Here is a 115,343-nt window from a genome sequence, read left to right as displayed (position 1 = left end):
GTCCCGTTGTGCGGGACCTGTTAGTGCTTCTTGAGGACCATGAATGAAAACATTGCGTACCGATTGAGAGACAAGTGATTCGAGTACTTGGAGGTCTAGTTTGCTCTCGGAGAGAATTTCTCCCGCTGCGTAGAGCATACGGTTGGTGAAATTGCTAGCGAATACTGCTGCCACGTGCAACAGCTGTCGTGTCTCACGGTCCGCTTGCTGGGCCTTGGAGCTGAGCTGCTGAGCGAGTTGGAGTAGGGTCTCTTCGGTAGCTGAGTCGCCTCCTTCAATAAGTAGCGGAGTTTGAGCCCAGTCTATCTTTGAGTCTTGGGCAAAGCTCTGCAAAGGATAAAAAACCCCGCCTCTAGGGCAAGAGTCAAGGGCGGCCAGGTCTGTGGTGCCTGAAGTATGTGCTACAATGGCTGCTTGAGGCCAATCAAACTGCTGTGCTACTATCTCGATTGCTCGGTCACTGACTGCCAGTAGATATACCGTTGAGGGGTTCTTCGCAAAATCAAGGTTGTCCAATGTCTTGGCACCTGGTAGATCTTGTAGGATTCGTTTGGTTTGGAGGATGTCTCTGCCGTGTACCCCATAGAGGAGTTGTTGACTGTGTAATGCATGTGCGAGACTCTGGGCGACTTTTCCTGTGCCGATTAGCGTGACCTTCATGGGATAAAAGTATAAAAAAAGCCTCTGATCATAGACCAGAGGCTCGAATGTTTGTCAGGGTATCCCCTTATTTCTTTTTCTTGCTATTGAAGTCAATCACTACCGGAGTAGCAATGAATATAGACGAATAAGTACCTATTAATATACCTATGATTAAAGCAAACGAGAAGCCTTTCAAGACTGCTCCGCCAAACAAGAACAGGATCACTACTACAATCAAAGTCGTCAGTGAGGTGATCATGGTACGGCTGATGGTGCTGTTCAAAGCCTCGTTGAATACCGGTTTCAAATCAGAACCCTGTTTCATATCGAGATTTTCTCTGACACGGTCAAATACGACTACTGTATCGTTGATTGAATACCCGATGATGGTCAGCATTGCTGCGATGAATACTTGATCTACTTCGAATGAGATGCCGATGACATTGGCAATAGCGAATGCTGAAAGCACGAACAGCGTATCGTGGAAGAGTGCGATGATCGCGCCGAGTCCAAATTGCCATTTTCTAAACCTTACCAAGATGTAGAGGAAGATCATGATCAAAGCAAACAGTACAGATTCGAAAGATGCATTTTTGATGTCGTCTGCTATGGTCGCTCCTACTTTGGATGAACTTGCGATTGTGAACTGACCTTCGCCAGCTTTCGTGTCATCTTGCACGTAGGTCAAACCTGTGAATTCACTAACGCCTGCCACCAAAGCATCTTTTACTTTGATATCTGCCGCATCTGACTCATCATTGATGAGGTAACTGGTTGTGATTTTCAGGATGTTATTTGCTCCAAAAGTCTTTACTTCTACACCTTGCTTGTCAAAACTATTCGATAGCGCTGTCTTCAATTGAGAAGGAACTACTGGTTGCTCAAAAGAAACCACATAGGATCTACCGCCCGTGAAGTCTACTCCGTAGGTCAGACCTTTGGTGACCATGGCGATCATACCGATAGCGATCACTGTGCCGGAGAAGATGTAGGCCATTTTTCTCTTCGAGATGAAATCTACATTCAAATTTGTCAAGAAATTTTTGGAGAATGGAGTCGCAAATGAGATTTTGCTTTGGTCTCCTTTTTTGGTCATCCACTCGGTGATCACTCTAGTGATGAATACCGCTGAGAAGAATGAACATACGATACCTATGATCAAGGTGATGGCAAATCCTTTGATAGGCCCTTGTCCCAATACATACAATATGATACCTACCAGCAAAGTAGTCACGTTGGCATCTACAATCGAAGAGTAGGCTTTCTTGTAACCAGAAGCTACCGCTTGCTTGATGCCGGATCCATTCTTGATTTCTTCTTTGATTCTTTCGAAAATCAGTACGTTGGCATCAATAGACATACCAATGGTCAAGACGATACCTGCGATACCTGGTAGAGTCAATGCCGCACTGAGTTGAGCTAAGATTCCTAGGATGAAAAAGACATTGAAGAACAAGGCGAGGTTGGCTACCAATCCTCCTTTGGAGTAGTAAGCGATCATAAAGATGATCACGATACCTAGACCTGCCAAAATAGAAATGACACCTTGTTGCTGCGCTACTTTACCCAAAGTCGGTCCGATCACTACATCTTCGACAATGGTCGTAGGAGCAGGTAGGCTACCAGCCTTGAGGATATTGGCAAGATCTTTTGCCTCTTCTAGTGTAAAGTTCCCTGTGATTTGCGAACTCCCGTTAGGGATTTCACCTTGTACGTTAGGTGCAGAGTAGACATAGCCATCGAGTACGATTGCGATTCTTCTGTTGATGTTAGCTGCAGTCAGTCGCTTCCATTCTTTGGCGCCTGTTGCGTTCATGTTCATACCGATAGATGGTGCAGATCTCTGATCGAGCTCTTGTCTCGCGTCGATGATTACTTCACCTGTCAATGGAGCCTTTCCTCCTTTGCTGGATTTGATGGCATAGAGCTCGATGAATTCGTCTTGGCTCAATGCGTCTTGAGATTTGACAGGCTTCACTGCCCACATGAACTTTGTCGTGTTTGGAATTCTTTTCATCACGTCTTCGTTTTGCAACACGCGATTGATTTTGGCAGTGTCTCTCAGGTTGTAGATCAACCCGTATTGTGCCTGTAAGAGGCTAAACAAAGGAGAAACTTGTGCATCCAAGGCTGCTGAGTCTAATGCAGTGCTGTCGCTTTCAAGCTGAGAGGCGAGATCATCACCACTGGCTGAGTCCAAAGCGTCTGCCGAATCATCGCCTAATAGGTCGTCGATGTTTTCTGTCTCGGCTTCTGCTTTATCACCTTCTTCTACTAGTTCAGAAAGTTGAGCTTGCTGATCTCTCACAGCTACGTCGTTCATTGCCTGAAGCGTAGGGATGATTTCATTGATTTCGTATACTTCCCAGAACTCGAGCTTCGCCACGCCTTGCAAGAGTTTTCTTACTCGGTTTGGGTTGTCTACACCAGGTAGTTCGATTTGGATTCTACCCGTACCTTGTAGTCTTTGGATATTGGGTTGTGACGTACCGAACCTGTCAATTCTCGTTCTCAAGATGTTGAAAGATCTTTCGATTGCTCCATCTACTTCTTCGTTGATCAAAGCTAGTACTTCTTCATCAGTCGTACTGAGGCTGATTCTGCCACGGTTTGCAGCGGTAGCAAACACACTTGCTAGGCTTTTGTCTGGAGCCAATTCTTTGAATGAAGAATAGAATTCTGTGACAAAGTCCAATTGTGTTCCTTTGATTTTCTCTTTGGCTGTAGCCAAAGCTTTCAAAAAGTCTGGATCTGGGCTGTTGCCACTGATTCCTTTGACGATTTCAATCGGTGAGACCTCTAGGGTTACGTGCATACCTCCTCTTAGGTCAAGCCCAAGGTTGAGTTCTGTTTCTTTGATTTCTTGATACGTGAAATCCACGCCAAACAAGTTGTAAACCGGCTCTTTCCAGATAGAGTCTAGGTATTGCTGCTTCTTGGCATAATCTGTCGTGTTGTCAACAGTGGCTGCTGCAGTTGCTTCCTCGTTGACACGCTGTGCGACAAACGTGAACGATAGATAATAGATGCAAAGCAAAGAGACCACTACTGTGAGTAATACTACTCCTCCTTTATTTTTCATTAGTATATGATGTTATATAAAATTATTGTTTGATAAAATCTTGCTGAGTGTGATTGCCTGTGTGAGGAGGCGGGAGTGCGTATAGGACGGAGGCCTTAAGGTGCGTTGGTGGCAATGATGAAATTGAAAAGCACTTTTTGCAATTTTTGCGGTAACTTTTCGATAAAATCTATGCTCGTATGTTTGATCTCACCTACGAATACTACGGGTGTATGGAGCAAGTGATAGTAGGTCGTGATGACCTGAAATTGCGCCGCAGGGGTCACTGCCTCTAGTATGGATAGCTTTTCTTGAGAACCCTCTTGATCCGTAGTTTCGTCTTCTGAATCTACCTGACAGTAGCTCAAATCGTCGACATAGTGCTTGGCGATAGGTTGGCCGATGAGGGCCATGCCTATGATCATTCCTAAGATCAGAATGAATGCGTTTCGCTTGGATATGTCTTTCCTAAGTTTCATTTGGGTCACGAAAGTAGGCAAAAGTCCAAAACATTGAAAGTATAAGGGGGAAAAACGTTGTGTAAACAAAATGTGTGAGGGAGGGTAGTGTTCTTGTCAATGCTTATTTTTGACGAATGCAGAAGCCTAAAGTGTCGGTGATTTGCCTGTGTTATAATCAGGCGCTTTTTGTCAGAGAATCGTTGGATTCGGTGATGGGGCAGGACTATTCGGATTTGGAAGTGATCGTAGTGGATGATGCCAGTACCGATGGTAGTGCTGAGGTAATTCAAACTTTCTTAAAAGATTATCCTGAAGTTCCTTTTTTGGCGTTGAAAGAGAACGTGGGCAATACGACGGCCTTTAATCGAGGGCTGGCACTGGCTAGTGGTCAATATGTGATTGATTTGGCATGTGACGATGTGATGCTGTCAAAGCGTGTGAGTGAGCAGGTCGCTTTTTGGGACCGTGTGTCGGACCGAGTGGGTGTGGTGTATTCGGAGGCAGAGTATATTGATGAGCGAGGGGAGCTTCTCTCTTATCATTTTGCGGATGGAAAACATGAACCCTACAATGGAGAGGTCTATGAGCGGCTAATTGACACGTATTTTATCCCACCTCCTACCATGATGATGCGCAAAGATGTGTTAGATGAACTGGGAGGATATGATGAATCCTTGGCTTATGAGGATTTCGATTTTTGGGTTCGTTCGGCTCGTCACTGGGAGTATGCCTACCAGCCAGATATGTTGACACGGATCAGAAGGTTGAAATATTCACATTCGTCGGGGCTCTATCAGCCAGGTGACCGACAGCTACAGTCGACAGTGCGTATTTGTTATAAAATTGCCGCGATGAATATCTCTCCTGAGGAGGATCAGGCCTTGGTGAGGAGGATACAATATGAGGTGAGGCATGCTTTTTTGATGGGGCATAGAGAAGAGGTAGCACAATTGATGGCTTTGATGAAAACCCTGAGAGGAAACACTTGGCTGTACCGAGTGATTAGTTATTTGAATTGGGGTTGGGATTTAAGCATTGTGAGGCGTTTGATTCATCGCTTCAAGTACTGAATTTACCTCCTGTTGTCATCTCCCATCAACATGCTAAGATAACTGTCGTAGCGAGACTGAGAGATGCGCCCGTCTTCGTATGCAGATTCGATGGCACAGCCGGGTTCGTGGGTGTGTGTGCAATTGCTGAATTTGCATTGTCCCATTAGTTCGCGCAATTCGGGAAAATAGTGACTGAGTTCTTCTTTTTCGATTTCGGCGAGACCGAGTTCTTTGATACCTGGGGTGTCTATGATATAAGTATCCGTATCGAGCTTGAATCGTTCGGCAAAGGTCGTGGTGTGTACGCCTTTATTGGCAAATTCAGAGATTTCAGAAGTTTTTTGATCTGCTTCGGGAGCGAGCGAGTTGACAATTGTTGATTTGCCTACTCCAGAGTGTCCTGTGAATAAGGATGTTTTTCCGCTGAGAAATTCTTTTAGTCCATCTATGTCTTTCTTGATTAAGGCAGAGGTATAGCGTACTTGGTAGCCCAGTGCTTCATACTCCGTCATTTTTTCACGGAGCTTAGCGAGCTCTTCCTTGTCGAGCAGATCGATCTTGTTCATGAGTATGGTGGCAGGGATGCGAAAAGCCTCTGCAGTGACTAGGAACCGATCGATGAAGCCAAGGGATGTTTTGGGAGTGCCTACAGTTGCCACGATGATGGCTTGGTCAAGATTGGAAGCGATGATGTGACTGTGCCCTTTCTTTTTGGGAGACACACGTATGATGTAGTTTTCGCGAGGGAGTATTTTGGAGATGATCATGGCGTTGGCGTCTCCTTGATCCTTGAGTAGTTCTACCTTGTCTCCGACAGCCACGGGGTTGGATATTTTTTTGTTTTCCAACTTAAATTTCCCCTTGAGGCGGCAATTATGCATTTGGCCATCGGTCGTTTCTACCTGATACCAAAGCCCCATTGATTTACTGACGATTCCTAGCACGGCCCAAAAATAAGAAAACCGCCCCAATAATATTGAGACGGTTAGGAATCTTGTCTTATTTCTTCTTTTTAGTGCTTAGACAAGTAGTCTGCTACACCGTCTTTGGTTGCTTGCATTGCGTCTTTTCCTTCTTCCCAGTTAGCAGGACATACTTCACCGTGTTTTTCTACGTGGTGTAGTGCATCTACCAATCTGATCATTTCGTCGATGTTTCTACCCAGTGGGAGATCGTTGATCGTTTCTTGTCTTACTGTCCCTTCTTTGTCGATCAAGAAAGTGCCTCTAAACGCTATTGGAAGTCCAGTGAATGACAAATTGCCTTCTTCGTCGTAATCCCAGTCACCTGCCAATACGCCGTAGTTGCTAGCGATTGTTTTGCTTGTGTCTGCTACGATTGGGTAAGTCACGCCTTCGATTCCGCCTTTGTCCTTTGGAGTAGACAACCATGCAAGATGAGACTCTTCTGTATCTGTTGATGCACCTACTACAGCTACACCTCTTTTTTCGAATTCAGCCAATTTCTCTTGGAAAGCCAAGATTTCAGTTGGACATACAAACGTGAAATCCTTTGGGTAGAAAAAGAATACGACGTCTTTTTTGCCGATATACTGATCCAATGAAAATGACTCAACTATTTCTTCTCCATCGATTACTGCTGGTGCGTTGAATAATGGGGCTTTTTTTCCTACTAATGACATAATTAATCTGTTAAAAGTGTTTTAATTTTTTGATACAGCAAATCTACCTCGTGGAGCCACCAATACTTTCCATTACAAATAAATTTTCTTTATGTCGACATAGATTTTTTATTGATCTAAAATAGGAGCTCATCGATCGAGTAAAATATGATTTGCTATGAGATTAGTCCAAATCGGTCTATTTTTATCCCGCAAAACCAAAATTTGAAATTATGAAATTGAATTTTACCAATAAAGTTTGTGCTGCACTCGCTGCATCTATGCTGAGTCTATCGACCACTCAAGCGCAGGATTTGGCAGATATGACGGCCTTTTTGAAGGCGGGATCAGAAGATGCCAGTGTGTTTATGGGAGATTATCTCAATCCTCTTTTTACAGGGGTAGGGTATGGGGTGGCCAATGGATGGTACAATACGGCCAAGGCACACAAACCTCTAGGCTTTGATTTGACGGTCACGATGAACGTTGCTTTTGCTCCAGATAACGATCTGTTTTTTGATATTGTAGAGACTGATTATCAAAATGTAACTTTGGTTGATCCTAATTTTCCTACAACCTCGACCCTTTTTGGAGACAAGACAACTACCAATATCAGAACAAGCTACACTCAAGATGGTGTAACAATCAATTCTGATTTTGAGACCCCAGAAGGGCTTGATCTTGATGATAAGTACAATGGCATGGTCCCAACCCCGATGGTTCAGTTAGGTGTAGGGTTGATCAAAAGCACGGATTTGAAGGTGCGATGGATGCCGACCATCAACGGTGAGGATGATTATGGCAACAAATCTAGTGTTGGAATGTTTGGTTTGGGATTGATGCACGATTTCAAACAATGGATTCCGGCCATCAAACATATCCCAGTAGACATGGCGGTGCTCGTAGGCTACAACAGAATCTACGGAAAGTCAGGGTTGTATAACAATGGAGATGTGATGGACGGAGTGGATCAAAGAGGTGAATTTGATATCAACTCGTGGACCTATCAGCTTTTGGTGTCTAAGAAGTTTTCTGTCATCACAGCGTATGGTGGGTTTGGGTACAACAATACCAACACCAACCTTAGAGTGTTAGGTGATTACTATTTGGAGGATGAAAATACTGGCGCAACAATCACATTGACGGACCCTATTGATGAGGAGTACTTGAGTAGTGGATGGAGAGGTACATTAGGTCTGAGATTGCAGTTGGCGGTCATTACGATCCATACGGATTATACATTCCAGAGATACAATACGTTGACAGCCGGTATAGGCTTCACAATAAGATAAACTATCCTAACAACGACAAATGAAAAAGCATCTCGAAAGAGATGCTTTTTTTGTATCGGAGAAATTGTGCGGAGCGGCTAGGGGCACGTCTCCACATACATGTTTAGGTCTTGTCAACGCAAAAGCCCCGAACTTCTTCGGGGCTTTTTCATTTTTGATAAAAATGTTAAACAGGTGTATGAATAAAATTTGTGTTATGTACTGTTATATACGACAACTAAATAAAAGGTAACCCGATAAATGAAAAAAAAGTAAAAAAGTTTTAGAGAGGGCGTGAATCACGTCCTGGGAGGGGGTAAGGCTGTTTTAGTGCCTGGGTTGGGTGATTAGAACTGAATCTTGGGGGTGTGCAGACGCTTGCTCGCCTGCAACGACTCTATCCGTTTTAGTTAATTTGCAGGCAAAAAGTATGATGAACAGGAGGGATATCTTAAGTATGAACGAAAGTTCTGATTTGGCTTTCCTCGACATTGATTTATTTAATGTTTTCGTTTCAAAACTATCGAATAATAAGACGAAGACGAATTGAATTCGATGAATTCTATGAAAATATAGATAAAGATGCTTTGTGACAAATTTGAAATGGATGAGGGCTGAGTCTAGGCCCTGTATAGAGATGGAATATTATGAAGAAAGTATTATTTGTATGCTTGGGAAATATTTGTCGGTCACCATTGGCTGAGGCAATTTTTAATCATCACACTCGGTCATTAGAGATACAAGCCGATTCGGCAGGGACAGCAGCGTATCATGTGGGAGAGCAGCCTGATCCTCGGTCAATACAGGTGGCACAGTCCAATGGGGTGCCGATACAGCATAAGGCTCGACAGTTTCGCGCGCAGGATTTTGAGACATTTGACTATGTCATAGCGATGGATCATAGCAATTACCAAAGCATGAAAGCAATTGCACCAGGAGAGGTAGAGAATCTGTATATGCTCCGGGAGTTTGATCCAGAGGGAAATGGAGAAATGGATGTGCCAGATCCTTATTATGGTGGGGACGATGGCTTTGTGCTGATCTACGAGATGATATCTAGGTCTATGGATCACCTTGTCGCGCACATCCAGTCGAGCCAAACGTAGTACACAATGGATCGAAAAAAAGCGGGTAGAAAGGAAATGTCTCCACCCGCTTTAATCATGTGGTTTTCTTGTTGCGCTTGTCAGAGATGCATCCTATGCAGAGGAATCTCTTTAGTTTTAGTTCTTTTTTTGCGCACTGAGTTCCTTGTGGATTTTTTCAGGCACATAAAGGAGGTGATAGACTTTTTTGGTTTTTTGTTCCAAAATCACATCGGATCTATGGTAGATCTGACTCAACGCTAGATCATCGTATCCAATCACAGTCAAGAGCTCAAGGTTTTCACGCATTTCTATTTCAAAATCACCTTTCAGTCGTTCGATGAGTTTTTCTACTTTGTCAAATTTCTTGTCGATGCATATCGCAAAACTAACTGCCGAGTTTTGCATCAAGTTGATTTTGATATTGAGTTGATCGAGAGCATTGAATAACAGACTGAGCTTCTTCTCGTTGATGAATGTGAAATCCGTGACGCCAAATTCAATAAATACTTGTTTGGTCTTTACGATGAAAGATGCGGGATGTTTTTCAGCGTGTCCCTTGCCGATTACCGTGCCGATGTTTTCGGGAGCGGTGAAAGGTCTCACATATAATTTGATTTTGTTTTGAGCCAGAGGTTTGATGGTACGAGGGTGAATAATGGATGCCCCGTAGTAGGTCATTTCTGCTGCGTCAGTGTACTTGAGCTCAGGGATGACCATCGCTTCGGGCATTTTGCGTGGGTCGGCAGTCATGACACCCGGGACGTCTTTCCATACGGTCACGGATTCTGCTTGTAAGCCCGTAGCGAAAATTGCCGCACTAAAATCCGACCCCTCACGGCCGAGCGTAGTGGTTTTTCCTTCACTGTTGGAACCGATGAATCCTTGTGAGATGACCAAGCCGTCTTTGGTGAAGCTCGGTATTTTGCTGCTGATGTTTCGTTTGGTGATTTCCCAATCCACACGAGAGTCGGTGAAGTTGAAATCAGTTTTGATGTATTCGCGTGCGTCCAACCAAGTGGTTTTCTTGACGTTTTCGTTGAGATAGTGTCGGATGATACGTGTAGAGAGGAGCTCTCCTTGGCTTACCATTTCACTGTATATTTCTGCATACCTTTTGCCCTCAGCACCCTCAAGGTATTCGGCGATTCCATCAAAGATCGATTCGATGCGTTCGTAGATCTCGTGTTTCTCATCAAATAGCCCATGAGAGATGTCTAAGTGGAAGTTTTTGATCCAGTCTAGTTTGATTTTCCAGTCTTGTTTGTCGACGTACAACTGTACCAACTCCTCCAAGTGGTTGGTCGTCTTGCCCATGGCAGATACGACGATTACCAATTCTTCGTCACAAAACATTTTGATCACCTCGGCAACATTTTTTACCGATTCTGCATCCTTGACGGACGCTCCTCCAAATTTGAATACTTTCATTCGTCTATTTTGATTTTAATGGAAACATGTCGAGCAGTAGTGCTTACTGCTGTCATATCATGTTTGTACGGTCACTCCCTTCATCTTACGATACAGAGATTATGCTGTTTATTCGTTTGGGCATCTATGACCATATAGAAAAAATGCACGATGGTTGACATACCAAACGGGTGCGCAAAGTTAGAGGGCAACTTTGAATATAGAAAACTTTTGTTCTTGAATTCATTGATTTTACCTGCTGAGGAGGATTTTTAAGGAGGTGAAAGCCATATATTTGCCCTACCCAAACAAACTATTTATGAATAAAGAAACGCTCATTGGATCGAGTATAGGGACTACCCTGGATCGATTCATCAACGCCAAGCAGTCCGAGTTTCCTTTTGCTACTGGGGAGCTCAGTCAGCTGCTGCGAGATATTGCACTCGCGGGCAAAATAATTAATCTCGAAATCAATAAATCTGGCCTGTTGGATATCACAGGAGCAATTGGTACTACCAATGTCCAAGGAGAGGCTCAACAGAAGTTGGACGTGATCGCAAACGTACGTTTTATCCGTGCCTTGCGCAACGGGGGACAGGTTTGTGCCATTGTGTCTGAAGAGGACGATGAAATCGTAGAGATCAACAAAAATAGCAACTATGTCGTGGCAATGGATCCTCTTGATGGGTCATCCAATATCGATGTGAATGTTTCCATTGGGACGATATTTTCAATATATCGCAGGATATCTCCCATAGGAGAGCACGTAACCAAAGAAGACGTGTTGCAAAACGGAGATAAGCAGGTGGCGGCTGGTTACATCCTCTATGGTTCGTCGACTATGATGGTCTATACTACAGGGCATGGTGTCAATGGTTTTACACATGAACCTTCGTTGGGGGAGTTCGTATTGTCGCACGACAACATCAAGTCTCCGGAGACAGGGACCATCTACTCTGTCAATGAAGGCTCCTATTACAGTTTTGAACCTGGCGTGAGGAACTATATCGAGTATTGCAAAGAGCAGCGCTACTCTGCGCGATACATCGGCTCATTGGTTTCCGACTTTCATAGAAATATGTTCAAAGGAGGGGTGTATATCTATCCGCGGACGGACAAGTCTCTCAATGGGAAGCTACGGTTGGTTTATGAGTGCAACGCTTTGGCCTTCATTGCGGAGCAGTCTGGTGGTATGGCCACCGATGGCGAACGTCGAATCATGGAATTGGATCCACTGGAGTTGCATCAGCGTTCTCAGTTGTTCATAGGGTCCAAGGAAATGGTCAAAAAAGTAATGAGCTTCCTATAGGAAATCCCGGTATTTTTCTCGTGTGACGAGTTTCTGCTGCTCTCTTTGAATGACTTCTTTGGCTAACAAACTATTGATTTCTTCGGGGGGAGCTTCACTGATTATTTTCTTAAATACCTGCTCGCTCAAATCGATTTTGTAAAAGGCACTCATGAGCCGATCTAGATCATGAGTGAGCAGGTATCCTATGATGGACGAAAGTTTCCTTTCGAGTTCGTCGAGGGTGTCCTCTTGGAGTACAAGCTCCTCATCCGGTAGTTGGAAGTGAGCGAGTAGCAGGGGGATACACTGTCGAACTTTCTTTTCCAATTATTCTTCTGTTTTAGAATCTTCTTTGGCCTCTTCAAAGAGTTGCGGTTGTGTCGCGCTCAAGAGGTTGTACCAAGTGACTACTTTTTTGATGTCAGATACATAGACTCTTTCTTCGTCGTACTCTGGGAGGACGTGTTTGAGGAATGCTTTGAGTTCTTCAGGGTCAGAATTGCTTGTGAGGCCAGTGTCTCCGTCAAATTCTGCATGAATTTTTTTCATGACATCTCCAAGAGGAGAGGACCCTTCAGCATCGGTCGTATAGATCGAAATCTCGCCGAGTATGGATACCTTGGAGTTCATGTTGACGATCATTTTTTTCTTTTGGTCATCCATTGTTTCGAGGATGACGCCTCCTCTAGTAGGAGCTACTACGGTGAATAGACCTCCCTTGCCTGATACTGTTGCTATTTCGTTAAAATCCATGTGCTAATTATTTATGGGGGGCAAAACTAATATAATGTTTTATAGGGTACTATTGATTTGATCGATGTATTCCAATATTTCCTGTTGCCCATGCTTTTGTGCAGATGAGGATACAAACATCGGAGGCAACTCATCCCAATTTTGTCTGAGTGTGTTTTTGAAGGTTTCTATGTTGGAAAGAATTTTTCGGTTGCCAGTTTTGTCTGCTTTGGTAAATATGATCGAGAACGGTAGCCCGTTCTCTCCTACCCATTGGATGAAGTCCAAGTCGATTTTTTGGGGAGGGATACGAGAATCTATCAGAATGAAAATATTGATTAGGTTGGTTCTTTCGCGGAGGTATTTGCGAATCATGATCTCCCACTCTTCTTTGAGTTTTTTGCTGACCTGTGCCCAGCCATAGCCTGGCAAATCAACCAAGTACCACTCTTTGTTGATGTGAAAATGGTTGATCAGCTGAGTCTTGCCCGGTTTTCCTGAGGTTTTTGCAAGTTTGGTGCGGTCTGTCAGCATATTGATGAGAGAGGACTTGCCGACATTGGATCGTCCGATAAATGCGTACTCTGGCTCTTTGGTGACTGGGCACTTGGTGATGTCGGTATTGCTGATGACGAACTCTGCTGATTTGATTTTCATAGCTGCAAAATTATGTGCTTAAATGGATAATTGTGGATATGCGCACCTTTATGTCATTATATTTCCATTTTTTTCGGAAAGATTCAAGGGCTAACTGCTTAATATTGCAGTCCATAAAACAGTAGGAAATTGACAGTATTACCTTATAAAGACAAAGAGGGCAGTAAAAAGGAGCAAGTCGCGGAGATGTTTAACAGTATCAGCAAGCGCTATGATTTTTTGAATCACTTCTTGAGTATGGGAATAGACATTCTTTGGAGAAAGAAGGCGATTCGCCAACTCAAAGCACATCAGCCCAAATTGATCTTGGATGTAGCAACAGGAACGGGCGATCTAGCGATCGAAGCATTGACATTGAACCCAGAGCGAATCACTGGCGTGGACATCTCTGAAGGTATGCTAGAGATGGGTAGAGAAAAGATGAAACGTCTTGGCTATGACGATCGCATCGAAATGTCTATGGGGGATTCTGAGCAGTTGTTGTTTGAGGACAATACCTTTGATGCAGTAGTCGTTGCTTTTGGTGTACGCAATTTTCAAGATTTGGAAAAAGGGCTTGCAGACATGCGTAGAGTGCTAAAGGATGGCGGTATGGTGGTGATTCTTGAATTCTCGAACCCTACAGCATTTCCTATGAAACAGCTCTACAGTTTCTACTCTAAGGCTGTTTTGCCCATGATTGGCAAATTGGTATCAAAAGATAATTCTGCGTATACTTACTTGCCAGAATCCGTTCAGGAGTTTCCTTTTGGGAAGGAGTTTACAGGGATTTTGGACAAATTAGGATTTAAACAAACTAAATGTATTCCACTTACTTTCGGCATCAGCTCTATTTACACAGCTATAAAGTAGTCTTCGCTTTGGTGGTATTTTGGGGGGTAATCCCCAATGTGTCGCAGGCTCAGATCAATTCCGTTAATTTGCCCAATTTTGATGAGCAACGTTGGCATTTTGGGTTTATGCTAGGCATGCATACTTCCGCTTATCAGTCCCAGTATGTCGATGCTTTCGTGACGCCTAGTTATGATACTTTGCATTCGGTCGTGCCACCGAGCAATCCAGGTTTCAAGATTGGATTTGTCGTTGACTATCATTTGATGGAGACATTGGATATTCGGTTTAGTCCTACGGTGGCATTCAACCAGCTGGAATTAGAATACAGGTATTCGGATGGGACGAGTGTCAGTGATATACAGGATCCGACTTATGTGGAGTTTCCTATTTTGCTCAAGTACAAGTCGGTCCGACGTAGAAATCGAAGGATGTATTTTTTGGGAGGGGTCAATCCGGCGATCAAAGCGACGAGCTCAAAGGATAAAGACAATTCGATAGAAAGACTGCAAACGAAGGGATATAACTTGTCTCTTGATATTGGCGTGGGGATGGATCTGTACCAGCCTTTGTTTAAGTTTTCACCAGAACTTAGGTATTCGTTTGGACTAGTCAATGTACTAGATGGAGATTCGGCAACCAACGACTTCAATGCGCCCATGAAGCGCCTGACTATCCATACTTTAGCGTTTTATATTACGTTTGAGGGAGGTCCTTCTACGTTTAGACGCAAAGGGGGTAAGCAAAAAAGGCACTAAGCCATTGAGGCTTACAACCCTAATTCTACCTCTGGGACCTCATCACTCATGTATTTGATTTTGTAGACGAAGTAAAACAAGTAGTTGAATTTGTTGACCGAGTAGTAACTTGAGTCCGGATCATTTTCTGATTGAGACTCGTTTTGGCTCGTTTTTGTTTCGCGCGCTGTTTCAGTTTTCTCGAGAGTAGTTTCGCCAGATTTGTGTGTGTCTGGGTCATACTTGTAGTTCTCTTTTTCTACTTTGTCTTTTTCGCTTTTGCCAGTAGTGTCTCCAGCAAAGACATAGCTCGTCGTAAGAACTAAGAATAAAATGGATATTATACTTTTCAAATTTGAGACTAATGGTTGTTAGTTGGCAAAATAACAAAAAAACGGGGTAACACCATGACTTCTAGTTCAATATGCGAAAAGACATAGCTACATATGTCTTGTGTAGGTGTTTCGGAAGCCTGGGATGCCTCCGATGCGTTCTTTGAACTTGGCAAGGTTGCTTTGCGGTTTGCCGTCCAAAGAGGAGATGCCAAGATCTAGTGTAGAAACATGGTTGTGTTGCAAATCGTGGATCAGTTGATGATGAAGGAGTGCCAATGGACTGAATGCACCATATGTCCTGTCAAAGGCAGGTAAGAAGTTGTAGACGACCTGGGGGCTGACTTGTACTGTGACTGTTGCAGCGAGTAAGGTGGCCTGTGAGTCACGAACGGTGTATAGATCAAAACAAGTAGGCAGTTGCTCAATCAAATGTAAGAATCGGGGAGCAGGGATGTTGATGTCGAGCTTTTGCTGCTGTCTGCACCTACAGATAAATGAGTGGATATGGGATGCCTGACTGATGTCTTCCTTGGCGAAAGCAAAGCCTGCTTTCAAGCATTTTTTGACTTTTCGCTGCTCCATTTTGTGAAATGAAGAAGGGGTAAATGCCATGAGATCGATGTGATGGTTGATGTCTGATCGATGAGAGAACCCATGAAGTGATAATGCCTCGTGCAATACCTTGCTGTGAGTGGGGTGGATGAAAGCAGGAGCTTGCTTGATTTCGAGATGCTGGATTTGGTGAGAGGTGAGGAAGTTGAGGAGTGCGTCGATCATCTCGTCTGCATCCGTAGGGGTCAACGAGCCTGTGGTCCGAAAACCGGCATACGGAGACCGGGGTAAGGAAGTCGCTTGGCCTGCGTGAGTGTGAAGTATGAGTCTGGATTGAGAAGTGCCACGTTTGCTTTGCCAATCAAAGAGAATACGCGGTGCTATTTCATTGGCAGTACAATATTTTTCTTCATTAAAAAGCATAAATTTGAAACGGTCCTTCTACAATTTTTTTTGAGAAATTGGAGTTGACCAAAGATATAGGTTGGTATGTTAATTGCACTGCTGCCCTCTGGATTAAATCACAATTACTTGAGAAGACGACTGATAGTATTGATATCGATTTGCTTGGTTGGCCATGGAGTGCTTCAAGCTCAGAAGCTGCCTGTTTTGCATGACCAAGAGATACTCTCACAGGTCAAGGAAGTAGCGAGCTATGTGTACAACGAGTCCCCTGACTCGGCGGAGCTTTTGATCAAGAAAATGGAACTGAGACTGCCCAAGCACCCTGTGATCCCGATGATGCGCGCGATGAATATAGCTTGGCAGGATCAACCGATCCGTACTACGAGTCCTACTTATCCTGCGCATCAAGCCCAACTCGAAAAGGTGATTGCATATTCTGAAAAGTTGATTGAACAGGATCCTGATGATCTCGACGGTTTGTTTTTCAAAATGTCTGCACATGGGTTGTTGGCAGAGTATCTGGCTCGAGAAGGAAGCTACATGAAATCCGTGACCCAAGCCAAGAAGACTTATAACTTGATTACCGTGACCATGGAGCAAACGGAGCAGAGTCCAGAGTTCTATTTTTTGGCAGGCCTGTACAATTATTTTCGTGAAAAATACCCAGAGCGCCACCCTGTCTACTCTCCATTTTTGTGGTTTTTCAAATCGGGAAACAAGGCTTTGGGCTTGAAGCAACTTGATAGTGCGGTGTATCAGAGTACCATCGTTAGAGCAGAAGCCCATCTTTACACGGCTTATATCTATTTGCGCTATGAAAACAACCCGCACAAGGCGTTGTTTTACTTGAAGAAGCTGCACTATGAATATCCACGAAACACCTATTTCAAGGCGAAATACATCGAGGGATTGATGGCTATTGGGGATTACCAGACGGCTATGCCTTTGGTGAAAACCTTGCTTGGCAATCCGAAAGCATATTTTCGCATGTGTGGGGAGGTTTTTACTGCTATCTACCAAGAAAAAATCCAAGGCTCAGATGAAATGGCCGAAAAATATTACCATAAGGCCATAGCTTCTGGGAATACGGACCCGGATCGTGGAGAGTACTACAAGAGCTTGGCTTTCGTAGGGATGGGGAGAATCATGGAGCGTCAGGGCAAAGTAAATCAAGCGATCAACTACTACAAGCTTGCTGTAGAGGTTGATGAGAGTGATTTGGTGACCAAAGAGGCAAAAGAGAGATTGGAGCGATTGGATTGATGGTGGAAACGTATCGTGTCATAAAAGCGGAAGCAGAGGGGTTCTACAAAGAGAAGGGGAGTAAGTTTTTGGCTTATGCCTATCCGGTAGGTTCCATTGATGAGGTCAAAGAGAGGGTAGACGAATTAAAGAAGAAATATTATGATGCGAGACACCATTGTTTTGCTCACATCATCAATGAGGGTAATCAGCAATTGATTCGAGCCAATGATGATGGAGAACCGAATCATTCGGCTGGGGATCCTATCCTCGGACAGATTCGGTCTTTGGATTTGGTAGATACGCTGGTGGTGGTCGTGCGGTACTTTGGCGGGACTAAACTAGGAGTGAGTGGTTTAGTCCATGCTTACAAAACGGCAGCTGAGGACGCATTGTCTCACGCTGAGATTCTTACGGTTGAGATCAAAACGGATTTTACTTTGGAGTATCCTTATGAACAAACACAAGACGTGATGCGAGTCCTCAACGATTTTGGTGTAGAAATCAAAGGGCAAGAATTTACGGCAAGTTGTCTGCTAAGGGGACGTATCGAACCCGAACGCTATCCTGCTCTCCGAGAGAAAATGCTCCTTCTCAAATTGGATGTGGTGAGGCTTGGGGCTAATAGTGGCTAGATTTGATTTAACTTTTGTTAGCCAGTTGACCACAAGCCGCATCGATGTCTTTTCCTCTGCTGCGGCGTACGTGTACATTTACCCCTTTGTTTTGCAGGTAGTCTATGAATTTATCTAAGGTTGTGTCATCGGCGTTTTTGTAGTTGGCTTCAGCGATGGGGTTGTATTCGATGATATTGATGCGAGCGGGTACGCGCTTCCAAAACTCGTAGAGCTCTTGGGCATCTTGGATCGAATCGTTGAAGTCGTAAAATAAAATGTACTCGAAGGTTATTTTGTTGTTGGTCTTTTGGTAGAAGTAGTTCAAGGCATCCCGCAATACATCGAGCGTATTGGACTCGTTGATAGGCATGATCTTGTTTCGCTTCTCGTCGTTGGCCGCATGGAGGGATAGGGCGAGGTTAAATTTGACCTGATCGTCAGCCAGTTTTCTAATCATTTTGGAGATGCCAGCCGTAGAGACTGTGATCCGTTTTGGGCTCATGTTGAGTCCTTCGGGCGAAGTGATGTGTTTGATGGACTCGAGTACGTTGGCATAGTTGAGGAGAGGTTCTCCCATGCCCATGTATACGATGTTGGAGAGTGGGGTATTGTAGTTTTCGAGAGATTGATTGTTGACTGCTACCACTTGGTCGTAGATCTCAGAAGCGTCAAGGTTGCGTGCACGGTCCATGTATCCTGTCGCACAAAATTTACAACTCAACGAACAGCCTACTTGTGATGAGACACAGGCAGTCATGCGACTGTCAGCGGGGATGAGGACGCTTTCGACGACATGGTCGTCGTGTAGTTTCATGGCCGACTTGATGGTACCGTCGGAGCTTTTTTGTTCCTTGTCTACGGAGACAGGCTTGATCACGTAGTGGGCCTTAAGTAGGTCTCTGGTCTTGAGGGAGATGTTGGTCATGTCGTCAATGGATTTGGCTGATTTTTTCCAAATCCATTCTTTGATCTGCTTAGCTCGGAAAGGCTTTTCTCCGATTTCTTTCAAAAACAGACTAATATCCTCTTGAGGGACCTTCCTCAAATCTTTTAAACCAACGTTCGTGCCCATGGCGCAAAGATAGAATTATTTGCCCTTCGAATCCTAAATTCTAAAGGATGAGGAAGATATAAATATGAGGAGGTCAAATGTGACAAATCTATTGACTGTAGAATTTTATACTCTCCAATTTTGCTTTATCTTCAAACTTCAATACGGATTAATCGTGTCATTGAAATAAACCTGAATTACTTGAAATTCTCATTGCGAAAAGCCACTTGTTTGTTTGTTTTTGTCCTTGGATGGGGAATTATGAGCTCATCTGCTCAGACTCTGAATTATGAAATCGTCAAAGGGGGAAATGTAATCGGCAACATGACCGCTAAGCGTATCGTTAAGGGGGATTCGATGTTTTATTCGATCTCAAGTGTGACTCATTTTCGGGTGGTAGTCAAACTGAGGGTGGATTACAATTTGACGGAGACTTATGTCAATGGTGTACTTTATTCGGGGCACGCGCTGAGTACCCTCAATGGTGCGACCCAAAAGGAATCCAAAGTAGAAAGACGAAAGGGGTATTACCACATCGAGCGAGATAGTGATTTCTTGCACTTCGAATCTACGGGAGTGAAGTATTCAATTCCAGAGATTTATTTTTCAGAGCCGGTAGGCAAGGGAGAGGTGTTCTCGCAGATTTTTGGCACAAACCTAATCATAGAGAACCGAGGCAATCATGTCTACCATCTAGAATCAGAAGATGGTGACAATACCTATACCTATAAAAAGGGTGTGTGTGTGGAAGTGAAGGTCAATCGGACATATGCCACGTTTTACATTCGATTAAAATCCAAATAGTGCGGCGCAAGCTGTTTTTAGTTTTATCCTAAACCTCAAATTATGAAAGTATTCTCATCGATGAAGTGCCATGCACTATTGCTAGCGATGATGTTGTGTTTTGGGTCTGTATTGGCTCAGGAACCGACCGAACAGTTGATTCCTTTTGATCCCAGTGTTCGTATGGGGACATTGGAAAATGGGCTCACTTATTATATCAAACAAAACACGAAACCAGAGAACCGCGTGGAGCTTCGACTTGTTGTCAATGCGGGTTCGATTTTGGAGGATGATGATCAGCAAGGCTTGGCGCATTTTACGGAGCACATGGCATTCAATGGTTCAAAGCATTTTGGAAAGAATGACTTGGTGAGCTACCTGCAGTCTGTGGGTGTGAAGTTTGGTGCCCATCTCAATGCCTATACCTCATTTGATGAGACGGTGTACATCTTGCCGATACCGTCTGATGATGAAGAGATACTCGAAAGTGGCCTGACTATCCTCGAAGATTGGGCAGGTAATTTGAATTTTGCCCAAGAGGAGATAGACAAAGAAAGAGGGGTTGTTATCGAAGAGTGGCGTCTTGGGCAAGGAGCCCAAACACGGATGCTCCAAGAGTATCTTCCAGTGATATTTAAAGGGTCAAAATATGCGGAGAGACTACCCATAGGTAAGAAAGAGATTTTAGAAACCTTTGATAGAAAGACGATCGTTCGGTACTACGAAGACTGGTATCGCCCAGACTTGATGGCTGTCGTAGCGGTCGGAGATATCGATGTGGACAAGATGGAGGAGCGTATAAAGACGCATTTTTCGGGGTTGAGGAATCCAGACAAACAAAGACAGAGAGAAGAGTTTGATCTTCCCAAAAACAAAGAACCATTGATTGCAATTGCTTCTGATCCTGAAGCGACCAACATTCTTTTCAATATCATGTACAAGTCCGAGGCGCAGGAGTTTAAGACTTTAGAGCAGTTTCGCAAGAGTTATGTACAGGCGCTGTTTTTGGAGATGATGAACCAGCGCTTGAGTGATCTGCTACAGTCAGCCAATCCTCCTTACCTTTATGCAGGTACGTACATAGGTTCCCCTGTATCTCGAAAAACCACGGCGTTTTCGGGGTATTCGGTGACCAAACCGGACGATATCAAGTCTGGTATAGTGACTCTGCTCGAGGAAATCCGAAGAGTAGAGCTTCATGGATTCAATGCGTCGGAGCTCCATACAGCCAAGCTCAATACGCTCGAAGCGTATGAAAGTGCCTACAAAGAGCGTGACAAGTCCAAGTCCGAATCTTTGGCAGATGAGTTGATACGGCATTTTTTAGAGCACGAACCTGTGCCTGGGATTACTTTTGAATATGAGTTTTTGAAAGAAAATATCGAAGGAATCACCATTGAGGAAATCAACAGCATCATTGGGAATTGGATCAAGGCAGAGAACAGAGTGCTCTACATCACTGCGCCGGAATTGGAAGGTTTGACTCTACCAACGAAAGAAGAAATACTAGCTTGGGTAGCAGAGATTGAGCAAAAGCAAATGGATCCATTGGCCGAAGTAGCTGTCGACACGGATTTGGTCAAGGAGCTACCAGAGGGAGGGAAAGTAACCAAGGTGTCTACCTACGACCGTATAGAGGTCAAGGTACTTGAGCTCTCCAACGGAGCAACGGTGTACTTGAAGCCTACTGATTATAAAAACGATGAGATTCTATTTTCTGCCTACCGTAGCGGTGGGATATCTGTTGCATCTGATGAGGATTATTGGTCGGCTAGTTTTGCGTCAAGCATCATTTCGCTGAGTGGTGTTGGAGACTACTCCTACACACAGCTGCAAAAGGCTCTCGCAGGCAAGTCACTTGGTGTGTCACCTTACTTGTCGGATTTGGAGTCTGGGTTTAGTGGCAATGCTTCCCCCAAGGATTTGGAGACGATGCTACAGTTGGTTTTCCTGTATTTTACCCAAGTACGGACGGATGAGGAGGCGTTTCAGTCATTGATGCAGCGCAACAAGGCTGTACTTGCCAATGTGCTCTCTAACCCCAATTATTATTTCCAAGACCGCATGGCTCGCATCATGAGTCAGGGTCATCTGCGTGGAGGGGGAGTGCCATCTGTCGAAGATTTGGAAAAAGTGGATAGGGATGCTGCCATTGCATTTTTTAAAACACAGTTTACACAGCCGGGAGATTTTACGTATTGGTTTGTTGGTAACTACGACGAAGGGACTCTAATCCCACTCATTGAGCGGTATCTAGGTGGAGGCACGGCCTCTGTCGAAAAAATGTCTTGGGTAGATAGAGGTATTCGTCCGCCGACAGGGATGGTGTCAGAAGCAATCTATAAGGGAAGCGAACCCAAGAGCTCAGTGGTGATGACTTTCTCCGAACAAAAAAAATACAAACGCAAGGATAGTTATTATATCAAGGCGTTTTCAGAGGTGCTCGATATCAAGTTGATCGAGATTTTGCGTGAAGAAAAGGGAGGAGTGTATGGTGTAGGAGCGAGTGGTCAAGGACATTTGAGACCATACGAGCATTACAGTACTCAGATCCAGTTTCCTTGTGCACCAGAAAATGTGGATACATTGGTGAGGGCTGCCCTCGACGTAGTGAGAGATATTCAGCAAAATGGTGTGAGCGAAGAGGATCTCAATAAAATCAAAGAGACGCAGAGACGAGACATGGAACTCAATTGGAAGGAGAATGGCTTTTGGCTAGGGGCCATGAAATCCTACGTCAAGAATGACCTGGATTTGAGCAAAATCAATGAGCTAAATGAGAGGATAGAAGAGCTCAGTGCGAAAGATATACAGACGGCTGCCAAGAAGTACGTGGATACTGAAGAGTATATCAGGATCGTGCTGTATCCAGAAACCACAGAGTAAAAAGGCGTAGGAGAAGAGTGAATGAAAAGGGTGTTTAGGATAAATAAACACCCTTTTCTTTTCCAAGGAAATGAACCGTCACATGCTCACTGATGGTGGTAGTCAGTTCGTACCCAGTGTATTTTGGATAGATCGGAAACGATTTGTGGCTTCTATTGACCATGACTGCTACTTCTATCTTTTTGACATTGACAGTGAGTAGCGCTTTGAGGGCAAAAGCTGCGGTTTTGCCAGAGTTGAGCACGTCATCGATGAGGATGACGGACTTTTTGACGAGCTGTTTGTCGTCTAGGTCGAGCGCGATCTCTTCCGAAAATGGGGCCTCTTTGTTGATATCTACTTTGCCTACTGTCAGTGTCAATGTAGAGATTTTTTTGAGTTCTTTCTCCAGCAGTTTCGCAAAATCATGGCCATTGTCTGAGACCCCAGCCAGAATGAGATGCTTTTCATCGAGGTGATGCTCGTAGATTTGGTAGGCCATTCGGATGATCCGCTGATCTATTTGAGCAGCATCGAGTATTAAATCCTGTGACATTTGTTTCAATTGGTTTGCTGTAGAGGTATTTCTTTGTTGTTTTTGAAAGTAGACAAAATTACCATGGACTGCAAACTATCCACTGTATCTATGTCACTTACTTTTTCGAGCATAAGCAGTTGGTATGAGGCGATATCTTTGGCGATGACCTTTAGGATGAAATCTCCCGATCCCGTGATGTGATGACACTCGATGACCTCTTCTATTTCATTGATTTTGCTCAAGAATGAATCGATGTTTTGCTTGTTGTGCCCTTTGAGTGTGACTTGGACAAAAGTGTTGACTCCTAGACCTAGCAGCTCAGCGTTGAGTTCAGCATGGTAGCTTTTGATGATCCCAGACTGTTCGAGTTTTTTGACACGCTCGAGTGTTGGCGCTGGAGATAGTCCTACTTCTTCTGAAAGCTTGGCATTTGTGATTTTACCGTTTGTCTGGAGAATTTTTAAGATTTTTCGATCTGTGTTGTCGATTTTGATGTTTCCTTTCATGATTGTGTTTGAAGTCTACAGTGCGGTCGGATTGGTTTGTGTCGAAATTTTATTTTACGCAAATATAATATACGAAATATAATGGAAGAAAAAGACGGGCAAGTTAATAAATATCAAAATATTGTTAAGGTATTGAAAAGGCTCTCTGTCAAGTTTAAGGGCATACATTTTCCTTTTTGCTTCGTATCTTCACACCCTCAATGGCAGATAGGATGAAGATACCTTTTTTTGATACGAAACGACAGTACGCGGGTCTCCAAGCCGAAATGCAGCAGTCGCTGGAGGCTATCGCAGATGAGGGGATGTGGATCGGTGGCGCTGCTGTGGGGGAGTTTGAGCGGGCATGGGCCGAGACTGTGGGTGCGAGGTGTGTGGTGGCTGTGGGGAACGGTACGGACGCATTGTTCATTGGTCTCTGTGCATTAGGTATTGGTGCTGGAGATGAGGTGATTGTCCCCGCTGTGTCATGGGTGTCTACGGCGAGTGTCGTCTTGCAATCAGGTGCTGTGCCGGTGTTTGTAGACGTGGGGGCGGATGGGCTGCTCGACGTGGAGCTGTTGCTGGGCAAGATCACCGCAAGGACCAAGGCTATATTGCCTGTACACTTGTACGGGCAGATGGCAGACATGTCGGCTATCCGTACTTTGTGCAAAGATCGGAACATTGCCCTACTAGAGGATGCAGCTCAAGCTCATCTGGCACGAAGAGGAGGTATGGGAGTAGGCGAAGGGGCTGATCTAGCGGCGTATAGTTTTTACCCTACCAAAAACCTGGGAGCATGGGGAGATGCGGGAGCCATCGTGTGTCATGATCAGGACTTGGCTGACAGTTGCCGTGCCATTGCTAATCAAGGGGGAAGAGGAGTCCATGACGTCTTGGGGGTGACCAGTCGTATGGATACACTGCAAGCTGCTATCCTACTAGTCAAACTTCAGCGGCTCTCTCAGTGGACTGAGCGTCGACGCGCTATAGCGCAGCGGTATGTGTACCACCTCAAAGAGGTAGAGGGACTGCAGTTGCCTGTTGTACATGAGGAAGCTTATCATGTCTACCATCACTTTGTGATTCGTACATCGTCACGCCATGTACTACGAACCTATCTGCAGAAACATGGGATAGGGACAGAGGTGCATTACCCAGAGGCTTTGCCACAGTTGCGTGTGTTTAATCATCTCGGGCAGCGTGTCGAGGAGTTTGCTATGGCTGATTTGTTTTGTCAAGAGGCTATCTCTCTGCCTGTGTACCCGGAACTGAGAGACGAAGAAGTCGATTATATTTGTAGGATCATCAAGACATTTTATGCGAAAGCAGAAAAGTAGTTATCTGTAGGATAGAGGAGTATGCCAAAGAGTTTAGTCACCGGTGGGGCCGGGTTTATAGGAAGTCATGTCAGTCGTGAGCTGCTACAGATGGGACATCAAGTAGTAGTCTTGGATGATCTGAGCGGAGGATTTCGTTCCAACGTCCCCCACGAGGCAATTTTTGTAAAAGGTAGTATCTTGGATGTGGAGCTCTTGCAAGAGCTATTTGTGGAAAATCAGTTCGACTATGTTTATCATTTGGCTGCTTACGCGGCAGAAGGATTGAGTCATTTTATCAAGAGGTTTAATTATCAAAACAACCTGATTGGTAGTGTGAATCTACTCAACGAGTCTATCCGTCATGAGGTCAAATGTTTTGTGTTTACTTCGTCGATTGCGGTATACGGTGGACAAGTGCCTCCTATGACGGAGGAGATGATACCTCAGCCCGAAGACCCTTATGGTATCGCGAAGTATGCGTTTGAGCAAGAACTCAAAGTTTCTCAAGAGATGTTTGGTATGCCTTACGTCATTTTTCGTCCGCACAATGTCTATGGTGAAAATCAAAATCTTAGCGACCCATACCGCAATGTGCTCGGCATATTTGTGAAGCAGCTGATGACTGGAGAAAAACTCACGGTGTATGGAGATGGTAGTCAGTCGCGAGCATTTAGCTATATTGATGATGTAGCACCTTGGATTGCTCGGTCGGTAGTACAGCCGGAGACCTATGGCCAAGTGTACAACATCGGTTCGGATACCCCATGTACGGTATCGGAGTTGGCTCAGAAGCTTGCGGAGGCTTTTGGGCTAGAGCCAGAGATTACATATTTGCCTGCCCGTAGTGAAGTCGCGCATGCCTATTGCTCGCACGGCAAGTTGAAAAGGGTCTTTACTCCTACGGAGGAAGTGTCTTTGGACGATGGGATTGGGCGTATGGTCGCTTGGGCGAAAAATGTGGCACTGAAGCCGGTACAGAAGTTTGATGCAATAGAACTGGACAAGAATTTGCCACCTAACTGGCTGGATGCATAGACGATGATCAAACGAATACTTTTCCTCACTCCCTACCCACAAGATACGGCAGGATCGCAGAGATTTCGCTTTGAACAGTATATAACGACTCTGGAAGCCCAAGGCTGGCGGGTGGATCGTCAGAGTTTCATTGACGAACAGACGTGGGGGTTGCTCTATCTGCCAGGCCATGCTGGAGCAAAGATTTGGGGAGTGATCCGAGGCTTTGCTCGGCGCAAATGGATGCTGATGCGCGCGCATCGATACACCTATGTTTTCATCCATAGAGAAGCCAGTCCTTTGGGACCTCCGATATTCGAATGGATATTGGCGAAGGTGCTCAAGAAGAAAATTATTTACGATTTTGACGATGCGATTTGGAAAGAGAATACGACAGGAGCCAATTCGCTCGCAGCTCGAATCAAATGGCCGCAAAAGGTTGAAGCAATCTGTCGATGGAGTCATTGCGTCAGTGTGGGCAATCAGTTTTTGGCAGAGTATGCATGTCAGTACAATGCGCATGTAGTCGTCAATCCGACGACACTGGATACGATGCATCGGCACTTGCCGTCTGATGCAATACAATCACCTCTCGTCGTGGGCTGGACTGGAACTCATTCTACGCTCAAATATCTTCATCTGATCGTACCGGTGATCCAAGCGTTGAAAGTAGAAATGGCGTTTGACTTCTGTGTGATTGCAGATCAACAACCTGATCTAGCCATCGACGGCCTGCGCTTCGTGCCGTGGAATAAAGAAACTGAGATTGAGGACCTCAATCGGATTGATATAGGTGTGATGCCACTCGAAGTAGATGAGTGGGCACAAGGGAAGTGTGGGTTCAAGGCGTTGCAGTTCATGGCTTTGGAGAAGCCCGTACTGGTGACTCCTGTGGGAGTCAATGCCGAGATTGTCGAGCATGGCGTGTCTGGGTTGCACTGTGAGTCTGTCGAGGATTGGAAAGAAGGGCTCAAGAAGCTGCTTCTGAACGAGTCGATGCGTCGGAAAATGGGGGTAAATGGAAGAAAAACCGTCATAGAGCAGTTTTCGGTAGCCTCCAATACTGCCAACTTCTTGTCGTTGTTTGATGAACCCTAGGCTCTAACGTCTGTGTTTGGAGTGTCGCATGCGGGCCTTGGCACGGTGTATAAGTTGGAGGCTTTTGGTTACATCTCTTTGAGGTAGCGTTTGGCAAGTTTGTGGGAGCGGTCACTTCGATCGGCTAGTTTTTTGACTCGTTTGAAGTATTCCTTGGCCTCCTTGTCATTGCCACGCTCTCGCTCTATCTCGCCGAGGTTGAGCACGGAGTAGATGTAGTAGCCCATTTCTTCCGCACCGATTTCGTCCCCATATTCAATACACTTTTTGTAGTATATCTCTGCTGTGTCGCTTAGGTCTTGTGCGGCGTAGATTTCGCCTAGGAAAAAAGCCGCATAGCGTCCGCTGTTGGCTTCATAGCCAGCATAGCTGCTATCGATCTTGGCGAGGATGTCCAGGGATATTGCTTCACATGTGCGGTACTTGCCACTGGTATAGAGTATGCGAGCATAGTAGCGTTCAAAGTAGGCATTGTTGGGGAAGGTGTGGTTGAGGTACTCGGAGGTGAAGAGCGCTGCACGTCGGTCTTTGAGGTCGTTGGCATAAATGCGCATGAGGAAGTACTGTGCTTCGGTACGTGTGTAGAAGGCGTTGTTGGCGGCTTCTTTGAGTTGCTGGACGCCCAGTTCTTTGTCCCCGTCTTCGAAAAACATGATGAGGGGCTTGAGCATGGGGTAGTTGTCGGGGATCCACTCGATGTAGTAGTTGTAGAGGCCATCACCGAAGAGGATTTCGGGACTGTATTCGGCTTTGCCTCGGACTTCTTCGAGGTAGTTCATGGCGTTTTTGGCCGCTGCGGCCGCTTTGCCCCAGTCTTTGCGCTCCGAGTAGAGGCGACCCTTGAATGCATAGGCTGCTGAGAGCACGAAGGCTCCCTCGATCCGGCTGCCTCGGTCGTAGAGATGCTCTGCTACGAGTATGGCACTGTCCATGTGTGTCAGGAAAGCTTCGTCATACTGTGTGTCGGGGATATAAGGCATGATGCGCCACCATTGGCTCAAGCCTAGGAGGAAATGCGGCAGGGGATGCCAAGGGTACTTGCTTCTCAACCAGCGAAACTGCCCATCAGCACGGGCAAAATCAAAGTTGTACATGCTGTTGATTCCTTCGGTGGTCTCTATTTGGACATTGATGTCTGTCAATAGTGACGGGATGCTGTCGCTGGGCTGTGCTTTTCCCGTGAGGGAAAATGAAATACATAGAAGAAGGAATATTTTTTTCATAAAAAAGAGCCAATCTATCCAAAAATAATACTGAAAACTGGATTGACAACTGTGTATACGCGGATATGTTTGGAAAGATGGCTTGGGCATGTCCGCAACTTTAGACTTTGATTTATATACTTTGAAGGGGTGATGCTCTACCTTTGCATCTCATTAAGTGCTAAGAGTTTGAAGACAAAAGGTAGAAGAAAGGAAAAAGTCAACATCGTGACCTTGGGGTGTGCTAAAAATATAGTGGACTCAGAGGTGATCTTGACCCAGTTGAAGGGCAATGCCATCGATGCAGTACACGAGTCAAAACAGAATGACGCAACCACTGTGATTATCAACACGTGTGGGTTCATCGAGAATGCCAAGCAAGAATCTATCGAGACGATTTTGAATTTTGTCGATGCGAAGAAACAGGGGCACATCGAAAAAGTCTTTGTGACGGGCTGCCTGTCTCATCGCTACAAGGACGATCTCCGCAAAGAAATACCCAATGTGGACGAATACTTTGGGACAACAGATCTCAAGGGACTCTTGGCGAAGTTCAAGGCGGACTACAAGCATGAACTCCTCGGTGAGCGGATTTCTACTGCAGATACGCACTATGCTCATCTTAAAATCGCGGAGGGATGCGATCGACCTTGTTCGTTTTGTGCGATCCCTCTGATGAGAGGCAAGCACGTCTCTCGTCCGATGGAGGAACTAGTGACCGAAGCGCAAAACCTAGTCAGCAAAGGAGCAAAGGAGTTGCTTTTGATTGCGCAGGATTCGACTTACTATGGATTGGATTTGTACAAGAAGAGGAACTTGGCCGAGCTCATGGATCGTCTTTCGGACGTGGAAGGACTGGACTGGATGCGTCTTCACTATGCCTTTCCGACGGGGTTTCCGATGGATGTGCTCGACGTGATGAAGGCCAAACCCAATATCTGCAACTACCTCGATATCCCGCTACAGCATGGATCTACTAAGATCCTCAAGTTGATGCGTAGGGGTACGGATAGAGAGAAGACCCAGAAGTTGCTCGATGAGGTTCGAGACAAAATCCCTGATATAGCTATACGTACGACACTGATCGCGGGGCACCCGGGTGAGACCGAGGAGGATTTTGAGGAGATGATGCGTTTTGTCGAGAGGAGTCAATTTGACCGTCTCGGTGTGTTTGCCTACTCGCATGAGGAGGATACGCACTCTGGCACGATGGCCGATGATGTCCCTGAGGATGTCAAAAATGAACGTGTAGACATGCTCATGGAGCTCCAAGAAGGGATCTCTTTAGAGAAAAACACACAAAAGATTGGCAAGACCTTCAAAACGCTGATCGACCGAAAGGATGGGGACTATTTCATCGGACGAACGCAGTACGATTCTCCAGATGTGGACAATGAAGTCCTCGTGCAAGCAGACGAAAACTATCTACGTATTGGTGATTTTGTAGATGTGGAGATCACAGACGCAGAACCATTCGATCTTTACGGTAGGCCTTTGTTTAAGAAGTGATGAGCTGAGTATGGTCAATTGAACGATTGGCGAAATTCAACAGGAGATGTGTTGGTCTTGCTCTTGAATAATTTGGTGAACGATGTAGGGTGCTCAAATCCTAGTTCATAGGCAATCTCTCCTATGGATAGCTCTGATGTAGAGAGTTTTTCTTTGGCTTTTTCAATCAACTTGGAATGAATGTGCTGCTGTGTAGTTTGCCCAGTCAGGACTTTTAGCAGACTGCTCAGGTAATTCGGCGAAAGATGCAAATGCTCTGCAACCTGCTGGACAGTAGGGAGACCGTGATGCAACAGGTGCTGATGATCGAAGTATTCGGACAAGACTTGTTCTAGACGATGTAAAACATGATGGTTGGTGATTTTTCGCGTTATGAATTGCCTTTCGTAATAGCGTTCGGCATAGTTGAGCAAAAGCTCAAGCTGAGAGATGATGATGTTTTGGCTGAACTTATCAATGTTTGATTGGTACTCTCTTTCGATATTTTTTAGGATGTCTACGATCATTTCCTCTTCTTTTTCACTGAGAAAGAGCGCTTCACTGACGGAGTAGCCAAAGAAGGCGTAGTTTTTAATGCGAGTAGCAAGACTTGTGCCCCACAAAAAATCCGGATGAATGAGCATCAGCCACCCGTTAGGCTTTGCACGGATGCTTTGATTGATTTCTATGTTGAGAACTTGCCCTGGAGAAACGAAAGAAAAGACACCTTCGTCAAAATCATACTTTTGTTGTCCATAGTTGAATTTTTCACTTACGTTTCGCTTGAGCCCAATCGAATAAAACCCTTGAGACCACTTGATCTGGCTGCCATCGGGGTATTTGACTTGGCTGTAGTCAATCACACTGATGAGTGGGTGCTCGGGCTTGGGCAACTGGCTGTAGATGTGAAATTCGTTGATAGTATGGAATCGATACATATTGCTGCGGCTCATTTGGGGTTTGATCAACCACCATGATGCGTCAGATCATGGTGGTTGCTGGTATAAATGTAGAGATTATTTTTCTCGGTAGAGAATCATACCAGCGTGATACAAGACTCCTTCCCTAAACTCTCCATCTGCTGTGAAGCCCGTATCGTCTCGGTAGTCAATGTGATTCCCAGTGATCGTGTAGTCACCTAGGTAGGCGCTCTTTCGTTTTCCTCTGGCCTCATCATAGCGATGGTTGGGGAGGAGTTCGTGGCGGATATACCCATCTTCTGTCACCCACATGCCTAGATAGTCTTGGGGCTCCTCTATTGTCGTCTGATTCATAGTCTAATTTTCAAATCCAGTTGAGGTTCCTAGTGCTTCATTTTCGTCCATTGCGGATTGAATGAGGTCAATTTTGGTGCGTGCATAATGGTAGGCATCTTCTCCCATGAAGAAGTGAAGGGGAGGAGCGGTTTGCTTGCTTAGTTCTATTAGGACAGCAGCAGCTTTTTCGGGATCATTTGGTTGGTTGCCGTTGATTTCATTCAAGTGGGCTTGCTCCAATGCACGGGCAGTCTTGTATGCCTCGATTGGTTTGGAAGGCGTCTGTATAGATCCTGCTTCTAAGAACTGTGTGCGGAAATACCCAGGGTACACCAAGGTAGTATGTATACCAAAGGCCTTCATTTCTTCGGCCAGTGCTTCGGAGAGTCCTGCTACCGCAAATTTGGTGGCGCAGTATATCCCAAAGCCTGCAAAGTTGCCGACATAGCCGCCGACCGAAGAAATGTTGAAAATGTGACCGGAATTTTGCTTACGTAAATGAAGAGCGGCGTTGCGAATGACATTGAGCGTGCCAAACACATTGACGTTGAAATTGTTTTTGGCTTCCTTGTCAGTCAGTTCTTCCAATGTTCCTGTTTGACTGTAGCCTGCATTATTGACGACTATGTCTATGTGCCCAAAATGCCGTAGTGTGTGTGCAATCCCTTGGTTGACATCACTGTTGTCTGTCAAGTCCAATTGCATAGGTAGAAATTTGGCGGATTCTTCTCCCAGTTCTTGAATGAGAGCTTCCTTTTTTCTAGAAGTAGCAGCTACTGCATAGCCTTGTGCCAATAGTCGCTTAGCTAGCGTGAGCCCCAAACCTTTTGAAGCTCCTGTGATGAACCATACTTTATTTGTATTCATGATTATGGTGTTTGATTAGAATACAAAATTGTGATGTGATCCATCCATTGACCTGTCCAAATCAATGGATGTGCTAGCCAAAACTACGATTTGAGAGGGTTACATAAAGCTATTCGTTCGCGTTAGGACCTACGTGTTTGACGGGGTCTGCCTAGGTGGCTATCTATAGGGAGAACGAACCTATTGACGCTTGGTTTTGCTGGTGTTCTTGTCTTTTATTTTGACGAAAATCAGTTTGTGTCTGCCTTTGGGGCTTTCTCGTTGTTCGAGATCAAAACGTCCAATCGACTTGATCAAGGGTGTCAATTTATCAAAACCGAAGTTTCTAGAATCGAAATTTGGTTGTTTCTTCTGCAAGAGACTGCCGACATCTCCGAGGAATGCCCAGCCATCGTCATCTGACAAATCTGAGATAGTGGTGGCGATCAATTCAATTTCCTTTTTGGTGATGTTGTCGACGTGGTCTTTGCCGGTGTCTTTGTCTGATCCTGCCTTTTCATCTTGTGTTTTGGCTTTTAGGATTTCGATGTAGATGAATTTGTCACATGCGACGATGAAGGGGTTGGGCGTCTTCTTCTCACCAATGCCGATTACCTGCATGCCCGCTTCTCTGAGACGGGTAGCCAATCTGGTGAAATCACTGTCACTGGATACGAGACAAAACCCGTTCACTTTTTCCGAATACAGGATGTCCATGGCGTCAATGATCATCGCCGAATCTGTGGCGTTTTTGCCTGTAGTATAGCCATATTGTTGGATGGGTGTGATAGCGTTTTCCAGGAGTAGGTTTTTCCATTTGGACAAGTTGGGTTTTGTCCAGTCGCCATATATTCTTTTGATGGTAGGGTTGCCATATTTGGCGATCTCTTCCATCATTTCTTTGACATGTGCAGAGGGGATATTGTCTCCATCGATCAGTACTGCTAGGTTTGTGTCCATGTGGTTTTCTTTTGGTGGGTTTATGTCTGCGCAAGTTAGAGATATATGAGATTAATGAAGCGGATGCTTGAGATAGTTTATTCCATGTATGTCTGTGGTCATTTGTTTTGTCACTTCGGCGAATGACGGCTGGTGAACAGTGGTCTACATCGATGGTTTTATGATCTGATTCGGTTTTGAGGAGTATTGTCTGTTTCTTTGTTCAATTTTAAGCATCCAATTTTGGATCACCCCGTACAAGCTAACATCAATTCATACAACTACAATCAAGGTACATGCAAGTCAATAAGGTAGCCCTCCAAGACACCCAGTCGTTTTCTCAGTTTTTCATAGATTATTTGTCAAACAAGCGTGAATTGGCCTCCTTTTACGGTCTGAGGCCAGAAATAGATTCCTTTGCCAAACAGATTGAAAAAAAGAGTTTTTCGAATGCCCACCGTAAGGTGCTCTGTGAAGTGCTCGAAGATCAATACGAGGGATACGAGGTAGCGCCAGCACTGGCGGCCAATCTGACGGATCTGGGATTGCCTGATACGTACACCGTGACGACAGGGCATCAGCTCAATATTTTTACAGGGCCGCTATATTTCATTTACAAGATTGCGACTGTTGTCAATGCCTGTAGGGAGTTGAAGGCAAAATATCCGGATTGTAACTTTGTGCCCGTCTATTGGATGGCTTCTGAGGATCATGATTTTGATGAGATTTCATATTTCCACCTATTCGGTAAAAAGTACCAATGGGCCTGTCAGGACAAAGGAGGAGTGGGTAGACTATCTACCGATAGTTTGGGGCCGCTTTTGGAGGAGTTGCCGGAGAAAGTGACGTTGTTTGAACAGGCTTACAGAGACCATGGCAACCTCGCTGATGCAGTGCGCTGCTATGTCAATGAGTTGTTTGGTGAAGACGGGTTGGTGGTCCTGGATGCAGATGATGATAGGCTCAAGGCTCTTTTTGCCCCTATGATCAAGGATGATTTACTCCGTCATACAGCCAATAATTTGGTCGAGCAGACCAACAGTGACTTGGCGGAGTTGGGTTACAAAACGCAGATATTCCCTCGTGAAATCAATTTCTTCTATCTGGACGAAGGTGTACGGGAGCGCATCGTCAAAGTGGATGGTCAGTATCTCGTCAACAATACCAAACTTTCTTTCTCGGAGACAGAAATACTCGCTCTCCTTGATTCCAATCCCGAAAAATTCAGTCCCAACGTAGTGATGCGTCCTCTGTACCAAGAGGTGATTCTGCCCAATCTGGCCTATGTCGGGGGACCTGCCGAGGTGATCTATTGGTTGCAGCTGGGCAAGGTGTTTGATGAATATGACGTGGCTTTCCCTATCCTCTTGCCTAGGAATTTTGCGCTCTATATCAACGGAGCATCGCAGAAGAAACTTGATAAATTTGCTTGGACTGATGAACAATTGTTTCAGTCCGTGGAGGAGTTGCAAGCGCAGTATGTCGCCGCTCATGGTAGCGACGAGGTGAGTCTCAGTGAGGAATATAAAAACCTAGAGGAGGTATTTGAGCAGTTGATTCAAAAGGCGGAGGTCATCGATGGATCGCTCAAAGGCTTCATCTCAGCCGAGCATGCCAAAGCCATCAAGAGTATCGACAATATCGGCAAGCGCCTCAAAAAATCCGAGGAACGTAAGCATGAGACCGAGCTCAACCAAATTGCTACGTTGAAAGAGAAACTTTTTCCAAGTGGCGGGTTGCAAGAGCGTCACGACAATTTCCTTAACTTCTATATTAACAACCCCAATTTCATCAAAGAACTGCTCGTGGCACTAGATCCATTTGATCTACAGATGCATGTACTGAAGGAAGAATGGTAGAATCATGGTTTAAGACGCTCTGGTTGTTTCCATTACTGCAGGAGTATTGATGGATTCTGATGAAAAGATATGAAACAGGAGTGCTCCAAGGCTAGGAGTTCATCAAGCGCAGCAAGAGAACGAATGAGACTGTTGGTTTTATATCCAAACGCTTGGAGAGTTCTTTCTATTGGTTTGGGGGTAATTGTCCATATAGTCTTGATTCTTACGGCCTCTTCTTATAAACCGCTATCGCTAATCTCAGTTTGTAGTAGGGGATTTCTTCTTTGAAGTGATCGAATAGTGGCTTGAGCTTTTCGGTTTCTCCCGTCTCTTCTATTCCTTTCGTGATTCTGACTTCTTCCTCATCGGAGAGGTAGTCGCGGATGGAGATGTCTCGACCTTGCTCGTAGAGTGTAGCGAGATGTGAATAGATGGTGACGATATTGAGTTTTCGTTTCTCAGCGATCTCCTCTGGGCTTAGTCCTTCTTTGAGAAGCTCGAAGGTGATGAGGTGTGTCGCTCCTTTGATCTTCTCTCCTTGTTCGGCTTTCTCTTTGACGAAGGCAATGATTTCACGGACAAACCGATCCCCGTATTGGTTGACTTTCTGTTGCCCGACTCCTGATATCTCCAACATTTCGTCTTCGTTGCTTGGTCGCTTGGCTGCCATATCCTCAAGCGTCGCATCGTTGAATACCACGTAGGCTGGGACTTGTTGTTCTTCGGCGATTTTTTTGCGAAGGGATCTGAGTCGATCAAATAGCTCGTTGGAGTGCTGGGTAGATTTTTTAGGTTTGGCGGGAGTGAGCCTTTCGCTGCGTTCGGAAAGACTTTCTGGTTTGGTGATTTGTACCGGTACTTCTCCTCGTAAGGCACGTTTGCCCAGCTCCGTTATACGCAGGATGTTGTGGTTGTCAAATGCGATTTCGAAGAGCCCGAGGTTGAGGAACTGACCGATGAAGTGTTGCCAGTCAAAATAACTGTGTTCTTTACCTGCTCCGTAAGTCTTGATGTTTTGATACCCTAGTTGGTATATTTCTTGGCGGCCAGAGGCACGCAGGATGTCGATCAGCAAACCGATGCCTACTTTTTCTTGAGTACGAGCACTGGCAGAGAGGGCTTTTTGTGCGAGGATGGTACCATCCATGAATGTGGGCGGGTTGCGGCATACATCGCAATTGCCACAGTCGTGTTCCAGCTGTTCGCCGAAGTAGCTCAGTAGGACTCGTCTACGGCATGTTGTTGCCTCGGCGAACTGCTGCATCCGTTGTAGTTTGGCTTCCAATAGTGCTTTTTGTGGGCTACCCTCCATGAATTGCTTGAGTTGCACCACATCCCCATAGCTAAAAAATAGTAGCGTCTTGGAGTCCAATCCATCACGGCCTGCACGTCCGATTTCTTGGTAGTAGCTTTCGAGGTTTTTGGGTAGGTTGTAGTGGATGACCCAGCGAACGTTGGATTTGTCTATCCCCATCCCAAAGGCAATGGTGGCACAGACGACTTTGAGGTCGTCTCGGATGAAGCGCTCTTGCGTTTTGTTGCGTACATCGGCAGGCATGCCTGCGTGGTAGAAGTCTGCGTCTATGCCTTTTGCTTGTAGTTTTTCTGCGACCTTTTCACAACTCTTTCTACTCAGGCAGTAGATGATCCCTGATTCGTCAGGGGCCCGGTTGATCATGCCTATGATAGACTCTAGTCGCCCCTGTGCTGCACGGACTGTTAGGTCGAGGTTGGGGCGATCAAAAGATGCCAAGAAGGTCTTTGCTTGCGCTATACCAAGTTGATTGGCGATATCTGCTCGGGTAGACTTGTCCGCGGTAGCAGTCAGAGCCATGATTGGTACAGTAGGGAACTGCTTCTTGAGGAAGTCGAGCTTGGTGTATTCGGGACGAAAATCGTGTCCCCACTGCGATATACAGTGTGCTTCATCTACGGCGATGAGGTTGAGCGTGACAGACCTGAGCACGTTGAAGAAGTCTCGTGTGAGCAATTTCTCCGGAGAGACATACAGGAGTTTGATTCCTCCGGAGAGGAATTTCTCCTCGATTTCGTTTTGTTCTTTGGCTGTCAGGCTACTGTTGAGATAGGCAGATGTGACACCGTTTTGTTTGAGAGCTTCGACTTGATCACGCATCAGCGAGATGAGTGGAGAGATGACTAGGCATACCCCGTCTTGTGCCAGTGCAGGGATCTGAAAACACATGGATTTGCCACCACCTGTAGGCATGATGACTAGTGCATCTTTGCCCTCCATGGCATGCTCGATTACTTCACCTTGGAGGGGGCGAAAGGCGTTGTAGCCATAGGTTTCTTTGAGGATGGATTGGGCTTTGTCTAATACAGAAGGCATGGAGACGAGGTTGAAAAAACTAATTTTCAAAGGTAAGAAACTCCTTGGGTGTGTGGAGCAAATGGGCTGAAATATAAAGAGGCTGTTCCGAAATGTCATTTCGAAACAGCCTCTTGGCAAGTGTCTTGAGTTGCTTATTTCAACTGCATCAACCAGTATGGGTTTTCGAACCACTTTTGCTCCATCATCTCTAGAACGCCAGCAGCATCGAGAGACTCGATATAGTTGTCTACCAGGTTGACGAACAATGCATCGTCATTAGGTAGCGCAATACCAATTGGCTCAATGGTCATTGGTCGGTTGAGTATGACCAGTTCGTCATTTGGGAATTTCAACATGGCATAAGCACACGTCGGGTAATCCGCAATCATGATTTCAGATTCGTCGTTTCTGATTTTGTCAATCGCGATATCGTAGTTGTCTACGAGCTCTAGATCCACGTCTGTCAAGTGCTTTTCAGCAAACTTTTGGCTAGTTGAGCCTTTGAGCGTCACGACTTTTCTGTTTGTGTTGATGTCTTGAGGATTGGTCACGTTGGCCAATACTTTTGACTTAGTCAAGATAGATTTACCAGAGATCAAGTATGGGCCTACGAAGGCTGTCTTGAGGTTACGTGCAGGAGTGATAGTCATGCCCGAGATGACCAAGTCAATCTTGCCTTCAGCTAGACTCGGGAGTAGGTCTGCGAAAGGCAGCTCTACCAATACGAGTTCGAGTTCCATCGAAGTAGCCAATAAGTTGGCCAAGTCTACGTCAAACCCGATGAGTTCGTCGTTTTTGGCTTTCATGGAGAAGGGAGGCTGTGTGCCAGAAATGCCCACACGCAATTCACCACTTTCTACGATTTTGGTTAGTCTTTCTTGAGCAAATAGCGAACTAGAAGCTAATAGAACAATAGCTACAAGAATGTATGTCTTGATTGTCTTCATTGGTATAGTGATTAATTTAAAATGCTTTCTTTTTGTAGATTCTTGATTAGTAAGTTGGCATATCTGCGAGCCAGAGTTCTGATGTTGGAGGATTCGCTGATTTGCGATTGTCCAGTCCAGATGGCAGACTGTGCAGGGTCTATGCCTGGACTGAGGTCATAGAGCTGGCATTCGATGAGGTACTCTGTGTATTCGGTATAGTAACCTGAGTTTTGCCAGCCGTACCCATAGCCGCCGTAGTACACGTCGTACCCATAGCGATAGTTGTAGTAGTTGTACATGTCGTACCCTCCATAAGGACCATAAGCACCATATGCGTAAGGTCCGTTGTAATTTTCGTGGTACTGCACTTGTTCTTTTTGATCAATATTGCTGGCCATGATGACCAAATCAAAATTTTCTTTCTTGATGATGCGTTCCATGTCTTCCTGAGAGGATACTTCGTAGCTCGGAGGGATGAGGGTCATCCCATGCGCAGCGGTGTAGCCTTGTGCGAGGAGTGCGTCTACAACTTCTTCCTCAAAGGCCAAGCGAGTGTCGAGCCTTTGGAACATCCCAAATACGACAATTTTCTTGAATTTATGAGGTTTGTAGGCTGGGTTGGTCCATGAGACGATAGCAGGTGTACAGGAGTACAAACTCAGTGCAAGAACGGCTATGGCAAGATGGAGTAGAGATCTTTTTCGTATTCTTTGGTCAAATAAAAGCATGTATGGACTTTTATAGTTTTGATGATAATAGATGCTGTGAAATTAACAAGTAGTAGGGAGATTCGTGTAATAATTGAGATAAAGTATGCGTGTAGTCAGTGCTGGCTGGAGATCGATGTGACTATCCATAGAGGAAAGCCTTGTTTCTGTACTTCTTGGTAATAAAAAAAGCAACTCATTGCTGAGTTGCCTTTTCGTTTTTGACCTTGTCTTGATGTTTCTACGGCTGTTAGGCCTTGAAGTTTATTTTTCTCATACGGAGCGACGCAGGAGTTACCTCTACGTATTCATCCTCATTGATGTATTCCAGTGCTTCTTCCAGAGAGAATTTTTTGGCAGGGATAATCTTGGCATTGTTGTCCGTACCCGAGGTTCTCATGTTGGTGAGTTTTTTACCTTTTTGGATATTGACTGCTAGATCATTGGCTCTAGAGTGTTCACCGATGACCTGACCGATGTATAGTTCCTCTCCTGGATCTACGAAGAAGATACCTCTGTCTTGTAGCTTGTCGATAGAGTAGGCGGTGCCCGCACCCATCTCCATTGATACCAAAGAGCCATTTTGTCTACCTGCAATGTCTCCTTTGTAGGGTTCGTATGAGCTGAACCTGTGTGTCATGATGGCCTCACCCGCTGTAGCTGTCAAAACCTGATTTCTCAAGCCGATCAATCCACGTGCAGGAATGTTGAACTCCAAATGTTGTACGTCACCTTTTGGTTCCATGATAGTCAGCTCACCTTTTCTTTTGGTGACAAGCTCGATTGCTTTACCTGAAGTTTCTTCTGGTACATCGATGACCAAGTGCTCGATAGGTTCACATTTGACACCATCGATTTCTTTGAATATCACCTGTGGCTGACCTACTTGTAGCTCATAGCCTTCTCTTCTCATCGTCTCGATCAATACAGACAAGTGCAGTACACCACGTCCATAGACCAAAAACTTGTCTTCACTGTCTGTAGAATGTACTCTCAGTGCCAAATTCTTTTCGGTTTCTTTCATCAGACGATCTCTCAAGTGACGAGAGGTGACGAATTTACCTTCTTTTCCAAAGAATGGAGAGTTGTTGATGGTGAAGAGCATGTTCATCGTAGGTTCATCTACACCTACTCTTTCCATTGGCTCTGGGTTGTCAAAGTCAGTGATGGTGTCACCGATTTCGAAATCGTCGATTCCTGTCACAGCACAAAGGTCTCCGCATTGTACAGATTCTACACTTCGTTTGCCTAACCCTTCGAATACGTGCAATTCTTTGATTCTGACCCTTTTTACTGTTCCGTCACTTTTGGTCAAGCCCAAGCTTTGACCTACTGCGATAGACCCTTGGTGGATTCTACCGATGGCGATACGTCCTGTGAATGATGAGAAGTCCAATGAAGTGATTTTCATTCTCAATACACCTTCTCTTTGCTCGGGAGCAGGGATCACTTTGATGATCGTATCGAGTAGTGGCTCTAGGTTGTCTGTTTCGTTTTTCCAATCATGGCTCATCCAGCCATTTTTAGAGGACCCGTAGAGGGTTTGAAAGTCCAGTTGCTCTTCTGTTGCTTCAAGGTTGAACATCAAGTCGAATACTTCCTCGTGTACCTCGTCTGGACGACAGTTTTCTTTGTCTACTTTGTTGACTACTACGATAGGAGTCAAACCGATGGCCAATGCTTTGCTCAATACAAATCTAGTTTGAGGCATGGCGCCTTCAAACGCATCTACCAATAGGATTACTCCATCTGCCATACTCAATACACGCTCTACTTCACCTCCGAAATCGGCGTGACCAGGAGTATCGATGATGTTGATTTTCGTTCCTTTGTAGTTTACAGATACGTTTTTGGAGAGGATGGTGATACCACGCTCTTTTTCAAGATCATTGGAGTCCAGGATCAAGTCGTTGTTGTCCTGTGATCTTTTTGCATCGTTTGCTTGCGCAGCATAGATGATTTTATCAACCAATGTAGTTTTGCCATGGTCAACGTGTGCAATAATTGCTACATTCCTTATCTCAGTCATTCTTTCTTTTCTTAGAAATTTGGCGCAAAGTTACGTGGAATATTTGACAACTAAATAGTGCGAAGTTAATTAGCTATTAAATCTTGTCCACGTGCCAGATAATATAGGCGTATACTGCGAATCTGAGCAAGCGCGAGATGCCGATGAGTACAAATCTGCCCCAGTGGTAATGAGCGGCTCCAGCGAGCATGCATATGGCAGAGTAGGGGATGGGGGTGACTGCCGCAATGAAGATCATGAAGCCTCCGAAGCGCTGAACATTGGGTTCTAGTTTTTCTCCCATTCGTTTTTTGAACTGTTCGTAAAGCTTGAAATGACTAAACTGCCTCCCAATAAAGTACCCAAGCATACCTGCGACATAGGAAATGATCGCGAGGATCGTGGTGAAGAAGATATAATGTTGGAGCCCACCTTGATTGAGAGCCCAGATCATAAAAAGCTCAGGAGGGACGATTCCGAAAAATACTTCTGAGCAGATGAATGTAGCGAAGATCAACAGAGGTTTGTCGGACAGTTCTTGCATGAGCCCGATATACCAGTCTTCAAAGTACCACTTGACAGTCAAAAACAGGATGAGAATGACCGCCAACCATAGCAATCCCTTGGTGAGGTTGGAGACGAGATAGCGGTATTTATTGTTGGAGTCGTTCATGGGGTGATTATTGAGCTGCGGCTTGAGAGATAGGGGTGGTTTCTGTGGTTTTGTCCGAGGGAGTGACAGTGCCTGAGTCTGTGATGGTGATGTTCCAGTAGGGGTCTAGGAGGTCTTGGTAGTGGCTGTTGTATTGGGTTAGCATGATCTTGACGGCATAGTTTAGCCGATGGAGTGCATCTGTTTGATGACCGCTGTGGTTGAGTGGATGAGAGATGAAAAATTTGATCACGGGAAAAGCTTGTTTTCGGAGCTCTCCTAAAATAGAGGCAATCCGAACGTCATCGGTTTCTTTGGATTCGTTGATCCGCTCAATGGCTCGATTGCAGTACCGGCTGAGCCCCTGCATTAGGTGTGTATAAAACCATGCTTTTTCATTTTCTTCTTGATCGGCGATGTATTCTTCGCAAAAGACTTTCAGTATGTTGAGCTGAGGAATGCACAGAGAAGGCTGTGGGTAGACGTTGGGTTGCCACAATATTTCCCGAAAGGTGAAAATTGAGGGCAATAGTTCTGTGTCATACAGGTTGGCTTCTTTGAGTATGAGAATATCGGCAGTACTAAGATTGGGGATGCGTATGTCACCTGCTACCAACTCATATTGCCAGTGTTTGCCTTGCGCGGGACCTTGTGGTGCGGGAGCGATCTCCATGAATTCCCATATCTCGATTAAGTCGATTTTCATACAGAGTCTAAGATATAGAGTAATCTAGGGATTTGAAAGGAGCAGATTTAAGGAATAAGCATCTTTAGTGATTTTGGTTTTATTTCTATGTGGTTTTTGTCAGCCGCTTGAATGGGCTCTCCGTCTAGTTGAGCTTTGGTGTATTTCGATTTGATGGTGATTTTTTTTCCTTTGGCAAAGCGATAGCGAGAGGTCGTGTCTAAGGATTTGCCAAAAAGCTGGATAGGGAAGGTGATCCATTGCCAAAACCGGAGAGGCTCAATGACGACTAGGTCAAGGTATCCGTCAGTAACTTGCGCTTTTGGGGCGATGTAAGCATTGTTGCCATACTGGCTACCGTTGGCTATGGTCAGGATGAAGGCTTTTGCTTTCAGTTTTTTGCCATCGACCTTTATTTTACATGTGCTTGGAGAAAATTGGCCAAACTCTTTGATGGAGAGGAGAATGTAGGAAAACAGACCTCGTTTGCCGAAGGTATCGAAGGCGTGTGCGACTTGTGCATCAAACCCAATGCCAGCGACATTGAGGAAGAGTTGGTCGTTGAACCAGCCAGTATCGATGAGTTGAGGCGTGGCATGGTTGAGCTGAGTGATGGCTGCTGGGATGTCGTTGGAGATTCGGAGATGTTTGGATAGGCCATTTCCTGAGCCATTGGGGATGATACCCATACAGGTGTCCGTGTAGACGAGTCCTTGGGCTACTTCGTTGATCGTGCCGTCTCCACCTATAGCGATGACGGCATGATAGGTTCCGTTAGAAGCCTCTTGAGCACGGCGAGTGGCATCTCCACGAGCGGTGGTATAGTAGAGTGACCAGTCGAATCGACTCGTGTCGAGGTTTTGAGAGATAGCGTTGTGGAAATCGATTTTGTGACCCGACCCTGAAATGGGGTTGGCGATGAAGAGGATTTTCTTTTTTGTGGACATGGTATTTGAAAATAAAAAAGGCCAGTCATACTGGCCTTTTTTATTTTGTTGCTTTATCCTCTAGTTCCTCCAAAGGTGTATCCTAAACCGATACCTATGATACTTTTAAATTGCCATTTGTCGGTCTCCGTAGATAGGATCTGTTCGCCATTGGCATCTAGGTCGTAAAATTTGATGTCGTAATCGTAGATAGTTTGTAAGTAAACCATAGCCGACAAGAAGTCGTTGACTTTCAGGGTAAGGATGTTTTCCCAGTTGACGTCAATTTTTTCGGGGTTGTCTAGGTAATTGGTGAACAAGATCAAGTTGGAAACAAAGGTGGTGTTTTTGAAGATCTCTTTGTTGAATGAGGCTGTAAGTGTTGCCCCAAACTCCCCTCTGAATTGATTGCCAGTACCTTCGACAAGGTTGCCGTTGGTGTCCAAAGTCGCACCTTCTACACCAAAACTGCCAAGGTCAGCAAGTCTTTGATCCATGACAAATGTCATCTTGCTTGCCAAAGGGCCTATGGCGACATGAAAGTAATCGGTTGGCCTATAATCTACTCCTACCGAAGCGAGTAGATATCCTGGTGCCATAAATTTGGAAATGTAGTCGCTATCATCTGGAGCATCCGCGTCGTACCCATATGCAAATTGAGTTCTGAAGTCAAGCATGCCGCTGTAGTACCACTTTTCACTACTGCCAATTTTTTTTCCGACTTGAGATGTTAGCACGAGTCTGTCGTCCGCTTTTTGGGCGTCAGCTTGAGCCTCTTTGATGAATCCAAACCCCATGTCGATGGTACTAGTCCATACGATGGATTCTTTTTTATAGTCAAAGAACTGATAAAAGTAAGCACCACCTGCATAAGAATTGACACCTCCTGCAGACCAGTTGGTCAATGAAGCTTGGTTGGCATTGATTCCGACGCTTCCTCCTTTGTTCCAATATGTAGTGTCTGATTGAGCCATTGAAAATAGTGGGCCCAAAACCAATACTATGAGTATTAATTTTTTCATAAGTTGATTTTTTAATTTCGATAAATAGACCGCTAAATTAGCTCAAAATCTCAAAACGATTGTTTTCTGATTGTTAATTAATCGTAGCTATTGTTTTTGGCGTCATTCTCTTTGAGTACTCTGCGGAGTATTTTTCCTACGTTGGATTTGGGTAGCTCTGTGCAGAATTCGATGTGTCGGGGACATTTGTAGGCGGTGAGTGTTTGCCGAGCAAACTCCTGTATTTCTTCTTCGGTGAGCGAATCATCTTTTTTGACGATGAATACCTTGACTACTTCAGTAGATCGTGAGTTAGGCACTCCTATCGCTCCTACTTCAAGGACTTTGGGGTGTGCTGCGATGGCTTCTTCTACTTCGTTGGGATAGACATTGAAGCCAGATACCAATATCATTTCCTTTTTTCGGTCGACGATTTTGAGGAAACCGTCTTCATCCAAAGTGGCTATATCTCCTGTCTTGAACCATTCTCCTTCCATGACATTGGCCGTCTCTTCGGGTTGATTCCAGTAGCCTTTCATTATTTGCGGCCCACGAGCATAGAGTTCGCCAGGTTCGTTGAATCCTACCTCTTCACCTTTTTCGTTGACCAGTTTGATGTCGGTACTAGGCATTGGGACACCGATTGTTCCTGATCTATGACTACCATCCATAGGATTGACAGTGAGTACGGGAGAGGTTTCTGTGAGCCCATATCCTTCGGTCAGTGGTGATCCAGTGACTTGCATCCATTTTTCAGCGACAGATTTTTGGACAGCCATGCCTCCACCGAGTGCTACTTTGAGTTTGCTGAAGTCGAGTTTTTGAAAACCTTCGTGGTTGACAAGACTGTTGAATAAGGTATTGACTCCAGTCATTATGGTGAATTGGTGTTTGCTTACCTCTTTGGTGAAGGTATCTAGATCACGAGGGTTGGTGATCAAGACGTTGTGTGCTCCGAACTTGAACATCGTGAAGCAATTGCTTGTAAGAGCGAATATGTGGTAAAGTGGCAAGGGAGTGATGACGATTTCTTTGCCATGCTCGAGACAGACTTCTAGCCAGCCACTGACTTGCTCAAGGTTAGCGACTAGGTTGCGGTGTGTGAGCATAGCACCTTTGGATACGCCTGTTGTGCCTCCTGTATATTGAAGAAACGCAAGGTCCTCTCCGTCTATTGCGACTGGAGAGAAAGGGGTAGATGCTCCCAGTTTCATGGCTGTGTTGAATTTTACCGCTTTTGGTAAATGGAAACTAGGAACCATTTTTTTAATTCGCTTCACTACGAAATTGGTGAGGATTTTTTTTAGTCCTCCAAATAAGTCACCTATCTGTGTCGTGATGACAAGATCTATTTTGGTCTCAGGCAAGATGGATTCAAGATTGAAGGCAAAGTTTTCTAAGATGACAATGGCTCTAGCTCCTGCATCATTGATTTGATGTTTCATTTCGGCGGCTGTATATAGCGGGTTGATGTTGACAACTGTCAAGCCGCATTTAAGTGCCGCAAACATGACCACAGGGTATTGGAGCAGGTTGGGCATTTGGAGAGCTATCCGGTCTCCTTTTCGAAGATTGGTCTGGTTTTGGAAATAGCTTGCCATGTGGTTGGTTTGTTCTTCGAGCTCTGCGTAGGTCATTGCTTTGCCCATATTTTCCATGGCCGGACGATTTGCATATTTTTTGAAGCCAGTGTCGAGTAGATCGACGAGAGACGAATAGATGTCGGCATCTATTTCGTGAGGGATTCCTTTAGGATACTGTTTGAACCAAGGCGCATTTTTCATAGTCATGTTGTTGTCTTCTGAGAGCGATCTTCTTTTGATAAATCTCACCAATAAAGATGAGGATAGAAAACCGAATAGACAAAGAATGAGGAGTGAAAAAGGAGGGGAGTATGGTCAGATGGGGTAAAATGAAAAAAGTCTGGTAGAACCAGACTCTTTCATTAAACAACATTAACCCAAAAATGATAGCTGTAGGAGAAGGATTCGAACCTCCACGGAGCAGTTAGTCACGAGATGTGATTTATCCTTTATCTCCACCCCCGAGACAGGGGGGCATGGCTGCCTGTTTCATCACCCTACATTGTGTCAAAAGAAGAAAAAGAACGTCTTTCTTTTCCCTTTGTGATTACAAATTTATAGCAACTCGTCGGAATATTAAAAATTTTTCATAAAAACATTCACATATTTATGTGTGTCCTAATAAATGATTATAATTGTTGAGTATTTAATAAAACGACTTGTGAATCATGGCGAAAAATTATGAAATTGATGAAGTGGATTTGAAAATCTTGTCTCATCTGATGATTGACGCTAAAACTCCATATACGGAGATAGCTAAAAAGGTGTACGTCTCTGGAGGTACAGTCCATGTCCGAATGAAAAAACTCGAGGAGATGGGAGTGGTCAAAGGTACAACACTTCAGTTGGATTACTCTAAACTAGGGTTCGATGTGACTTGTTTTTTGGGGATTTATTTGCAAAAGAGCTCTTTGTATGACTCGGTGGTCGAGAAACTGCAGGGGATTCCTGAGGTCGTACGGATACATTACACGACGGGCAATTACAATATATTCATTAAGATTCATTGTAGAGATACTAATCACCTCAGAGAAGTACTTCATGATAAGATCCAGAAAGTAGACGGTATAGATAGGACAGAAACTTTCATCTCTTTGGATGAGAGTATGAGCCGCCCGATTCAGTTGGGATAGTAGTCATGCAGTGATGAAATCATGTTTAAGAGCACCCTAGTTGAGTTTAGGGTGCTTTTTTGTGTAGGGGCCATGCCGAGCGTGGGGAGCGATACCTGTATTATGGATTTTGGATGAACTAGGAGTTGCTCCAGAAAGTAGTAGGCGTGTGGTATTGTAGACGCCAAAATATGATCGATATTTTAAATGATGACGAAATCCATTCTATATTTGTGAGGTTTGAAAAACAAATAGTAATAATACCTGCAGATGAAGTATAAAAGAATATTATTGAAGCTAAGTGGAGAGGCCCTGATGGGTGATAAACAGTACGGGATAGATGCTTCAAGATTGGAACAATATGTCGAGGACATCCAAAAAATCCAAGAAACTGGAGTAGAGATTGCTATTGTGATCGGGGGCGGCAACATCTTTAGAGGTGTGCAAGCTGAGAGTTCTGGGATCGATCGGGTACAAGGGGACTACATGGGGATGTTGGCCACTGTCATCAATGCAATGGCGTTGCAATCTGCTTTAGAGAAAGCAGGTATGTATACACGACTCATGTCTGGTATCAAGATCGAAGAGGTGTGCGAGCCGTTCATCAAGCGAAGAGCTGTGCGACATCTAGAGAAGGGGCGGATTGTGATTTTCGGTGCAGGAATCGGAAACCCATATTTTACTACTGACTCTACGGCTAGTTTGAGAGCTATCGAAGTAGAAGCAGACGTAGTACTCAAAGGTACACGCGTAGATGGTGTGTATACTGCTGATCCCGAAAAAGATCCCTCTGCTACACGGTATACTGAAATTTCGTTTCAAGAAGTGTACGAAAAGGGACTCAATGTGATGGATATGACTGCATTCACTTTGTGTCAAGAAAACAAACTGCCAATTATTGTGTTTGACATGAACAAAGAAGGTAATTTGTTTGATATCGTGCAAGGCAAAGACGTGGGGACTTTGATTTCCTAATTTATAGAAATACTCAATCATAAAAATAGTAAGACATGGAAGAGATAGAAATGTTTTTGGAAGAGGCTAAAGAGCTAATGGATAAATCTGTCAGTCATTGTCAGCATGAGTTGACCAAAATTCGAGCAGGGAAGGCAGCGCCAACCATGCTGGATGGATTGATGGTGGAGTACTATGGTAGCCCGACTCCTATCACACAGGTAGCCTCTATTACCACTCCAGATGCACGAACACTCGCGATCAAGCCTTGGGAAAAAAATGTCATTTCAAATATCGAACGTGCCATCATCAATAGTGATCTAGGTCTTAATCCTCAGAATGACGGGGAGCAGATTCGTATCAATATCCCTCCATTGACAGAGGACCGCCGTAGAGACCTCGTCAAACAAGCCAAAGGAGAGGGCGAAAATGGAAAAGTCAGTATCCGAAACGTAAGAAAGGACACGAACGATTCTTTGAAGAAACTATTGAAAGACGGTGTGGAAGGAGTGTCAGAGGATTCTGTCAAAGACGCTGAGGCCGAAGTACAGAAAATAACGGACAGTCATGTACTGAAAATCGATGCACTCATCGAAGCGAAAGAAAAAGACATCATGACGATCTAAGAGTAAAGATTTTTACTCTTAATAAAGAATTCAACTTCAGGGGCTACTAGATATTTGATCGAGTGGCCCTTTTCTATGGCCTCTCGGATGAATGTCGCCGATATGTGAAGCATAGGTGCTTTGATCATTTCTATTTTGTCTTGCAGGTCAATTTTGGGCGCGCGTGCATTGGGCCTTGGATAGATGAGCAAACTATGGTATGCGAGGATGCTCTCGTAATTCTTCCATTTGTGAAAGTGTGTCAGATTGTCCTCTCCCATGATGAGTTTAAACTGTTTGTCAGGGTGCTTTTCGGCTAGTACAGCTAAGGTTTTTACGGTATAATTAGGTTTAGGCATTCCAAATTCAACATCTGACACTTTCATCTTGGGCTGGTCTTGTATGGCTGCTTGCACCATGTCGTATCGATCAAACTCGTGTAGAAGTGATTTGCTTTTTTTGAACGGGTTCTGTGGACTGACTACAAACCATAGTTCGTCGACAGAGCCCGAATCGATAATGGCCTGAGCAATGATCATGTGCCCTATATGGATGGGGTTGAAGGATCCGAAAAACAACCCGACGACCGTAGATTTGCTCATGAGTTTAGGAATTCTGAAACTATTTTTTCGCTTTCCGCAAAGGAGGTCTCGAGGACTTCATTGACGATCGTGGTGTCAAATTTGTCTTCGAAAGACATTTCAAATTTTGCTTTGAACAATCTTCGGGACAAACTTTGTTCATCTTCTGTGCCTCGGTCTTTGAGCCGTTCGGATAGCGTTTCGATATCCGTCACCTTGACAAAAATCGCGAGAGCTTTGTCTCCAAAGTATTGTTTGAGATTCAGTCCTCCTTTGACATCTACATCAAATATGACATGTTTGCCACTTTTCCATATTCTGTCGATTTCGGACTTGAGTGTGCCATAAAAGTTGCCTTCATAGACTTCTTCCCATTCTATGAACTCGTTGTTATCGATCTTGGTTTTGAATTCATCTGGCGTGAGGAAATGGTAGTCTTTGCCGTGGGTTTCACTACGACCTCTTTTGTCTCGCGTCGAAGCGGAAATACTAAAAGCGAGTTCTGGGAGCTTGGATAGGAGATGTTTGACTATAGTAGTTTTGCCAGAACCAGAGGGTGCTGAAAAAATGATGGCTTTACCTTCGTGCATGGATTATGAGCTAGACTTTTGGATTTTGTTTTTGATGGATTCGGCGAGTCCAGCAGGGACTTCCTGATTGACAAGCTTGAGCTGAATCGCTTTTTTCAATTCTTTTTCCAAATTTAGTTCATCTAGGCATTTTAAACACAATTTGAGATGCCTTCTCAAATATTCTTCTTGTGCAGGGGTGGATTGATTGTCAACCACATCGTGAATCAAATCTATGTACTCAGAGCAATTGCCCATGCCGGCACGGTATTTTAAGTTGTTGAATGTTTTTTTTATCCCCACGGTTCTATTATTTGTAGCCCATACTAGCTGCGTATTGCGCAAGCCTTTCCTTTAGCAAATTCCTTGCTCTGTGTATACGAGATCGTACTGTGCCGATCGGAATGTCGAGTATTTTTGACATTTCCTCATAGGTGAAGCCTTCGAGATCACATAGGAAAATGACCGTTTTGAAATCTACGTCTAAGCTGTTGAGCGCGTTGGTGACCTCATCGCCCATCATGTTTTTGACAGTGTCTACGCGTAGATCCGTGGTGACACTGGGTTTTTCTGTTCCTTCCGAATTATAGTAGCCTTCTACCTCTTGGTAATCGACTTTGGAGGGTTGTTTGCTCTTTTTTCTAAATTCATTGATGAAACTGTTTTTTAGAATTCTAAACAGCCATGCTTTGGCATTAGTTCCTTCTTGGAAAGAATCAATGAACCGAAAGGATTTCATGAAGGTGTCCTGTACTAGGTCTTTGGAATCATCCTCGTCATAGGTGAGTTTGTAGGCGAAGTTGTAGAGTGCACCAAGGTGTGGCATGAACTCCTCGTCGAAGATCCGTTGTTTCTCACGGTCATTGTGCTGCTTCTTCTCAGTTTGTTCTTCCATTCGGAGGTACGGATATCTGTTTCAACAACCAAACGAATACCTATGCAATAGGTTGTTGGGTTTAGGTACTAATAATAAGAAAAGCCTCACCGAGAGGGTGAGGCTTCAGGTTTTCTGAGAGTGAATTTTAGTATCTGTAGTACTCAGGCTTGTAGGGGCCTTCTACAGTTACACCTATGTATTCTGCTTGCTCTTCAGAAAGTACATCTAACTCTACACCAATTTTAGCGAGGTGTAGTTTAGCTACTTTCTCATCGAGGTGCTTAGGCAGCATATATACTTTATTTTCGTACGCATCTGTGTTTGTCCATAGTTCCAGTTGAGCCAAAGTTTGGTTGGTAAACGAGTTGGACATTACGAATGATGGGTGACCAGTAGCACATCCCAAGTTGACCAAACGACCTTCTGCTAAGAGGACAATCTCTTTGCCATCGAGTGTGTATAGGTCTACTTGAGGCTTGATTTCATCCTTGGTCGCATTGCTGTTGAGCCATGATACGTCGATTTCATTGTCAAAGTGACCGATGTTACATACGATCGCTTTGTCCTTCATTGCTTTGAAATGACGGTCTACGATGATGTCTTTGTTGCCCGTAGTGGTGACGATGATGTCACCCTCTTTGACTGCATCATCCATTTTCTTCACAGCAAAACCATCCATTGCAGCTTGGAGTGCGCATATTGGGTCGATTTCTGTGACAATGACTCGTGCGCCAGCTCCTCTTAGTGAGGCAGCAGAGCCTTTTCCTACGTCACCGTATCCTGCTACTACAGCTACTTTTCCAGCCATCATGACGTCCGTGGCACGTCTGATTGCATCTACGAGTGATTCCTTACATCCATATTTGTTGTCAAATTTAGACTTGGTCACAGAGTCGTTGACATTGATTGCCGGCATAGGTAGTGTGCCTTTGGCTTCTCTCTCTTGGAGTCTATGTACTCCAGTGGTGGTTTCTTCTGACAATCCTTTGATGTCTTTGACCAGTTCAGGGTATCTGTCTAGCACCATGTTGGTCAAGTCACCTCCATCGTCTAGAATCATATTGAGAGGCTTGCCTCCTTCGAATGCAAAAAGAGTTTGCTCAATGCACCAGTCAAACTCTTCTTCGTTCATCCCTTTCCATGCGAAAACAGGAATGTCAGCTTTTGCAATGGCAGCTGCAGCATGATCTTGTGTGGAAAAAATGTTACATGAAGACCAAGTTACCTCAGCGCCCAATTCGATTAATGTTTCGATCAATACAGCAGTTTGGATGGTCATGTGAAGGCAGCCGGCAATTCTAGCACCTTTCAAAGGCTGGCTAGCGCCGTACTCTTCTCTAAGGGACATGAGGCCTGGCATCTCAGCTTCAGCAAGTTTGATTTCTTTTCTCCCCCAGTCAGCTAGACTGATGTCCTTTACTTTGTTCTTTAGTTGTGAATCTATCATTATTCTATATTTTCAGATTGAGAGTGCAAAGTTACGTGAATTGCTTGAAACTTAAAGCCTTTGGTTGTAGCCAAAGTCACCGTGTGATCGCCATTTTTATAAAAAACTAACTTCTTTGAAATGAAAGAGTCGATAGTTTCCTTGTTGTTCGATTCGAAGTTGTCCGTGTGGGCTCACCCCACGAATCTCTCCAGAGAAAACTTCTCCATCCGCTTGATAGCGCTTTAACTGATGAATTTGATAAAGATGTTTTTCATAGCTCTGGCGCAGGGTGTGCTTGGGTTCACGGATAAGGTCGTAGTATTTCTCTGTATGGAGAAGGATTGTTTCTGCCAAATCATCGATGGAGTGTTCTTTTTCCATGATTATTTTGAGGCTGGTAGCATTGAGTGGAGGATCAAAAGTGTCTTGATTGACGTTGATGCCAATACCAACAACTGAGTGCGCGATTTGTGTGCCACGTACGGAATTTTCGATGAGAATACCTCCGATTTTTTGATTGTTGTAGTAGAGGTCGTTTGGCCATTTGATAGTCAAACGATCGTCCAAGATTTGTGCAAGAGTATCGTAGACGGCCAACGACACCATGAGGTGGAGATCAAATTGTGCAACAAGTGGGATGAACGTTGGCTGTAGTATAAAGGAAAATGTCAGGTTTTTTCCTGCTTGAGAGTGCCAGAGATTGCCTCGTTGTCCCTTGCCTTTAGTTTGGTCATCGGTGAGGATCGTGGTGCCTTCTGTGCCGTGTCCATTGTTGACCAAAGAGAGGGCGATCTCGTTGGTAGAGTGACATTGTGGCAGAAAGAGGACTTTTTTACCCAGTTTATGAGGTTTGGCAAAGAATTTATGCAATATTATTTGATTAATTTTGTGCAAAATTAGATACAATATATGACAGAAGTAAAGGATGTCCAGAAATCTGAAAATCTGGAGCAGGTAGTGGTACAAGGAATGCAAGAAATAAAGGCTTCTGACATTGTTGTCATGGATTTGAGAGAAATCTCCAATTCGGTTGCCAAATATTTCGTAATTTGCTCAGGTAATTCTGATACCCACCTGGATTCAATCGCCCAATCTGTAGAAGAGGAAGTTTACAAATCCTTGAAAATTGACCCTTGGCATAAAGAAGGTAGAGAAAATAAAGAGTGGATTCTACTGGATTATGCAGATGTAGTGGTTCATATCTTTAGAAAAGACCGTAGAGAGTTTTATTCCCTAGAGAAACTGTGGGGGGATGCAGTGGTCAGTAAAGTCGAATAATAACTTAAGTTGTATCAGAACGTAATCAAGAGAGTTTTTAAGAAAAAATTAGAATGGCGGATAAACCAAAAAATAAGAATACTGCGACTCAACCAAACAAGCCCAATTACCAGATATGGGTGATTATTGGGTTGATGACTTTCATCTTTGGGATTTCATATTTTTCGAACAATAATTCTGCAAAGGAGATTTCCTTTAGAAAGTTTGAGGAAATGGTGCTCAGCAATGATGTGCAAAAGGTAACCCTAATCGGGAATCAAAACATAGTAGATGTACAACTCAAGGAGGAGGCGTTGGAAAATAGCAAGTACAAGCTAGATCTCGAACACCAAAACAATTTGGGGATGTCTTCGTCCGGTCCGCAGTATTATTTCAAAATAGAAAGCAAGGATATTTTCGTACAGAAGAAAAATGCTTTGGATGCTCAACTCAAGGATGGACCGCAGTATGAGTATTATGTGGACGAAAAATCAGATTATACCAACATATTTCTTAATTCTGGGTTCTTCATCATTATCATACTAGGGTTTTGGTTGTTGATGCGTAGAATGACAGGAGGAGGAGGTCCTGGGGGGCAGATTTTCAATATTGGGAAATCTAAAGCTGCTTTGTTCGATGCAGAAAACAAGGTGAAGATTACTTTTGGAAACGTCGCAGGTCTCGATGAGGCAAAGGAAGAGGTGAAGGAAATTGTAGACTTTCTCAAGACGCCAACGAAATTCACTAAACTAGGAGGTAAGATTCCAAAGGGAGCTTTGCTTGTCGGCCCTCCAGGTACAGGTAAGACTTTGTTGGCGAAGGCCGTAGCTGGGGAGGCAGGAGTGCCTTTCTTTACACTTTCTGGCTCTGATTTCGTGGAGATGTTTGTGGGGGTAGGGGCTGCTCGGGTTAGAGACTTGTTTAAGCAGGCCAAAGAAAAGGCTCCTTGTATCGTGTTTATCGATGAGATTGATGCGATTGGTAGATCTCGTGGCAAGGGACAGATGCCAGGTTCTAACGATGAAAGAGAAAATACCTTGAATTCACTACTTGTGGAGATGGATGGTTTTTCGACAGATTCGGGAGTGATTATATTGGCTGCTACCAACAGGCCTGACGTGTTGGATTCGGCGTTGTTGAGACCAGGGCGTTTTGATCGTCAGATCAGTATAGACAAACCTGATATCATCGGTAGAGATGCTATATTTAAAGTGCATTTGGGGCCGATCAAGGTTGATAAGGATATTGATTCGAGAAAATTGGCTGCTCAAACACCAGGGTTTGCGGGAGCAGAAATCGCTAACGTGTGTAATGAAGCTGCGCTGATTGCTGCGCGTAAGGATAAAAAAGCAGTGGATGCGAAAGATTTTCAAGATGCTATTGACCGTGTGATTGGAGGACTGGAGAAGAAAAGCAAGATCATCTCTCCTGAGGAGAAGAAGATAGTAGCTTATCATGAAGCAGGTCACGCTGTGGCTGGTTGGTTTTTGGAGCATGCTGATCCATTGGTCAAAGTAAGTATCGTGCCGAGAGGGTTAGCGGCTTTGGGGTATGCACAGTATTTGCCCAAAGAGCAGTATTTGTATCAGACCGAACAGTTGTTGGACGAGATGTGTATGGCACTGGGTGGTAGAGCTGCAGAGGAAATAATTTTTGGTAAGATTTCTACGGGGGCTTTGAGTGATCTAGAGCGAATTACCAAGATGGCGTATAGTATAGTCACTGTATACGGTATGAATGATGCCATCGGTAATTTGTCATTTTATGATTCGAAACAGTCGGAGTACAATTTCAATAAGCCATATTCGGATGCGACTGCTGAGAAGATAGATAAGGAAGTTAAGTCAATTGTGGACAAAGCGTACGGCCGTACCAAAGCTCTCCTGATTGACAAGAAGGTGGAGCTGGAGCGTATCGCTCAAGCTCTTCTTGAGAAGGAGATTATTTTTCAGGCTGATCTGGAGACTTTGATTGGTAAGAGACCTTTTGAGGGGGAAACCAATTATCAAGCATTTACCAATGGGGATCTAGAGACCAAGGGAGTGCAAGAGAAGAAGAATGAGAAGGACCTAGAGGAGTTGAAGTCGACAATCAAAACGGAGGTGGAGCAAGAGGACTCTCCAGACTCCCCGAAGGATTTGGAAGAATCTACGACGGATAAAGAAAACTAAATATTAAATTGGGACTTTAAGTCCCAATTTTTTTGATGCAACAAAACTACTTTACACTCCCCAAGGGTCAGAAAGCTTATTTTGCGAGTGATTTTCATTTGGGAGCTCCTAGTATGGAGCTGTCTATGATGAGAGAGAAACGAATCGTCCGATGGCTTGATGAGATTGCCAAGGATGCGGGGGTATTGTTTTTGGTAGGAGACCTGTTCGATTTTTGGTTCGAGTACCGTCATGTCGTACCCAAAGGGTATGTTCGTTTTTTGGGCAAATTGGCAGAGTTATCTGATAGAGGGGTGCAGATAGTCGTTTTTATAGGCAATCATGACTTATGGATCAAGGATTACCTAAAGGAGCAAGTGAGTGCAATTATCTACGCTACTGCTCAAGATGTTCAGATCAATGGTAAGTATTTTCATATAGCGCATGGTGATGGGCTAGATCCTGCAGACAAGAAATTTAGGTTAATAAAAAAGGTGTTTACCAACCCATTCTGCCAGTGGCTTTTTTCGTGGTTGCACCCTGATGTGGGAGTCGCCTTGGCCAATGCATGGTCGGGGCGTAGCAGAAAAGAAAAGGAAGGGCAAAATGATGATGCTCACTTGATCCGATACAGTGAGGGTTTACAGGCGCTATCACCACATGATTTTTACATGTATGGGGATTGTCACATAGATCGACTTCAAGACCTGGAGGGCGCTATATATTGCAATTTAGGAGATTGGATTACTCGATCTACTTATGCGCGATTTGATGGAGAGAACTTGGAGTTGCTGACGTTTGAGGGATGATGATGAGGGGATGGGGTCTTATGATCGGATTGTTGATGTGCACACAGTGGGCGTATGCGCAATGGAGGTTGGAGAAGAGAGTTGAATGGCTGGATGTGGACCGCTTTGACTTGAACAATCGAGGAGAGGTATACGTGACGAGAAGCAATGGAGATCTAGCGAAATTTGATGCAAATGGACAATTGATGCTCGAGTACTCTCCTAGACTCAGTAACAAAGTGCATCAAGTAGATTTCAATAGTCAGTTTAGGGTGTATCTTTTTTATCGTGATTTTCAAGAGGTCATCATACTTAATCGATATTTGTCTGAACCAGTTCGGTATCTTTTTTCCGATTTTGGGATCGGCTATGTGTCAGATATTGCTCCAGATATGCAGCAAAACATATGGTTGGTAGATATGCATGATTTTTCATTGAAACTCTTCGATCCTAGGCGGAGTGCGCTTGTGGAAGTGAAAAGTTTAGGGAAGATCCTCAACCAGAATACAGCACAAATAGAAGAACTCAAAAATCACCAGAACAGAACCTATCTTATGGATGCTAGCCAAGGAGTACTTGTGTTTGATAATTTGGGAAACTATCTGAATACAATGTTGTTTGATGAAGTATCTAGTTGGGGTTTTTTTAAGGATGAAATCTACTGTATGCAGTACGACAAGTTACTTTTTACTAATTTGTATACCTTCAGAACGCGACAAATAGAGATGCCAAAGGAGAGAGGATTGGGAGTGAGGTATTTTGGCGACAGGCTATATGTTTTTGACGTCAAGGGATTCAGGATATATCAGTATCTTAGCGGTCATAATTGAGGTGATTGAATGAAAAAAATGAAGTGGCTTGTGGTGTGGATGTTCTTGTGCTCGGCGGTGATGTCGTCGTGTAAAGATGATCCCGATTGTAGTCTGGAGCAACCTTACGACGAGTTTGTGATAGGGTTTTATGATGAGCGTTCTTTGGAACTGGACACGTTGCGTTTCGATTTTGTGAGTGCAGAGGGTAGTGATACCATTTTGTACAATAGTGAAGATACACTTTCTTACTTTTCGTTCAAGCTGAACCCTGCGGCGGACTCTGTGACTTACTATTTTCTGACGGGTGTATCGGTAGATACATTGCAGTTGACTTATGATCGCGATTTGGAGTGGCTGTCCGAACGTTGTGGACCGTTTTTTAATTACGCTAAATTAAAGGTTGCTTTTCATACATTTGACTCTGTGAGTGTGGAACAATCTGCGATAGATATTACTGTCGATGAGAATATTAAAATATATAATTAGTTGTGTCTTATTGCTTTCTGCTTTGAGTGGTTTGGCTCAAGAGAAGCGGGTGCGAGATTGGAAGCCGTCAGAGTTGTTTTTGTCCGCAGATGTCGTGGGTATGGCCAGGTTGGTGTCTGGTGACGTGCAGACAGAATTTCAAGCGAAAGTTGATTTTGATCATTTCTACATGGCTGTGGACTGGGGCAGGAGCAACCTGAACTCTGATGGTGAGAATTTTGACTATCAGAGTTCAGGTAATTTTTTTAGAGTAGGTCCTCAAGTGAATTTTACTCCCTATAGTAAAATTAGGAGTAGTATTTATTTTGGGCTGATGTATGCCCATTCTAGTTTTACAGACGAGATCAATTATTTTGTGGTAGGTGATGATTGGGATAATGTGGATTTGTCTTACGAGAACAAGGGGATGAGCGCCAATTGGATGGAAGCGATGATGGGATTAAACGTACGAATAGTGGGGCCTTTGTTTTTGGGCTATACCGTTCGTTTCAAGTTAGCCAAGTGGATGTCTGATTATGAAGTGTTGCAGCCTTATGAGATTCCAGGCTACGGTCAAGCGGACAAGAGTAGTGTGTTTGGGTTCAATTATTACATTACCTATCGGTTTGGGTTTCGAAAGAAGCCCATAGAAACCAAACCCAAAAGGGTGCATTTGAAAGAATAGGGAGGGACGATACGAACAAGAAAAAAGGGGAGAATCATTGTTCACCCCTTTTTATATGACTTTTTCTATTTGGCAACCGCAGTGTTTTCTGCTAGAATATGGGCTTCTTGGCCAAATCCAATGACCTTTCTTGCTTTTACCAATTTGTCAATCGCAAAATCAATTTGGTCATGCGAATGCGAAGACATGAGGGAGAATCGAATGAGCGAGTCTCCACTTTTGACAGCAGGAGAGATTACCGGATTGACAAATACGCCTTCTTCAATGAGGTATTGCGTCAATTTGAATGTTTTTTCGTTGTCTCTGACGTATATCGGTATGATAGGAGATTCTGTGGGGCCTATTTCAAACCCTAGCTCTCGCAGACGTTGAATGGTGTAGTTGGTATTGTCCCATAGTTTGTCAATCAACTGAGGCTCCGTCTTCATCAAGTCCAAGGCTGCCAGTGCACATGCTGCAGAAGAAGGAGGGATGCTAGCACTAAATATGAGTGCACGAGCATGGTGCTTCATGTAGTCAATGGCTACTTTGTCACCTGCTACAAACCCACCGAGTGATGCCAGTGATTTGCTAAAGGTGCCAACGATGAAACTGACGTCATCCACTAGGCCAAAATGAGAGGCCGTTCCTGCTCCATTTTTGCCGATGACCCCTACGGCATGCGCATCGTCCACTATGATTTCTGCGTGGTATTTTTTAGCCAAATCAACGATAGCAGGGAGTTTGACAATATCTCCTTCCATGCTGAATATTCCATCTACAACGATCATTTTGACTGCTCCTGGTTCGAGCTTGGCCAATTGATGCTCTAGCGAGTTCATGTCATTGTGCTTGTATTTGATGACCTTAGAAAATGAGAGTCTCGTCCCGTCAATTATGGATGCATGATCAAATTCATCGATGAGGATGTAGTCATTTCTCCCAGTCATGCTTGAGATGACTCCTAAATTGGTTTGAAACCCAGTGCTGAAGATGAGAGCTGCTTCCTTTTCGAAAAATTCGGCCAATTTGTTTTCGAGCTCTACATGTAGGTCCAGTGTTCCGTTGAGGAATCTAGATCCTGCACAACCTGTGCCATATTTGGCAATGGCATCTTGTGCTGCTTGCTTTACTTTAGGGTGATTGGTCAGTCCAAGATAGCTATTGGAACCAAACATCAATACTTTGTTTCCATTGATCATCACCTCAGTATCTTGATTAGAACCGATTTCTCTAAAATATGGATACAACCCTGCTTCCTTCACTTCGTCAGCATAAGTGTATTTTGCAAGACGATCTTTTAAAATACTCATTCAATAAGTCAGTTTACTATTTGCGTGTATTTGGCCTAAAGATAAGATACACACAACTGTTGTTATTTGATTTTACTCGATTCAGATTGCTTTTTTATACAATCTGTGCTTTTTATATATTTTTCCGTTGATGTTCTTCAACGCTTTATTCATCATTTCGTTGTTTTCTAGAATCCAAGAGGCGTCTCCGTATTCGTAGTTTTTGTTTTTACATTCTTCAAAGGCCTTGGCATAGAAGTAAGCATCAATACCTAGCTTCCTATATTGTTCGACAATTCCAAGGGTGATTACCCTCACTCGATTTATCTTTCTTTTGAAATAAAGTAGTTTAAATATTCCAAAAGGAAACAATCGGCCCTTTTTGAGCCGTTTTAGAGGTTGATTGAGGTCAGGTAGACTAAGCGAAAATGCAACAGGTTGCCCTTCTGCTTCGGCTATCAGCAAGAAATCTGGATCTGCGATGAGCTTGAGGTCTTTTGCCGAATGTTTGAATTCTGCTTCTGTCATTGGGACAAACCCCCAGTTCTTTTCCCACGCCTTGTTGTAGACATAGTAGAGTTTATCTACCTCTTCGTCAAACTTCTTGAGGTTGGCTTTGCGAATAGTGATGCCTTTGGTTACCAATCTATCATAGATCAAGCCAGACATTCGGGTGAGCTTTTCGGGTACGTCATTGGTGTAGATTTGATATGAGAGTAAATCCATATCCAACTCAAACCCATATTTTTCCATGAATTCGGAATAATACGGTTTGTTGTACGTCATCATCAGGGTAGGGGGGAGGTCAAATCCCTCGACGAGTACTCCACAAGACTCGTTGGTAGAGAAGTTGTACGGGCCACCCATGAGCTGAAGGCCTTTGTCTGTGATCCAGTTTTTAGCCGTATCAAAAAGTGCTTGTGCTACTTCATAGTCCTCGATGACATCAAAAAAACCGAAATGCCCCACATGATTGTCGGTGTAGTTGATGTAGTTGTTGTTTTTGATAGCTGCTATACGGCCGACGACTTTGCTCCCCTGATAAGCCAAAAAGAAGTCTGCCTCAGAATGCTGAAAAAACGGGAATTGTTTCTTGTCGAGCATTTCTTTTTGCGCCATAAATAGCTCGGGGACATATTGTGGGTCATTCGCATACAAGTCATGTGGGAAATCAATGAATTGCTTAATGTCTTGTTTGCTTGTTGCTTGTTTGATTGTCGTCATCAGGTGTGATTAGGCATGGGTCAGAAACTGGAACATCGCGCAAAGATATACGATTCGTACTTTATTCCTTTACTCCTTTGATGTTGTTTAGTCATTTGAGAAGGAGAAGGGCAGAGAGGGGCTTTGTTTCCTGGGTGAGTAGGGTAAAAAAAAAGAGCAGAATCACTTCTGCCCTTTCCGAGTCGTTAAACTACTTATTCAGTATTTTAGGCCAAGGCGGACTCTTTTGTTTGTCCGATGTAGCTCTTTAAGTCATTTTCGTCTGAGTAATACGCTAGTGCACTATCTCTCAAATTGTAGTTGGAACTGAGGACTTGTCCGTAGGCTCCCGCTGATTTGATCTGCAATATATCACCTCTTTTCGTAATAGGCATTTCTAATTCACCGAAAACATCAGAACTTTCGCAAATTGGTCCTACTACGGAGTAATTATCTTGGCCAAGAGCAGCATCTGCCGTGATATTTTCGATTTCGTGGTATGAGTCATAGAGTGCAGGACGGATCAATTCGGTCATGCCAGCGTCGATGATCGCGAAATTTTTGGTCGCACCTTTTTTGACATAGAGTACTTTAGAAATCAAAGAGCCACATTGAGCAACCACTGATCGGCCTAGTTCAAAATGAACGGTCTGATTCTCTCTGACATTCAGATGCTCGTGGAATACTGCGAAGTATTTTTCAAAATCAGGAATAGGGTTTTCGTCAGGTGTCAAATAGTCGATACCCAAACCTCCGCCTACATTGATGTGCTCTAGGTTGATTCCTTCCGCTTCGATTTCATCCAAGAGTGTATTGACTTGGTTGCATAGTTTGATGAACGGGTCCATCGATAAAATTTGTGAACCGATATGAAAATGAATCCCTGATAAGGATAGAAAAGGCATTTTTCTGATTTCTGCGATGGCCCTGCTTACCTCACTTATTGGGATACCAAATTTGTTTTCACTGAGTCCAGTGGTGATTTTATGGTGCGTTTTGGCATCTACATTTGGGTTGATTCGAAACGAGATATTAGCCACTCGGTTGTTTTGTTCTGCGATTTCGTTGATAACGACTAGCTCTTCAATAGATTCACAATTGATACTGTGGATGCCATTGGAAATGGCCGTGTGCAGTTCTGCATCACTTTTACCTACTCCTGCAAGGACGATTTCATTGGCTTCAAATCCACAAGATAGTGCTTTTGTGATTTCATTGCCACTGACACAGTCCGCTCCAAGCCCATATTTGCGTATGGTTTTCAGTATGCGGTCTTCGGCGTTTGCTTTGATCGCATAATGCACCTTGAAGTTAGAGCTAGGGACGGCGTCAGTGAGAGACTGGAGCGTAGCTTCTAATAATTCTATGTCGTAGTAATAAAAAGGTGTTTGAATAGCCATTTCTTTAATATTTACACTTTTGGTTCAACAAAAGTATTTTTTAGCGTGGGGGCTGTGAAATAAATGTGAAATATTTTCATATACTTTGCATCGTGTTAATTTCTTAACAGAATGAAAAAAATATCTGATATTGTTGAAGAAGGTATCCGTAAAATGCCGTTTGTAGAGGAAGCCATGAATGCGGGGTTGATCAATTACTCGTCTTTAGCGCGAATGTTGCAGCCTTTCGTCTCCAAAGGTCTGATGAAAGAAGCGACAGAGGCATCTATACTTATGGCGCTCAAGAGGCGCTCTACGATGGGAATGAATTCGCTCAATCTGAACCCCAAGAATTTTAGAGCACATATCGGAGATATATTTGTTCGGTCTGGTTTGTCCACCTATACGTATGTGAATTCGTCTACCTTGACGGAAAATCAGACGAGATTGCTACACGAAATACAAAATGTGCCGGATACCTATTGTTCGTTTACACAGGGAATGTATGAGCGTACACTCATTATCAGTGACAATATATCGGAGCGGGTGGAGCAGATATTCAAAAAGGAGCAATATCTGACAGGCAATCGTGACTTGAGCTCAGCGACAGTTATGCTCAAGGCTTCCAATGTTCGAGCTTATGGGTTGTACTATTATATATTCAAAATGATCGCTTGGTATGGGATCAATATCATTGAGGTGATTTCTACATCAAACGAATTTTCAATCGTGGTGGAATCCAAAAATATAAATGAAGCATTTTCGGTTTTGATGAAGATCAAAACCGACGATAGTGAGATTTAGTCACTCGTTTCGGTGTAGGTCTGACCGCTAGCTGCCAGTCATTTGAGTCGTTCATTTTAGGCATAGGCTTGAGGTAGTTTGAGTGGTCACCCTAAGAGCTATAGTATTTAGATGTATTTGTTCCCAATCATCGATATATTATTGTTGTTTTACTGGCAAGAGAACGGTGTGTTAATCAGGATGAATATTCTATTTGTAATAGTTCTAAATAAACGCTATTTACTACTTAGAAATTAAATGTAAAACACTGTGAATCAATAAATAACGTATGTTTGAAGGGAGGTTGCGAGAAACAATGGGTTTTTAGCGCGAATTCTACCTTTGAAATTGAAAAACCCGTGCCTACATTTGCATCCACTTTTTTGTATAAAAGGAAAGCAAAAACTGATGTTAAAAAAATATAGTTACTATTCTATTAAGGGGCGTAACACCTTCAAGTGCGTGTTGTTCCTATCACTAATTTTTTCAGTTTTATTGACTCAAAATGTAGCTGTGGCGCAAGAAGCCGGTGGTGATATACCGAGCGATGAGGCAGTAATATCTAGCGGAGAAAAATTGTTCAAGGCCAATTGTACGGTATGTCATGCGGTCAATGAAAAAGTAGTTGGTCCTGCACTCAAGGACGTGCACAAGCGGAGAGATGTTGCGTGGATTACGGCGTTTGTCCAAAATTCTCAGAAAGTAATCAAGGGAGGAGATGAATATGCAGTGAAGTTGTACGAGGAGTACAATAAAACTGAAATGACATCTTTTGATTTTTCTGATGACGAGATACTGTCGATAGTGGCTTATCTCAAAGCAGAATCAAACAAAGCACCTGAGGCAGCAGCAGTCGCTACGACTGATGCTGGAGGAGCGTCTGCTGCTGTAGAGGAGCCTTCTGGTTTGGTCAATGTACTGATGATTGCTATTATGATCATCTTGGTATTGATCCTTGTGGTGCTGGCGATGATCATCTCTTTGTTGAAGAAGTATTTGGCACAGAAGGATGGTCTAGCTGAAGAAGATCAAGAAATTGTAAGTCAAACATTCGATGTAGGCGCATTGGTCAAGAGCAATGCTTTCTTAGGATTGGTTGCATTCATATTTACTGCGATCGTACTGAAGGCAGTCATCGATGGTTTGTTTACTATCGGTGTGCAGCAAGGTTATGAACCTACTCAGCCTATTGCATTCTCTCACAAAATCCATGCAGGAGACAATCAAATCGATTGTAACTACTGTCACACGGGGGTGAGAAAGAGTAAAAATGCTAATATCCCTTCACCTAACATCTGTATGAATTGTCACTCAGCCATCAAGACGGAATCTCCAGAGATCCAGAAGATATATGCTGCTGTGGAAAATAATCAACCAATTGAATGGGTGAGAATTCACAATTTGCCGGATTTGGCATATTTCAATCACTCCCAACACGTCGCTGTAGGCGAAATAGAGTGTCAAACATGTCATGGGCCTATCGAGGAGATGGACGTGGTGTATCAATATGCTCCTTTGACTATGGGATGGTGTATCAACTGTCATAGAGAGACTGATATCAATGCCAAAGGCAATGAATACTATGACAACCTAGTCGAATTGCATGCTGAGCATAGCAAAGAACCAATGAAGGTTGAAGACAATGGCGGACTTGAGTGCGCTAAGTGTCACTATTAATTATTTGAAAAGAATATTTGGGATAGATATCATAAAATGAAAGAAACCAAAAAGCAATACTGGAAAGGATTAGAGGAATTGACCAAAAATCCAGAATTCGAGAAAAATGCTGAAAAAGAATTTCCTGAGTATTTGCCGATTAATGGTGAATCTGAAGGAAATGGTGCAAGTAGAAGGGACTTTTTGAAGTTGATGGGCTTTGGTGTTGCTGCGGCATCACTGGCGGCTTGTGAGACTCCTGTCAGAAAGGCTATCCCTTACTTGAATAAGCCAACGGATGTGGATCCGGGTATTCCTAACTACTACGCATCGACCTATGTCAATGGTAGCGATTATTGTAGTGTAGTGGTGAAGACAAGAGAGGGGAGACCAATCAAGATAGGTGGCAATAAGCTCTCAAGTATCAGTGCAGGTGGGACTTCATCACAAGTGGAGGCTTCTGTACTTTCTCTATATGATAAAGAAAGGTTGACAGGGCCAGAGTTGAATGGAAAAGCTACGACTTGGGCTGATTTAGACAAGGAAGTGGTAGCCAAGCTTTCTGCGGCGGGCAAAATTGCTTTGGTGAGTAACTCAGTGTTTTCTCCATCCACGTTAGCAGCTATCGACGAACTCAAAGCAAAGTATGCAGGTGTTGAGCATTTTCAATACGATCAAGTTTCTTTCAGTGGTATGCTAGCTGCCAACGAGCAGTCTTTTGGCAAGCGAGTGGTTCCTTCATATGATTTCAGTCAAGCCGATACGATCGTGTCATTTGATGCGGATTTCTTGGGCAACTGGATGAATCACACTTTGCATAGCAAGCAATTTGCACAAACAAGAAAATTGTCAGATAAGAAAAAGACCATGTCTAGATTGTATTCATTTGAGTCCAATCTCTCATTGACAGGGTCAAACGCTGATTATCGTGTAGCGATCAAACCTTCTCAGCAGGCAGCGTACATTGCCAACTTGTACAACCTGTTGGCGGCTAAAGCAGGAGCCTCATCGATTACAGCTCCTAAAGTAGCAGACTCCGCAGTACTGGGCAGGGCAGCAAAGGATCTTTGGGCAAGCAAAGGGAAGTCATTGATCGTGTCTGGATCAAATGATGCCAATGTGCAAATGATTGTCAATGGAATCAATAGCCTATTGGGGTGCTATGGCACTACGATAGATTTATCTTCTGTTGTCAATACAAGAAAAGGAAACGATAAAGAAATTGTAAACTTCATCAAGAGTCTCAATGCAGGGAACTACGATGGAGTTTTGTTTTATAACTGTAACCCAGTTTATGATCATGCTCTTGGGGCCCAATTGGCAGAGGGGTTGAAGAAAGCGAAATTTACGCTTTCTACTTCCGATCGTAAGGATGAGACAGCTTCTTTGGTGCAGGTGATTGCTCCTGATAACCACTATTTGGAGTCATGGAATGATTTTGAGGCAGTAACGGGCAAGTTTAGCTTTTCACAACCTACCATTTCACCGTTGTTTGATACAAGACAAGCGGGAGAATCTTTCTTGGCGTGGGCAGGAAATAGCACCTCTTACTTTGACTATGTGAAAGGAAGATGGACGGCTGATCAATCTGGTGATGTGCAAGGATTCTGGGATAAGACGCTCCAAGATGGAGTGATCGAAAAAGAAATATCAAGTGAGGCTGTGGTCTTCAGTGGGGATGTGAGTGCTGCAGCTGCTGCGGTTACTACTACTGGTTCTGCGATTGAACTCGCGGTATATGAAAACTATGCAGTGGGTAATGGTACTCAGGCGAACAACCCGTGGTTGCAAGAGATGCCTGATCCGATTACTAAAGCGGTTTGGGACAATTACCTGACTATTTCTCCTGCTATGGCTGAGGAATTGGGTCTTGTTCTAGGAGATATGAAGACTCAGTTGGTTACTTTGACTGTAGGAAATCAGTCACTCAAGTTGCCTGCATTGGTGCAGCCAGGGCAGGCCAAAGGGACTGTTGGAGTGGCAATCGGATTTGGTAGAACCAAGGGTGGAAAAGTAGCCAACGGTGTAGGAGTTAACGCCTACCCATTGATTAGCTACAAGTCAGGAACGCAAGATTTGAATATTACCTCTGGTGTCAAAGTGGAAATGAGCGGTGAAGAATATCGTATAGCTCAAACACAAACTCATCAGACATATATGGGGAGAGAGAATGTGATTCAAGAATCTATTCTTTCCAAGTACCAAAAGGATGCAGGAGCAGGCCGGTACAACCCAATGATTTCAACCTATTCAGGTAAGGAAAAGCCAGGAGCAATTTCTTTATGGTCTGGACATGAGTATCCAAACCATCACTGGGGGATGACCATTGATTTGAACTCATGTACGGGTTGTGGATCATGTACAGTGTCATGTCAAGCAGAAAACAACGTTCCTGTAGTGGGTAAAGAAGAGGTGCTCAACCGTAGAGAAATGACATGGTTGAGAATCGATAGGTACTATAGCTTCGATCAGGAGATTGTGGACGGTACTGATGGCGCAATGGCTAAGAATGCTCAGATGGAAGTAGCTGCTGAAAATCCAGAAGTGACTTTCCAACCGATGATGTGTCAGCAGTGTAACAATGCTCCATGTGAGACGGTTTGTCCCGTAGCAGCAACCAACCATTCTACGGAGGGGCTCAACCAAATGGCCTACAACAGATGTATAGGTACGAGATATTGTGCAAACAACTGTCCATATAAAGTAAGAAGGTTCAATTGGTTCAAATATCATGACAATGATCAGTTCCCGGACAACACTTCAATGAACAATGATTTGGGTAAAATGGTATTGAACCCAGACGTGACGGTGAGATCAAGAGGTGTCATGGAGAAGTGTTCTTTCTGTGTTCAGAGAATTCAGGCAGGTAAGCTAAGTGCAAAAATGGAAGGAAGAAGACCAGTGGATGGTGAGATTACTTCTGCATGTGCGGCTTCTTGTCCTACCGAGGCGCTTGTCTTCGGTGATATGAAGGATCCTAATTCTAAAATCTCTAAGTTGTTGAAACTAGAGGAAGGTGAGAATGGACCAGAAGTGAAAGAGCCTAGAGCTTACCATGTATTGGAAGAGCTCTCTGTGAAACCAAACGTTTGGTACTTCACGAAGATTAGAAACAAGGAAAACGAAAAGCAAGGTTAATAAATTAGATTAATATGCACGCAGAAGCAGTAGTTCGTAAACCTCTCGTCACAGGGGGGAAAACAGTTCACGACGTAACTGACGACATTTGCAGTAGAGTAGAGGAGAAACCAGCCAAGTCTTGGTTGCTAGCCATGGCGATATCGCTTGGCTTGTTGACCTTCGGCGCTTATGCTGTCTTCCGTCTCGTATGGGATGGTATTGGTAGCTGGGGTCTGAATAAGACTGTCGGCTGGGCCTGGGATATCACCAACTTTGTATGGTGGGTAGGTATTGGTCACGCCGGTACATTGATCTCAGCCATTTTGTTGCTTTTCAGACAGCGATGGAGAATGTCTATCAACAGAGCAGCAGAAGCAATGACCATTTTTGCGGTTATTTGTGCTTTGCAGTTTCCACTTCTCCACATGGGGCGACCATGGATTGGAGGAATTTGGGCTCTGCCATTACCGAACACCTATGGGTCACTTTGGGTAAACTTCAATTCCCCGCTTCTTTGGGATGTGTTTGCGATTTCAACTTATTTTTCGGTTTCTCTCGTCTTTTGGTATATCGGTTTGATTCCCGATTTTGCTACGATCAGAGATAGAGCGACGGGACTAAGACAAAAAATATACGGAACCTTGAGTTTTGGATGGGATGGTGCCGCCAAGACTTGGTCTAGGTACGAAACCGTTGCCTTAGTATTGGCGGGGTTGGCAACACCTCTTGTACTATCTGTTCACACCATTGTATCCTTTGACTTTGCTACTTCGGTGATACCTGGATGGCATACGACGATTTTTCCTCCATACTTTGTGGCAGGAGCGATCTTCTCTGGATTTGCCATGGTATTGACGTTGCTTTTGGTGACACGCCGAGTGTACAAATTGGAAGACTATATTACAATGCAGCACATGGAGTTGATGAACATCATCATCATGGTGACAGGGTCTATTGTAGGAGTGGCCTACATTACTGAGCTTTTCATTGCTTGGTATTCTGGAGTAGAGGGAGAGCAGTACGCATTCCTCAATAGAGTAAGTGGTCCTTACGCATGGGCATATTTCTCTATGATGACTTGTAACGTGATCTCCCCACAACTGTTCTGGTTCAAGAAAATCAGAACAAACATTGCAGCGACATTTGTGATTTCAATCATTGTGAACATCGGGATGTGGTTTGAGCGATTTGTAATTATTGTTACTTCACTTCATAGAGACTTCTTGCCTTCTTCTTGGGCGATGTTCTACCCTACTTGGGTGGATATGGGTGTGTATATTTTCACATTTGGATTGTTTTTTACACTCTTCTTCTTGTTTGCTAAGTTCTTCCCTGTGATCAACATGGCTGAGGTGAAAAGTATTGTAAAAGCTACTGGAGAAAAAACTGACAAATAAAATGAGCGGAAATAAGAATTTTGTACTTGGTGTATATGATGACGAAGACTTGTTGCTGAAGGCAATCAAGGATGTACGTCAAAGCGGAGTTAAGATTTACGAAGTGTTTTCTCCATTTCCTGTTCATGGAATAGACGATGTGTTGGGATACAAGGGGTCAAGGTTGTCTATCGCAGCTTTCATTTTTGGATTGCTAGGTACCACATTGGCTTTGACCATGCAGATTGGTATGATGACTTTTGATTGGCCGATGATTATTGGGGGTAAAGATTTCTTTCCGTTTCCAACTTTCATTCCTGTGACCTTTGAGTTGACCGTATTGTTGGGAGCATTTGGGATGTGTGGTACTTTCTTCGTAGTGAGTAACCTCAAGCCTTGGGCAAAGCCAAGAATATTTGATTTGAGAATAACAGATGATAAGCACATTGTGGCAATTGATCTGGATAAAAACTCAATGAGTGAAGACGAAATCAAAAAGGCGCTGGAGGCATCAGGGGCCCAAGAGGTCAATAACAAAAGTTTTGAATAATTCAACTGGAGTCGAAATTACGAAATGATGAAATTGAATACATATATTAAAGGAATTGCAGTTGCAGTGGGAGCTTATGTGCTGACGTCATGTGCTGCGGGAGTAGATGAAACGGGTGTGGAATATGCTCCACAGATGTATCACTCAGTTCCTTACGAAGGTTTGGCACAGGTCACAGATACAGAAGCTGGTAGATGGTTGACTTCTCAAGAAGGAGGCCCTGCTGAGTTCTATACTTCAAATCCTAATAACCCTCATGCAATGAACATGAGAGAACCTGTGACTAATACGGTACGAAGAGGTGAATCACTGCCTTATAGAATACCAAAGGATTCTATTGAATTGGCAGGTAGAGTGATGACCAATCCACTCCCGGAGACTGACGAAGTACTGGCAGAAGGGAAAGTTCTTTTTACACGATTTTGCTGGCATTGTCATGGTGATCAAGGTCTGGGCGATGGCCCTGTAGGACAGAAGTTCAAAGGGGTGACTCCATATACATCTAGAGCAGTGAAGGACAAGCCTGAAGGGCATATTTTTCACGTGATCACTTACGGTAAAGGCAGAATGGGCTCACATGCTTCGCAGCTCAGTATTGAGGAACGATGGAAAATCGTTCGTTATGTTCAAACTCTTCAAAAACAATAATTCTTAAAATAGTAAAGAAAGATGAGCGACGAGAAATATATATTTTCAGCGGGAGCTAAGAAGAACCTTTTTATTACGCTGGCAGTAGGGATAGTCTTGGCTGTTTTAGGAGTTGTATTGATGAACTCTGTAGGACACCATGATAGTCACGGTGCGGAGCATGCGGTAGAGACTGCAGCCACACACGCTGGTGATCATGCAACACATGGCGAGCATGCTACCGAAGCAGGTGGTGAGCATCATGCAGAATATAGTTGGGTGCACAGATTGAAGGCGAATCTTTGGATCAATAACCTGTACTTTACAGGATTGGCGATCATTGGTGTGTTTTTCATTTGTATACAGTATGTGGCGCAAGCAGGTTGGTCTGTGGGTGTCAAAAGAATTCCTATGGCAATGGCCAGTTACTTGCCGATTGCTGCAGTGTTGATGATTGTGGTATGGTTGACATCTAACCACGAACTGTTTCACTGGACGCATGCTTCACTTTATGATGTGAACAGTGCTGATTTTGATGAAGTGATTTACAATAAGAAAGGCTATTTGAACTTCGGTTTTTATATGGCGAGAATGGTTATTTTCTTTGGTGTATGGTATGTGCTTTTCATCCAAATCAGAAAACATATGTTGGCCGAAGATATTGAAGGTGGTACGACTCGATGGAAGAAATTGGTAGGGTTGTCTGCTATATTTATTGTATTCTTTGGTTACTCTTCTTCTATCGCGGCTTGGGATTGGGTGATGTCCATAGATCCTCACTGGTTTTCTACCATGTTTGGTTGGTATGTGTTTGCCAGTTGGTGGGTTTCAGGTTTGGCATTCATCACTTTTGTGGCAGTGTTGCTCAAAGACAAGGGGTACTTGTCAGTCGTCAATGCAAATCATTTGCATGACCTAGGTAAGTTTGTATGGGGCTTCAGTATTTTTTGGACGTACATTTGGTTCTCTCAGTTCCTTTTGATTTACTATGCCAATATTCCAGAAGAGACCATTTATTTTGTAGAGCGATTGAAAAGCGATTTCTACTCTAAGATATTCTTCATGAATTTGATTGTAAACTTTGTTTTACCATTCTTGTTGTTGATGACACGTGATTCCAAGAGGCATGCACGAATTTTGAAGGTGGTTTGCCCAATTGTTTTGGTGGGGCATTGGTTTGATTTCTATTTGATGATCACTCCAGGTGTGTTGAAGGAAAACGGAGATTTTGGATTCCTAGAAGTGGGCTTGATGTTGATTTATGCTTCTACATTCGTCTATGTCGTGTTACACTCATTGGCCAAACATCCTTTGGTTGCAAAGAATCACCCGATGTACAATGAGGCATTGAATCATCATATTTAATAGATAGTAAGAAATTAAAATATATAAATAGGCATGCTGAATTTTGTAATCTTAGTATCGGTAATTCTAATTGGAGCCATATTGGTGACCATATTTAGAGCCCATACACTGGTACAAGTAGTAAGGGGAAGTAAAGACGGAGCGTCTTTAGGAAAGAGTAATAAGATCAATGCTGCATTGTTTCTTGTTTTCTTGGTTGCAGGTATAGTTTTGTTTTTCGGCTACTCGTATACGCAGTTTGATCGCTACACTGTACCAGTAGCTTCTGAGCACGGTGCGGTGACCTTCAAGTTGTTTTGGATCACTACGGCGATCACTACAGCGGCATTTATACTTACTCACATCGTTTTGTTTTGGTTTGCATATCGATACCAGCATAAACCAGGCAACGTGGCTAATTTTTACCCTCACAATGACAAGTTAGAGTTGATATGGACGATCGTTCCTGCCATTGTTTTGGCATTGTTGATTTTTTCAGGTTTCAAGGCTTGGGTGAAAATAACGGATCAAGCACCTGAAAATGCAGAGGTAATTGAGGTGTTTGGGTACCAATATGCATGGTCCTCTCGCTATCCTGGTCCTGACGGTAAATTGGGGCCGAGCGACTATAAATTGATTGATACAGACAACAAGTTAGGGGTGGACTTTAGCAATCAGTATTCCAAAGATGATTTCTTGCCTCGAGAGATTCATATTCCTAAAGGAAAGCCAGTTCTGTTCAAAATTAGAGCAAGAGATGTGATTCACAGTGTTTATGTGCCGCACTTTAGATTACAGATGAATGCGGTACCAGGTATGCCTACACAATTTTGGTTTGTACCGACTAAGTCTACAGCTGATATGGCTGCTGAGACTGGGAACCCAGATTTTACATATGAGCTTGTATGTAACAAGATTTGTGGAAAAGGGCATTTTGCGATGAGAGCTACGATCGTAGTGGATGAACCTGCAGAGTACGAGAAGTGGAAGGCTTCGCAGAAGTCATGGTTGTCTAAGAATCCTGAATATTTATCGAGAATAGAGACTGTAAGTCCAATCGAGACTGCAGTGGCAAAAGAAGAGATTGAGGAAGCGCAAGCTTCACTATAATAGAAGAGATATGGCAGTTACTGAAGTACAATTAGATGAGCATGTAGATCATGCTGCACATGATGAGCATGAGCATCATGGCAATTTTGTGACAAATTATATTTTCTCACAAGATCACAAAGTCATTGGTAAGCAGTTTTTGATAGCTGGTATTTTTTGGGCAATCATTGGTGGTGGGCTTTCTATCATTTTTAGGTTGCAGCTTGGTTTTCCGGACATGAATTTGGAGTGGTTGAGGCCATTGCTGGGTGAGTGGATCACGGATGCGGGCAAAATTGACACGGAGTTTTATTTGGCACTAGTGACCATGCATGGTACGATCATGGTGTTCTTTGTGTTGACGGCTGGTTTGAGTGGTACCTTTAGTAACTTCTTGATTCCTTTACAGATTGGCGCGAGAGATATGGCTTCTGGATTCATGAATATGCTGTCTTTTTGGTTTTTCATGTTGTCCAGTATTATCATGTTCATTTCGTTATTCATCTCTACTGGCCCAGCGGCAGGAGGATGGACGATTTACCCTCCGTTGAGTGCATTGCCACAGGCCATATCTGGTTCGGGGTTGGGAATGACACTATGGTTGGTTTCGATGGTTTTCTTTATCGCATCCCAGCTTTTGGGAGGTATCAACTATATCAGTACGGTGATCAACTTGAGAACCAAAGGGATGTCATTTACTAAAATGCCATTGACTATCTGGGCGTTTTTCTTGACGGCTGTTCTTGGTTTGTTGTCATTTCCAGTATTGGTAGCAGCAGCCTTGCTGTTAGTCTTCGATAGATCATTTGGAACTAGCTTTTATCTTTCTGATATTTTTATAGGGGGAGAGGCATTGCCTAACACTGGAGGTAGCCCAATTTTGTTTCAACATTTGTTTTGGTTCCTAGGTCACCCAGAGGTTTACATTATTATTATGCCGGCTTTGGGGATTAGTTCTGAGATCATTTCTACCAATTCACGTAAGCCTATTTTTGGTTATAGAGCTATGATTGCGTCTCTGATGGGGATTGGGGTCTTATCTTTTGTCGTATGGGCTCACCATATGTTTGTGACAGGTATGAGCCCATTCTTGGGATCTATTTTTATGATATTGACGTTGGTTATTGCTGTACCTTCAGCGATCAAAGCCTTCAACTATATAACCACTCTATGGCAGGGTAACATCCGCTTCACCACAGCGATGTTGTTCTCGATAGGTTTGGTGTCTTTGTTTATATCCGGTGGTGTTACAGGTATATTTTTAGGAAATTCGGCACTGGATATTTTCTTACATGACACCTACTTTGTAGTGGCTCACTTTCACCTAGTGATGGGTAGTGCTGCATTCTTTGGTATGGTGGCAGGGATTTACCACTGGTTCCCTAAGATGTTTGGTAGAATGCTAGATGAAAAATTGGGCTATATTCACTTCTGGTTGACTTTTGTGGGGGTATATATGGTGTTTTTCCCATTGCACTACATCGGTATTGCAGGATTCCCAAGACGTTATTATTCATTCACCAATTTTGATGCTTTTTCGGATTTTGCAGATTTGAACATGTTCGTAACGGTTGCTGCTATTTTGACATTTAGTGCGCAGTTCATCTTCTTGTTCAACTTCTTCTACAGTATGTATAGAGGCAAGAAGGCTTCGTTGAATCCATGGGAATCTAATACGCTCGAGTGGACGACTCCAAGAGAACCAGGTCACGGTAACTGGCCAGGTGAGATTCCGACGGTGTACAGATGGCCATATGACTATAGCAAGCCGGGTTCAGCCTCTGATTTTATTCCTCAGACTGTTCCTTATTCAAATACACCTGAATCCAACCTACCTCATGAAGCTGAAGAAGCGAAGAATGAAAAGGTCTAATGAAAAAAGAGCCTAATAAAGGGTTATTTAGAAGATTTAATTTAATTACGATCATTGCCGTTTACTTATTAATCTTAGTAGGCGGCATTGTTCGTAGTACAGGGTCAGGTATGGGGTGTCCGGATTGGCCCAAATGTTTTGGATCTTATACACCTCCGACAGATGTGAGTCAATTGCCTGATGATTATCAGGAAATCTATGCACAGAAGCGGATTGAAAAAAACGAAAGGCTCGCCTCGGTGCTTGATGCTATTGGTTTGACTCAATTGGCTCAGGAAGTGGTTGATGGAGAGTCCGTTCAGAAGGAGCAGGAGTTTAATTTTACCAAGACATGGATCGAATACATCAACCGCTTGGTGGGTGTATTGATTGGATTTTTGATCATTCTGTGTTGCGTCTTTTCTTGGACATATTGGGCCTCTGACAAGGGAGTGGTATTCCTATCTTTGAGCGCTTTGGTTTTGGTGATTTTTCAAGGATGGACCGGGTCTCTAGTGGTGAGTACCAATTTGCTGCCAGGACTGATTACTTTCCATATGGTATTGGCAATTGCTCTGATTGCGTTGTTGATTTATACACGATTTCACACGAGGAAAAATCATATTGAGGGAGTAGTCGACTATAAGCCTTTCAAAGTAAGAAGGCTACTGCGTGTATGTATGATTCTATTCTTTGCGCAGGTATTGTTGGGCACACAGGTACGTGAAGCCGTAGACTTGATAGCGATCAAGTTGGGCGAGGCAAGCCGGTGGGAGTGGATCGATCAATTGGGTATTATATTTTACATCCATAGATCGTATTCTATTATCCTTTTGCTGCTGCATGGGATATTGATATATCGATTGACCAAGAGTGTGAAGAGTTTTCCAATGGCGAAAAATTACGTTTGGAGCTTGTTGGTTTTAGTGGTGTTGGAAATTATGACAGGGGTGGTTTTGTCGTATTTTGCTTTGCCTTATTTTATCCAGCCTGTACATCTACTCTTGGCACTAGTTATTTTTGGTGTTCAGTACTTTTTGTATTTAATCATCAGTGAGAAATCAACTGATTTAACATAGGAATATGCATAGTGAAAACATGGAAGTGTTGGCGGTAAGTAGTATGAGCAAGTTTTCGGCATACATAGAGTTGTTGAAGCCTAGGTTGTCGTTTTTAGTAGCCTTTTCGTCGGGGTTTGGTTACATGCTGGCTTCCCATTCGGATGTAAACTGGATGACACTGGCCTTGTTGTCCTTAGGTGGTTTTTTGGTGTCAGGGGCTTCTGTGACAATCAATCAAGTGATAGAAGTCAGTTATGACGCGATGATGGAGCGTACTAAATCTCGTCCATTGCCTACAGGTAAAATTTCTAAGAATGAAGCTATTGTTTATGCTATACTGGTAGCAATAGTGGGATTAACATTGCTGTATGTGACAACTAACCCAATGACAGCCATACTGTCGTTGATTTCATTGATTTTGTATAGTTTTTTGTATACTCCGCTCAAGCGAGTAGGCCCTATAGCAGTATTTGTGGGAGCGATACCAGGGGCATTGCCACCATTGTTGGGTTGGGTAGCTGCTACGGGAACTATCAGTCATGAGGCATTGATTATTTTTGGTATACAGTTTATTTGGCAGTTTCCTCATTTTTGGGCGATTGCTTGGGTTGCAGATAAAGATTATAAAAAAGCGGGGTTTAAGCTGCTCCCAAATCAAGGCAAAAAGGATTTGAATACTGCGATCAATATAATGGTTTATACATTGTTTTTGTTGCCTTTGGGTTTGTTGCCGGCTTACTTTGGGATCACGGGTATCAATTCGGCGATTATCGCTACGATATGTGGTGTGGGTTTTTTGGCCCAGACCTTTAGTTTGATGCGGGACAATTCTGACAAAGCAGCTTTGAAAATTATGTTTGGTTCATTTTTGTATCTGCCAATTGTGCAGATCGCCTTTTTATTAGATAAGATATAGTTATGAACATGGCTCTCAAGAAAGAAGCAACCGAGGGGTTTCGAATGCACCCGAAGAAATTTGCCTTGTGGCTCTTCATCGTTTCGGTGGTGATGATGTTTGCAGCACTGACCAGTGCATATGTGGTCAAACAATCCAGTGGTGTGTGGTCGGATTTCGAATTGCCATTCATGTTTGACGTGACTACAGGGATTGTGATTGGGAGCAGTGTATTTATGCACTTGGCTTTTTTGGCAGGCAAGAAAGACGAGATAAAGAAAATGCGGCTTTTTTTGATGCTGACAGTAGTGACGGGTATTGCTTTTTTGATAGGGCAGTTGGTTGCTTGGCAAGAATTGGTGGATGAAGGAGTTTTTTTTGTGGGAAACCCTGCGGGATCCTTTGTTTATGTACTGTCTGGAGTACATGGCTTTCATCTAGTGACGGGAGTGATTTTTCTGATTGTCGTGGCAGTAGCCGCGTACAAATATCGAGTACATTCTAAGAGCATGGTTCAACTGGAAATGTGTACAACTTATTGGCATTTTTTAGGTGGACTTTGGTTGTATTTATACTTATTTTTGACACTTAATCATTAATTAAACAAGATAATATCATGGCTGGAACGGCAGTAGTAGTAGATAGCAATGAAAACCTTTGGAACGGAGGGGCTGAGCCAATGAAGGCGAGTTATGGAAAACTGATGATGTGGTTTTTTCTGCTTTCAGATGCTTTTACTTTCACCTCATTGTTGGCGACTTACGGGTATATTCGCTTTGCGAATCCCGCTTACGAAGGTAAAATAGAGGATTTTGTTTTCTCACAGGAGTATTGGCCGATACCAGAGATGGTTTTCAATGCCGTACCTTTCTTGCACGGTGTGCATTTGCCATTGGTTTTTGTGGGAATCATGACTTTTATCTTGATTATGAGTAGTGTGACTATGGTTTTGGCTGTAGACGCAGGACATAGAAACGATAAAGCGGCAGTAGAAAAGTGGATGCTTTGGACGATTCTCGGAGGGTTGACATTCTTGGGATGTCAAGCATGGGAGTGGGCACACTTTATCCATGGTACTGAGGCGGGTGGTCAGATGTTGGACGGCTCGTTCTTTCATGGTGCCAATTTGTCAATGAACCAATATGGCCCTCCAAATTTTGCGGCATTATTTTTCTTCATTACTGGATTTCACGGATTTCACGTGTTTAGTGGGGTGGTGATTAACTTTATCATATTCTATCAAGCAACGGTAGGCAAGCTCGAAAGAAGAGGAACCTATGAAATGGTTGAGAAAGTGGGATTGTACTGGCACTTTGTAGATTTGGTATGGGTATTTGTATTTACCTTCTTCTATTTGGTATAAAAAATTGATATAAAGACATGGAACAAGAAACAAATAGCCTGGAAATTATTCCAGCAGATAAAGAGAAAATCAAGAAAATATGGATGGTTACAGGAATTCTTTTCCTAGCGACTGTCGTGGAGTTTATCATCGCTTTTACTGTAGATGCAGGGATGTTTAAAACTACCATATTTATCCTATTGACCGTTTTCAAAGCATTTTATATCATTGGTGAGTTTATGCACTTGTCACATGAGAAAAAGGGACTGGTTTGGTGTATTGTGGGGCCTGTAGCATTTTTGCTATGGCTGATAGGTGCATTTTGGATTCAAGGAGAAGCTGTTTATGCCGCGATATTTGGCGGATAATTATTACCGATATTGGATTGAATGCCGTCAGAAGACGGCATTTTTTTTTGCCTATGAAATGGATTAAATCGATTGTATTAGTATTTGTTCTGTTTGTCCCGGGAGCATTGTATCTTTTTTTGCAGGGGTTTGGAGAGAATAAATTTTCCATTCCGGTTTATTATGAATCGGGTCTTGATACATTGACGGCTTGTGGTCAGGTGATGGTCCCGATGCAGTATCGTGTAGATGGATCTGATCTGATTGATTCACTGGGCAGGAATACTGCTACGCTCTATGATTTTGGAGTGATGTCTAATCCTGATTTTCAATCAATTCGAAACAATATGATGAGTTTTCTCATGAAGTTTCGAGAGGAAAACCGTATCCAGTTGCTATCTTTTTATACGACTGACACGCTAACGTATGATGTCAAAGGGTACGATCGCTTGGTGTACGTTCGTACCGACTCTCAATGGTTGCAGTCGTTTGCCGCTTGTCAGTTGATTGCTGGAGAATTGCATATCGAGGACGACTACCTCAGTCAGCCCGCTCAATTGGTGCTGGTCGATGACCAACAACGAATCAGAGGTTATTACAATCCTAGAGATTTAGAAGAAATTGACCGCCTAAACACCGAGATTCATATACTTTTAAACGAATAGAATGAAAAACAAGAGAATAGCGATGATTACCGTAGCGGTCATTTCGCTTGTGGTACCCGCTTTGGTTGCGGTATTGATTTACTCACCTTATAAGATTTCATCAGAGTATGTGTGGTTGAGTAGTATTCCAGGGTTCAATGCTTCGATCAATTCCATCACAGCACTATTGTTGTTGATTGGAGGTGTCATGGCCAAAAAGGGGAATTATACCCTACATAAAGTGTGTATGGCAATTTCTTTGGCATTGGGGGTCTGTTTTTTGTTGGCGTACGTGACATATCATGCGACGATGCCTTCTGCGATATTTGGGGACGTTAACTTGGATGGGGTATTGGACGCGGATGAACAACTAAATATTTCTGGTTTGCGGACTGTATATTTGACGATTTTATTGTCGCATATTTTACTTTCGGCAGCAGTAGTACCGTTTGTATTGTTGGCCTTTTACTTTGCGATCGCCAAAGAGTTTGATCGGCACGTAAAAATCGTGAAATTTACTTGGCCGATTTGGTTGTATGTATCCGTGACTGGTGTGATTGTATACCTGTTGGCGAGTCCATATTACCCCTCTTGATTCCAATGCCATGAAGAAAATCCTGACACTATCTCTGGTGATGCTGACGCTCAGTACTAGTGCGTGGGCACAGTGTGCCATGTGCAAAACAACAATTGTCAACAATGTCAGCCAGGGTGAACTAGCTCTGGCTGAAGGGTTAAATTTTGGGATCATGTATTTGTTTGCCACGCCCTATTTGGCCGTAGTAGCGATAGGTGGAGTATGGTACTATAAGTATAAAAAACATGGGAAGAAGCAAAGGTCAAGCACTACTTGAGTGCAAATGCCCTCGATGCAGAGAGGGTGAAATGTTTAAGACAAGTCTGTTTCACAAGTGGTATGACCGTGAGATGGAGAAAAATTGTAAGGTTTGTCATCAGGCCTTTGAGCCCGAGCCAGGGTTTTATTATGGGGCGATGTTTGTGAGTTATGCCTTTTCAGTAGCCATCACTTTTGTCGTTGGGATGGTACTCTTTCATGTGTTTGGGGATCCTGAGATGTGGGTGTATGTCGTGAGTTTACTGGGAGTTGTGGGCTTGGTTTGGCCGCTCATGTATCGTTATTCACGAGCGATTTTTTTGCATGTTTTTGGGGGGATACGATTTGATGCCAAGTATGCAAATGACTAATTCTTTGTGTATTTTGGGGGGTAAAACTTAAATCCCCATTTTCAATTCTAAAACCATAAAAATAATAGCTGCTGTAGTAGCAGTGTCCGGATTGATTTTATTCGGGTTGTTTTCCTATTCGGACAAGTCAGAGGCAGAGATGGCGGTAGAGATCGAATCTACCGTAGCGGATTACTTGACGCGTATCGACGCAGTAGTGACCACCATAGATAGCGGAGTAGTACTCAACCTGCCCAAGGATATTGACTATTTCGTGTACAATGTGCGTGGGGATGTCCTTTTTTGGTCTGACAATTCTTTTATTCCTCCTTTCGAATTTTTTCCTTTTCGCACGAGCGACCATATTATCGTCAATGAACAGGGTGAGTTTCTCTATAAGAAGGAGAGGATTCTTTGGGGTCAGCAGGAAGCCTATGCTGTAGTGATGACCAAGATTCGACGCAAGTACAACCAATCGAGTACTTACCTTGCGGATGTTTACAACCGAAACATCATTCGGCACAATATCAACATTACCGAGGATCCCAATTCGATTCCGATCAAGTATGAAGGGGATACCCTGTTCAATATCGAGTGCAGTGGCAATACATTCTACAATGAACGAGTAAACGCCTTGATTACGGGGCTGTTGTTTGTCCTTTTGCTCTCGGTTGTATTGTTGGTTTTTCAGGGATCATATTGGGTCAATCGGCGCTTTGGTTTTTTGGCTGGATTCGGGAGTTTGCTGGTATGGTTGATGGCCATGCGTATGGTGATGTATGTATTGGTTTTGCCGAGTACGTTTGTCAAGTTGAGTGTTTTCGAGCAGAGTGTTTTTACTTACAATTGGTTTTATTTTACTCTAGGAGATAGTATCATCAATTTTTCGGCGCTTGCTCTTTTGATGATGTTTGCGATTTTGTACGGTAGGTCGATGATCAGTCGGTTGAGTTCTAGGTGGATCATGGCTATGGGGGTAGTGATGCTCTTTCTGACATACTTTACCTTGTTTGTCCTTCTCAACTCTATTAGTCTCTTGCTGTCGCATTCGCAAATCTCTTTGGATATCGCGAGTACGATGGATTTCAACTTGGAGCGGGCGTCTGCTTATGCATTGATTGGCTTGTTGGCGATACTCTTTTTTGGTGTACATTATTTAGCGTATCAGATTTTGTCCCAGCTCCATGCTTCCAAAAGAGAACTCAATACATTGCAAGTGATATGTGGTCTGGTTTCGTCTGTTCTCTTCTTTTGGGAATCCAACTTCTTGTTAGCCTTTGGGCTCAATGTCATTTATATCCTTGGGCTTTATACCTTTGATATGCCACAGAGTTTGAAGACGCTCAAGTTTGATAGCATCAATTACTTGCTCTTCACGGTGGTGCTCATTTCTATCGGTGGTGCCTTTGAGATCTACAAATCACATGATCGAAACGAGCTCTATCGTATGCAGAAGTTTGCGACGTATCTGCAAGTGGACCGAGACGTAGAAGGAGAATACTTGCTCTCTAATATACTTAGTCAGATTCGGCAAGATATCATTGTCAATAGCAAAATGATGAATCCGCAGAGTCAATTGCGTAGTATAGAGCGCAAAATTCAGAGGACCTATCTCAATACCTATTTTAGTGATTACGAGATCGATATTTATCTCTTTGATAAAGAAGGTGTGGGGATGTCCAAGAAATATAAAGGACTGTCGATCGGTCAGGTCAAGCGGAGATATAGTGCGGATGAGTACCAGACCTCTTATGAAAATATCTATTATGACCGGCATATGGATATTAACAAGCGCAAGCGTTACATCTGTTTTACTAATGTGGAGCGCTATGGGGACATCAATGGCTATGTCGAGATTGAGTTGAGTCTCAAAAAGTTTTCTTCGCGCCGTGTATTGCCGCAGTTGTTGATGGATCGAAGCATTAGATCGAGCAGTAGTTTTGATTATGCGATGATTACGAATGGAGAATTCCTATATGTGTCTGGTGATTATCCCTATGAGTCGGATTTTGATATGGAGTGGTTGGAAAACGAAAGCATCTATGACCGAGGGCTCGAACGAAAGGGATATTTGCATCTGGCAGGAGCAGTAGGGGGCAAGGTGACTGTCGTGTCTGCGCCGCTGTACAAAACTCGAGATGTGGTCTCCAACTTCTCATTCCTATTCATATTTCTACTGGCGATCACCAGTGTGATTAGTGGAGGCCGCTATTTGTCAAGCGGTATGGATACTAAATTGAGTTTCTCTACCAAGATTCTGATATTTACGGGTGGGTCCTTTGTGATACCATTGGTTTTGGTAGCGGTGGCGATTTTGTCTTCTACAGACAGCTCATATCGCAAAGAAATCGATAAATCCAATTTGAAGAGAACGCTACTCTTGGCAGAGAATCTCAACGATAATTTTTTTGAATTTGAGATTCAAAAAAGTACTCGGGAGGAATTGGAAAATAGCGTAGCGGAGTTGGCAACCAATGCCTCTATGGATATCAATGTCTATGACACGAATGGAAAGATGATGGCATCCAGTACGCCCGAGATTTTCGAGTCGGGGATCATCTCCGAATATATGAGTCCCAAAGCTCTCAAATCTCTCGTTCAGGAGAAAAAAGAACAAATTGCACTGCAAGAGAAAATAGGAACTTTCGTCTACAAGACGATTTATGTCAGTATCTATTCTCCAGATGACGGAAGTGTCTTGGGGTATCTTGCTGCTCCATATTTCGGTTCTCGAAATCACCTTGAGAGTCAACAACTCATCGTGTTTAGCAACATCATTATTATTTTTTCCTTTGTTTTCATGATTTCCGTGGGGATTGCATACTATGTCATATCTCGCTTGACCAAGCCTATTATGATCATAGCGGATAGACTACACGATACAGGGTTTGTACAAGAAAACCAGCCGATCGATTGGGTTTCGGATGATGAGATCGGGGTGCTTGTCCAGGAATACAACAACATGCTGGGGAAACTGGAAGCGACCAAGGCCGAACTGGCTAGGACAGAGAAAGAGGCAGCTTGGCGCGAAATGGCCAAACAAGTGGCTCATGAAATCAAAAACCCACTGACCCCTATGAAACTGACGATACAGCATTTGCATCGAATATTGGGGCCAGACAAAGACAAAAAGTCTTTAGAGATATTGCTAAGCCAGATAGATACTCTCGACGAAATCGTTACTTCTTTCAGTCACTTTGCCAAAATGCCTACGCCGATCAAAGAGCCTTTTGATATTGATCAAGTGTTGGAGAAATCTGTCGACTTACATGTGGACAAAAACATCAAATTGAGCATAGAAGAGGTGAGTTGTCAGGTGCTGGGGGATAAAAAGCTGTTTGGCAGAATTTTCAATAATTTGATCTTGAATGCCTTTCAGGCTATGAAAAATCTTGAGGATCCAGAGCTGCAAGTTAGTCTCAAATCCAGTGCTACGGATGTGCTTATTTATTTTAAAGATCGAGGAGAGGGTATCCCAGAGGAGATCAGGGAGAAGGTTTTTATACCTAATTTTAGCACAAAGGAAACCGGTTCGGGGATAGGTTTGGCGGTGGCAAAGCGCGGTATTGAGCATGCGGGAGGCAATATCTGGTTTGAATCAGAAGCAGGCAAAGGCACCATTTTCTTTATTCGAATGGATAAGTATCAGCCTGTAGAATAGTCATAGTGCGAGACCAAGCACAGCGCATGCACTCGGTGTTGATTGGCTATATTTGAGGCTGTTGGAAAAGGAATCTACATCGTGCCGTTTCGTGAGGCGTAGCGCTTGGCGAGTAGCCATAGTCTTGGTGCTTATTGGACTGTGTGGGAGCAGTATGCTCAGGGCACAGGCACAGCCTGAGGGTAACCTTCAGTGTTTTGCGGTGACTGGCAGGGCCGTATCAATTCCTGACAGCATGGTCATCGATCCCAAGACGATCTTGCTGAATCCACCGGCGGAATACGCCTTGAGTACTGATCAGTCTGTACTTCGGTTCGATGAGCCTTACGAGGGGGAGCTGTGCTTCCGGATATTTCCCATTCAGAAAGGTGCCTTGCAATTTCATAAGTCTGCTTCTTTGTATGATTCTACTGTGAGTTTTTATGCCACGCCAGAAGAAGGATCCTTAGGTTATGAAAAGGAGGAGTTGTTTGCTACGCCAGATATTTACAAAACGGGGAGCCTTACACGTGGAGTATCCTTTGGCAATTCTCAAAGTGTCAATGTCATCTCCAGTTTCAATTTTCAGATGGATGGTAAATTGACCGACAATCTGAATATACGCGCAGATATCACCGATCAAAATGTGCCCTTTCAACCAGAAGGGAACACGCAGCAAATCAGAGAATTTGACAATGTAACTTTTGAAATTTACAATGAAAATCTGTCTGTATTGGCTGGGGATGTCGTACTACAAAATGGAGAGTCGTATTTTCTCAAACATTATAAAAATGCACTGGGAGGTCAGGTTGAATATCAATATGCCATAGGAGACAAGGCAACAGGGCAATCTAAAATCGCAGTAGCGGCAGCTAAGGGTCAGTTTGCGGACATTACCCTGGCAGCAGAAGAAGGAGTGCAGGGGCCCTACCAACTTTACGGACCAGATGGTCAACAGTACGTTGTGGTTCTTGCCAATTCTGAGAGTGTTTATTTGGACGGGCAATTGCTCAAGCGGGGCTTCAATCATGACTATGTCATTGATTACAATCTGGGAGAACTGACCTTTAATCCCAAGGTCATGATTACACAGTTTTCTAGATTGAGAGTCACTTTTGAGTACTCTGATCAAAACTATAGTCGTTCGATTATTGCGGCACAACAAGGAGTAGAGATTGGTCGGGCGACGGTACGGCTGGGGTACTACAGGGAAAAGGACAACCGCAATAGGCCTTTGGCATTTGCACTGACTCCTGCCGATCAGCTGCAAATGAGTCAAGCAAGTGATGATCAACTACCCGTACCGATAGCTGGAGAGACTTTAAGCGAGTACAATGCCAACTGGGTGATGTATGAGCGTCGTGATACAGTGGACAGTGATGGTAATGCTCAGCAGGTGTTTGTGTACTCCAGAGACTCTACAGCTCAATTGTACCGAGTCACATTTTCTGATGTAGAGCAAGGGGCGGGAGATTATCAGCTTGTACAAAATGATGTCAATGGTCGTGTGTACGAATGGGTGTCGGCGGTCTCACAAGTGCCTCAGGGGAGGTATGCACCCGTACGTTTTGTTCCAGCACCTAACCAAAAAGAAATGTTTGTATTGGGGGCTGAGATCCGTGTGACCGACCACCTGACTTGGTATTCGGAGGTCGCCGTATCCAACCAGGACAAGAACCTCTATGCAGAGATAGACGATGATGACAACAGTGATTTTGCAGCAAAGTCTGGATTGGTATTCAAGGACTACCCTCTAGGGCAATCCAAGTATCGATTGTCGGCTTCTTTGGATTACGAATATGATGGGGGAGATTTCAAACCTATCGATCGATACCGACCGATGGAGTACGACCGCAACTGGAGCTATACTGCAGTGCAAGACACGTTTCGGACGAGTGACCATATTTTCAATGCAGGGGTGCGGTTGGACAAGGACCGGTTCAATTTGCTTCGTGTGCAATATGCCAATCGACAAAAGGACTTGGCGATTGATGGGAATCAATTGGATGCAGAGGTGAAGAAGAGCCTTGGTGGGCTGAAAGTTTCGGGAGGATTCTTTGATATGGACAATGTCAATGCTTCTGAAAAATCAGAGTGGAGGAGATGGTATACCGAGGCGTATTTTGATCCTATATTCGTCGTACCAGGCTATCGCTACGAAACAGACCGAAATGAGGTAGGGGATCCAGGGATGGATTCGCTCACCCGCACGGCCATGAACTATGGCGCTCATCAATTTTATCTCCGGAGCAATGACACCTTGAAAACAAGGTTTCGAGTGGACTATACGCTGAGAGAGGATAAGGCCGTATTGAATGGCCTTCTCGTACCGTATACCTTTTCGAAAACGGCGACTGCACAGATGACGAGTGATTTTGCAGAAGGGCAAACCATTGGGTTGAATTTCACTTACCGAGATTTAGCCTATCAATCAGGGTTCGAATCCCTAGAGAATGAAAAATTAGTCTTGGGGAATTTAGATTATCGAGGAAGTTTTTTTAAGCGTCATGTACGCATGGACATGACCTATACCACCTCCAGTAGTAGGGAGATTTTGCGTGAGTTTATCTTTGTAGAAGTCGCTACAGGAGAGGGGACACATGCTTGGAGGGACCTAAATAGTGATGGAGTGCAGGACCTGACGGAGTTTTTTGAAGCCATCAATTTTGACGAACGTCAGTACATCAAGGTGTTCGTGCCGACGACTGATTTTATCGAAGCGTACAATACTATTTTTACTTTTACTCTTAATTTTATCATGCCACGTTCGTGGAAAGAGAAGGGAGGCTTCAAGCAAGTCTTGAGCAAAGTGTCCAGTAGTACCAATATTAATATCAACAAGAAGTCTACCGAGGATTCGTTTGCTTCACGATTCAATCCTTTTAGCCTCGATATACAAGACGTGAACTTGGTATTTGTCAGAGACGGCGTACGGAGTACATGGTTTTACAACCGGAGTGGCCAGGGTTTGGGACTAGATCTAACCTATGCCTCGTCCAATTCTAAGCAACTTGTCTCCCGAGGGATTGAATCAAGGCACGCAGAGGACTGGTTGTACAACATGCGCTTTCATCTCAATAGAGAGTGGGTGCTCACTTTGACGCTAGCGGATCGTGTCAAGCAGAATGCATCGCAGTACTCGGAGGATCGCAACTACCTGATCCATGCCAACGAAGCAACACCAGGAGTGACCTGGCAACCCCAAAATAATTTTCGCCTAGCAGTCAGCTACAGTTACTTAGACAAAGTAAACCTCGAAGAAGCTTCGCCCAAAGAGAACTCGCAGATAAATGCCGCGACAGTCGAGTCACGTTGGTCATCAGGAGTCAAAAACGCACTCACCGCGGCTTTTACATACACCAATATCGCTTTCGAAGGAGCCGTAAACTCTGCAGCGGCCTACGAGTTGCTCAATGCACTCCAGCCAGGAGACAACTATACTTGGCAGGTCAATTATAGTCAGAAGCTTTTTTCAGGTTTGCAGATGAGTCTTGGGTATGAGGGGCGTAAATCTGCCGACAATCCGCTCGTTCATATGGGTAGGATGCAAATCACTGCGCTGTTTTAGGCGCGTATCAAAAAGCATTGATTGTAGAAATAAGGGTGTCGATCGAAAATCGAGCGCGGTTCATATAATAAATTATGAACTACCAGGGGGATTGGTGTAATTCGAATATCACTAATTAAAAACAATATGATTTTAATCAATCTAATCAAAAGAGGATTTAGTCTCGAATCGAGAGTGTTCCGGTTAGTGGCGATGATCATTTCCTATTGCTCGATGATGCTTGTTCTTTGGCTCAACGTGTGATCAAAGCGAAAAGGAAAGTATCGGTTATTATGTTCCAGAATAGAGGTATGCCCTGTGGTGTTAGCCTCTATTCTTTTTTACTGCCCGCATGAGCTTGTTGGCAAAAATAAAGTCTTGTAGTTCGTCAGAGTCACTGTCAAAGATCGTCTCGTTGTTGCCCTCCCATAGTTTTTGTCCCTTATACAAGAAGATAATGTTCTCACCGATTTCCATGACGGAGTTCATGTCGTGTGTGACGATGATAGTCGTGATGTTGAGTTCGTCAGTGATTTCATGGATGAGGTTATCGATGAGGATTGAGGTTTGAGGGTCTAGCCCCGAATTTGGCTCATCACAAAATAGGTACTTCGAGTCGTTGACGATAGCTCGTGCTATTCCCACGCGTTTTTTCATTCCCCCACTTATTTCCGAAGGCATTTTTTGATTGATGCCAGCCATGCCGACTCGTTCGAGACAGTGATTGACTCTATCTAGCTTTTCGGTTTTGGACATGTCGGTGAGTACATCCAACGGAAACATGATATTCTCCTCGACATTCTTAGAGTCAAACAACGCACTACTCTGAAAGAGCATGCCGATCTCTCGTCTGATCTCTGTTTTTAGGTTTTTGTCGGCAGTGGTGAAGTTTCGCCCGTCGAATAAGACTTCTCCTGCGTCAGGTTGTACCAAGCCGACTATGTTTTTCAAGAGGACACTTTTGCCTGTGCCACTGGAACCAATGATCAAATTGGTTTTCCCTTGAATGAAAGTAGCACTGATGTCGTTGATGATTGTTTTGCCATCAAATGACTTGGTCAAACGATTGATTTCTATCATGGGGTCAGAGCATTATGTTGGTCAATAGGAAGTCTGCACAGAGGATGGCGATACAGCTGTTGGTGACGGCCGAAGTACTGGCCACTCCTACTTCGAGTGCTCCACCACTGGTGAAGAAGCCTTTGTATGCCGAGATAGCAGCAACCAAAAAGGCAAAAACATAGGCCTTGGTGAGAGCGAACGTGATGTTGAAGGCGACAAACTCATAGCGGATACCATAGATGTATTCGGTCGGGGTGATCACACCAGCGAGTGTGCCCGCAAGATACCCTCCTACGAGGGACAAGAAGGCGGAGATCACAACAAGCATGGGGTAAGTGATCAATGAAGCGATGATTTTGGGCAGCACCAAATAGGAGCTGGCATTGATTCCCATCACTTCGAGTGCATCGATCTGCTCGGTGATGCGCATCGACCCTAGCTCACCGGCAATGTTGGATCCGACCTTGCCAGCATATACAATTGCCATTACGGTAGGGGCGAGTTCTAGGATGGTCATGTCTCTCACCACCATTGAAATCACATAAGGAGGGATGAATGGGCTGACCAAATTGTAAGCCGTCTGTAAAGTCGTCACTGCTCCGATAAAGGTCGATACGATAGCAACCAAAAAGATGGAATTAACCCCAATTTTGGTGCACTCTTCGAAAACCAATTTGACATAAGTCATGAAAGACTCTCGTCTGACAAACATGGAGGAGATGAATAAAATGAATCGTCCGAAACTGCGCATTCGCTCTAGTTAAATTGAAGCCACAAAATAATAATTTTCAAACAACTATCGGTGAATCAAACGCCAAGTCTCGCGAAAAATCCACTTTAGTCGGGAATTAAAATCTACGTGGCGATGACTTGCTTGGTTGTTTGATTAATTTTCAATTTTAGTTGAAATTATGAGTAAAACAATAGTAATCACAGGAGGAACCAAAGGGATTGGTCGAGCGACCGTTGAACACTTTGCTGCACAAGACTACCATGTAATCACATGTGCTCGACACCAGGAGGATCTCGACGAGATGCTGGCCGATATGAGCCGAAAGGGCAAGTTGTCTGTGTATCAGGCGGATCTTTCCAAAAATGAGGAGGTATTGGCTTTCGCCGAATGGGTCAAGAAGACTGTGTCCCAGGTGGATGTTTTGGTCAATAATGCAGGGGTTTTTATACCAGGCTCGCTTGCTGGTGAAGAGGCTGGGAGTTTGGAGTTTATGATCAATACCAATCTTTACAGTGCGTACCACCTCACTCGGGCTTTGCTACCACAGATGACACTGCAGGGTAGTGGAGATATATTCAACATTTGCTCGGTCGCAAGTCTTCGCGCCTATGACAATGGGGGATCGTATAGTATTTCCAAGTTTGCGTTATACGGTTTTTCACAAAATCTGCGTCACGAACTCAAGCCGACAGGGCTTCGTGTGGTGTCAGTGATGCCTGGCGCAACATGGACGGCTAGTTGGGAAGGAGTAGATTTGCCAGAAGAGCGATTCGTCAAATCTAGCGATGTGGCAGAGTCGATTTGGTCTGCTCATCAAATGTCGCGCAATACCGTGATCGAAGACATCGTCATACGACCGCAGTTAGGGGATATCTAAGAGATACTGTCTGGATATTGTGTACCAGACACACTAATATTTGTCGGTTCACCTTATTTTTACACTCTCATTTAATCGAATGGTTTTGGACAAAAAGAAGTATTGCAATTCGCTCACTACCTACTCACGTAGAACTGCCATAGAGGTCAATATCGGTCAGGTACCTATGGGCGCGAACCACCCGATACGGGTACAATCCATGACGACCGTAGATACCATGGATACTGAAGGGTCCGTAGCTCAGACGATTCGTATGGTTGAGTCAGGTTGTGAGTATGTGCGTATCACTGCGCCTAGCATCAAAGAGGCCCAAAATCTCCAAGAAATCAAAGACCGGCTGAGAAAGCAACAAATCCAGGTGCCTTTGGTAGCAGACATCCATTTTACTCCGAATGCGGCGGAGTTGGCAGCTCAGATTGTTGAGAAAGTCAGAGTCAATCCGGGCAATTACGCGGACAAGAAGAAATTCGAAGAAATAGAATATACCGACGCTTCCTATGAGGAAGAATTGGTGCGGATCAGAGAAAAATTCACCCCTCTCGTCGAACTATGCAAGATACATGGTACTGCGATGCGTATAGGTACCAACCACGGTTCGCTATCTGATCGAATCATGAGCCGATTTGGAGATACTCCATTGGGGATGGTTGAGTCTGCATTGGAGTTTTTGAGGATATGTGACGAGTTGGATTATCATAATATCGTACTGTCTATGAAGGCCAGCAATACCCGTATCATGGTGCAGGCCTACCGCCTATTAGTACACAAGCTGGACGAAGAAGGGTTGAAACCTTATCCACTCCACCTAGGAGTGACCGAAGCGGGAGATGGCGAAGACGGACGAATCAAGTCTGCGGTAGGTATCGGAGCACTGTTGGAAGACGGTCTAGGAGATACGGTGAGGGTGTCGCTGACCGAAGAACCCGAGTACGAAGCTCCTGTGGCTCAATCCTTGATCGATCGTTATGCACGGCGCACAGGGCACCAAGCGATCGCTCCATTGGCAGAGTCTCCAGTTGATCCGTTCAGTTACGAACGGAGGAAGTCCATTGAAGTACTGAATATCGGAGAACACAACGTGCCTCGCGTGGTGGCCAATTGTGTAGCAGCGCCAATTGTAGAGATGGCGGATTTGAAAGCGTATGGCCATCACTATCTCCCCGAATTGGACAAATGGAAAATGAGCGATACTGGGGCAGATTATATTTACACAGGCACATCACCTATTCCATTCATGTTGCCCAATGGGTTGAAAGAAATACTCGACTATTCAGCCTGGAAAATCCTAAGTGACCAAGTCAATAAATACCCGTTGATAGCAGCCGAACAATTGGGGATGGTGAGTCATGAAGTAGTGTTTGTGTCGGTGGATGCTGCTGATTTGACTGTCGTCAAAAAACTAAAAAATGAAGAGGGTATAGTCGTCATGCTCGCTACGAAAAATGAGCATGCTCTGGCAGAAATGCGCCGATTCATCTTTGAGATGATTCTAGAAGGTGTAGAAGCTCCGGTGGTGTTGTGTAGAGAGATTGTAGAGTCAGATATGACTGAGTTTCAATTGGCCTCTGCCACGGACGTTGGAGGATTATTGATTGATGGGCTCGGGGATGGAGTCATGCTGTCCGGGCACGGTCAGGGCAAAGTAGAGAATGCGACGGCCTTTGGGATTTTGCAAGCGGCCAGGACTCGCATGACTAAAACGGAATATATATCTTGCCCTTCATGTGGGCGAACTCTCTTTGATCTACAGGAGACAACAGCTATGATTCGTAAGCGAACAGACCACCTCAAGGGTATAAAGATCGGAATCATGGGGTGCATCGTCAACGGACCAGGAGAAATGGCCGATGCGGATTACGGGTATGTAGGTTCTGGCAAAGGGAAAATCACACTCTATCGTGGGCAGACTGTCGTCAAGCGTGCGGTGCCTTCTGCCAATGCTGTGGATGAATTGATTGAGATTATCAGAGAAGACGATAATTGGGTAGAGCCAGAGGTTGTCAATGCACTTGAATCATGACAAAACAAAAAAAGAACAAAGGAGGGGTGAAGGAGTTTTTCGCTCTGGGGGAACTATTTGGGTACTTCTTTAGGAAGCGTGACCCAGAAGGAAAGGGAGATTTCAGTTTGAAAGCCATGCATTTTATCAATAAGTTTTCCATCATAGTTTTCTTGTTGGGGATATTGTATTTTGTATTCAAGAAGTTTTTATTTTGAAATGAATATCGAGGAGTTTAGAGCGTATTGTTTGAGTAAACCAGGAGTGACCGAAGGGTTCCCCTTTGATGAGTCTACGTTGGTATTCAAAGTCATGAACAAACTTTTCGCTTTGACCAATATTGATGATTTCGTATCGATCAACCTCAAATGTGACCCTGAACTTGCTCTCGAACTGCGGGAACAGTACTCCTCCGTTCAGCCTGGGTATCACATGAACAAGAAACACTGGAATACGGTCACTGTGGGACAAGACGCATCTGATCAGCATGTTTTTGAATGGACGGATCACTCGTACCAGCTTATAGTGGACAAGCTACCGAAGAAACTGAAAGAGGAGTTGGCTCATTTATAGTGCATTTACTTTGGGTTTTTTAGCGACCAAATGGGATTATTCTTCCTGCTGTCCGCTGTTGTACCACATTAATGCTATGTTTCCTACCCGAAATAGCAAAATATTGTACAATTTTGGCGGTTAGTGTTATAGTGTTTGACCGAACCTAAGTATCGAATAAAATTTGTGAGGAGAGTTTGTTTTCCCATATTGATTGTGCTATGTGTTGTTTTTTGCTCCTGCAAAGACAATGTTGTATGCCCTGCTTTTCAGAGTACCTATATTCTGGATGACTCAGTGCGTATGCTCCGTTATTCGATGTTTCTCAACGATACTACTCCCAAAATGGCCATGGAATCTCGTCGGACCAAGTACGGGGTAAATAAAAAATCCAGTCTGTTTCGCAAGAACTACGACATGAAGACTGCCCCCAAGGAAAATGTCTTGGGCAACCCCAAACGAGACCCATTGTATGCAGCAGATGAGGGTGATTTTTTGGCTAGTGATTTCGTAGATGTCGACTCGATTGGGGTAGATTCTGTGTCGGCAGCCCCGCTTTTTGCCACGGCAGATGATCCCAAAGAAGTACGCTACAAGTATCGGTACAATCCTAAAAATGCATACAACCAGGAGCAGGAGTACTACAACAAATACTATGGGGAGTTGTTTATAGACAAGCGGCCGACACAATCCGAGATGGTCGATAGACAGCTGGAACACTTGGATGCACCACCTAGTGATTCGACAACTACAGAATCAAGGAAAGGATGGTTTGGAAGGAAGAAGGAAGAAGTCTCCGAAGAAGAAGCGGAGGTAGATCAAGAGACATTGGATCAAGTAAAGGAGGAAGATCCAAGCGACGGGTTTGAACCAGAAGAAGCCGTCGACGAAGCACCAGTGGACGCAGGAGACTAAGCACGAGCTTGGTTGAGTTACAAAATTCGATACCCAAATAATATGTTGAATCAGTCACCCTTGGCGGAGCGTTTGAGACCTACAAGTCTAGAAGAGCTCGTTGGTCAATCTCATCTCAAAGGAATATTGAAGCGTGCCGTTTCGTCAGGTATGGTGCCATCTATGGTTTTGTGGGGGCCTCCTGGAGTGGGTAAAACCACCATCGCAAACATCATCGCCAATACCGCGAAGATGCCATTCTTTTCGCTGAGTGCGATCAATGCAGGTGTCAAAGATATTCGTGAGGTGATCGCCAAAGCGAAATATGGTGCTAAATCCATACTTTTTATTGATGAGATTCACCGCTTCAACAAGTCACAGCAGGATGCCTTGTTGGCTGCTGTAGAGAAGGGGCAAATCACACTTATCGGGGCGACTACCGAAAACCCTAGTTTTGAGGTCAATGCGGCACTTTTGTCTAGATGTCAGACCTACACACTCAAAGCTCTGGAAAAAGAGGAACTGATGATGCTCGTGGACAAAGCCTTGCGGCAGGATGAATTTTTGTCCAAGGAGAATATTACCATTGCCGAAGACCAAGCTTTGTTGCGATTGTCCGGAGGAGATGGTCGGAAGCTCCTCAATCTGCTAGAGGTAGTCATCGAGTCAATCGAGGGCGAAGAGAAGGTCGTTACCAATGATTGGGTTATCGAGGTAGCCCAACAGAAAGCTGCGATGTATGACAAGGATGGAGAGATGCACTATGACATCATTTCGGCCTTCATCAAGTCTATTCGAGGGAGTGATCCTAATGCAGCGGTGTATTATCTTGCTCGCATGATCGAGGGGGGGGAGGATGTCAAATTCATAGCGCGTAGGTTGCTAATCTTAGCTTCTGAGGATATCGGCAATGCTAACCCAACGGCTCTTGTGATTGCCAACAATGCCTTTCAGGCGGTGAATGTAATAGGGTATCCAGAGGCTCGCATCATCTTGTCACAGTGTGTGACTTACCTCGCTTGTTCGGCGAAGAGCAATGCGGCTTATATGGCCATCAATCGTGCTCAGCAGTTGGTGCAGCAAACAGGAGATTTGTCGATTCCTTTGGACATACGCAATGCCCCGACCAACCTGATGAAGGACTTGGGGTATGGCAAAGGATATCAATATGCCCATGATCATAAGGGGAATTTTGTGATGCAGGAATATCTGCCGGATGAGATCAAAGGCACTGCCCTATACGACCCAAAAGGGAATGCACGTGAAGAAGAAATGCGTAAAAGACTCCATGCCCAGTGGAAAGGGAAATATGGGTACTGAGAAAATAAAAGAAGCTCCACGGGTTAAGTGGAGCTAGGAGAATTGCTTACTGTCCGATAGATTGAATCTATTCGATGGGAAACTCAACTTTGAGTTCGTCCCAAATCAGTGAAATGGTGCCCGTTTCTGAGATGGTGATGGTAAACATTTCAGTAAAGCTCGCTGGGCTAGGTTTCACGTCAAAACGCAGTACATCCCGTTCTTTGTCGTAGCTGTAGGCTCCCCATTGGTTTGCATTGCTGTTGATGATGATGGTCCATTTGTCCTTGTTAGGAATAGTGAATAGTGCATATTTCCCTTTCTTTAGTGCTTTGCCGCCAATGAGGATATCGTCGCTTATTTCTAGTGTAGTCGCTTCATTTGCACCTGTACGCCATACTTTGTCATACTTGACGAGCTCTCCCCATATTTGGCGACCTTTTTTAGAGGGGCTTGAGTAGTTGATGGTGATGGTCTTGCCGTTGATCTCTCTCTCAGCAGTTTTGGGAGGGCTGGCTTTGGGAGTTTGAGCCAAGAGTGGCCCGAGTAGCAGGAGAGACAAAGTAGCGAGTAGTGTGATGCGGTGTATTATTTGTGTGCGCATGATTTAGAATTTGGTGTAACAGTTTAGACGAATTAGTAGGGGTGTGGGTTGGAATTATAGAATAAGTTAAAGAGAAAATTACCAATAATGTATATTTGAGGTTCTAAAGATAATTAAGCAAATTACCTAGCCCTAACACCTTATTAGTCCGAAGATAATTAAATGAGCAAGCCCGTAAAAATTTTAATAATCGATGACGATGAAATCAATAACTTGATTTGTACGAAAGTAATTAATGACTATAATCCCGAAACCCAAGTTGAGTCCTTGACGAGTTCGACCCGAGGGTTGACCTATCTGGAGGAGAAAGTAAAGAGTAGTCCTCAGGATTTGCCGGATGTGATTTTGTTGGATATCAATATGCCGACGATCAGTGGATGGGATTTTATCCGAGAGTACCGCAAGATGATGACAGCAGTCGATACGGAAAAAATAAAATTGTTTGTCCTGACTTCCTCACAGTACTACCAAGATGCAGAGCTGGCAGATCAATACAGAGAGGTGCAAAAACTGTTTACTAAACCCCTAACCTCAGAAATATTGGAGGAGGTGGATACCTATTTGACTAAAAATGTCGAATGATATCAAACTCCTTGTTTTGATTCAATGTAATTCAATAGCTACGGTATGATAATTTTGGATAATGCGGTTCTTTCGGATGATTTGAAAGAGAGGCATTTTGTGTGTGACTTGAACAAATGCAAGGGAGCATGCTGTGTGGAGGGGGATTTGGGTGCGCCACTGGATGAGGAGGAGTTGCCATTGATTGAGGAAGTCATAGAGGTAGTCAAACCCTACCTGTCCCACGAAGGTCGAGAGGCAATAGAAAAGGAAGGTGCATATCTGCTAGACGAAGAAGGGGACTACTCTACCACGACCATCAACGGTCGGGAGTGTGCCTTTGCAATCTATGACGAAAAAAATATTCTCAAATGTGCGATTGATCAGGCTTATCGTGACGGCAAAGTCACCTGGCAAAAGCCCATATCCTGCCATCTATATCCTATTCGTATCACGAAGTACGATCATTATGATGCGTTGAATTATGATCAGTGGGACATCTGTGCACCTGCATGTAACTTGGGCGAACAACTCAAAGTGCCCGTGTACAAATTTCTAAAAGAACCTCTTGTGAGGAAATATGGAAAGGAATGGTACGGGAAATTAGAGCAAGAGATAGAAGGAAAGCAAGAGCTATAGCATGGAACAAGATTACCTAGAACTATTGAACCCCCCACAGCGTGAAGCGGTCATCAAGACTGAGGGACCTACCATGATTATTGCTGGAGCAGGATCGGGCAAGACACGGGTACTTACTTATCGTATTGCACATTTGCTCAAGTCCAAAAATGTGGATCCGTTTTCGATTCTATCGTTGACATTTACCAACAAAGCAGCCAAGGAGATGCGTCATCGTATCGAAGATGTCGTAGGGACGGATGCTCGCAACCTATGGATGGGGACTTTTCACTCTGTTTTTTCTCGTATTCTACGTGCGGAGGCTGATAAGTTGGGTTACCCCAGCCACTTCACGATTTACGATTCGGATGATTCCAAATCACTGATCAAAATCATCGTAAAGTATTTTGGATTAGACGACAAACTCTACAAGCCCAATGTGGTGCTCAATCGTATTTCTAGTGCCAAAAATCGTCTGGTATCTTGGCAGGAATACCTCAACAACCCCATCTATCTCGCTGATGATACCGAAAATGGTAAGCCAGAGATGGGTAAAATATACAAGGAGTACGTCAAGCGGTGCTTCAAAGCAGATGCCATGGACTTTGATGATTTGCTTTTCAATACCAATGTGTTGTTTCGTGATCATGTGGATGTGCTCAATAAATACCAGCAGCGCTTTCAATATGTGATGGTGGATGAGTTTCAGGATACGAATATCTCGCAGTACCTGATTACCAAAAAGCTTGCTGCAGTACGTCGCAATATTTGTGTGGTGGGGGATGATGCACAGAGTATTTATGCCTTTCGTGGTGCAGATATTCAGAATATTCTGAATTTTGAGAAAGACTATCCAGAATTGAATGTGATCAAGTTGGAGCAGAACTATCGTTCGTCCAAAACCATCGTTGGAGCAGCCAATTCTATCATCAGCAACAACAAGAACCAGTTGCGGAAAAGTGTCTGGACAGACAACGAGGAAGGTTCTTTGATCGACTTGATCAAGGCGACTACCGACAATGAAGAAGGGAAGCTTGTCGCGTCAGCGATTTTTGAATCCAAGAATCAAAACCACTACCACAACTCTGATTTTGCGATACTCTACCGGACCAATAGTCAATCTAGAGCATTGGAGGAGGCTTTGCGTCGCAACCATATCAAATACAAAATCGTCGGTGGATTGTCGTTTTATCAGCGCAAAGAAATCAAAGATATTTTAGGTTATATCCGCTTTTCGGTCAATCAAAACGATGAACAGGCTTTGCGTCGAATCATCAACCTGCCCAAGCGAGGGATAGGGGCATCGTCGGTGGAGAAGTTGGTTTTGGCGGCAGCCGAAAACAATGCAGACCTATGGACAGCACTTCAAAATGCCCAAAACATACTGGGCGGTAGGGGGGCTTCAGCAGTGGAGGAGTTTGTGACTTTGGTCAAGACCTTCAAGCTTGCTGTAGAGAAGAAAGATGCGTTTGAGGCTGCTTCGCAAATTGCCAAAAACTCTGGGTTGCTCAAAGAGCTCTACGACGACAAGACTGTAGAGGGGAGGAGTAGATACGAAAACGTACAAGAGTTGCTTAATGGTATTAAGGAGTTTGTAGATAATCCTGAGAGTGAAGACAAATCTATGGGGTCTTTTCTCCAAGAGATTGCACTCCTCACGGATGCTGACAATGACAAGGACGAGGACAAAGATTTCGTGACATTGATGACGATTCACTCGTCCAAAGGGCTTGAGTTTAAGAATGTGTTCGTCGTGGGGATGGAGGAAGATTTGTTTCCATCACAAATGATGATTAGCTCTCGTCAAGACCTAGAGGAGGAGCGTCGATTGTTTTATGTGGCCATCACGCGTGCTGAGAAGAAGCTTTATATGAGTTACGCTTTGACGAGGTACCGATTTGGGAGACTCAAGACTTGTGAGCCAAGCCGTTTCCTTGAGGAAATCGACAAGGATTTTCTCAAGCTCAATCAGAAGTTCAGTTCACCTAGTTCTCCGTCTGGCGACTATACCAAGAACTTCATCGGGAATGCCACACAACCTGTGCGGAAGCCCGTAAATCAGGCAGTCGTGCACAAACCTTCGGCGAACTTCAAGCCCAGTAATACGTCGAAACTTGCGGTTGGCGATAAAGTCGAACATCCAAAATTTGGGTTCGGAGAGGTGACAAAAATAGAGGTCCAAGGTGCGAATAGAAAGGCACATATCTCATTTGACAAAGCAGGAGAGAAGACGCTGCTGTTGAGTTTTGCTAAGTTGAGGATTTTGTAACTTGATTGTTTCGCATACCCACTCCTGATTAAGAAAGTATAAATTGAAGAAAAACGAATAGAATGAATCCAATACTAGATCGGAACCTGTTTTTTGTAAAAGAGCATGTAGGAATGTTCAAGGCGGCCAATAATTACGATATTCATGACCCTAGCAATCAGGAGATGATCATGACTTGTCGAGAAGAGAATCTTGGTTTCTTGACTAAAATGTTTCGCTTTACGGATTATAAGCGGATGACTCCATTTGACATAGAGATCAAGACGGCTACTGGTGAAAAAGTCTTGACCGTCAAGCGAGGGATCTCGATTTTCTTGTCTACCGTAGAGGTGTTTGACGAAAAGGATCAACTAGTGGGCAAATTCAAACAGAAATTCTTTTCAATAGGAGGGAAGTTTGATGTATTGGATGCCAGTGATCGAGTACTCTGTACCCTCAAAGGGAAGTGGACAAGCTGGGATTTTAAATTTATCAAAGACCAAGTGGAATTTGCTTCGGTGAGCAAAGAATGGGCAGGAATGGGACGTGAGTTGTTTACTACTGCGGACAATTACATGCTCAAGATTGATGAAAAAGTGAATGAAGGTCACCCGATGAGATTGTTGATTTTGGCGGCAGTGATGTGTATCGATATGGTATTGAAGGAGTAGGAGGTTACTTCATAGAATCAAAAAGAGGGTGTCCCAATCAATTAGGGTACCCTCTTTTTGGTTTTTGTACTATGGCTTTAGTCTACTAGAGTGACCAAGTCCTCTGTGCTTTTTCTCACTTTTGGAAGGTTGACTAACCAGTCGGTGTCCGTGTCTCGATAGCCCAGAGGCAATAGAACACAACTTCTCAATCCTTTTTCTTTCAGATCGAGGATTTCGTCCAGAGCTGTTGCGTCGAATCCTTCCATGGGAGTACTGTCCACTCCTTCGAATGCCGCCGCAGCAATCGCTTGAGAGAAAGCAATATAGGCTTGACGTGCGGCATGGTTGAAGTTGGTCTCAGCATCTTGCTGTGGGTAGCTGTTGAGTAGTTTCTGGCGGTAGTTTTCCCAGCCTTCGTTGGTGAACCCACGGAGTTCGTTCGTCAGGTCAAACATCTTGTTGATACGTTCTGCGGTGTAGGTGTCCCATGCCGCAAATACCAGTAGGTGTGAGCAGTCCGTCACCACGGATTGATCCCAAGCGATGGCTCTGATTTTGGCTTTGACTTCTGGGTTTGTCACTACCAAGATCTCGAAAGGTTGTAGTCCGCTAGATGTAGGAGCGAGTGAAGCTGCTTCGATGATGTGGTCTACTTTTTCTTGAGGTACTTTTTCGCCATTCATGGCTTTGGTGGCATAGCGCCAGTTCAATTTATCTAATAATTCCATGTTGTAATGTGTTAATAATGTTGTTTCGTTATTTATACTTTGATACTGTCCCAGGCTGCCTGAAAGGCTTCATGGGCTGTTTCTTTGTTTAGGAGGTAGTGTTGGCAGTGGATGGGGTTCATGAGGAATGCCATAGGGTAGATGGTTTGGGCATAGAGCAAGTAGGGAGAGCTGTCCTTGATGAGCCCTTCTTGTTTTCCTCTAGACCAGAGATCCAAAAGGGGTTGGAGATGTTTGAGGCCTTCTTGTCGAATCTCGGGAGCAATCAATGGCGTGTTGTCGCACTGATTGAGGAATGAAGCTTCTTCGGGGTTTTCGGTTTTGTAGTTCAGTATGTTGTGCCAAATTTTCTTAAATGCAGTATAGACGGGCTCGGTTGTGTCATACTGTGCAAAGGCTGCCAGACTGAAGTTTCCTTTGGCTGCCAAATACAATTGATTGATCATGTCTTCTTTGTTTTGGAAATACAAATAGATCGTCCCCGGAGATACTCCAGCATGTTTGGCAACTTGAGACATACAGGCCGCTTGTATGCCTCCTTTTTGGATAAGGCAGAGCGTGGCACGTAGGAGTGCTTTACGTTTTTCAATGCTTTTCTGAAGTTTGACCATTGTTTGTCGCGTGTCAATTGCTTGCTAATTCTAAGTTGTACGTAAAAATTGAATGAACGTTCATTTTTATTGACTCACTAACAGAAATTCTCAAAAAGATGTATAGTGGGGTGGTTGCTGCGAGTTGTTTTTGCAGGTGTAGGCGTTTTTTATTCGAACGGTGATTCGTATTCGGTTAATTGCATTATCATAGCAGTTATAAAGATCACGTTTTAATCAGTTAGGAATTATGAAAAAAATATCAACCAGTTTGCTATTGGTTTTGTTCGTATCGGTGTCTGCATTTTGTCAGATCGAAGAGAAAATTAAGAAAGAAGGGGTGGTGCCAGGAGTTATTTTTGATGGAGAGAAAGAAATAGAGGGGTACTTCAAAAGAACAGGGACAGCGTACTCGGACGGTAAGGCCTTCGACGCACCTTGGCAATTTCAAGATAAGATGAAGTTTATCGAGAAGGACGTTTTTGCGAAAGCAGAAAAAATAAAAAACAAACTCTATGAGTCATACGAAGCGAAGAATTGTAGTGGATTTAGATACGATACATTGACCTATGCATCCGTCAAATATGCAGATATGTCTGCAGTAGGTATGGATATGCTGCCTAAGAAAATGTTTATGAGAGTCGTGTCTGAGGATAAGATTTCTCTGTTTCACTACTTTGATTCCCCTCCGTCGGTAGTCTCAGGTCCAGAAGGGTTTGAGCCGTATTATATCGATTGTGCAAAACCAAACTTGGTGTACAGAGTAGGCGAAGAGGGCAAGTTGAAATTAGTCAACGATATGAATATCACCAAAGAATTGGCAGACTGTCCAATGGTAGTAGAGAAACAAGAAAAGGGAGAGTATCAGGTTGTGGAATCCAATGAGGAGGCCTCTGGAGGAAATAAGTTCCTAAACAACATGATGTTCAAAGAACAGGTACGTATAATGGCGATAGAGGATTATAATGCCAATTGTGAGTAAAGGCTCTTCTTAACTTATGAGGATGAATAAGGTCTGAGGTAAAGCTTCAGGCCTTATTTTTTTGCACATATTGCTTGAGGCTCAGTATGCTCGATGTGATTTGGTCGTGCCGATTGGGTTTTCATTAGGAGCCCAACATAGTGATAGCATCAAGAGTTCTTGATGCTATCTTTCATAAGTTGGCAAATGAGGTGACGAATGTTAGGCGGTTTGAAACCAGCAGCGTGTAAACGCTAAACAACACCACTGAGCTATGGTTTTAGAACCGTTTGACTCTCATCGAACGGTAGTATTCTTTGGCTTCTTTGTACTTTTGTTGGCGTTTGGCTCTATTGCCGAATGTTCCAATTGTCGTTGATATTTTAGCTTCCAGCACGGGCAATTTGCTGATAAACCGTGCAGATGCTCCAATGGATAAGTTCTCATTGACGTTGTATTCAGCAATTGCTGCAAAGGTGATGACAACTTTTTTGGCATCAACCATACCAGCTCTCATGTTTACCCCTCCTACAAATTTCTCACTTCCAAGCAAGTATATCGTGGAGTATACACCTGAATAGCTACTGGTAGAGGTTCTATCGTTGATGAAATCCGTACTGTCAGATGAGGCCTTGTCAAAATAGCTGTTTCGTTCGTAGTAGCCCCCTACCTCTATGTCACCTATGCAGCCGGGTAATAAAAAGCCTACAGAGGTGCCAGTGTCTTTGATTCCTCTAGCAGGCATATTATAAATGGATAACTTGAGGTCTTGACCAAAACTGAATTGTACAATGGATACAAGGATGGTGATGATTATGAATGATTTTAATTTGTTCATGGCTTTGTTGTTTAGCGTTGTTGAATATGTTTATGATTCAAAAGTGGGCTAAGCCAGAACTAAAAGTAACAGGTGATTTCTGTATTGTGATTTTTGCTAGATTCTCGTAAAGAATGTAGAATAAGTCATAGAGGGGAGTGAGGGGCGTTTTTATGCGTTTCTCTAGTGTAGAGAGGAGTATGTGGATATGTGTAGTTGGAGTAAACTTATGGTGTTAAATGTTGTTGATGCTTTTTTACTTCCCATACGGGCAGTGCTTGCAGCCATTTTTGCAACAGTAACCTCTCTTGAGGTGGTACTGAGCAGTAAAGACCATGAGACCAGCTTCGTTGTAGTAGTAGTCTTTGGCACTGAGGGGACCAGGTTGTTTGCTTTTTTCTTTGTCTGACAAAGGGGATGAGATTTAGATTTCCTTTTGTAATTTTGAACAAATCTAGTGGAGTTCTGCATGGGAACTCTTTTTTATTCTGATCTCTATGTAGTAGGAAATAGGGCAAAGACAAATAATTAACAATTCTTGGGGCCCAACTCGGGTTAAATACAAATGACAATGGTAAATGAAATGACTAGTGAGCAGGCGATTGCCTTGGAGGATAAATACGGTGCGCACAACTACCACCCACTTCCTGTGGTGTTGTCCAAAGGTGAAGGAGTTTATGTTTGGGATGTAGAAGGGAAAAAGTACTATGACTTTCTGTCTGCATACTCTGCTGTCAATCAAGGCCACTGTCATCCAAAAATCGTAGGAGCACTTACCGAGCAGGCACAGAAACTGACTTTGACATCTCGCGCATTCTACAATGATACTCTAGGAGAATACGAAAAATACATCACAGATTATTTCGGTTTTGATAAAGTACTCCCAATGAATACCGGAGCTGAGGCAGTCGAAACGGCCATCAAGCTGACGCGTAAGTGGGCGTACGAGGTGAAAGGTATTCCAGAGAATGAAGCCAAAATCATCGTGTGTGAAAATAATTTTCATGGACGTACGACTACCATCATTTCGTTTTCCAACGACCCTGATGCGCAGAAGAATTTCGGTCCATATACAGCCGGATTTATCAAAATACCTTACAACGATATGGAGGCGCTGCAAGAGGCGCTGAAAGATCAAAATGTAGCGGGACTGTTGATGGAACCGATTCAAGGTGAAGCAGGGGTGTATGTTCCAGATGAGGGTTTTTTGCAAGCCGCTAGTGAAGCCTGCAAAGAAGCCAACGTCCTTTTTGTGGCGGACGAAGTGCAAACAGGTATCGCACGGACTGGCCGCTTGCTGGCTTGTGACCATGAAGACGTCAAGCCAGATGTATTGATTCTTGGCAAAGCCATCTCTGGAGGAGTATACCCTGTGTCTGTGGTGTTGGCCAATGACGAGATCATGGGAGTGATCAAACCAGGGCAGCATGGATCTACTTTTGGGGGCAACCCGATCGCATCGAAAGTCGCCATGGCTGCATTGGATGTTGTACAGGAAGAGAAATTGGCGGCTAATGCAGAGAGACTTGGCAAGAAATTCAGATCGAGATTGAACGATTTTATTGTTGAGAGTAAATTGGTCTCTCTGGTGAGAGGAAAGGGATTACTCAACGCCATAGTAATCAATGATGCGGAGGATAGCTCTACCGCTTGGGATATCTGTGTCGCACTCAAGGACAATGGTCTGTTGGCCAAACCGACACATGGCAATATCATTCGGTTTGCACCTCCGTTGGTAATGACCGAAGCGCAATTGGATGAGTGTTGCGATATCATCATCGATACGATACAGAAATTTGAAAAGAAATAAAAAAATAGAAGGGCTGCTAGATGCAGCCTTTTTCATGCCTGATAGGGCCATATAGCGAAGGACATGTTTGGACTATTTAAGAAAAAATCGGAGTTGGAGCAGCTCAGCGCACAGTACAAAGCGCTGATGAAACAAGCGCATATTTTGTCTTCTCAAGACAGGACGAAAAGCGATGCAAAGTATGCCGAAGCGGAAGCCTTGATTCAACAGATCGAAGCACTCAAGGCAAATGAGCAATGAGCTCAGTACCCTGTCTTTTTATGGTATAAAGTGTCTTGATGTATTTGCAAGAAAATTAGGATTGGATTGTAAATCATTCATTATTCGGAAGCATTACTTCTTTATCCATTCAATCGATAAGCCATTACGCTAAGATTTACTAAATTCGCCCTCTCAAAAGAAGGCTTTGTGGACGAATGCCGAAACCCCGTTTTGGAATCCTCATTCCCTCGATTGACCAAGACTATTTATTCAGTAACACAGCGGTACTATGCCGCTTCCAAGCAGTTTAAAAAACATGACAAAATCTAAGATCATTTACACCAAGACGGACGAAGCACCTGCTTTGGCTACTTATTCATTTTTGCCTATCGTTTCAGCTTTTACTTCAGCGGCTGGCGTGGAGGTTGAGACCAGAGACATTTCCTTGGCAGGTCGTATCATCGCCAACCTCTCTGACTACTTGACTGATGATCAAAAAATAGGTGATGCATTGGCAGAGCTCGGTGACTTGGCCAAGCAGCCAGAGGCGAACATCATCAAATTGCCCAACATCTCAGCTTCTATTCCGCAGCTACAAGCAGCCATCAAAGAGCTGCAAGCGCAGGGCTATAAGTTGCCTAACTACCCATCTGAGCCTAAGACGGACGAAGAGAAAGAAATCAAAGCGAAATATGCCAAAGTACTCGGTAGCGCAGTGAACCCTGTCTTGAGAGAAGGGAACTCTGATCGTAGAGCACCCAAGGCTGTAAAAAACTACGCCAAGAAAAACCCACACAGAATGGGCGCTTGGGCCGCTGATTCAGCAACACACGTCGCGTCTATGCCAGATAGCGATTTTTATGGTTCTGAGAAGTCTACGACCGTAGCAGAAGCTACCGAATTCAAAATCGTTTTCAACGGTGAGGAATTGAAAGGATTTGCGCCTTTGTTGGCTGGCGAAGTGATCGATTGTTCAGTGATGAGCATCAACACACTGAAGTCATGGGTAGCAGGTGAGATTGCAGACGCGAAAGCGAAAGGCGTCTTGTTTTCGCTACACATGAAAGCGACAATGATGAAGGTATCTGACCCAATCATCTTCGGCGCAGTAGTAGAAGTATTCTACAAAGACGTATTCGAAAAATATGCAGAGCTCTTCGCAGAGCTGGGTGTGACTGCTACCAACGGTATCGGTGATGTCTATGCCAAAATCGCTGGACATGCGAAAGAAGCGGAAGTAAAAGCGGCCATCGAGGCAGTATATACCGACAGCCCTGACCTAGCGATGGTCAACTCTGACAAAGGAATCACCAACCTACACGTGCCGTCTGATGTCATCATCGATGCATCTATGCCAGCGATGATTCGTACGTCAGGCCAGATGTGGAACAAAGCAGGTGATCAACAAGATACCAAAGCGGTCATTCCAGACAGATGTTATGCGGGTGTGTTCCAAGCTACGATCGACTTCTGTAAGAAAAACGGCGCATTCAATCCATCTACGATGGGTTCTGTGTCCAACGTCGGTTTGATGGCACAAAAGGCCGAAGAGTACGGGTCACATGACAAAACCTTCCAATTGGCGGAAGCAGGTACGGTACAGGTGATTGACAAAGCGGGTACAGTATTGCTAGAGCAGACCGTCGAAGCAGGCGATGTATTCAGAATGTGTCAGGTGAAAGACGCACCGATCCAGGACTGGGTGAAGCTAGCCGTGAACAGGGCAAAAGCGACAGGTGTACCTGCGGTATTCTGGTTGGATGAGAACAGAGCGCATGACGCACAAATCATCGCCAAGGTGAATACTTACCTAAAAGATCACGATACGGCAGGTTTGGATATCCGAATCCTCGCACCAGTAGGTGCGACGAATTTCTCTCTAGAGAGAACGTTGAAAGGGGAAGATACGATCTCTGTGACGGGTAACGTACTGAGAGATTACTTGACAGACTTGTTCCCGATTTTGGAATTGGGTACGTCGGCGAAGATGCTCTCTATCGTGCCGTTGATGAACGGTGGCGGATTGTTCGAGACAGGTGCAGGTGGATCAGCACCGAAGCACGTACAGCAGTTCAACGAAGAGGGATACTTGAGATGGGATTCTTTGGGTGAGTTCTTGGCACTCGCGGTTTCGTTGGAGCACCTTTCGGAGACTTTTGACAACCCCAAGGCCAAAGTTTTGGCAGAAGCACTAGATGCAGCGACTGGGTTGTTCTTGGACAATGACAAGTCTCCTGCCCGTAAGGTAGGCGGTATCGACAACAGAGGGTCACACTTCTACTTGGCGATGTATTGGGCACAAGAATTGGCTGCTCAGGACAAAGACGCTGAGTTGAAAGCACGCTTTGCGGGATTGGCCAAAGCCTTGACAGAAAACGAAGCGAAAATCAACGAAGAGTTGATCGGCGCACAGGGCAAGCCAGAAGACATCGGCGGATACTTCCAGCCCAACATTGACTTGGCATCAAAAGCCATGAGACCAAGTGCAACACTCAACGAATCACTGGCTGCACTCTAAGGAGCATAGATAAAATAAAGAGGCTAGCTCGGTTTGGGTTAGCCTCTTTTTGTATAAATGGTATAATTTAGTGAAGGGGTAGTCCAGAGACAATTGATCTGGAATATATGGGCTTAGACCAACTCGCCGTAGAGGTCTTCGTTAACTTCACGAAATACAAATGACAATGGAACTAACTAACTACCAAATCATACTATTGTTCGCTGTGGGGGGCTTTGTGGCCATCATGGGGTCACTAGTGACGAGCTGGGTACTCAGACCTCGCAGACCCAACGAGGAGAAACTGACCACCTACGAGTGTGGAGAGGACCCGACGGGCACGGCTTGGGGCAAGTTCAACATCCGATTCTATGTGATTGCACTGGTGTTTGTGTTGTTTGAGACAGAGTTGTTGTTTTTGTTTCCTTGGGCGATCGTCTTTGGGGACGAAGGACTCAATGCCCTCACGCAAGGCAAATGGGGAATGCTCGCATTCGTCGAGATGTCACTATTTATACTGATTTTAGCATTGGGTCTAGCCTATGTCTGGGGCAAGGGGTTTCTCGAATGGGAAAAGCCAGATGTGAAAGTCACCGACGTAGAGAGCAAAGTCCCAGAAAGCCTCTATGATCAATTGAATACAAAATACCAATAGAGTGGATATGTGTTAGACTCCAGAGACTAGATTGAGACAGAACATGTACATTCTAGTATTCCCAAAGTCTAACATCTAGCATCTAATATCTAAAAAAGAAATGAAAGGTTTACTCGATCAAAAATTCAACAACGGCGGGGTAGTCATCAGCAGCCTCGAAGATATCACCAATTGGGCACGACTGTCCAGTATCTGGCCTATGGGCTTTGGTTTGGCTTGTTGTGCGATCGAGATGATGGGTGCCTATGCATCGGGCTATGACTTGGATCGCTACGGCGTGATCCCACGTGCCAGTCCTAGACAGTCCGATGTGATGATCGTAGCAGGTACGGTGACCTACAAGATGGCCGACCGAGTCAGACGACTCTACGAGCAAATGGCCGAACCACGCTATGTGATCTCGATGGGCTCTTGCTCCAACTGTGGAGGTCCCTACTGGGAGCATGGCTACCATGTCGTCAAAGGAGTCGACAAAATCATCCCAGTAGATGTCTACGTGCCTGGATGTCCTCCAAGACCCGAGGCACTGATCGGAGGGATATTGAAGCTCCGAGAGAAAATAGAAAATGAAACCTTGAGAGAGCCAGAAGGCCTGCGCGAAATCGTAGAAAATCTAGACTAATGGAAATAGCTGAATTCAAAACCCTTGTACAGGATCGTATCGGCGAAGCAGCCGTGATCGGTGTGGACGAAAATGCAACGCCCAAGGCACTGCTCATTGCGCCAGGTTACATCAAGGATGTGTGTCTCTATCTCCGTGACAATGACCAGTCGTATTTCGATATGCTCTCTTGCCTCACAGCCATTGACAATGGGCCAGAGATCAATACCATGGAGGTCGTCTACAACCTGTACTCGATCCCACTGGAGCAATCCCTCATGCTCAAAGTGACCCTTGATAGAGAAAAACCAGAAATAGACTCAATGACCGAGCTCTGGAAAACAGCCGATTGGCACGAAAGGGAGGCCTATGATCTATTCGGGGTACAATTCGTCGGGCACCCCGACTTGAGGAGAATCCTGATGCCAGGAGACTGGCAGGGACACCCCATGCGCAAAGACTATGTAGAGCCCGAAGAATACCGCGGCATGAAAACCATCAGAGAGGAGGAGGATCCATCATGAGCCAAGCCATAGAATACAAATATCGTCCAGAAAACCTCAACGAGTCTGCTCCCAACAAATACACCGAGGCAGACCTGACTCGTGAGGAGATGATCATCAACATCGGGCCACAGCACCCCTCTACACATGGTGTATTGCGACTGGAGGTCGTCACCGATGGAGAGATCGTCGTGGATGTGGTGCCGCACATGGGCTACCTGCACCGATGCTTTGAGAAGCACACTGAGTCGGTACCTTTCAACCAAGGGCTACCCTTCGTAGACCGCATGGACTATGTCGCTGCGATGAACTCAGAACATGCCTTTGTGATGGGAGCGGAGCGAATGCTCGGCATAGAAAACGACATCCCAAAGCGGGTAGAGTACATCCGTGTACTGGTCGCGGAGCTCAATCGCATCGCATCGCATTTTGTGGCGATAGGTACTTATGGACTGGATATTGGAGCGTTTACCCCCTTCTTGTGGGTGATGCGTGATCGGGAGCACATCCTGCGTATGCTGGAGTGGATCAGTGGAGCACGTATGCTCTACAACTACATCTGGGTAGGGGGCTTGTTTTACGATCTACCTGTAGGGTTCGAGGAGAAATGCATCGAGTTCATCAGTTACCTGAAACCCAAACTCAAAGAATTGGATGATGTCCTCATCAACAACAAGATATTCGTAGAGCGTACAGCCAACGTCGGCGTATTGCCTCGCAACCTAGCCATTAGCTATGGGGCAACAGGCCCCGTACTACGTGGTTCGGGATTGAAGTACGACTTGCGTCGTGTCGACGGCTACTCGGTCTATCCGGAGCTAGACTTTGATATTCCCGTAGGTACAGGAGCCATGGGACAAGTGGGAGACTGTTGGGACCGAACCTTCGTCAGAGTACAGGAGGTCAAAGAATCTGTCAAGATCATCGAGCAGAGCCTAGAGCAGCTCACCAAAGCACACAAGCGCACCAAAGATTTTGACCCGAGAGCAGCAGTACCCAAGAAGATCAGACCCAAAGCGCAGGACTTCTACGTCCGTGCCGAAAACCCAAAAGGAGAACTGGGCTTTTTCTTCCGTACAGACGGTCGATCCGACATCCCTGTGCGCTGCAAGGCCAGAGCTTGTAGCTTCTCCAATCTCTCCGTACTGGCAGATATCACACGTGGACACATGATCGCTGACTTGGTCGCCATCATTGGCTCCATTGATATCGTCATGGGTGAAGTGGATAGGTAGGCTCAGCACCCCGATTACTTCAAGTAATCGGGGTGCTGAGTTTTTTTAGGGCTTCTGGATGTATGAAAGACCCTAGATACGATGATTTGATTTGCTGATAGACGGTATATGATTTTGTAGCTCCAAATCACCACGAACCTGTATTCAATTTTTTATGCTCCAGCAAGGGCTCAATTGTTCCCATCTAGCAGGCTTGTAGTGTAGAGTACTTTGGTGAGCAAGGTTTGAGCATTTCAAAAGCGTCCCGCAGTGTTGAACTTTTCTGAGCTCTTTATGATTTTAGCTTGTTTTTCTGTTTACTATTTTGTTGAATTTTTTTTCGTAAGTTTCTTTTTCTAGGAAAGGAAAGGTTCTTTGATTCTTATCATGCTCTCCTTTTAACAATTGATAAAATGAGTTGCTCGGGTCTGACTTTGTGTTTTTTTTAGTTTGAGTTAAGTCAAAAATATTTGTTATTGAATTAGCTACTTTTCTTCGGTCTCCATTCTTTATGTTTGAAATCCATTCTTTATTTTCTAACTCTAAAATAAGCTCACAAAGTTCTTGTTGAGATCCATTCCATTCAATTTTGAAAATATCATTTTCTATATGATTTATTTTACTTTCAAAAGGGGTATGGTCACTTGATATGGTTAGTAAGTTCAGCCTTTGTTCAATAAAGTCAATTAACATTTCTATTATATGATCAGATATTTCTTTATTGAGCTTAATACTCCAAAAGACATCTATTTGCTTTGCTTTATCTAGTAGTACACTTTTATATCTCTTTAATATGTTTAGTAAAATTTTTACCTCATCATTTATTCCAACAAAATAGTGTTGTGCCATAGTATTGGCTAGAAAGGTCTGATAGTTGTAAACTAATGATGTGAAAAAAGCGTCAATAAAAAACTCTATTGTTTCGATGTTATCATCAGGGATAAAGGTTTTTCGTTTCTCGAATAATTCTTTGCTTTTTTGAGAAGACAAGCTTCTATTACCTTCAACACAGTCATAATAAAGGTCAAGAAGCTCTGTAGCAAATATTGAAATCCCAATGTTATTAGATGAATTTTCTATTTCTAGTGGGAAGTTTAGAAAAGTTGATGTGTAGTGCCATTGAATTTTTTCTTTTTCAAATTTTTTGAAAGCCATTCTTTGGAATGCATAAATATCAAATTTTTTCTTCCAAAGAATGTGGTTAATTTCTTCAATCCTTCCTGAGAAATGTTGTGTATTTAGTATCATTTTTTTGTTCAAATCTAAAGTAATGAGTTTCTATAATCAATTACATCTCACTTACGGTAGGTTGATTATTTTATACACTATGCTACTTTCTAGCGCGCTGTTGCAAAAGCGCGCTCATTTAGTTTAGTATTATCGATGCGAGTAACCGCATGACTCTAGTATAATGAACCTGCAAAAAAATAGCTACCCGCCACCTCTTCTTCATGAACCCCATGTCTTGTCATGATTTGCATTTTATTTACATAGAATTGTAATTTCTATATACTGATTTGTATTTTATTTATGTCAATTTGCACTTTATCTATATGAAAAGTCAATTTATTTAATCCAATTTGTACTTTCTCTATACCAATTTGTATATTCTTTGTGTGCGTTTGGATATTATCCATACAGGATTGTAGATTATTGGACTCGGTGCACATTTCTTGGTAGGGGAGGTGAGGAGGATCTCAATACTCAAATGGCCTTAGGAAGCGTACCACATAAGGTCTCGACCCACTTCTAACAGGGAATGATGATGAATCAGCCATAGATAGCAGAGCGTATGTGCTATCTATGGCTTCTTATCTGCGAGGACGATAGAGAGACTATCGACACACTAAGCATCGACTGGCATGACATGTTTGACTTGGCCTTTGGCTTTTCTCTTTGCACTTTTTGCCAAATACTCTTCTACGACTCCTTTGTAGTCGGTAGGGTCGTAGCGCGCGAATATTTCGGCAGGTACATTGGGGAGCTTTCTCCATTGAGAGATGCCCAAGTCTTGAAGCAGAATATCTAGATGTTGCTGATACCTCGTGCTCACAGCGATGTTGAATGTAGATTCATAGGAGGAGTGCGCTATCTTCCACTGGGAAACGCGCTGAGCAGAGGCGAGCATTTCTGTCTCTGAAGGCAACTGGAGGTCTTTTTGATGTGCGGCTATTTGCCATAGCGTACCCATCTCACAGAGTGCGATGTGCATAAACCCGTGATTGTACCCCGCAAATCCCAGATCAGGAATCCGAGGGTCTATCTGATGGCGATAGAGTGACGGCCCTCCATGTACTCGGAGGTACTGTGCGTACGTTTCGGGTAAGAAACCGTAGGTAGGTGCCTCATTGCCGCAACAGATACATACCATGTCAGCTTCTATTTTTTGACCATCGGATAAGATGAGTCCATGTTCAAAAAATGAAGCAACCTCCCCTCGGTAAGGGATGATGCGCTGGTGTGCGACGTATTCATAGTAGTGATTCGGAGCTACTGCCGAGGCACTTCTCAAATCCGGAACAAACTGTGATTTGGGAGGGAAAACCAAGTCCAATACGCTTGGGTCAAGTGTGCCTAACTTTGCATCTTTTCGGTGCTGATACTGAAAGAGCGTAGCTATAAAGCCCCAAAAAGACTTGACCACAAAGGTCAGTTTCTTGTGCAGCAAGTTTTGGATCAAGGAGCTATGGCACCAAGACGGCATCATGTCACTGCCAAAGCGAGAGAAAAAAGGCCGAGTGTAGTCAATCCCTAATAAATGATCCGGGATGGTCCACCTTGGTGTCCTAAAGATGTGCTGCGTGCTTTGGGCTACTGCGCCGCTCCATGCCGCAAAATCCAGAGCTGTCTTGCCAAATCCTACGACGGCCACATGCTTGTCCTTGAAGACTTCTTTGGAATTGATGTTGGTGACGACCTCTCCTCGGTATGAATCGATATTTTCAAAACGAGGCTTATGCTTTTTGTCTCCTCCAGGGTATTGGCCTGTCGCTATCATGACATAGGCAAAATCCCCTTGCATTCCGTTTTCAAAAGTCAATTGCCAACCGATATCCTGCTTGACCATTTGGGTCACTTTGTGGTTGAGCTTGACTTCAATACCATATGCTGCAACCGCAGCATGCATGTATTTCAAGACTTGCTCCCCAGTCGGGTGACGATCAGGAGTAAATGGCCAGGGGAAATCGGAGAACTGGTATTGCGGGGCGGTGTTTTGCAACCGGACACCTGGGTAGGTCATGTTCCATTGGCCCCCGATCTGATCGGAGGCCTCATATATTGTGACTGAATAGCCGCATTTTTGCCAAACTCTTGCTGCCGAAATACCCGACACGCCAGCTCCTATAATGGCAATATGCTGACTCTTTAATGAATTATTTTGCATCAGGGTCGATCTCGTCTTTGATCCAGTTGATACCAGTTATCTCCCAGTCCTTGTCACTAGACGCATCGATATACCTTTCCCAAGCATCGATACCGGTGTTTTTAGCGATTCTTTTGAACTGCATGGTAGGGATCGCACTGTTCAGGATGACGACCGATCTCACCATTCCTTTTTGTTTGTAGTTCTTTTGGCCTTCTTCCATGACGCTCTGGCTTTCTGCAGGGAGAGGTTTCATGTCTCTTAGGTCTGCAAACACACCGAAATGAGCAGGGGCTTTTTCTAGCAAGGCTAGAGATTCTTTGTACCACTCTTCCATTTCTTCTTTTTTGATAAAACCACTAAACGTGAGATAGTACCCAAAATCCTTTTGTTCAATTTTGTACATAGTTAATAAGTCTTTTATTGTTCTTTCGATAACTGTTGAATTGTCGTCAAGATACTTTTTTTTGTGAAAAATAGTAATGATTCGATTGTCTACTTATGCATAGCAGGGAGATTTTGTATCTAACGGTTGGGGGCAAAGCTGCCGTGTGTGAGGTCAGGATATCTGGCAAGACTGTTTTTGCGGAGGTTATATCAAAAAAGCCCCCAATCTCTTGGGGGCTTCTAAACTAAGAATGATTAACCCCAGATGCCATGTGGTATGGAGGGTTTACTTCAGGATTACTATCTTTTGACGAACTGGATGCTGCGTACTCCGGTAGCTCCTTGGATGCGCAGCACAAATACGCCTGGATTCAGTGCCGACACATTGACACGGAGTTCGGAGGCTCCTGAGAGCGACTGATCCAGCTGCATGCGTCCATCCAGACTGTAGATGCTCAGGTGTGAGTCATCAGCCGTCAATCCCTGTAGTGTCAACTGATCAGAGGTCGGGTTAGGATAGCAGGTGAGGCTCGATTGGCTCAGTATATCTGCTCCTGTATTGGCTGTTCTTGCCCCCGATACACTTGCGATTTCGAACCAGTTGAGGTTGAATCCACCCGAAGGGAAGGCCAAGGCCAACTGCTGTTGCCCAGCTGTGAGCTGTACACTATGAGAGACTGTCGTCCACGTTTGCCATCCACCTGTGGCGTTGACATTCATCGTACCGTAGACTGCTCCTCCGCCGAACCCTTCGAGTTGGATCTGTCCACCACCATTTTGCGAAGCGACACGGTAGCTGACGGTATAGGTACCCGTCGCTGGGACGTTGACATTGTAGCCTGCCCAGTCGCCTCCATCGATCCAGCCGACGTTTTGTCCACCGTTGGTGTCAGAGGTGTTTTCAGTTTGTAGACCATACATTTCGAAGTAGTCTTCCGCTTGGATCAGCAGTGCTGTCGGGTTGGGGTCAGGGTCTGTCGTACCTCCGTCAGGGGAGAATGCCACGTAGTTGACATTGAGTCCCGATACCGGGAAATAGAGGCGCACCGTCTGACTTCCCGCACTCAGCGAAATGGTGGTAGAGACTGTCGTCCAGTTTTGCCATCCGCCTGTGGCGCTGAAATTGGCCGTGGCGGTAGTACCTCCGGCTTGCAGCTGTATGCTTTTGCTGTCACTACCATCTGCCGCTACTCTGAATTGCACCTGATAGCTACCCGCACTCGTGACATTGACGGAGTAGTCTGCCCAATCTCCTGCGTCTACATAGCCGATGTTTTCTCCTCCTTCGGAGCATGCTTCTGTTTGGATGCCGCTCATGGCGCTATAGCTTTCGGCCTGTACCGTTCCGGGTAGATTCACGGCTGTGTTGTTTGGGTTGACGGTCACTGTGGCACTACCTGATACACCGTTTTGTGAGGCGGTGACTGTATAGCTGCCCGTGCTCGTCGCGTTGAAGAGCCCAATGGCATTGGTGCCTGACCAAGTTGGTGAGATGCTCATCGGGTTGCCGTTTTGGTCAAGCCCCGTAGCGGTGAACTGCTGGCTGTCTCCTATCAGGAGCGTACTGTTACTCGGTGAGACCTGTATATTAGATAGCACGGCTACCGTACCTGTGCTCACTTCGATCCAGTTGATATTGACCCCTGAGTCGGGAAAATAGAGACGGATGGTCTGAGTCCCGGCACCCAAGTATAGGGAGGCAGTAGTTGTCGTATAAGTCTGCCATCCTCCTGTCGCGGTGAAGGTCGCTGTGGCAGTGCTGTTACCCGCTTGTAGTTCGATGCTTTTGGACCCACTGTCTCCTGAGGCTACTCTAAATAGGATTGTATAGTTGCCAGCGCTGGGCACATGGATGCGGTAGTCTGCCCAGTCCCCTGGATCAGCGAATCCTAGATTTTGTCCTCCTTCTGCACTGGCCTCCATTTGGAGGCCACTCATGCTACAGTAGCTTTCTGCTTCTATCACCCCTGGGATTTGGGAGGCATTGACATCTGCACAAGTGGGAGCGGGTGGTGCGCTGCTGTCGTTTTTGACGGCATCATACCAGCCTTGATCCCAAGTGAGCCCTGGCGCTCCGTTGGCGATGTTGTTTTGACAAAAGGCAATCATATCGTTGTAGATATTGGCAGGTGGATTGCCTCCGCTGTTGATGAAGTTTTTGAGGTCA

The 115,343-nt window shown here is 44.2% G+C and carries 110 protein-coding genes (2 of these 110 cut by a window edge); 62 read left to right on the top strand and 48 right to left on the bottom strand.

The annotated features are described in order from the left end of the window. From BFP72_RS14775 to BFP72_RS14765, 3 genes are all read right to left on the bottom strand, one after another. Positions 1–660, bottom strand: the 5' portion of a protein-coding gene (locus BFP72_RS14775) for a Rossmann-like and DUF2520 domain-containing protein (RefSeq protein WP_099599874.1). Its footprint begins 114 nt before the window's first position; only the first 660 of its 774 coding nucleotides appear in the window; it begins with the start codon at positions 658–660; the stop codon falls past the left edge of the window. A gap of 67 nt (positions 661–727) precedes the next feature. Continuing rightward, positions 728–3,724, bottom strand: a complete 2,997-nt coding sequence (secDF, locus tag BFP72_RS14770) for a protein translocase subunit SecDF (protein ID WP_099599873.1) — start codon at positions 3,722–3,724, stop codon at positions 728–730. Between the two features lie 95 nt (positions 3,725–3,819). Further along, a complete protein-coding gene (locus tag BFP72_RS14765) occupies positions 3,820–4,182 on the bottom strand; it encodes a hypothetical protein (RefSeq protein WP_099599872.1) in 363 nt (120 codons plus the stop codon). 116 nt (positions 4,183–4,298) lie between these two features. On the opposite strand from BFP72_RS14765, the gene BFP72_RS14760 reads away from it, so the two are divergent. After that, positions 4,299–5,234 carry a glycosyltransferase gene (locus BFP72_RS14760; protein ID WP_099599871.1) on the top strand — a complete coding sequence of 312 codons (936 nt, stop codon included), beginning with the start codon at positions 4,299–4,301 and terminating at the stop codon, positions 5,232–5,234. A gap of 2 nt (positions 5,235–5,236) precedes the next feature. Here BFP72_RS14760 and rsgA read toward each other — a convergent pair whose 3' ends face one another. Beyond that, positions 5,237–6,160 carry a ribosome small subunit-dependent GTPase A gene (gene rsgA / locus BFP72_RS14755; protein ID WP_099599870.1) on the bottom strand — a complete coding sequence of 308 codons (924 nt, stop codon included), beginning with the start codon at positions 6,158–6,160 and terminating at the stop codon, positions 5,237–5,239. Positions 6,161–6,228: 68 nt separating this feature from the next. Beyond that, the gene (locus tag BFP72_RS14750) at positions 6,229–6,858 is read right to left on the bottom strand and encodes a peroxiredoxin (protein WP_099599869.1); all 630 of its coding nucleotides are present in this window, start codon (positions 6,856–6,858) and stop codon (positions 6,229–6,231) included. A 212-nt stretch (positions 6,859–7,070) separates the two neighbouring features. Between BFP72_RS14750 and BFP72_RS14745 the strand changes: the two genes are divergently transcribed. Both BFP72_RS14745 and BFP72_RS14740 read left to right on the top strand, forming a co-directional pair. Further along, a complete protein-coding gene (locus BFP72_RS14745) occupies positions 7,071–8,129 on the top strand; it encodes a DUF6588 family protein (protein ID WP_099599868.1) in 1,059 nt (352 codons plus the stop codon). Positions 8,130–8,755: 626 nt separating this feature from the next. Continuing rightward, entirely contained in the window at positions 8,756–9,214 is a 459-nt protein-coding gene (locus tag BFP72_RS14740; protein WP_099599867.1) for a low molecular weight protein-tyrosine-phosphatase, read from the top strand. Between the two features lie 117 nt (positions 9,215–9,331). On the opposite strand, the gene BFP72_RS14735 is transcribed toward BFP72_RS14740, so the two are convergent. Then, entirely contained in the window at positions 9,332–10,624 is a 1,293-nt protein-coding gene (locus BFP72_RS14735) for an aspartate kinase (RefSeq protein WP_099599866.1), read from the bottom strand. 298 nt (positions 10,625–10,922) lie between these two features. Between BFP72_RS14735 and fbp the strand changes: the two genes are divergently transcribed. Then, a complete protein-coding gene (gene fbp, locus BFP72_RS14730) occupies positions 10,923–11,912 on the top strand; it encodes a class 1 fructose-bisphosphatase (RefSeq protein WP_099599865.1) in 990 nt (329 codons plus the stop codon). On the opposite strand, the gene BFP72_RS14725 is transcribed toward fbp, so the two are convergent. Genes BFP72_RS14725 through yihA form a run of 3 tightly spaced genes read right to left on the bottom strand, consistent with a single transcriptional unit; the run spans position 11,907 to position 13,283 of the window. Further along, on the bottom strand, positions 11,907–12,221 hold the full coding sequence (locus BFP72_RS14725; protein WP_099599864.1) for a hypothetical protein: 315 nt from the start codon (positions 12,219–12,221) through the stop codon (positions 11,907–11,909). The genes fbp and BFP72_RS14725 overlap by 6 nt on opposite strands. Then, entirely contained in the window at positions 12,222–12,647 is a 426-nt protein-coding gene (locus BFP72_RS14720; RefSeq protein ID WP_099599863.1) for a DUF5606 domain-containing protein, read from the bottom strand. A 39-nt stretch (positions 12,648–12,686) separates the two neighbouring features. Beyond that, entirely contained in the window at positions 12,687–13,283 is a 597-nt protein-coding gene (gene yihA / locus BFP72_RS14715; RefSeq protein WP_099599862.1) for a ribosome biogenesis GTP-binding protein YihA/YsxC, read from the bottom strand. A gap of 129 nt (positions 13,284–13,412) precedes the next feature. Between yihA and ubiE the strand changes: the two genes are divergently transcribed. Together ubiE and BFP72_RS14705 are read left to right on the top strand one after the other, a co-directional pair. Then, positions 13,413–14,135 carry a bifunctional demethylmenaquinone methyltransferase/2-methoxy-6-polyprenyl-1,4-benzoquinol methylase UbiE gene (gene ubiE / locus BFP72_RS14710; protein WP_099599861.1) on the top strand — a complete coding sequence of 241 codons (723 nt, stop codon included), beginning with the start codon at positions 13,413–13,415 and terminating at the stop codon, positions 14,133–14,135. After that, positions 14,084–14,872 (top strand): porin family protein, encoded by a 789-nt coding sequence (locus BFP72_RS14705; protein WP_099599860.1) that lies wholly within the window; start codon positions 14,084–14,086, stop codon positions 14,870–14,872. The genes ubiE and BFP72_RS14705 overlap by 52 nt, the downstream gene beginning before the upstream one ends. 11 nt (positions 14,873–14,883) lie before the next feature. On the opposite strand, the gene BFP72_RS14700 is transcribed toward BFP72_RS14705, so the two are convergent. Both BFP72_RS14700 and BFP72_RS14695 read right to left on the bottom strand, forming a co-directional pair. Further along, on the bottom strand, positions 14,884–15,204 hold the full coding sequence (locus BFP72_RS14700) for a hypothetical protein (RefSeq protein ID WP_099599859.1): 321 nt from the start codon (positions 15,202–15,204) through the stop codon (positions 14,884–14,886). Positions 15,205–15,291: 87 nt separating this feature from the next. Then, positions 15,292–16,161 (bottom strand): GNAT family N-acetyltransferase, encoded by an 870-nt coding sequence (locus BFP72_RS14695; protein ID WP_099599858.1) that lies wholly within the window; start codon positions 16,159–16,161, stop codon positions 15,292–15,294. 108 nt (positions 16,162–16,269) lie between these two features. Between BFP72_RS14695 and BFP72_RS14690 the strand changes: the two genes are divergently transcribed. Both BFP72_RS14690 and BFP72_RS14685 read left to right on the top strand, forming a co-directional pair. Next, positions 16,270–17,406, top strand: a complete 1,137-nt coding sequence (locus tag BFP72_RS14690; RefSeq protein WP_143520091.1) for a lipopolysaccharide assembly protein LapB — start codon at positions 16,270–16,272, stop codon at positions 17,404–17,406. Beyond that, positions 17,406–18,020 carry a YigZ family protein gene (locus BFP72_RS14685; protein ID WP_099599856.1) on the top strand — a complete coding sequence of 205 codons (615 nt, stop codon included), beginning with the start codon at positions 17,406–17,408 and terminating at the stop codon, positions 18,018–18,020. The genes BFP72_RS14690 and BFP72_RS14685 overlap by 1 nt, the downstream gene beginning before the upstream one ends. Before the next feature lie 7 nt (positions 18,021–18,027). Here the strand turns inward: BFP72_RS14685 and rlmN are convergent, their stop codons facing one another. After that, a complete protein-coding gene (rlmN, locus tag BFP72_RS14680; protein ID WP_099599855.1) occupies positions 18,028–19,074 on the bottom strand; it encodes a 23S rRNA (adenine(2503)-C(2))-methyltransferase RlmN in 1,047 nt (348 codons plus the stop codon). A 240-nt stretch (positions 19,075–19,314) separates the two neighbouring features. Here rlmN and BFP72_RS14675 point away from each other — a divergent pair, with 240 nt between their 5' ends. Further along, positions 19,315–19,857: a DUF6134 family protein gene (locus BFP72_RS14675; RefSeq protein WP_099599854.1), complete on the top strand. Its 543-nt coding sequence runs from the start codon at positions 19,315–19,317 to the stop codon at positions 19,855–19,857. A 42-nt stretch (positions 19,858–19,899) separates the two neighbouring features. Further along, positions 19,900–22,722, top strand: a complete 2,823-nt coding sequence (locus BFP72_RS14670) for a pitrilysin family protein (protein WP_099599853.1) — start codon at positions 19,900–19,902, stop codon at positions 22,720–22,722. A gap of 34 nt (positions 22,723–22,756) precedes the next feature. Here the strand turns inward: BFP72_RS14670 and BFP72_RS14665 are convergent, their stop codons facing one another. After that, positions 22,757–23,257, bottom strand: a complete 501-nt coding sequence (locus BFP72_RS14665; protein ID WP_099599852.1) for a phosphoribosyltransferase family protein — start codon at positions 23,255–23,257, stop codon at positions 22,757–22,759. Positions 23,258–23,262: 5 nt separating this feature from the next. Further along, positions 23,263–23,745 carry an Lrp/AsnC family transcriptional regulator gene (locus tag BFP72_RS14660; RefSeq protein WP_099599851.1) on the bottom strand — a complete coding sequence of 161 codons (483 nt, stop codon included), beginning with the start codon at positions 23,743–23,745 and terminating at the stop codon, positions 23,263–23,265. A gap of 212 nt (positions 23,746–23,957) precedes the next feature. Between BFP72_RS14660 and BFP72_RS14655 the strand changes: the two genes are divergently transcribed. From BFP72_RS14655 to BFP72_RS14645, 3 genes are read left to right on the top strand one after another with little or no spacing between them, the layout of a single operon-like run. Further along, positions 23,958–25,064, top strand: a complete 1,107-nt coding sequence (locus BFP72_RS14655) for a DegT/DnrJ/EryC1/StrS aminotransferase family protein (RefSeq protein ID WP_158233423.1) — start codon at positions 23,958–23,960, stop codon at positions 25,062–25,064. A gap of 21 nt (positions 25,065–25,085) precedes the next feature. Further along, positions 25,086–26,081, top strand: a complete 996-nt coding sequence (locus tag BFP72_RS14650) for an NAD(P)-dependent oxidoreductase (RefSeq protein WP_099599849.1) — start codon at positions 25,086–25,088, stop codon at positions 26,079–26,081. A 3-nt stretch (positions 26,082–26,084) separates the two neighbouring features. Then, positions 26,085–27,158, top strand: coding sequence for a glycosyltransferase family 4 protein (locus tag BFP72_RS14645; RefSeq protein ID WP_099599848.1), 1,074 nt, complete (start codon positions 26,085–26,087; stop codon positions 27,156–27,158). A gap of 68 nt (positions 27,159–27,226) precedes the next feature. Here BFP72_RS14645 and BFP72_RS14640 read toward each other — a convergent pair whose 3' ends face one another. Beyond that, positions 27,227–28,381, bottom strand: a complete 1,155-nt coding sequence (locus BFP72_RS14640) for a lipopolysaccharide assembly protein LapB (protein ID WP_099599847.1) — start codon at positions 28,379–28,381, stop codon at positions 27,227–27,229. 168 nt (positions 28,382–28,549) lie between these two features. Between BFP72_RS14640 and rimO the strand changes: the two genes are divergently transcribed. Further along, entirely contained in the window at positions 28,550–29,869 is a 1,320-nt protein-coding gene (gene rimO, locus BFP72_RS14635) for a 30S ribosomal protein S12 methylthiotransferase RimO (RefSeq protein WP_099599846.1), read from the top strand. Between the two features lie 14 nt (positions 29,870–29,883). Here rimO and BFP72_RS14630 read toward each other — a convergent pair whose 3' ends face one another. From BFP72_RS14630 to BFP72_RS14615, 4 genes are all read right to left on the bottom strand, one after another. After that, on the bottom strand, positions 29,884–30,801 hold the full coding sequence (locus BFP72_RS14630) for an AraC family transcriptional regulator (RefSeq protein WP_099600801.1): 918 nt from the start codon (positions 30,799–30,801) through the stop codon (positions 29,884–29,886). 63 nt (positions 30,802–30,864) lie between these two features. Continuing rightward, the gene (locus tag BFP72_RS14625; protein WP_099599845.1) at positions 30,865–31,122 is read right to left on the bottom strand and encodes an Atu4866 domain-containing protein; all 258 of its coding nucleotides are present in this window, start codon (positions 31,120–31,122) and stop codon (positions 30,865–30,867) included. Between the two features lie 3 nt (positions 31,123–31,125). Further along, entirely contained in the window at positions 31,126–31,971 is an 846-nt protein-coding gene (locus BFP72_RS14620) for an SDR family oxidoreductase (protein WP_099599844.1), read from the bottom strand. A 180-nt stretch (positions 31,972–32,151) separates the two neighbouring features. Beyond that, a complete protein-coding gene (locus tag BFP72_RS14615) occupies positions 32,152–32,910 on the bottom strand; it encodes an NYN domain-containing protein (RefSeq protein ID WP_099599843.1) in 759 nt (252 codons plus the stop codon). 275 nt (positions 32,911–33,185) lie between these two features. Here BFP72_RS14615 and bshC point away from each other — a divergent pair, with 275 nt between their 5' ends. Beyond that, the gene (gene bshC, locus BFP72_RS14610; RefSeq protein ID WP_099599842.1) at positions 33,186–34,748 is read left to right on the top strand and encodes a bacillithiol biosynthesis cysteine-adding enzyme BshC; all 1,563 of its coding nucleotides are present in this window, start codon (positions 33,186–33,188) and stop codon (positions 34,746–34,748) included. A 205-nt stretch (positions 34,749–34,953) separates the two neighbouring features. Here bshC and recQ read toward each other — a convergent pair whose 3' ends face one another. The 9 genes from recQ to BFP72_RS14565 form a co-directional block, all read right to left on the bottom strand. Then, the gene (gene recQ, locus BFP72_RS14605; protein ID WP_099600800.1) at positions 34,954–37,080 is read right to left on the bottom strand and encodes a DNA helicase RecQ; all 2,127 of its coding nucleotides are present in this window, start codon (positions 37,078–37,080) and stop codon (positions 34,954–34,956) included. Between the two features lie 134 nt (positions 37,081–37,214). After that, positions 37,215–38,009 carry a transporter substrate-binding domain-containing protein gene (locus tag BFP72_RS14600; RefSeq protein WP_099599841.1) on the bottom strand — a complete coding sequence of 265 codons (795 nt, stop codon included), beginning with the start codon at positions 38,007–38,009 and terminating at the stop codon, positions 37,215–37,217. An 11-nt stretch (positions 38,010–38,020) separates the two neighbouring features. Beyond that, complete coding sequence (locus BFP72_RS14595) at positions 38,021–38,719, bottom strand: hypothetical protein (protein WP_143520090.1); 699 nt, start codon at positions 38,717–38,719, stop codon at positions 38,021–38,023. A 229-nt stretch (positions 38,720–38,948) separates the two neighbouring features. Next, positions 38,949–40,727 (bottom strand): translational GTPase TypA, encoded by a 1,779-nt coding sequence (gene typA, locus BFP72_RS14590; RefSeq protein WP_099599839.1) that lies wholly within the window; start codon positions 40,725–40,727, stop codon positions 38,949–38,951. Between the two features lie 76 nt (positions 40,728–40,803). After that, the gene (locus BFP72_RS14585) at positions 40,804–41,379 is read right to left on the bottom strand and encodes a YqaA family protein (protein ID WP_099599838.1); all 576 of its coding nucleotides are present in this window, start codon (positions 41,377–41,379) and stop codon (positions 40,804–40,806) included. A 7-nt stretch (positions 41,380–41,386) separates the two neighbouring features. Continuing rightward, positions 41,387–42,064, bottom strand: a complete 678-nt coding sequence (locus BFP72_RS14580; protein ID WP_099599837.1) for a hypothetical protein — start codon at positions 42,062–42,064, stop codon at positions 41,387–41,389. Between the two features lie 47 nt (positions 42,065–42,111). After that, positions 42,112–42,990, bottom strand: coding sequence for a diacylglycerol kinase family protein (locus BFP72_RS14575; protein ID WP_099599836.1), 879 nt, complete (start codon positions 42,988–42,990; stop codon positions 42,112–42,114). A 53-nt stretch (positions 42,991–43,043) separates the two neighbouring features. Next, a complete protein-coding gene (locus BFP72_RS14570) occupies positions 43,044–43,991 on the bottom strand; it encodes a DUF3078 domain-containing protein (RefSeq protein WP_099599835.1) in 948 nt (315 codons plus the stop codon). 77 nt (positions 43,992–44,068) lie between these two features. Beyond that, positions 44,069–45,760 carry an AMP-binding protein gene (locus BFP72_RS14565; protein WP_369824127.1) on the bottom strand — a complete coding sequence of 564 codons (1,692 nt, stop codon included), beginning with the start codon at positions 45,758–45,760 and terminating at the stop codon, positions 44,069–44,071. Positions 45,761–46,221: 461 nt separating this feature from the next. Here BFP72_RS14565 and BFP72_RS14560 point away from each other — a divergent pair, with 461 nt between their 5' ends. From BFP72_RS14560 to frr, 3 genes are all read left to right on the top strand, one after another. Further along, on the top strand, positions 46,222–46,686 hold the full coding sequence (locus BFP72_RS14560; protein ID WP_099599834.1) for an Lrp/AsnC ligand binding domain-containing protein: 465 nt from the start codon (positions 46,222–46,224) through the stop codon (positions 46,684–46,686). Between the two features lie 249 nt (positions 46,687–46,935). Further along, entirely contained in the window at positions 46,936–47,640 is a 705-nt protein-coding gene (pyrH, locus tag BFP72_RS14555; protein ID WP_099599833.1) for a UMP kinase, read from the top strand. 35 nt (positions 47,641–47,675) lie between these two features. Further along, positions 47,676–48,245, top strand: coding sequence for a ribosome recycling factor (gene frr, locus BFP72_RS14550; protein ID WP_099599832.1), 570 nt, complete (start codon positions 47,676–47,678; stop codon positions 48,243–48,245). Here the strand turns inward: frr and nadD are convergent. The 6 genes from nadD to BFP72_RS14520 form a co-directional block, all read right to left on the bottom strand. Next, positions 48,242–48,826, bottom strand: a complete 585-nt coding sequence (gene nadD / locus BFP72_RS14545) for a nicotinate (nicotinamide) nucleotide adenylyltransferase (protein ID WP_099599831.1) — start codon at positions 48,824–48,826, stop codon at positions 48,242–48,244. The two genes, frr and nadD, sit on opposite strands and share 4 nt — an antisense overlap. After that, on the bottom strand, positions 48,823–49,395 hold the full coding sequence (gene gmk, locus BFP72_RS14540; RefSeq protein WP_099599830.1) for a guanylate kinase: 573 nt from the start codon (positions 49,393–49,395) through the stop codon (positions 48,823–48,825). The genes nadD and gmk overlap by 4 nt, the downstream gene beginning before the upstream one ends. Before the next feature lie 3 nt (positions 49,396–49,398). After that, positions 49,399–49,677, bottom strand: a complete 279-nt coding sequence (locus tag BFP72_RS14535; RefSeq protein ID WP_143520089.1) for a hypothetical protein — start codon at positions 49,675–49,677, stop codon at positions 49,399–49,401. A gap of 7 nt (positions 49,678–49,684) precedes the next feature. After that, complete coding sequence (locus BFP72_RS14530) at positions 49,685–50,269, bottom strand: sigma-70 family RNA polymerase sigma factor (protein WP_099599828.1); 585 nt, start codon at positions 50,267–50,269, stop codon at positions 49,685–49,687. A gap of 127 nt (positions 50,270–50,396) precedes the next feature. Continuing rightward, positions 50,397–51,698 (bottom strand): adenosylhomocysteinase, encoded by a 1,302-nt coding sequence (ahcY, locus tag BFP72_RS14525; RefSeq protein WP_099599827.1) that lies wholly within the window; start codon positions 51,696–51,698, stop codon positions 50,397–50,399. 96 nt (positions 51,699–51,794) lie between these two features. After that, positions 51,795–52,550 carry a biotin--[acetyl-CoA-carboxylase] ligase gene (locus tag BFP72_RS14520; protein WP_158233422.1) on the bottom strand — a complete coding sequence of 252 codons (756 nt, stop codon included), beginning with the start codon at positions 52,548–52,550 and terminating at the stop codon, positions 51,795–51,797. Positions 52,551–52,589: 39 nt separating this feature from the next. On the opposite strand from BFP72_RS14520, the gene rsfS reads away from it, so the two are divergent. From rsfS to BFP72_RS14490, 6 genes are read left to right on the top strand one after another with little or no spacing between them, the layout of a single operon-like run. Then, complete coding sequence (gene rsfS / locus BFP72_RS14515) at positions 52,590–52,958, top strand: ribosome silencing factor (RefSeq protein ID WP_099599825.1); 369 nt, start codon at positions 52,590–52,592, stop codon at positions 52,956–52,958. A 53-nt stretch (positions 52,959–53,011) separates the two neighbouring features. Further along, on the top strand, positions 53,012–55,108 hold the full coding sequence (gene ftsH / locus BFP72_RS14510) for an ATP-dependent zinc metalloprotease FtsH (RefSeq protein WP_099599824.1): 2,097 nt from the start codon (positions 53,012–53,014) through the stop codon (positions 55,106–55,108). A gap of 35 nt (positions 55,109–55,143) precedes the next feature. Further along, positions 55,144–55,896 (top strand): UDP-2,3-diacylglucosamine diphosphatase, encoded by a 753-nt coding sequence (locus BFP72_RS14505; RefSeq protein ID WP_099599823.1) that lies wholly within the window; start codon positions 55,144–55,146, stop codon positions 55,894–55,896. Positions 55,897–55,931: 35 nt separating this feature from the next. Then, positions 55,932–56,705 (top strand): hypothetical protein, encoded by a 774-nt coding sequence (locus tag BFP72_RS14500; protein ID WP_143520087.1) that lies wholly within the window; start codon positions 55,932–55,934, stop codon positions 56,703–56,705. 9 nt (positions 56,706–56,714) lie between these two features. Further along, positions 56,715–57,173 (top strand): DUF6452 family protein, encoded by a 459-nt coding sequence (locus tag BFP72_RS14495; RefSeq protein ID WP_099599821.1) that lies wholly within the window; start codon positions 56,715–56,717, stop codon positions 57,171–57,173. Next, positions 57,148–57,837: a DUF6048 family protein gene (locus BFP72_RS14490; RefSeq protein ID WP_143520086.1), complete on the top strand. Its 690-nt coding sequence runs from the start codon at positions 57,148–57,150 to the stop codon at positions 57,835–57,837. Before BFP72_RS14495 ends, BFP72_RS14490 begins: the two co-directional genes overlap by 26 nt. Positions 57,838–57,902: 65 nt before the next feature. Here BFP72_RS14490 and BFP72_RS14485 read toward each other — a convergent pair whose 3' ends face one another. The 3 genes from BFP72_RS14485 to lysA form a co-directional block, all read right to left on the bottom strand. Then, positions 57,903–59,129 (bottom strand): pyridoxal phosphate-dependent aminotransferase family protein, encoded by a 1,227-nt coding sequence (locus tag BFP72_RS14485; RefSeq protein ID WP_099599819.1) that lies wholly within the window; start codon positions 59,127–59,129, stop codon positions 57,903–57,905. Between the two features lie 81 nt (positions 59,130–59,210). Then, entirely contained in the window at positions 59,211–60,332 is a 1,122-nt protein-coding gene (locus BFP72_RS14480) for a hypothetical protein (protein WP_099599818.1), read from the bottom strand. 206 nt (positions 60,333–60,538) lie between these two features. Continuing rightward, on the bottom strand, positions 60,539–61,711 hold the full coding sequence (gene lysA, locus BFP72_RS14475) for a diaminopimelate decarboxylase (RefSeq protein ID WP_099599817.1): 1,173 nt from the start codon (positions 61,709–61,711) through the stop codon (positions 60,539–60,541). 111 nt (positions 61,712–61,822) lie between these two features. Here lysA and BFP72_RS14470 point away from each other — a divergent pair, with 111 nt between their 5' ends. The 20 genes from BFP72_RS14470 (at position 61,823) to BFP72_RS14375 (ending at position 86,769) form a co-directional block, all read left to right on the top strand. Further along, a complete protein-coding gene (locus tag BFP72_RS14470; RefSeq protein WP_099599816.1) occupies positions 61,823–62,494 on the top strand; it encodes an aspartate kinase in 672 nt (223 codons plus the stop codon). 492 nt (positions 62,495–62,986) lie between these two features. After that, positions 62,987–64,150: a c-type cytochrome gene (locus tag BFP72_RS14465; RefSeq protein WP_255397225.1), complete on the top strand. Its 1,164-nt coding sequence runs from the start codon at positions 62,987–62,989 to the stop codon at positions 64,148–64,150. 36 nt (positions 64,151–64,186) lie between these two features. Further along, positions 64,187–67,267, top strand: a complete 3,081-nt coding sequence (locus tag BFP72_RS14460; RefSeq protein ID WP_099599814.1) for a TAT-variant-translocated molybdopterin oxidoreductase — start codon at positions 64,187–64,189, stop codon at positions 67,265–67,267. 14 nt (positions 67,268–67,281) lie between these two features. Further along, a complete protein-coding gene (gene nrfD / locus BFP72_RS14455; RefSeq protein ID WP_099599813.1) occupies positions 67,282–68,646 on the top strand; it encodes an NrfD/PsrC family molybdoenzyme membrane anchor subunit in 1,365 nt (454 codons plus the stop codon). A 1-nt stretch (position 68,647) separates the two neighbouring features. Further along, positions 68,648–69,175 (top strand): DUF3341 domain-containing protein, encoded by a 528-nt coding sequence (locus BFP72_RS14450; protein WP_099599812.1) that lies wholly within the window; start codon positions 68,648–68,650, stop codon positions 69,173–69,175. A gap of 24 nt (positions 69,176–69,199) precedes the next feature. Next, positions 69,200–69,823: a cytochrome c gene (locus BFP72_RS14445; protein ID WP_369824126.1), complete on the top strand. Its 624-nt coding sequence runs from the start codon at positions 69,200–69,202 to the stop codon at positions 69,821–69,823. Between the two features lie 21 nt (positions 69,824–69,844). Beyond that, positions 69,845–71,167 carry a quinol:cytochrome C oxidoreductase gene (locus tag BFP72_RS14440; RefSeq protein ID WP_099599810.1) on the top strand — a complete coding sequence of 441 codons (1,323 nt, stop codon included), beginning with the start codon at positions 69,845–69,847 and terminating at the stop codon, positions 71,165–71,167. 33 nt (positions 71,168–71,200) lie between these two features. Next, positions 71,201–72,256 carry a cytochrome c oxidase subunit II gene (locus BFP72_RS14435; RefSeq protein WP_099599809.1) on the top strand — a complete coding sequence of 352 codons (1,056 nt, stop codon included), beginning with the start codon at positions 71,201–71,203 and terminating at the stop codon, positions 72,254–72,256. A 10-nt stretch (positions 72,257–72,266) separates the two neighbouring features. After that, the gene (locus tag BFP72_RS14430) at positions 72,267–74,108 is read left to right on the top strand and encodes a cbb3-type cytochrome c oxidase subunit I (RefSeq protein ID WP_099599808.1); all 1,842 of its coding nucleotides are present in this window, start codon (positions 72,267–72,269) and stop codon (positions 74,106–74,108) included. Continuing rightward, on the top strand, positions 74,108–75,166 hold the full coding sequence (locus BFP72_RS14425; RefSeq protein WP_099599807.1) for a heme A synthase: 1,059 nt from the start codon (positions 74,108–74,110) through the stop codon (positions 75,164–75,166). The genes BFP72_RS14430 and BFP72_RS14425 overlap by 1 nt, the downstream gene beginning before the upstream one ends. 4 nt (positions 75,167–75,170) lie before the next feature. Next, complete coding sequence (cyoE, locus tag BFP72_RS14420) at positions 75,171–76,064, top strand: heme o synthase (protein ID WP_099599806.1); 894 nt, start codon at positions 75,171–75,173, stop codon at positions 76,062–76,064. A gap of 8 nt (positions 76,065–76,072) precedes the next feature. Continuing rightward, complete coding sequence (locus BFP72_RS14415; protein WP_255397224.1) at positions 76,073–76,642, top strand: cytochrome c oxidase subunit 3; 570 nt, start codon at positions 76,073–76,075, stop codon at positions 76,640–76,642. A gap of 17 nt (positions 76,643–76,659) precedes the next feature. Further along, entirely contained in the window at positions 76,660–77,406 is a 747-nt protein-coding gene (locus BFP72_RS14410; RefSeq protein ID WP_099599804.1) for a cytochrome c oxidase subunit 3, read from the top strand. Between the two features lie 17 nt (positions 77,407–77,423). Then, on the top strand, positions 77,424–77,753 hold the full coding sequence (locus tag BFP72_RS14405) for a cytochrome C oxidase subunit IV family protein (protein ID WP_099599803.1): 330 nt from the start codon (positions 77,424–77,426) through the stop codon (positions 77,751–77,753). A 53-nt stretch (positions 77,754–77,806) separates the two neighbouring features. Beyond that, entirely contained in the window at positions 77,807–78,397 is a 591-nt protein-coding gene (locus BFP72_RS14400; RefSeq protein WP_099599802.1) for a hypothetical protein, read from the top strand. Between the two features lies 1 nt (position 78,398). Then, positions 78,399–78,971 (top strand): DUF420 domain-containing protein, encoded by a 573-nt coding sequence (locus tag BFP72_RS14395; protein WP_099599801.1) that lies wholly within the window; start codon positions 78,399–78,401, stop codon positions 78,969–78,971. Positions 78,972–78,981: 10 nt separating this feature from the next. Further along, positions 78,982–79,230: a hypothetical protein gene (locus tag BFP72_RS14390; RefSeq protein ID WP_099599800.1), complete on the top strand. Its 249-nt coding sequence runs from the start codon at positions 78,982–78,984 to the stop codon at positions 79,228–79,230. A 31-nt stretch (positions 79,231–79,261) separates the two neighbouring features. Further along, positions 79,262–79,582 carry a DUF983 domain-containing protein gene (locus BFP72_RS14385; protein WP_158233421.1) on the top strand — a complete coding sequence of 107 codons (321 nt, stop codon included), beginning with the start codon at positions 79,262–79,264 and terminating at the stop codon, positions 79,580–79,582. Positions 79,583–79,673: 91 nt separating this feature from the next. Then, positions 79,674–83,222, top strand: coding sequence for a HAMP domain-containing sensor histidine kinase (locus BFP72_RS14380; RefSeq protein WP_143520085.1), 3,549 nt, complete (start codon positions 79,674–79,676; stop codon positions 83,220–83,222). Between the two features lie 91 nt (positions 83,223–83,313). After that, on the top strand, positions 83,314–86,769 hold the full coding sequence (locus BFP72_RS14375) for a hypothetical protein (protein WP_158233420.1): 3,456 nt from the start codon (positions 83,314–83,316) through the stop codon (positions 86,767–86,769). A gap of 303 nt (positions 86,770–87,072) precedes the next feature. Here BFP72_RS14375 and BFP72_RS14370 read toward each other — a convergent pair whose 3' ends face one another. Both BFP72_RS14370 and BFP72_RS14365 read right to left on the bottom strand, forming a co-directional pair. Further along, entirely contained in the window at positions 87,073–87,828 is a 756-nt protein-coding gene (locus tag BFP72_RS14370; protein WP_099599796.1) for an ABC transporter ATP-binding protein, read from the bottom strand. Between the two features lie 4 nt (positions 87,829–87,832). Then, on the bottom strand, positions 87,833–88,561 hold the full coding sequence (locus BFP72_RS14365; RefSeq protein ID WP_099599795.1) for an ABC transporter permease: 729 nt from the start codon (positions 88,559–88,561) through the stop codon (positions 87,833–87,835). 160 nt (positions 88,562–88,721) lie between these two features. Between BFP72_RS14365 and BFP72_RS14360 the strand changes: the two genes are divergently transcribed. From BFP72_RS14360 to BFP72_RS14335, 6 genes are all read left to right on the top strand, one after another. Further along, entirely contained in the window at positions 88,722–89,420 is a 699-nt protein-coding gene (locus tag BFP72_RS14360; RefSeq protein ID WP_099599794.1) for an SDR family oxidoreductase, read from the top strand. Positions 89,421–89,499: 79 nt separating this feature from the next. Further along, positions 89,500–91,440, top strand: a complete 1,941-nt coding sequence (ispG, locus tag BFP72_RS14355) for a (E)-4-hydroxy-3-methylbut-2-enyl-diphosphate synthase (RefSeq protein ID WP_099599793.1) — start codon at positions 89,500–89,502, stop codon at positions 91,438–91,440. Next, a complete protein-coding gene (locus tag BFP72_RS14350) occupies positions 91,437–91,637 on the top strand; it encodes a DUF6728 family protein (RefSeq protein WP_099599792.1) in 201 nt (66 codons plus the stop codon). The genes ispG and BFP72_RS14350 overlap by 4 nt, the downstream gene beginning before the upstream one ends. A 1-nt stretch (position 91,638) precedes the next feature. Beyond that, positions 91,639–91,992 carry an MmcQ/YjbR family DNA-binding protein gene (locus tag BFP72_RS14345; protein ID WP_099599791.1) on the top strand — a complete coding sequence of 118 codons (354 nt, stop codon included), beginning with the start codon at positions 91,639–91,641 and terminating at the stop codon, positions 91,990–91,992. Between the two features lie 282 nt (positions 91,993–92,274). Next, the gene (locus BFP72_RS14340) at positions 92,275–92,886 is read left to right on the top strand and encodes a hypothetical protein (RefSeq protein ID WP_099599790.1); all 612 of its coding nucleotides are present in this window, start codon (positions 92,275–92,277) and stop codon (positions 92,884–92,886) included. A gap of 42 nt (positions 92,887–92,928) precedes the next feature. After that, positions 92,929–94,185: a replication-associated recombination protein A gene (locus BFP72_RS14335; RefSeq protein WP_099599789.1), complete on the top strand. Its 1,257-nt coding sequence runs from the start codon at positions 92,929–92,931 to the stop codon at positions 94,183–94,185. A 67-nt stretch (positions 94,186–94,252) separates the two neighbouring features. On the opposite strand, the gene BFP72_RS14330 is transcribed toward BFP72_RS14335, so the two are convergent. Next, positions 94,253–94,768, bottom strand: a complete 516-nt coding sequence (locus tag BFP72_RS14330) for a DUF2911 domain-containing protein (protein WP_099599788.1) — start codon at positions 94,766–94,768, stop codon at positions 94,253–94,255. 162 nt (positions 94,769–94,930) lie between these two features. Between BFP72_RS14330 and BFP72_RS14325 the strand changes: the two genes are divergently transcribed. From BFP72_RS14325 to BFP72_RS14310, 4 genes are all read left to right on the top strand, one after another. Beyond that, the gene (locus BFP72_RS14325; protein ID WP_099599787.1) at positions 94,931–95,350 is read left to right on the top strand and encodes a response regulator; all 420 of its coding nucleotides are present in this window, start codon (positions 94,931–94,933) and stop codon (positions 95,348–95,350) included. A gap of 45 nt (positions 95,351–95,395) precedes the next feature. Then, positions 95,396–95,968 carry a DUF3109 family protein gene (locus BFP72_RS14320; RefSeq protein WP_099599786.1) on the top strand — a complete coding sequence of 191 codons (573 nt, stop codon included), beginning with the start codon at positions 95,396–95,398 and terminating at the stop codon, positions 95,966–95,968. A gap of 1 nt (position 95,969) precedes the next feature. After that, entirely contained in the window at positions 95,970–98,216 is a 2,247-nt protein-coding gene (locus BFP72_RS14315; RefSeq protein WP_099599785.1) for an ATP-dependent helicase, read from the top strand. Positions 98,217–98,278: 62 nt separating this feature from the next. Further along, positions 98,279–98,866 carry a phospholipid scramblase-related protein gene (locus BFP72_RS14310; protein ID WP_099599784.1) on the top strand — a complete coding sequence of 196 codons (588 nt, stop codon included), beginning with the start codon at positions 98,279–98,281 and terminating at the stop codon, positions 98,864–98,866. 77 nt (positions 98,867–98,943) lie between these two features. Here BFP72_RS14310 and BFP72_RS14305 read toward each other — a convergent pair whose 3' ends face one another. Beyond that, entirely contained in the window at positions 98,944–99,576 is a 633-nt protein-coding gene (locus tag BFP72_RS14305) for a nitroreductase family protein (protein ID WP_099599783.1), read from the bottom strand. 32 nt (positions 99,577–99,608) lie between these two features. Continuing rightward, positions 99,609–100,187 carry a TetR/AcrR family transcriptional regulator gene (locus BFP72_RS14300; RefSeq protein ID WP_099599782.1) on the bottom strand — a complete coding sequence of 193 codons (579 nt, stop codon included), beginning with the start codon at positions 100,185–100,187 and terminating at the stop codon, positions 99,609–99,611. Between the two features lie 229 nt (positions 100,188–100,416). Here BFP72_RS14300 and BFP72_RS14295 point away from each other — a divergent pair, with 229 nt between their 5' ends. Next, positions 100,417–101,148 (top strand): hypothetical protein, encoded by a 732-nt coding sequence (locus BFP72_RS14295; protein ID WP_099599781.1) that lies wholly within the window; start codon positions 100,417–100,419, stop codon positions 101,146–101,148. 259 nt (positions 101,149–101,407) lie between these two features. Here BFP72_RS14295 and BFP72_RS14290 read toward each other — a convergent pair whose 3' ends face one another. Continuing rightward, a complete protein-coding gene (locus BFP72_RS14290; RefSeq protein WP_099599780.1) occupies positions 101,408–101,965 on the bottom strand; it encodes a hypothetical protein in 558 nt (185 codons plus the stop codon). Between the two features lie 235 nt (positions 101,966–102,200). After that, the gene (locus tag BFP72_RS19235; protein ID WP_158233419.1) at positions 102,201–102,356 is read right to left on the bottom strand and encodes a DUF5522 domain-containing protein; all 156 of its coding nucleotides are present in this window, start codon (positions 102,354–102,356) and stop codon (positions 102,201–102,203) included. A gap of 159 nt (positions 102,357–102,515) precedes the next feature. On the opposite strand from BFP72_RS19235, the gene rocD reads away from it, so the two are divergent. From rocD to BFP72_RS14260, 7 genes are all read left to right on the top strand, one after another. Beyond that, complete coding sequence (gene rocD / locus BFP72_RS14285; RefSeq protein WP_304528358.1) at positions 102,516–103,754, top strand: ornithine--oxo-acid transaminase; 1,239 nt, start codon at positions 102,516–102,518, stop codon at positions 103,752–103,754. 63 nt (positions 103,755–103,817) lie between these two features. After that, positions 103,818–103,994: a Lacal_2735 family protein gene (locus tag BFP72_RS19040; protein ID WP_143520083.1), complete on the top strand. Its 177-nt coding sequence runs from the start codon at positions 103,818–103,820 to the stop codon at positions 103,992–103,994. 277 nt (positions 103,995–104,271) lie between these two features. Then, the gene (locus BFP72_RS14280) at positions 104,272–106,473 is read left to right on the top strand and encodes an NADP-dependent isocitrate dehydrogenase (RefSeq protein WP_099599778.1); all 2,202 of its coding nucleotides are present in this window, start codon (positions 104,272–104,274) and stop codon (positions 106,471–106,473) included. A 166-nt stretch (positions 106,474–106,639) separates the two neighbouring features. Beyond that, positions 106,640–107,107, top strand: a complete 468-nt coding sequence (locus BFP72_RS14275) for an NADH-quinone oxidoreductase subunit A (RefSeq protein ID WP_099599777.1) — start codon at positions 106,640–106,642, stop codon at positions 107,105–107,107. Between the two features lie 100 nt (positions 107,108–107,207). Beyond that, a complete protein-coding gene (gene nuoB / locus BFP72_RS14270; RefSeq protein ID WP_099599776.1) occupies positions 107,208–107,729 on the top strand; it encodes an NADH-quinone oxidoreductase subunit NuoB in 522 nt (173 codons plus the stop codon). After that, positions 107,729–108,232: an NADH-quinone oxidoreductase subunit C gene (locus BFP72_RS14265; RefSeq protein ID WP_099599775.1), complete on the top strand. Its 504-nt coding sequence runs from the start codon at positions 107,729–107,731 to the stop codon at positions 108,230–108,232. The genes nuoB and BFP72_RS14265 overlap by 1 nt, the downstream gene beginning before the upstream one ends. Beyond that, a complete protein-coding gene (locus BFP72_RS14260; RefSeq protein ID WP_099599774.1) occupies positions 108,229–109,446 on the top strand; it encodes an NADH-quinone oxidoreductase subunit D in 1,218 nt (405 codons plus the stop codon). The genes BFP72_RS14265 and BFP72_RS14260 overlap by 4 nt, the downstream gene beginning before the upstream one ends. 279 nt (positions 109,447–109,725) lie before the next feature. Here the strand turns inward: BFP72_RS14260 and BFP72_RS14255 are convergent, their stop codons facing one another. The 4 genes from BFP72_RS14255 to BFP72_RS14240 all read right to left on the bottom strand — a co-directional run. Further along, entirely contained in the window at positions 109,726–110,673 is a 948-nt protein-coding gene (locus BFP72_RS14255; RefSeq protein WP_099599773.1) for a hypothetical protein, read from the bottom strand. A 598-nt stretch (positions 110,674–111,271) separates the two neighbouring features. Further along, on the bottom strand, positions 111,272–112,810 hold the full coding sequence (locus BFP72_RS14250) for an NAD(P)/FAD-dependent oxidoreductase (protein ID WP_099599772.1): 1,539 nt from the start codon (positions 112,808–112,810) through the stop codon (positions 111,272–111,274). Beyond that, positions 112,800–113,195 (bottom strand): hypothetical protein, encoded by a 396-nt coding sequence (locus tag BFP72_RS14245; protein WP_099599771.1) that lies wholly within the window; start codon positions 113,193–113,195, stop codon positions 112,800–112,802. Before BFP72_RS14245 ends, BFP72_RS14250 begins: the two co-directional genes overlap by 11 nt. A gap of 281 nt (positions 113,196–113,476) precedes the next feature. Beyond that, a protein-coding gene (locus BFP72_RS14240; protein ID WP_099599770.1) for a carbohydrate-binding protein crosses the window boundary here: on the bottom strand, positions 113,477–115,343 show its 3' portion. It continues 1,121 nt past the right edge of the window; 1,867 of the gene's 2,988 nt are visible here — the last part of the coding sequence; the start codon falls outside the window, past its right edge — the gene reads right to left on this strand; it ends in the stop codon at positions 113,477–113,479.

Origin of the sequence: Reichenbachiella sp. 5M10 (assembly GCF_002742335.1) — a bacterium.
In the GTDB taxonomy this organism is placed as follows: domain Bacteria; phylum Bacteroidota; class Bacteroidia; order Cytophagales; family Cyclobacteriaceae; genus Reichenbachiella.
The sequence above is the reverse complement of the archived record's forward strand: the minus strand, read 5'-3'. Positions and strand labels throughout refer to the sequence as shown.

Excerpts from the sequence above, each read along its gene's own strand:
- BFP72_RS14575 (WP_099599836.1), bottom strand. The coding sequence starts at position 42,990 with ATGTCCACAAAAAAGAAAATCCTCTTCATCGCCAACCCCATTTCAGGG.
- BFP72_RS14595 (WP_143520090.1), bottom strand. The coding sequence starts at position 38,719 with ATGCTTTTATTTGACCAAAGAATACGAAAAAGATCTCTACTCCATCTT.
- BFP72_RS14490 (WP_143520086.1), top strand. The coding sequence starts at position 57,148 with ATGAGAATATTAAAATATATAATTAGTTGTGTCTTATTGCTTTCTGCT.
- BFP72_RS14390 (WP_099599800.1), top strand. The coding sequence starts at position 78,982 with ATGAAGAAAATCCTGACACTATCTCTGGTGATGCTGACGCTCAGTACT.
- BFP72_RS14260 (WP_099599774.1), top strand. The coding sequence starts at position 108,229 with ATGAGCCAAGCCATAGAATACAAATATCGTCCAGAAAACCTCAACGAG.
- BFP72_RS14485 (WP_099599819.1), bottom strand. The coding sequence starts at position 59,129 with ATGAGTATTTTAAAAGATCGTCTTGCAAAATACACTTATGCTGACGAA.
- BFP72_RS14660 (WP_099599851.1), bottom strand. The coding sequence starts at position 23,745 with ATGAAAGGAAACATCAAAATCGACAACACAGATCGAAAAATCTTAAAA.
- BFP72_RS19040 (WP_143520083.1), top strand. The coding sequence starts at position 103,818 with ATGTTTGGACTATTTAAGAAAAAATCGGAGTTGGAGCAGCTCAGCGCA.
- BFP72_RS14450 (WP_099599812.1), top strand. The coding sequence starts at position 68,648 with ATGAGCGGAAATAAGAATTTTGTACTTGGTGTATATGATGACGAAGAC.
- BFP72_RS14760 (WP_099599871.1), top strand. The coding sequence starts at position 4,299 with ATGCAGAAGCCTAAAGTGTCGGTGATTTGCCTGTGTTATAATCAGGCG.
- nuoB (WP_099599776.1), top strand. The coding sequence starts at position 107,208 with ATGAAAGGTTTACTCGATCAAAAATTCAACAACGGCGGGGTAGTCATC.
- BFP72_RS14745 (WP_099599868.1), top strand. The coding sequence starts at position 7,071 with ATGAAATTGAATTTTACCAATAAAGTTTGTGCTGCACTCGCTGCATCT.
- BFP72_RS14435 (WP_099599809.1), top strand. The coding sequence starts at position 71,201 with ATGCTGAATTTTGTAATCTTAGTATCGGTAATTCTAATTGGAGCCATA.
- BFP72_RS14565 (WP_369824127.1), bottom strand. The coding sequence starts at position 45,760 with ATGACTATGAAAAATGCGCCTTGGTTCAAACAGTATCCTAAAGGAATC.
- BFP72_RS14365 (WP_099599795.1), bottom strand. The coding sequence starts at position 88,561 with ATGCGCAGTTTCGGACGATTCATTTTATTCATCTCCTCCATGTTTGTC.
- BFP72_RS14245 (WP_099599771.1), bottom strand. The coding sequence starts at position 113,195 with ATGTACAAAATTGAACAAAAGGATTTTGGGTACTATCTCACGTTTAGT.
- BFP72_RS14750 (WP_099599869.1), bottom strand. The coding sequence starts at position 6,858 with ATGTCATTAGTAGGAAAAAAAGCCCCATTATTCAACGCACCAGCAGTA.
- BFP72_RS14705 (WP_099599860.1), top strand. The coding sequence starts at position 14,084 with ATGTATTCCACTTACTTTCGGCATCAGCTCTATTTACACAGCTATAAA.
- pyrH (WP_099599833.1), top strand. The coding sequence starts at position 46,936 with ATGAAGTATAAAAGAATATTATTGAAGCTAAGTGGAGAGGCCCTGATG.
- BFP72_RS14650 (WP_099599849.1), top strand. The coding sequence starts at position 25,086 with ATGCCAAAGAGTTTAGTCACCGGTGGGGCCGGGTTTATAGGAAGTCAT.
- BFP72_RS14665 (WP_099599852.1), bottom strand. The coding sequence starts at position 23,257 with ATGTCACAGGATTTAATACTCGATGCTGCTCAAATAGATCAGCGGATC.
- recQ (WP_099600800.1), bottom strand. The coding sequence starts at position 37,080 with ATGCCTTCTGTATTAGACAAAGCCCAATCCATCCTCAAAGAAACCTAT.
- BFP72_RS14675 (WP_099599854.1), top strand. The coding sequence starts at position 19,315 with ATGAGCTCATCTGCTCAGACTCTGAATTATGAAATCGTCAAAGGGGGA.
- frr (WP_099599832.1), top strand. The coding sequence starts at position 47,676 with ATGGAAGAGATAGAAATGTTTTTGGAAGAGGCTAAAGAGCTAATGGAT.
- BFP72_RS14330 (WP_099599788.1), bottom strand. The coding sequence starts at position 94,768 with ATGCGCACACAAATAATACACCGCATCACACTACTCGCTACTTTGTCT.
- BFP72_RS14615 (WP_099599843.1), bottom strand. The coding sequence starts at position 32,910 with ATGGACACAAACCTAGCAGTACTGATCGATGGAGACAATATCCCCTCT.
- BFP72_RS14310 (WP_099599784.1), top strand. The coding sequence starts at position 98,279 with ATGAATCCAATACTAGATCGGAACCTGTTTTTTGTAAAAGAGCATGTA.
- BFP72_RS14325 (WP_099599787.1), top strand. The coding sequence starts at position 94,931 with ATGAGCAAGCCCGTAAAAATTTTAATAATCGATGACGATGAAATCAAT.
- ahcY (WP_099599827.1), bottom strand. The coding sequence starts at position 51,698 with ATGATAGATTCACAACTAAAGAACAAAGTAAAGGACATCAGTCTAGCT.
- BFP72_RS14415 (WP_255397224.1), top strand. The coding sequence starts at position 76,073 with ATGGCTCTCAAGAAAGAAGCAACCGAGGGGTTTCGAATGCACCCGAAG.
- BFP72_RS14645 (WP_099599848.1), top strand. The coding sequence starts at position 26,085 with ATGATCAAACGAATACTTTTCCTCACTCCCTACCCACAAGATACGGCA.
- BFP72_RS14560 (WP_099599834.1), top strand. The coding sequence starts at position 46,222 with ATGGCGAAAAATTATGAAATTGATGAAGTGGATTTGAAAATCTTGTCT.
- BFP72_RS14670 (WP_099599853.1), top strand. The coding sequence starts at position 19,900 with ATGAAAGTATTCTCATCGATGAAGTGCCATGCACTATTGCTAGCGATG.
- BFP72_RS14400 (WP_099599802.1), top strand. The coding sequence starts at position 77,807 with ATGAAATGGATTAAATCGATTGTATTAGTATTTGTTCTGTTTGTCCCG.
- BFP72_RS14250 (WP_099599772.1), bottom strand. The coding sequence starts at position 112,810 with ATGCAAAATAATTCATTAAAGAGTCAGCATATTGCCATTATAGGAGCT.
- BFP72_RS14275 (WP_099599777.1), top strand. The coding sequence starts at position 106,640 with ATGGAACTAACTAACTACCAAATCATACTATTGTTCGCTGTGGGGGGC.
- typA (WP_099599839.1), bottom strand. The coding sequence starts at position 40,727 with ATGACTGAGATAAGGAATGTAGCAATTATTGCACACGTTGACCATGGC.
- BFP72_RS14255 (WP_099599773.1), bottom strand. The coding sequence starts at position 110,673 with ATGATACTAAATACACAACATTTCTCAGGAAGGATTGAAGAAATTAAC.
- BFP72_RS14405 (WP_099599803.1), top strand. The coding sequence starts at position 77,424 with ATGGAACAAGAAACAAATAGCCTGGAAATTATTCCAGCAGATAAAGAG.
- BFP72_RS14600 (WP_099599841.1), bottom strand. The coding sequence starts at position 38,009 with ATGAAGACAATCAAGACATACATTCTTGTAGCTATTGTTCTATTAGCT.
- BFP72_RS14625 (WP_099599845.1), bottom strand. The coding sequence starts at position 31,122 with ATGAATCAGACGACAATAGAGGAGCCCCAAGACTATCTAGGCATGTGG.
- BFP72_RS14280 (WP_099599778.1), top strand. The coding sequence starts at position 104,272 with ATGACAAAATCTAAGATCATTTACACCAAGACGGACGAAGCACCTGCT.
- BFP72_RS14630 (WP_099600801.1), bottom strand. The coding sequence starts at position 30,801 with ATGAGCCGCAGCAATATGTATCGATTCCATACTATCAACGAATTTCAC.
- fbp (WP_099599865.1), top strand. The coding sequence starts at position 10,923 with ATGAATAAAGAAACGCTCATTGGATCGAGTATAGGGACTACCCTGGAT.
- nadD (WP_099599831.1), bottom strand. The coding sequence starts at position 48,826 with ATGAGCAAATCTACGGTCGTCGGGTTGTTTTTCGGATCCTTCAACCCC.
- BFP72_RS14300 (WP_099599782.1), bottom strand. The coding sequence starts at position 100,187 with ATGGTCAAACTTCAGAAAAGCATTGAAAAACGTAAAGCACTCCTACGT.
- BFP72_RS14735 (WP_099599866.1), bottom strand. The coding sequence starts at position 10,624 with ATGAAAGTATTCAAATTTGGAGGAGCGTCCGTCAAGGATGCAGAATCG.
- ftsH (WP_099599824.1), top strand. The coding sequence starts at position 53,012 with ATGGCGGATAAACCAAAAAATAAGAATACTGCGACTCAACCAAACAAG.
- rsfS (WP_099599825.1), top strand. The coding sequence starts at position 52,590 with ATGACAGAAGTAAAGGATGTCCAGAAATCTGAAAATCTGGAGCAGGTA.
- BFP72_RS14640 (WP_099599847.1), bottom strand. The coding sequence starts at position 28,381 with ATGAAAAAAATATTCCTTCTTCTATGTATTTCATTTTCCCTCACGGGA.
- BFP72_RS14340 (WP_099599790.1), top strand. The coding sequence starts at position 92,275 with ATGCTCCGTTATTCGATGTTTCTCAACGATACTACTCCCAAAATGGCC.
- BFP72_RS14740 (WP_099599867.1), top strand. The coding sequence starts at position 8,756 with ATGAAGAAAGTATTATTTGTATGCTTGGGAAATATTTGTCGGTCACCA.
- BFP72_RS14570 (WP_099599835.1), bottom strand. The coding sequence starts at position 43,991 with ATGAAAAAATTAATACTCATAGTATTGGTTTTGGGCCCACTATTTTCA.
- BFP72_RS14425 (WP_099599807.1), top strand. The coding sequence starts at position 74,108 with ATGAAAAAAGAGCCTAATAAAGGGTTATTTAGAAGATTTAATTTAATT.
- gmk (WP_099599830.1), bottom strand. The coding sequence starts at position 49,395 with ATGCACGAAGGTAAAGCCATCATTTTTTCAGCACCCTCTGGTTCTGGC.
- BFP72_RS14345 (WP_099599791.1), top strand. The coding sequence starts at position 91,639 with ATGAATATCGAGGAGTTTAGAGCGTATTGTTTGAGTAAACCAGGAGTG.
- rlmN (WP_099599855.1), bottom strand. The coding sequence starts at position 19,074 with ATGGGCACGAACGTTGGTTTAAAAGATTTGAGGAAGGTCCCTCAAGAG.
- BFP72_RS14720 (WP_099599863.1), bottom strand. The coding sequence starts at position 12,647 with ATGGATTTTAACGAAATAGCAACAGTATCAGGCAAGGGAGGTCTATTC.
- nrfD (WP_099599813.1), top strand. The coding sequence starts at position 67,282 with ATGCACGCAGAAGCAGTAGTTCGTAAACCTCTCGTCACAGGGGGGAAA.
- BFP72_RS14495 (WP_099599821.1), top strand. The coding sequence starts at position 56,715 with ATGAAAAAAATGAAGTGGCTTGTGGTGTGGATGTTCTTGTGCTCGGCG.
- BFP72_RS14460 (WP_099599814.1), top strand. The coding sequence starts at position 64,187 with ATGAAAGAAACCAAAAAGCAATACTGGAAAGGATTAGAGGAATTGACC.
- BFP72_RS14500 (WP_143520087.1), top strand. The coding sequence starts at position 55,932 with ATGTGCACACAGTGGGCGTATGCGCAATGGAGGTTGGAGAAGAGAGTT.
- BFP72_RS14320 (WP_099599786.1), top strand. The coding sequence starts at position 95,396 with ATGATAATTTTGGATAATGCGGTTCTTTCGGATGATTTGAAAGAGAGG.
- BFP72_RS14385 (WP_158233421.1), top strand. The coding sequence starts at position 79,262 with ATGTTTAAGACAAGTCTGTTTCACAAGTGGTATGACCGTGAGATGGAG.
- BFP72_RS14335 (WP_099599789.1), top strand. The coding sequence starts at position 92,929 with ATGTTGAATCAGTCACCCTTGGCGGAGCGTTTGAGACCTACAAGTCTA.
- BFP72_RS14580 (WP_099599837.1), bottom strand. The coding sequence starts at position 42,064 with ATGAAAATCGACTTAATCGAGATATGGGAATTCATGGAGATCGCTCCC.
- BFP72_RS14265 (WP_099599775.1), top strand. The coding sequence starts at position 107,729 with ATGGAAATAGCTGAATTCAAAACCCTTGTACAGGATCGTATCGGCGAA.
- BFP72_RS14655 (WP_158233423.1), top strand. The coding sequence starts at position 23,958 with ATGAAGATACCTTTTTTTGATACGAAACGACAGTACGCGGGTCTCCAA.
- BFP72_RS14360 (WP_099599794.1), top strand. The coding sequence starts at position 88,722 with ATGAGTAAAACAATAGTAATCACAGGAGGAACCAAAGGGATTGGTCGA.
- BFP72_RS14765 (WP_099599872.1), bottom strand. The coding sequence starts at position 4,182 with ATGAAACTTAGGAAAGACATATCCAAGCGAAACGCATTCATTCTGATC.
- BFP72_RS14350 (WP_099599792.1), top strand. The coding sequence starts at position 91,437 with ATGACAAAACAAAAAAAGAACAAAGGAGGGGTGAAGGAGTTTTTCGCT.
- yihA (WP_099599862.1), bottom strand. The coding sequence starts at position 13,283 with ATGAAAATCAAATCAGCAGAGTTCGTCATCAGCAATACCGACATCACC.
- bshC (WP_099599842.1), top strand. The coding sequence starts at position 33,186 with ATGCAAGTCAATAAGGTAGCCCTCCAAGACACCCAGTCGTTTTCTCAG.
- ispG (WP_099599793.1), top strand. The coding sequence starts at position 89,500 with ATGGTTTTGGACAAAAAGAAGTATTGCAATTCGCTCACTACCTACTCA.
- rocD (WP_304528358.1), top strand. The coding sequence starts at position 102,516 with ATGGTAAATGAAATGACTAGTGAGCAGGCGATTGCCTTGGAGGATAAA.
- cyoE (WP_099599806.1), top strand. The coding sequence starts at position 75,171 with ATGCATAGTGAAAACATGGAAGTGTTGGCGGTAAGTAGTATGAGCAAG.
- BFP72_RS14315 (WP_099599785.1), top strand. The coding sequence starts at position 95,970 with ATGGAACAAGATTACCTAGAACTATTGAACCCCCCACAGCGTGAAGCG.
- BFP72_RS14445 (WP_369824126.1), top strand. The coding sequence starts at position 69,200 with ATGATGAAATTGAATACATATATTAAAGGAATTGCAGTTGCAGTGGGA.
- BFP72_RS14395 (WP_099599801.1), top strand. The coding sequence starts at position 78,399 with ATGAAAAACAAGAGAATAGCGATGATTACCGTAGCGGTCATTTCGCTT.
- BFP72_RS14290 (WP_099599780.1), bottom strand. The coding sequence starts at position 101,965 with ATGAACAAATTAAAATCATTCATAATCATCACCATCCTTGTATCCATT.
- BFP72_RS14480 (WP_099599818.1), bottom strand. The coding sequence starts at position 60,332 with ATGACGACAATCAAACAAGCAACAAGCAAACAAGACATTAAGCAATTC.
- BFP72_RS14585 (WP_099599838.1), bottom strand. The coding sequence starts at position 41,379 with ATGAACGACTCCAACAATAAATACCGCTATCTCGTCTCCAACCTCACC.
- BFP72_RS14430 (WP_099599808.1), top strand. The coding sequence starts at position 72,267 with ATGGCAGTTACTGAAGTACAATTAGATGAGCATGTAGATCATGCTGCA.
- BFP72_RS14685 (WP_099599856.1), top strand. The coding sequence starts at position 17,406 with ATGGTGGAAACGTATCGTGTCATAAAAGCGGAAGCAGAGGGGTTCTAC.
- BFP72_RS14505 (WP_099599823.1), top strand. The coding sequence starts at position 55,144 with ATGCAACAAAACTACTTTACACTCCCCAAGGGTCAGAAAGCTTATTTT.
- BFP72_RS14695 (WP_099599858.1), bottom strand. The coding sequence starts at position 16,161 with ATGCTTTTTAATGAAGAAAAATATTGTACTGCCAATGAAATAGCACCG.
- BFP72_RS14620 (WP_099599844.1), bottom strand. The coding sequence starts at position 31,971 with ATGAATACAAATAAAGTATGGTTCATCACAGGAGCTTCAAAAGGTTTG.
- BFP72_RS14305 (WP_099599783.1), bottom strand. The coding sequence starts at position 99,576 with ATGGAATTATTAGATAAATTGAACTGGCGCTATGCCACCAAAGCCATG.
- BFP72_RS14440 (WP_099599810.1), top strand. The coding sequence starts at position 69,845 with ATGAGCGACGAGAAATATATATTTTCAGCGGGAGCTAAGAAGAACCTT.
- BFP72_RS14295 (WP_099599781.1), top strand. The coding sequence starts at position 100,417 with ATGAAAAAAATATCAACCAGTTTGCTATTGGTTTTGTTCGTATCGGTG.
- BFP72_RS14530 (WP_099599828.1), bottom strand. The coding sequence starts at position 50,269 with ATGGAAGAACAAACTGAGAAGAAGCAGCACAATGACCGTGAGAAACAA.
- BFP72_RS14370 (WP_099599796.1), bottom strand. The coding sequence starts at position 87,828 with ATGATAGAAATCAATCGTTTGACCAAGTCATTTGATGGCAAAACAATC.
- BFP72_RS14410 (WP_099599804.1), top strand. The coding sequence starts at position 76,660 with ATGGCTGGAACGGCAGTAGTAGTAGATAGCAATGAAAACCTTTGGAAC.
- lysA (WP_099599817.1), bottom strand. The coding sequence starts at position 61,711 with ATGGCTATTCAAACACCTTTTTATTACTACGACATAGAATTATTAGAA.
- BFP72_RS14470 (WP_099599816.1), top strand. The coding sequence starts at position 61,823 with ATGAAAAAAATATCTGATATTGTTGAAGAAGGTATCCGTAAAATGCCG.
- secDF (WP_099599873.1), bottom strand. The coding sequence starts at position 3,724 with ATGAAAAATAAAGGAGGAGTAGTATTACTCACAGTAGTGGTCTCTTTG.